We start from the raw sequence: 113,133 nt of genomic DNA on the forward strand, positions 1-113,133 counted from the left end.
GTCCTCGTCCCACGACTCGAGCACCGGGTGGGCAGCGCCCCCGGGCGGCAGGTTCGCGTACAGCGGGATGGAAGGCACGACACCCAAGCACGGCCACCCCGTGCGCTGCTCCAGGCGCCTGGCCGCAGGCTCTGCGACCCGCATGTCCCGGACGTTGTTGAGCACGAACCCGGTGACGAGCGCGGCCAGCGCCGGGTCCATCAGCGCCTGCGCCCCGAGAACACCCGCCGCCGCTCCACCGCGCCGTGCGCCCGCGACCAGCACGACCGGACGGCGGGCCCAGAGCGCGAGCAGGCCGTTGGACACGTCCCGGTCGGGCGGTAGGTCAGCGACGGCTCCGGCGCCCTCGGACAGCAGGAAGGCGTCGCGGCCTCGCACCTCGTCCTCGATACGTCTCGTCACCTCGGCCGCGACGGACGGCGGGAGGCTGAGGACATCGACCCCGTCGTCGGACACGGCTGCCGGCACACCGCAGGACGCCCCGGAGCTGTCTCTCAGCTCGCCGGTCGACCCGACGTCGTACGTGTAGGAGTACAGCCGCTTGGCATCGTCGAATCCGCCGGCCAGCGCCGAGAGGTGGAGCGAGAGGTCAACGGTGTCATCGCCGCTCTCCACCGGGGTCAGCAGCGCCACGATGGGCTTGTAGATGTCGACCGGCTGCCCGGACGCACGTCGCAACCATGCGAACGACCGGAGGAGCAGGCTCTTACCGCTGCCGGAGTTGGTGCCGAGCAGGGTGAGACCCGGCGCGCCTGAGTCACGCACCGGCGTGCACCAGAACAGCAGCGGGCTCCCGGTAGAGCCCGAGAACCGTGCGCTGCACGAGCAGTTGGTCGACCAGCTCGGAGAACGCGACCATGCTGGCGGGGTCGGCGCCGCGTGAGCCGTCTCGGGGAAACAGCAGCTCGAGGAACTGCCGCCAGGGCAGCCAGGCCAACCGGTCCTCACGGGCGAACCGCTGCAACAACGGGACGCGCCACTTCGGGTTGGGGTTCGCACACCCTCCGACCGCGATGCACGCGTCCGCCAGTGACTCGACCGCCGAGCGCGCCGCGGAGGAGGCGGAGAGGGTCAGGCCCAGCGCGGAGAACTGCACTGCATCGCGGCGGTGGTGCTCCGCCATGGCGAGCGCCCGGAGCCCGAGCAGCAGCGGGAGCAGATCCGCGCCGGCGGTCGTCCGCAGGGTCTCCAGCTCCTGGTGACCATCCGCAGTCAGGAGCTGACCGGAGTGCAGCGCGTGCAGCGCGACGAGGAAGTCGTACGGCATGCGAGTCGCCGGCCGCCCGGGCGGCAGCAGGAGCTCGTCGCGCAGCTTCCTGCCCGCCTCGGCGAGGTGCTGCCCGTCGATGACGTGGACGTCCATCTGCAGCCCCGACCAGTGGTGCCTCGTCCAGCTGAGGAAGGGGGTGAAGAGGTCCCCTCCGCAGCTCCCGATGGCGAAGAGGTCCAGATCGGAGTGCCGCGTTCCCAGGCCGTCCACCAGGCTGCCGCCCAGCAGGAGCGGCCCCGTCACGCCGGCGTTCCTCGCCGCGGCGACGAGCGACGCACAATCGGCGCCGGCCGCCTCCAGGAGGCTGTCGACGAGCATCAGGCGCTCTTCGCGACGAGGGCGCCGAGTTCGCCGTAGACCTTGGCGAACGCCGCTGCGTAGGCGTCGACCAGCGACTCGTCCTCCGGAAAGGTCAGGGTCGGGAGACTCAGCGACTCGTCCCAGATGCGCTCGGACACCGGCAGTTCCCCCGGTCGATAGCGGGCGTGGGAAGCCTCCCGGTTGATGAAGACCGGCACGTCGTCGTCGGTGAAGAACGCTGTGGTGTGCAGCGGCGCGGAGCCCGGCCGGCCGACGTCGAGCCCTTCGGCCCGCAGCGCGTCGACGACCAGGTCCCGCGGTGGCAGCAGCCACCGCCCCTGGAGCCGGAGCTTGTAGCCGTAGAACGCACCGCGCGTGCACTGGTCGCGCGTCACGGGGGGGACGAGCCCGGGAATCTGGCCGAGGAGCTGCGACAGACGGCTCAGCCGTTCATGCCGCATGGCGATCAGCTCGTCCATCTGCAACGTGCTGACGTGGGCCAGCGCTGCGGCAAGCGGGTGCATGCGGTAGTTGAGCCCGAAGCCGGTCGAGGCGTAGCGCGCCAGGTCGGACCGGCAGTCCTGAGCTGCCCGCACCCGGAAGTGGCCCAGGAGCACTGCTCTCTCGTGCGTGACCGCCTCGCGGCTGGCGAGGAGCCCGCCCTGACCGGCGAAGACGAGCTTCGCGGACTGGAAGCTGAACGCAGCGGCGTCCCCGAAAGTGCCGACCTCCTGCCCCCGGAACGTGCTCCCGTGCGCGTGGCTGCAGTCCTCGACGAGCCACAGGCCGTGCCGCTCCACTACGGCCTGGAGAAGGTCCATGCTGCAGGGATGGCCCCAGAGGTGGGTCGCCACCACACCGACCGTCCGCTCGTTGACGAGCTGCTCGACGTGTCGCGGATCGATGTTCCCGGTGTCTTCCTCCACGTCCGCGAGCACGATGCGAGCACCGGTCTGCGCGAGCGGCATCACCGTCGCCAGGAAGGTGTTCGTCGGGCAGATGACCTCGTCGCCCGGCCCGGCGCCCAGCGCGAAGAAGGCCGAGTGCAGTGCCGCCGTGCCGGATGTGACCGCGAGCGTCGGCCGGCCGAGTCGGCGTGACCACTCGTCCTCGAGCACCGCGACCTGTCCCTCTCGCCCGTAATAGCTCAGCTCCGCCTGCTCGACGAGCCCGGTGACTGCGGCCACGTGCGCCGGTGTCATCCGCGGCCAGGAGAAGTGGTGGGGGTCGCGTAGCGAAGGCGAGCCGCCGAGGAGGGCGAGCGTCATGTGGACCTCGTTCGTCGAAGGGCGCGCAGCAAGGGCTGCGCCGATGGTCGGTCTGCCGTTCCTTGGAGCCGAGCGGGTCTAGCTGGGAGTGAGAGCCCACCACCGGAGGTCGCGCGTCGGTGCCCATCCCGTGTCGGCACGCAGGGCTCGTGTCGCGACGGACTTGCCGATCCGGTCCGGCAGCGTCGCGCCCATCGATGCGAGCTTCGACAGCAGCTCAGGGACTGCCGTCGTCACCACGGCCTTCAGGTCCACGCCCATCTGCGCGCGTTCTTCGTCCGTCAGCCCGAGGTCCGACGCGACGCAGTAGAGCGGTCGCAGGAGCTGGGGGCACGTGAGCACCGCGGCGACCGCCCGCGCGGCGTCCACCACGTCCAGGCCGGTGGAGAGCTTGCGCAGGTGGTAGTCCACCCGATCGGCATAGAAGAACCGGCCCAACCGGAGCGATACCACCTCGAGACCGCAGCGACGCCCCATCTCGTTGACGATGCGCTCACCCATCAGCTTCGTGCAGTCGTAGACGTCATCCGGCCCGACGCTCGTCTCCTCGTCGAGCAGCCGGGCAGAGCCACTGCTGGACCCGGGGCCGTAAACGCTGGTGGAGGAGATGAACACCACGCGCCGCACTCCTGCTTCGGCAGCCGCCTGCAACAGGTTCCATGTCCCGTTCACATTGACCGACCAGCACCGGCTCCGGCTCGTGCCGGCGACCAGGTGCGCACCGTGCAGCGCAGCCCCGTGCACGAGGGCGGTGGAGCCGTGGAGAGCCGCGGGCAGCGAGGTCGGGTCGCAGATGTCCAGGGAGAGCGCGGTCGCGGCGTCGGGGTAGATGGCGGGGGCAGGGTCCATGCCTCGCACGCTCTTACCCTCCGCTTCGAGCACGTCCCGGATAGCCGTTCCCAGGCGCCCGGACGCGCCTGTGACCACGACGTCTGCGCGGTCCTGGGCGAAATTCGCAGCGAGAGGCGGCGCAGGAACTGCGGTTACGGACATGAAATCGCCGATCGATCAGAGAAATCTCCGTTGAGTGCGCGACGGCTTCGGGTGCCGCGTGCTGCGCGTGGTCGGGAACGTAACCGACCCGAACGGCTCCCACAACAGTCGGCGTCAAAGAAATCTCCGCCGGGCCGGAATGAATTCTTGGGCGCGAGAACGCATAGCGCAAACCACCACCGGTCGCTAGCCTCCCAAGTTTTTTGGATGGTGCCCCGTCTCTCGATGTCGTCGGGGCCCACGACGGTCGAGGTCCTGGCCCCGCGTGGCGGAGAGGCCAGGAGATGCGACTGTTCTCGATGTCGTTCGGGTGGTCGCCGTTTCCACGTGGCGGTCGGACCTCGGGTCGTCAGGCCCCAGGGCCGTCGTCCAGGCAGCCGCACCCTCCCTGCCGACGGGTGCGGACGGCGTCGGCCGATGCTGACGGCGCGGGCGGCGGGCCGTCCGGTGGCCAAGGGGGCGAATGCCCGCATCTGAGGCGCAAACCTGCAGGTCACAGGATGGGTACGCACCAGATCTCGTGCTGTTGAGGTCGTGGAGCGGCAGCTTGGTCGTTCGGCGCTCCTCGGCCGAGCACGATCGCGCCTCCCGGTCGTGGACGGACGACGGCCGCTGCCGCGGTGACAACACCTCACGCATGACCCGACCGACCCGACCGCCTGAGCCGTGCGCCCTAGCACCACCGACCCGGGGCCCGCGATCGCCAGAGGGCCGGCGGGACGGCATCAGACGAGACAGTCAATGGACGGACCGGCGAGAGAATGTGGTCTGTTGATGCCACCGGAGGGCCTGTAACCAACATGCCGTCAATGCGTACCGCGAAGCCTGTGTCGGACGGAAGCAGCCGTTTACCGTGCCCCCATGCAGCTGACGGGGGCAGGGCACTCTTCCCTTACCAAGGGCCTCGTCGATTGACCGGAAATGTTCCGGATCTCGCAGGTGAACGCCTTTTCGAAACCGCCCCTTGATGCCTTTGTCGTAGGACCGGAGATCGACACCTCCTGTGCGGACGACTTCGCGCCGAACTGCGAGGCAAGATGGCCGGTCGAGCCTTCCCGATATCTCTGCCTCCCCCTCCCATTTCTCGTCAGCAGGCGAAGGAGTCCTGACGATGGACACCTCGACCATTGCGGTGATCGGCCTGAGCGCATCGAGTTGCTCCCTGGTCAGCCGCTTCCTCCGCACCGGGCACGACGTCGTGGTGAACGACCCCGACCCATCGCGGCACAGGGAGGCGATCGCCCTCGGCGCGCACGCCGTGCGCCTCCCCGCGGACGCCGCCGAGTCCGCCGACATCGCCTTCGTCACCGTGCCCGCGTCGCTGGTCGAGGAGGTCCTGTTCGACTGCGGTGGCGTGGGCGACGCGCTTCCGGAGGGCGCGTGTGTCGTCGTGGCGGCAGAGTCGACCGCGGACGCCCTCGCCTCCGTCTCCGCGCGCCTCCTCCTGCTGGGGTTGCGCACGGTGGAGGCGGACATCGGTAGTGACGGCAGCGTGGCTCCCGTACTGCTCGGAGGGCGCCGAGAAGACGTGGCCCGCGTCGCCGGCCTCCTCCTCTCGATCGGCTGCCCGTGCGCGCACGTCGGAGCACTGGGCGCCGTTGCCGACCTCCGGAACCCATCCGCCCACGTGAACCGGCCGCTCATCCCTGCGCGCGCAGAGGTGCCGCCCCTGCCGGCGATGCCCTCACGCCACGTCGTCCAAGACCCGGGCGACGAAGATCCCGCAGGTTCGCTCACGGTGCACGGGCTCGAGCAGCTGGTCTGCAGCGAGACCGACATCGGCGGCGCACGACGCCGGCATACGCCTTCCTCGGGCACGGTCCGGCCCACCTTGCCGGCAGCTGGCCGCTACGAGCCGTGACCAGCCGGTCCGCGGAACAGCCTGGTCCGCCTTCATCAACGACCCGTAGAGGTATCGAGCCAGCAGCCACCGGGCTGGTCCCGGGCCTTGCGGACACTGGTTGCCTCGGCACTGCGGACGGCGGAGAGCGGGGCGGCGATGCAGTACGCGACGCTCGAAGCTGACGACGGCCGCAACGTCGCCACGGACGGGGGGACGCCCCTGCTGCAGCGGGTGGTCCCGCCCTTCGTCGTGACCGAGAATCCTTCGGCGACACGAGCGGGACGACACTCTTCCCGGAGGAGAGAGCGGTCGTCGAGTCCGCGGTGGACAAACGACGTCGGGAGTTCGAGACGGGGCGCACCTGCGCCCGGGCGGCACTCGGACGACTCGGCCGGCCTTCGGCGCCCCTGCTCCCGGGCCGGCACGGCGAGCCCCGCTGGCCCGAGGGCATCGTCGGCAGCATCACCCACACCCGGGGTTATCGCGGTGTGGGAGTCAGCGAGGCAGCACACGCGGCCGCCATCGGGATCGACGCGGAGCCGAACCAGCCAGTGCCGGGCCCACTGCTCCACTGGGTCGCAACGCCGGACGAGCGGGCCGAGGTCGACGCGCTGCTCCGGGCGTCTCCCGGGGTGCGCTTCGACCGGCTGCTCCTCTGCGCCAAGGAGGCCGTGTTCAAGAGCTGGTTCACGCTCACGACCCGTCGCCTCGGGTTCGAGGACGTGGCCATCGAACTGGAGCCCGCTCCGGGGAGTGGCACGTTCACCGCCCGGCTCGAAGACGCGCACGACCGCAGAGCACGGCTCCGCGGTCGCTGGCTGCTGGCCGAGGGGCTGCTCATCACCGCAGTGGTGATCGCGGTCGAGCCCTCGCCACCCAGCGCCGAGAGACTCAGCTCGCGTGCTCTCCGACACTGATCGCGGCCGCGCCTGACGGATCCAGGTCGTCGACGTCCAGCCAGCCACGGGCAACCGCCTGGGCCCCTGCCTGGAAGCGGCTCCGCGCATCGAGCCGGTTCAGCAGGTCCGAGGCGACCCGGCGTGCGGTACGGATCGAGACGCCCAGCCGCCTGGCGATGGCATCGTCGGTGTGGCCGGCGGCGAGCAGGCGGAGCACCTGCCGCCGCTGCGCGCACAGACCGTTGGCATCGCGTCGCCGCGGCCCGTCCAGCGGTGACGCGGTGTGCCACGTGAACTGGAAGAGCGCCACGAGCGCCGTGACCAGGCCTGCGCCGGACACCACAGTGGCGTCCGAGACGTTGCCCGGGTTCACCGGCACCAGCGCGTGTGCGCGGTCGAAGATGTACAGCTCGAGGGGCAGGAGCGGCGCGGTACGCACCTCCCCGCCCACGTCCACCAGGCGGCGCGCGCGGTCCACCGCGGGCTGCTGGTTGCGGATGCTGTCCAGAAAGACGGTGCGGTACCGCACCCCCGGTTGGATCGTTCGCGCGGACAGCCCGTCCTCGGCCTCGGCCCCCAGCGGGAGCTGTGCCTCGGTCGGCAGGAAGGAGCAGATCTCCCGGCGCGATGAGCCGACGAGGTCACGGAGCCGGGACTCGACCGCGTAGGCGCCCTCCAGGTGCTCCGCGTCGCGGGCCGGAGCCGGGGGGTGCCGTTCGGCGTGTTCGGCCAACAGCATCGCCACCGCCGCCTCGCCCTCCGCCAGCTGCTGCTGATGCCGTGCGAACTCAGCCTGACGCCGGGCGACCAATGCCTGCAGAGCGACTTCGGGACGGACCGGACGAAGGGCCCGCGGATCGCTTGCCGAGGGGTGCAGGAGCGACAAGCGGGCCAGGTCAGCGAGAGCCTCGTGCACCCGGCACTCAGGTAGGCCCAGGGATACCGCGAGCTCGTCTCCCAGTGCGTCGGGATCCTTCAGAAGGGTGAGGTACACGGCCTCTGTCTGCTCGCTGATCCCCAGCGCTTCGAGCATGCGACTCCCCCTGAGCGACCGGTTACCGGGGGTGTGCTGTCCCCAGCTGCTGCCACATCCGTGGCGGCAAGGTAGCGGTCAGCGACAGGGGAGTCCACCAGTTCCGCAACCGGGTAGCCCCACGACCAGCGGGCGCCTCCCCGTTGCAGTCGGTGCTCCGAAGCGGCGGCTCGAGAGGTGATCGATCTCCTCGCGCCGCCGTGCCGAGAACGAACCAGTCCGCGGGCCGCCGATGACGGGTTCTGTGGACAACCGGGCGCCACGTCCACCCGCGCGGGTGAACGGCCCGCGGGGAGGGCAGGCTGCCTCCGGGGGGCGAGGAGAGGAGCACCGGTGAGCGTCTCGGAGAACGGACCGGCGTGGCAGTGGCGGACCGCCCGTGTCGGCGATCTGTCCTTCATCCACGACGCCGAGCTGGCCTACATCCGGGAGCGGGAGCCCGAGCAGGAGGCCGCCTGGCTCGGGTCGGTGGAGCAGAACCGCCGGCTCTGGAGCGCGAACCTGGCACGGACGACGATCGCCGACCTCGACGGGACGCCGGTCAGCTACGGGATGTGGGCCGAGCTGGACGGGGTGGCGACGGTGGTGACCCTGCACGTCTCACCGGCGCTACGGCGGCGCGGGCTGGGCGCGGCGCTGCTGACCGCGGTGGCCGACGACGCCCGCCGCAGCGGCCACGCCGTCCTCGCCCTCGGCGTGCACCGCGCGAACCCGGCCCGGCACCTCTACGAGTCGGCCGGCTTCCTCCCCGCCGGCGTCGACGGGGACTACCTGCTGTTCCGGCGCACCCTGCTCAGCCCGCCTCCGCGATCCGCTTGATGGCGTCCAGCGTCGCGGGGATGCCCTCGTGGGCGGCGCGGGTCCGGTCGGCGATCTCCCGGTCGGCTGCCTCGCCGTAGCGCTCGTGGAAGAGGTCGATCCCGGCGGGCAGGAACTCCCACGACTCGGTCAGCCGGGTGCCGCCGTCCTCGGGCTGCAGGGTGAACGCCCAGCGCACGAGGTTGCCGCCGACCACCCAGGCGAACTCCCGCCCGCGGTCGGCGGCGACCACCTCGCTGCGGGTCTCCCAGGTGCGCCCGGGCACCTCGTTGCGGCCGGTGAACCAGGCGCCCACCTGCGCGGAGCCGTCGCCGTCCCACCAGCATGCGCGGCACACCGGGCTCCACTCCCCGGTGCGGGTCACGTCCGACACGAGGTCGTACACCGCCTCCGGGGAGGACCGGATCACGACGGACGACGAATGGGTGCGGCTCTCCACGCGGCTCATTCTTCACCCGGGAGCCGGTGCCCAGGTCAGCCGAGGAAGGTGTCCCCGCCGGCGAGCGCGGTGAGCAGCACCATCGCGGTGAAGGCGAGCAGGACAGCCGCGATGACCCCCAGGCCGATCAACCCGACCCTGACCTCCGAGGGCTGCTGCTTCGGCCGACCCGTCCCTCGCGCCTCCGCCGGGGGAACCCGGGCCTCGGACCGCTCGTGGTCGACGGGGCGCCGGACGGTGCGCGGGCGCTGCTGCAGCTTGACGCTCATGACGACTCCCTGTGCGCGGTCCGCGCCCAGGTGCCCTCAGGCCCCCGGGCCGGGCCCTGCCGGACCCGGCCCGATGCTGATCCCCTCGGCCCGCCGGCACCAGGGTCCGAGGGCCCGGGTGCTCAGCGGAGGACGGCGTCGATGAGGTGCGGGCCCGGCTCGGCCAGCGCCTTCTGCAGCTGCTCGGCCAGCTCCTCCGCGGTCGTCGCACGGCTGGCGGGCACACCCATGCCCTGCGCGATCGAGACGAAGTCCAGGCCCGGTCCGCCGAGGTCGAGCAGCTTCCGGGCGCGCTCTCCGTCAGAGGCCGCGCCCACCTTCTGCAGCTCGTGCTCGAGGATCGCGTAGGAGCCGTTGTCACAGATGATCGTGGTGATGTCGGCCTGCTCGCGGGCGTAGCTCCACAGGGCCGAGATCGTGTACATCGCGCTCCCGTCGGCCTGGATGCCGATGACCGGCCGGTCGGGGCAGGCCACCGCCGCACCCAGGGCCATGGGCAGCCCGTCACCGATCGCGCCGCCGGTGAGCGAGAGCAGGTCGTGGCGCGGTCCGGCGGAGGTCATCTCGGTGAGCCCGACCCCGGAGGTGAGCGCCTCGTCGACGATGATCGCGTTCTCCGGGAGCAGCGCGCCGATGACGGCCGACATGGTGCGCGGGTCGAGCGGTCCACTGGGCAGCTCGGGGCGCTCGAACTCGGCGACCTCCGGCTTCGCGTCGGGGGCGACGGCATCGGCCAGCGCCCGCATCGCTGCGACGCCGTCCTCGCCCGGCCGGCTGAGCACGTGCACCGTGCAGTCCTCGGGGACCGGGTGCCCGGGGGTGTCCGGGTAGCCGAAGAAGTGCACCGGTGCCGTGGTGCCGGCGATGACCAGGTGCTTGGTGCCCGACAACGCGGCCAGCGCCATCTCCGCGGGGTACGGCAGCCGGTGCAGGTCGGGCAGGCCGGCACCGCGCGCCGAGCGGGCAGGGAACGTCTCGGCCACGAGCCGGGCGCCGGTCCCGGCGGCGACCTGGGCGGCAGCGAGCTGCCCGTCGGCGGAGGCCATGACGTCGCCACCCAGGAAGATCACGACCTCGTTCCCCGACCTGACCACCTCGGCGACGTCGTCGACGACGGACGGAGCGACGTGCGGGACGGGGCGCACCGGCAGCGGTTCGGCGACCTCGCCGCCCTCGTCCCACGAGACGTCGGCCGGGAGGACCAGGGTGGCGATCCCGCCGGTGGCGACGGCGGCCACCGCGTCGGCGGCGTCGGCGGCGACGTCGGCCGGGGAGAGCGACCGGCGCACCCAGCTCGACACCGTGCCGGCGACCGCGTCGATGTCGGACTCCAGCGGGGCGTCCAGCCGCTTGTGCGAGCGCGCGTGGTCACCCACGACGTTGAGCAGCGGCGCCTTGCCGCGGCGGGCGTTGTGCAGGTTGGCCAGCCCGTTGCCCAGGCCCGGGCCGAGGTGCAGCAGGGTCACCGCCGGGCGGCCGGCCATGCGCGCGTAGCCGTCGGCCGCGCCGGTGGCCACCCCCTCGAAGAGGGTGAGCACGCCGCGCATCTCGGGGACGTCGTCGAGCGCCGCGACGAAGTGCATCTCCGAGGTGCCCGGGTTGGCGAAGCAGACGTCGACGCCGGCGTCGACCAGGGTGCGGATGAGTGCCTGGGCGCCGTTCACGCGCCGGCCACCGTCTGCACGTCGAAGTGGGTCATCGTGGCGCCCCCGGTGGCGAAGCCGGGCACGTCGGCCGCCGCGGCCTGGCCCTCCGGCGAGCCGAACGCAGCACCCATAGCGGCCTCGGAGTCGAAGTCGAGCTCGGCGACGAGGTACGGAGCGGGCTGGGCGGGGTCCATCGCGCTCGGGTGCCCGATGGTGAACCGGACGAGGCCGGGCATCTGCTTCGCCAGTGGGGCGTGCACATCGCGGTAGTGCGCGTCGAAGGCGCCAGGATCCTCCGGCGTCCCGTAGCTGACGACCAGCCTGTGCACCATTCTCCAGCTCCGTTCCCGCGGGTCAGGCACCCGCCCGGCGACCAGCAAACAGGGCATCGCCCGCGAGCGCGAGTCCTGTCCCCATGATCGACTCCGAGCTCTTTCCACAGGGCCTTTTCGAGGGGGCGCACAGCCCTATTTCGGCTGTTACGGTCCCAGACATATCCGATCCTGCGGTGCACCCGCACCCGGACCTCTCGATAGGACTCGCCATGCCGAATGTCAACGTCACCTACGAGCAGATGGAAGACGCCGCCGGTCGCCTCAGCAACGGGCGCACCGAGATCGACGGCATGCTGGGCCAGCTGCAGAGCCTGGTGGAGCAGCTCGTCGCCGACGGCTACGTCACCGACAGCTCCAGCAAGAACTTCCAGGCCTCCTACGACGAGTTCACGCAGGGCGCCAAGAAGACCATCGAGGGTCTCGACGGCATGGCCTCCTACCTGAACCAGGCCGCCGCCACCTTCCGCGACGCCGACACCCAGCTGGCCAGCGCCCTCGGCCGCTGAACCACCCCTACTGGGGCCGCCTCGCTGATGCGAGGCGGCCCCAGTCGCGTCTCAGGGCGTGGAGCAGGGCTCGAACTCTCAGCGGGTCAACGTGCGGATCCGGTCCAGGCGCAGGGCCCGCTCGGCGGCGGCGGCACCCGAGTCCCGGATCATCCGGATGGCGACCGCACGCATCCGGAGCGAGTAGCGGGACACGCTCACCCCTGCGGTGAGGCACACCGCCAGCACGACCGCTCCGGTGATCGCCGAGCCGATCGCGAAGGCGCTTCCGTCCGAGCCCACCGTCCCCACGAGGAGCAGCACCAGTCCCACCCCTATCCCGAGCCCGGAGGCCACGGCGCGAGCCTTGATCCTGTCCCGCCGAGCCCGGTAGAGGGCGGCGACAGCGGCGTCGTACGCGGCGCCTTCGTAGTACTCGTCCCGCGGGAGGTCGAACAGCGTCCGATGCTCCGGCCGGATGTCGCCGGAGGGGAGCGATCGGCCGGCCCGCTCGATCTCCTCCCAGGCCAGCAGCTCGGCGATGAGCGAGCGGGTCGTCAGGGCCGACCGGACGGAGGAGGCGAGCGTCACCACCCCGACGACCACGCCCACCACGACGACGCCTACGGCGATTCGCCCCGACCCATCTTCTTGCGCGGCGGCCGACGAGACCAGCAGGCATGCCATCGTCAAGACGCACACGCGTGCGACCTGACCGGCGAGCCGGCGGATCGAGACGAGCCGCTGCTCCAGCCGGGGGACCGCATGGGCCCGGGCCGCCAGCAGCTCACCGCGGGTCTGCCACGGGCGTCGGGCAGACAGGTCGCTCTCCATGCCCGGCATTCTCATGTGTCGATCCCGCTCCCCTTCTGAGGGCCGGGTCGGACCCTGGACCGCCCGGCGATCACCGCCACCAGTGCCGCGAGGTCCGCGGTCTGCTCCACCGCGAAGCAGACGCCGACGACGAGCAGGCCGTCCCTGCCACCCGGCTCGCAGGCAAGAGCAGCCGCCATGCCCATGCGGATCGGTTGCCCGTCCGAGGCGGTCACCGGCATCCCGGGCAGGCGTGCCGGCCGGATCTCGCGTGTTGCCACCAGCCCGACACCCAGGCCCATCGCGGTGTCGAAGCGCTCGACGTGGAGGATGTGCGCGCCCTGGTCCTCGCACATCCGAGCGAGGACGGCCGTCACGTCGATGTCCGGATCCGCCGGCAGCCGGACGACGCTCGTCAGCACCTGCCACTCCGCCCTCGGTGCGTCCGGGCGCGGCACGCTGACCAGACCGAAGCTCACCGCACCGCGCCTCATCAGGGCTCGACGCCACGCGTGCAGCACCGACGCGGCGGAGCTCCAGAGAGCTTCCGGCCCCCTCGGCCACGTCCGGCGGACCAGCTCGGCGAAGGCGTGCTCGGCCTCGTGGGCGTCGGGGAGGACCAGCTCCGCCCAGTCGGCCGGAACGCACAGGTCGACGACACCGGCGGGCTGCGTCACCGGACCACGCTCGGCTTCTGGGTCAGCGCACCGAAGTCCCAGCGCACGATCTCGTCCAGTGTCCCGTAGTTGCCCGGGGCTTCCTTCGCGGTGAGACCCCATTCCGCGTACTTCTCGTGGTACGAGACGGTGCGCCACACCATCTCGTCGAACCCCATGGCGTAGTCCGGGCTGACCATCGTGGCGTGGAAGAGGCTCGGCACCTCGCCCGCGGCGTTGAGGTTTCCCGCCGCGTCGGTCGCCTTCGCCAGCCGCGACGCGATGCTCATGGCACCGAAGCCGAGCGCCAGGCCTGCCGCGTCCGTCAGCACCGTCCCGTCGGTCAGGGCCTCGCTCCAGCTCCCGGTCGTGCCCACCGCCGCGCCGTAGTGCGCCAGCAGGGCGACGCCGGCCACGACGAGGGCGACGACCTGCATGCACGGCACGAGGGCCAGCACCGTCGCGAGCAGCCCGGCGATGTCGCCGATCAGGTCCAGCAGAGGGGCGATCTGCTCGAGTGCGGCGATCAGCCAATCACTGACGTCGGCGACGAACTCGTCGATCTCGTCGAGTACCTGCCCCACCTCGTCGGCCAGGCTCTGCCAGAACCCGGGCTCGTTCGGGGCGAGGTCCACCGCGTTCTGCAGCCGTGCGGCGATCTCCCGGCCCTTCTCCTCGTAGTCGGCGAGCAGGTCACGGGCGGCGGCGTCGACGTCGTCGACCTCCGAGTCGGCCGAGGAGGCATCCCGGCTCGCCCCCGCCCGCGCACGGGACAGCGCTGCCTGCGCCAGCTGCTGCTCCGGCGTGAGGGGTTGCCCGGTCGACGGCGCGGGGTCGGGCAGGTTCGCGTACGCGGCGTGCGCCGACCGCGCTCTGCGCACGGCCTCCGCATGTTCGGCCTCGAGGATGCGCGCGCGGGACTGGCTGGACCGCATGGTCCCGAGCCAGTCGTCCAGTGCGCGGCTGGCGCCGTCGAACGACCGGGCAGCAGCGTCCACCTTGGGGCGGAGGTCGTCGGAGAGCAGATTGCGGAAGGCGATCGCCGCATGTCCGCGCCACTCCCCGTCCGCGGCACCCGACAGGACTGCGGCGATCTCCTCCAGTACCCGGGCGGTCCGGCGCACTCCGACAGACACCGAGGCGGCCATGTCGACGTCGCCCGGCGCGGGATCGAAGCCCAGGGAGGGGAACTCGCCGCTCACTGCTCAGCCGCCTGCTGCAGCGCGCCGGCGAGTGCGGTGTCGGCGGCCTCGAAGGCCTGCGCGATGCGGTCCAGCGCCTCCACCGCGCCGCCGGCGAACTCGCCGAGCTTGCCGATGCCGTAGGACCACTCGTCCCCGAACTCGTCCATCCGCCGGGCGAGGGCCGAGGCGCCCATCGCGGAGCCGGTGACCTCCATCATCTCGCGGGCCGGCTGCGTCATGAGCTCGCAGATGTTCGACAGGTTGGAGCGGACGCGGGTGAGCATCGCGCCGTCGATGTACAGGTCGCTCACACGGGCCTCCGGGCTGATATCGAGAATCGCCCGATCACGTTAGCCAGAGCCGGCCGCCCCCTGCCGGAGTTGTCCACAGGGTGCGGTCAGCCGGCCGCACCCGTCGCCGGGGGAGCCGGGATCGCCACGGTGAGCAGTGAGCTGTCGCCCAGGTGGAGCAGACCGCGGCCGGGCTGGACCGGCCCACCCAGGGCACTGCGCGGGACCCTGACACCGATCAGGTCGCCGTCGGTGCTGCCCTGCGGCGAGAGCAGCACCCCCTGCCGAGCCTTCTTCGCATCCACCTGCCAGCCCGAGAGCCCCGTGCAGATGCTGTCGGCGTTCCCGCCCAGGACGAGGCTGCGGCCCGGCACGTAGCCCTTCACCACCTCGCGGAAGACCTCCGACGCCGGGCAGTCCCGCAGCACGTCGCCGTCGTCCAGGATCAGCACCACCGGACCGGGGTGCGCGGCGAGGAGCTCCTTCCAGCGGTCGGCCGGTGCCGATGCCTCCTCGATGACGTCCAGCACCCCCTCGCGACCGACGAGCGAGCGCAGCGGTGAGGCCTTGGGAGCGCCGACGACCACCGACGTCCCCTGCCGGAGCAGCGACTCCGCCATCGCCATGAGCACCGAGCTCTTGCCCGACCGGCCCGGGCCGGCGACGACGAAGCCCGACGACCCGATCAGGTCCGGGCCGACGGCGACCAGTTCGTCGCCACCGACGCCGACCATCGCGAAGCCCGCGCCGGCCTCGGTGGGACGCAGCTCCCAGGCCGCCTCGAAGGTGATCCGCGAGGGCAGCACGTCGACACGGAAGGGGCGGGCCGAGCGCGGCACCAGTGCGTCGCGCACGTGTGCGGCCTTGGCGATCTCCGCGATCGCGGCGGCCTGCCCCTGCCCGGACTCGTCCTCGGCCAGCAGCGCCACCTGCGTCTCGATGGCGCCGTCGACGGTGATCGCCCGCCCGGGCGGCATCTGGTCGGGCACCTGCCGGGCCGGCACACCGATCAGCGGGTAGTCGCCGCGGTCGGCCAGCCGCATCACCAGCTTGTTGTCGGTCAGCGACGACAGGCGCGCGGTGCCGAGCGACCGGTCACCGGTGATCACGACCGAGATCCCCGCCGAAGCGCCCTCGCGGACGATCGCCATGAGGATGTCGGTGAGCCGGCCACCGTCGACCTCGCCGAGCGTGGGCGTGTAGCCCTCCCAGCGGTCGAGGAACAGCAGGATGTGCGGCAGCCGTTCCTCGGCCGCCACCGACCGCCGCTGCTCGGTGATGTCGGCGAAGCCGCTGTCGGCGAGCACCTGCTGGCGGCGCTCCAGCTCGCGCTTGAGCCGGTCGAGCAGCCGCACGGCGCGCTCGGTCTGGGTGCGGCTGACCACCGCGCCGCACTGGGGCAGGTCGGCCAGCGGCAGCAGGGCCCCGTTGCCGCAGTCGAGCGCGAACAGGTGGACGTCGCTGGTGGAGCAGCGCGAGCCCAGCGATCCGGCGAGCGTGCGCAGCAGCTGGGACCGGCCGCTCTTCGGCGAGCCGATGACCAGCAGGTGCCCGTCGGTGGCCGGGTCGAACGCGGCCACCTGCTGCTCCTGCAGCGCCGGGAGGTCGCGCACCCCGTACGGCAGGCGGGCGGCCGACGCCGCTCCCGCTGCGGGCGCCTCCAGGTCGGACACCAGCACGCGGCTGGGCAGTGCCTCCAGCCACGGGCTCCGCTGGGCCGCGACGTCCTCGGCCACGGCCGCCCCGCGCACGGCCTCGACCAGCACGGAGAGGTCGGTGATCTCGACGTCGGACCGGCGGGTGGCAGTCGCCGGCTTCTGCGGAGCGGCGTACCCGACCTGGTGCCAGCCCAGCGGGACGACGAACGGCACCGCCGCGGCGACCGCACCCTGACCCGGCCGGCGACCACCGATCCGGCCGGCCTGGAAGGGCACCAGCGCGCCGTGCCCGAGGCGGGCGAAGCCGCGGCCCGGCGCGGACTTCGGGATGCGCGCGGCGTCCGGGGCGTCCAGGACGTCGCTGCTGTCGGCGCCGTCGGTGACCCGCAGCGAGATGCGCAGGTTGGTGTTGGCCCGGATCTCCGGTGAGACGACGCCGCTGGGCCGCTGGGTGGCCAGGATCAGGTGGATGCCGAGCGAGCGGCCGCGCTGGGCGACGTTCACCAGGCCGGTGACGAAGTCGGGCAGCTCGCGCGCCATCGAGGCGAACTCGTCGATGACGATGAGCAGGCGGGGCAGCGGCGGGCGGTCGGGCTCGCGCGCCTGCAGGTCGATGTAGTCGTCGATGTCCTTGACGCCGGCGCGCGCCAGCCAGTGCTCGCGGTACTTCAGCTCCGCGCCCAGCGAGGTCAGCGCCCGCTCGACGAGGTGGGCGTCGAGGTCGGTGACCATGCCGACCGTGTGCGGCAGCTTCACGCAGTCCTTGAACGCGCTGCCACCCTTGTAGTCCACGAGCACGAAGTTCAGCGAGTCGGGCCGGTTGGCCACCGCCAGCGACGCGATCATCGTCTGCAGCAGCTCGGACTTGCCGGCGCCGGTCGTGCCCGCGACGAGCCCGTGCGGGCCGTCGGTGCGCAGGTCGAGGGTGAACGGGCCGTGCAGGCCGGAGCCGACGACGACCCGCGTCGTCCGCCCCTCCATCTGCCAGCGCGCGCGGAGGCCGTCGACCGTGGGCGGCTCCATCCCGAGGACGTCGAGCAGCCGCACGCTGTCGGGAAGGACCGCGTCGTCCTCCTCCAGGCTGACGTCGCGCAGCGGGGCCAGTGCCCGGGCCGCCCGCTCGGCTGCTTCCGCCCCGATCGGCTCGGCGAGCACCGCCGTCACCGGGTCGTGGCCGCTGCGGCGGACGACCAGCTGTGCCTCCTCGGCGGCGTCGAACACCGCCGTCGCGGTGGCCGCCTCGGGCAGGAACCGCTCCTCCTCGTCGGCGCAGACGGCGTAGACCCCCACCGCCGGCCCGTCCTGCAGCACCTGGGCCAGACCGGGTGTCGCCCGCAGCGGCCGGAAGCCGTGCACGACGAGGACGTGCGCCGGGAACGACTCGGCGTGCACGCGCCCGCCGCTGCCGGCCGTCGCGTCGCGCCGCGCCTTGATCATCGCCGTCAGCTCCGCCACGCGCGCCGTCACGGTCTCCGGGTCGTTGCCGATGAAGGCGACCGGCCCCTCGCCGTCGGCCGGCCGGGCGTGCGGCAGCCAGCGGACCCAGTTCCAGTCCTCGCGGTTCCTCGGCGCCAGGACGGTGAGCGAGAGGTCGCGGGTCGGGTGGTGCACCGCGAGCTGCAGCACCACCCATCGCAGCAGTCCGGCCAGCGGCTCCGCGGGGCCGGCCAGACCCACGACGCCGGCCTCCCGCAGCGGCACGACCACGGGGACGGCCCGCACGATCCGCTGCTCCGGCGGCTCGTCGTGCCCGGTGCGGTCGGTGACCACCACCTGAGCGGGGAGGTCCGCAGCGCCGAGTCGCAGGTCGAGGGCGTCGGGGTCGGTGCGGCGCCGCTCCCACAGCCGGCGACCGGGCAGGACGGCGGTGAGCAGCGCCGTGGCCGGGTCGGGGTGGGCGTCGCGACGCCGGACGGTCTCCTCGGCCACCGCCGTCCCGATCCGCTCCTGGGCGCGGGCGAGGTCCTGCTCGTACTGCTCGCGCGCCTTCCGGTCCTCCCGGGCGGTGTGCCGGCGGTCGGCCACGGTGTTGCTCACCATCATCACCGGGCTGGCGACGGCGAACATGAGGTACATCGGCGAGCGCATCACCGTCGCCAGCACGATGCCGATGACCAGCGGCGCCAGGATCATGACCAGCGGGAACCGGCGCGGCTCGCGGGACTGCGGCTCCTTGGGCAGCTGGACGCGCACCTCCCGGGCCGACGGCAGCAGCCGCGGTGCCCGCACGAACGCGCGCGTGCCCGGACCCGCCGGCTCGATGGCGGCGTCGGACACCGCGGCCGGGCCGATCACCAGCTGGGTGTCGCCGAGTTGCACCACCTGATCGGGGGCCACCGGCACGCCGTCGTCGTCCTCGGTCACCGGCTCGCCCTCGAGCGTGGTGCCGTTGGCCGAGCCGAGGTCGCGCAGCGTGGCGCCGTCGGCCCCGACCCGCAGCAGCGCGTGCCGGCGGGACATCGAGCGGTCGGCGAACCCGAACGCGCTGCTGCGGCCGAGCTCGTGCTCGCCCATCGGCAGCTCGGCGATCAGCCCGGCACTCGGCCCGCTGAGCACCCGCAGCTGCCAGCCCCGGGTGGGCGGACCGGCCGGCGCGGTCAGCGCCGCGGCCTCCGACAGGTGGACGACGCCGCCGTCGACCAGCGGGCTCTCCCCCACCGGCTGGTCGTCGTCGAGCCGCTCGCCGTCGAGCCACACGCCGTCGGCGGGAAGCCCCGAGACGCGGGCCAGCTCCGCACACACGCGGCTGACCGGCAGGTCGTCGTCGACGTCGACGGCGACGTCGAGCAGCGTGCCGTCGACCTGCCCGACGCTCACCTGGACGCGCACGGCGCTCCCTCCCGGTCTCAGCCCGCGCTGTTCTGCAGCACGTCGAAGCTGCGGCTGCGGGCCTCGATCTCACCAAGCCGCACCGACACCGTGCAGCCCGAACCCACCGTGTTGGCGTACGGCACCCGGTCGGTGAAGGCCAGCGAGCCGGTGCAGTCGTCGGTGCGCACCTCGAGGTCGCCGCCGAGCTGCTGCAGCAGGAGCGTCGGCTGGGGGTTGCGGCTGCTGAAGAGCACGGAGATGTTGTCCGCGGCGTCGGTCCCGCGCCAGACCGGGACGACGACCATGCCGACCGGCGCGCTCACCCGCACCGTGCCGTCGATCTGCACCTCCAGGTCCTCCAGCCGCTGCGCGGCGTAGACCGGGGTGCCCGTCAGCCCGTCGAGCGCGGCTCCGGTCGACGTGCCGGCACCGACCAGCCGCTCCCGCAGCGCCTGCATGTCGCCGTCCTCCTCCAGCTCGAACGGCACGGTGTAGCTGGCGGTGACCTCGGCGCCGGCAGGGACGTCGACCGGCACCTCCCATCCGCACGCGGTGACCGGGAGGCCGGGTGTCACGTCCCGCACGGCGGCGACGTCCCAGGTGACGTCGGGACAGGCCGTGCCGTCCTCGGCGGCGGGGACCGCCTCGAACAGCGGGCCGGGGAGCGAGGTCTCGGACGACCACGTGACGGTGGTCGTGAGCACGCCCGCCTCCGCGTCGTAGGCGCCCTCCCGGACGACGGTGAGCCCCGACGGGAGCCGCTCGGTGGGGCCGGAGACGGTCAGCGCGTCCGCGGACGCCGGGCCGCCCCCGCCGCCGCGGGTACCGCTCCGGTCGTCCGGATCACCGGAACCGGCCAGCGCGACGACCCCGACGACCGCCGCCACGGCGGCCAGCGAGCCGCCGACGACCAGCCAGGTGCGCCGGTCGCGGAGCCGGCCGGGCGACGCGACCGGCTCCACCTCCACCTCCGGCGCCGCGTGCGCCGGAGCCTGCCGTGGCCGCAGCTGGGTCCGGGCCGAGGCCAGCTCGTCGTCGGTGCTCGGCGCGACCCACGGAGCGGCTTCGCCCGTCGTGGGCGCGGAGAGCTCCGCGGCGGGGCCGGGCGACGCAGCCTTCACGTTCGTGCGCCCGGGGTCGAGCTCGTCGACCGGGCGGTGGCCGAGGACGCCGAAGGCCGGAGCGGGGCCGGTGCCCGCCGCCTTCCACGACGTCGGCTCGGGGGCCACGGGCAGCGCCGGCAGCCCGTCGAGGGCGGGCAGCAGATCGCGCAGCGAGGCAGCGGCGGCCTCCGCGCGGGGCCGCCGGTCGGGCTCCTTGGCGAGGAGCGCCTGCAGCACCGCCGCGAGGGCAGCCGGGATCCCGGGGACCGGTGGCGGCTCGGCGGTCACGTGCCGGTTGGCCACCGCGTAGCCCGTGCCGCCCCCGGCGAACGGCGGACGGCCGGCCAGCAGCTCGTAGAGGACGATCCCCGTGGCGTAGACGTCGGAGGCGGCGCTGACCGTCTCGGCGGTGAAGATCTCCGGCGCCATGTAGTCCGGAGTGCCGAGGACGCCGGTCATGCGGACCGTCGTCTCCTGGGCGAGCCGGGCGATGCTGAAGTCACCGAGCCGGACGCCGGGTGGGTCCTCGTCGGTCAGCAGCACGTTGTCGGGCTTGACGTCCCGGTGCAGCACCCCGCCGGCGTGCGCGGCCGCCAGCGCCTCGAGGACGTCGGCAGTGATCCGGGCGGCCTCCGCGGGCGGCAGCGTCCCCGCGGCGCGGAGCCGGGCGCGCAGGTCGGCACCCTCGACCAGGTCCATGACGATGGCGAGGTCCTCGCCCTCGACCACCAGGTCGCGGACGCGCACCACGTGGGGGTGCACCAGGTCCAGCAGGATCGAGCGCTCCTGCACGAACCGGGTGAGGATCTCCGGGTCGCGGGCGAACTCCGGCCGCAGCAGCTTCGCCGCCACCGTCTCGCCGGTGCGCTGGTCGAGGGCGGCCCACACCTGCCCCATCGCGCCGGACCCGAGCTGCCGCTCGAGGACGTAGCGGCTCCCGAGCGCGCGGGTCGTCTGCATGGGGTGGTCCTATCAGCCCTCGCCGTCGGGCAGGACGAACCAGGAGAGCGCGGGCGCGTCCTGCTCGACCCCCCGCTCGGCACCGCGCGTGGTCGACTGCAGCACCGCGACGCCGTCGTCGGGCAGGGCCTGCCGGTCGGCGAAGGCGAGCGCCGGGCCGGCCAGTCCGTCGTCGGCGCCGAGCGAGAGGGTGCGCAGCGCAGCGAGGACGGCGGACGGCTCGGTGGAACCCGCGCCGGCCGCCGCGGCGGCCAGGGCCACGACCGCGTCGTGGCTGCGGACGTCGGCGGTCGCGGCCCCCAGGCGGCCGAAGCCGTCGGTGCCCGACAGGGACGGGACGTCGGCGTCCTGCGCGGCGAGGCGGACGGCGTCGAGGAAGCGGACGACGCCCTCGTCCGTGGAGGAGTCGGTGGCGGCGGGGCCGACGGTGAAGAACTGCCCCGCCGTGGTCGCGCCACCGGCGGAGCCCAGGTCGGTGAGCCGCGCGGCGAAGGCCGGCGACAGCGCCGGCGGCTCGAGCACGACCGGGGCGGTCGGCACCCGGCCCTGCAGGGCCGCCACGACCTCGGCCGAGGTCTCCGCGGAAGCGGACACGACCACCGAGTCGGCGGCGCCGTCGACCAGCGGCTGCGCGGCCGCCGCCACCTGGCCGGCCAGGGCGTCACCGGCCGCGATGGTCACCCGGCGGTCGGCCGGAGCGAGGGCGGCGAGCGCCTCGCCCGTGCCCTCACCGGTGAACGCGACCGGGTTGCGCTGACCGCGGCCGGCCATCATCGCCCCGACGGCGCCGGCGACCTGCTCGTCGCTGGGCCCGGTCCGCCACGTGGTGTCGGCGGCGACGTCGTCCCGGCTGTCGTAGGGCAGCAGCACCGCGGTGCCCGCCGAGGAGGCGAGGTCCAGCGCCGGGTCGAGATGCGTGCCGGCGGAGGCGTAGACGATCCCGGCGACCCGCGCGTCCAGCAGCTGCTGGGTCGCGGCGAGCGCACCCTCGGGAGTGCCGCGGTCGTCGACGACCTGGAGCTGCAGCCGGTCCTCCTCGGTGCCGTCGAGGCGGAACTCCGCGACGCGGGCGCCGGCCGCCGGGGCGGCGAACTCCGCGCCCTGACCGCGCGCTCCGGAGCCGGTCACGACCAGGCCGACCTTCAGCGGGGCGTCGAGGTTCTGCAGCAGCGCGAGATCGACCGTCGGTGCCGGTGCGGGCTCGAAGTCCTCGCTGTCCGGGGCCGCCTCGTCCGAGGTGCAGCCACCGGTGAGGACCGTCGCCGCGACGGCCAGGCAGATCAGCGGTCGCCGCACGTCAGTTCTCCCCGCCGATGCGGAAGCAGAAGACCGTGGCCGAGACCGAGCCCTTCGGGAGCTCCTCGGCGAACGGCTGGAACCGCTGGGCGGCCTGCAGCGACCGCGCGAACTGCTGCTGCTCCAGCTGCGCGTCGGCCACCTCGGCCTGCCGCACACCTCGGAAGCTTGCGGCGCTCTCGCTGGTCTGCGCCACCTGCTCGGTACGCACACCCGTCTGGCCGGCGCTGTTCTGGATGACGCCCAGCAGTCCCCGGCCCTCGGCCGCGGAGCCCAGGTCCAGCAGCACCTTCTGCAGCTGCTCCTGCAGCGCCTGGGCGGCCGCCGCCTGCGACTGGTTGGCCAGCGTGATCTGCGCCGCCAGCTGTCCGATCGCCGCCTGGGCCGCGGCGTCGAGCTCCTGCTCAGCGGCGGCCTCGACCGCCGCCAGGCGTGCGGTCTGCGCGACGACGACGGCCTTGCCCTGCGCGAGCTGCTGCTCGGCGGACCCGTTGAGGCTCTCGCTCATGCCCCTGGACAGGTCACCGAGCCCGCTGTCGGCCTCGTCGCGGGCCCCCTCGGCCTTGGACCGCGCGTCCTCGACCCTGCCGCGGGCGTCGGTGCGGACGGCCCCCTCCGCCTCGTCGAGGATGGCCTGCAGACCGGTCTTGACCGAGCCGCGGTTCACCTCGAGCGCCTCGATGCTCTCCTTGAGCGCCTCGAGAGGTGCCTCCTCGGTGGCGCTGGGCTCGTCGAGCTGGCTCAGCAGCGCCACCAGCTGCGTCACCTGGGCGTCGAGCTGGCCGTCGAAGGCGCCGTCCACCTTCGTGGGAAGCCCGTCGATGAGCCGACCGACCGCGTCCAGGTCCTCGATCACGTCCGCCACGCCGGCGTCGGCCTTGCCGAGTCCGCCGAGAACAGCGAGCCTGTCGGCGTCGAGACCCGCCTGGACCGACGACTCGTAGGCGCCTTCGACCGCCGTCCCTGCGCAGGTCCTCCCGTCGATCGCCACGCGCACGGCGTCCTGGGCCGGGGTCGCGGCCGTGGCCGGGTCGGCGGGACAGGTCGACAGGACCAGCGCCCGGAGTCGCTCCAGGGCCTCGCTGTCCGGCCCGTTCAGGCGCGCGTCGATGACACCCCGCACCTCGTCGAGCGCCTGGTCCACCGACAGACCGTTCGTGAGCGGTGCGTTCAGCCGGTTCAGCGCCGCGGTCAGCTGCCCCCGGAGCTCCCCGACGATCCCGGGGAGGGCCTGCGGGGTCGTCCGCATCGTCTGCTGCAACGAGGCTGCCTGGCCCTTGAGCCCGGAGACGTCGCCCTCCAGCGTGGTGAGCCAGGTGCGCAGGTCGGTGACCAGGTCGAGGTCGAGCGTCGAGGAGATGTCCTGGCCGCGGGTCTTCACCTCGTCGGCGACGGTCTCGAGCTGGTCACCGGCGTCGACGAGGCGGCAGACGAGCGACTCCGAGCCGGCCGGGCAGTCCGCCGAGATTCCGATCGTGTCCTGCAGCGAGGCCTTCAGGTCCGCCACGCAGTCACCGCTGGCGTCGGCGAGCTGCCGAAGCTGACGGCTGACCGTGTCGAGCTGACCCAGCAGGGTGCTGGCCGGCGGCTGCGCCGCCGCCTGGTCACCGCAGGCCGTCGGAGGCGTGGGGCCGCTGGTCGGCGCCGGGGACCCGAAGAAGTCGAGGACGCCCTGCACGCTCTCGTCCAGCGCCCCGAGCGCGCTGCTGTTCGTGGCGCTGACCGTCGAGCCCATGGAGCTCTCGAGCGCGCGCAGGTCCCGCAGGACCGCTTGGGCGGAGGAGTCGACCGAGGCGGCGGTCGCACGCAGCGCCGTGGTGGCCGCCGCGCCGACCTGACCGGCGTTCACCGCGAGCGTCTCGCGCACCGTCTGCAGGCTGTCGGTCACCTGGGCCAGGGTGGCGTTGACGTTCGCGATGAGGCCGATCGTGTGGTTCTCCGACCCCACGGTCTGCGCGGAGCCGCCGAAGATGTCGCTGACCAGGCGCGCGACCGAGTCGTCGGTCGCCACGCCCGGCTGCACGGCCAGGTTGATCGCGGGGAGCTCGAAGTCCTGCGCGTCCTGCACCAGCGTGAAGGTGGTGCTCGGCTGGAGGCGCGGCGGCGCGAGGATCGAGGCCCACTGGACCGTGGTCGCGTCGTCCTCGGTGGTGATCACGCCGTTGGTGGTGCCGGGTTCGGTCGCCGCGGCCTGCGGACGCACCAGCGTCGCGGCGCCGTCACCGGGGAGGACGGCGCTCGCGACGACGGTCATCGGCGTCGTCACGATCTCGTAGCTCTCGCGGGCCACGCCGTTGGCGTCGTACCGGAAGCGCTCGGGGCGGCCGGTCAGGTTCTGCACGGTCACGTTGATCTCGACCCGGCCGTCGACGCCCTCGACGTCGGCGAGGTCGGTGCCGACGCGGCCGTCGTGCCGCCACGAGGTCGTGACCCGGACGGGGAGGTCGCCGGCGTGCTCCGCGGGGTTCAGCGCGGTCGTCCGGGTCGTCGGGTCCTCGCCGTCCTCCCCGCGGCTGACCAGCGCGGAGGTGAGGCCGGTGACCGCGCCGTCGGACGCGAGCTCCACGGTGACCGCCTGCAGCGCTCGCTGCGGCGCCTCCTCGGCGAAGACGATCGGTGCCATGGCGGCACCGCCGCCGAGGAGCACCACGGTCGCCCCGGCCGTCACCCCCCAGCGGCGTCCTCGACCGGATCCGACCAGGCGTGTGCTGCCCACGAACGTTCTCCCCGCGCTCAGTCCGTCAGCCCATCCCCGAGCGCCGACGGACGACGGTCCAGGTCGTCATCGGTGGGACATCCGGGGTGGGTGTTCGCCGAGACAGTAGACGGACCGGTCCGTATCGGTCCATCCCTGGTTCAGCATCTGCGGACCGGCGCCGGACCGGGTCGGGTGCGACACGCGCGCACCCGACCCTGGCACGGCGGGACCGACTCCGCCCGGCGAACTCAGAAGGTGAGGACGAGCCGCCCGCGCACGCCGCCGGCCTCGAGCACGCGGTGCGCCTCGGCGGCCTGCTCGGCCGGGAAGGTGCGGGCCACGCGCAGGGTCACCACGCCGTCCTCCACCTGCTGGCGCAGCCGATCCAGCCCCTCCCGGTCCTCGGCGACCTTCCGCACCAGCGTGGGGAAGAACCGCAGCCCCCGCTCCCCGTTGCCCCGGTAGCCGCGCACGGTCGCGACCGCTCCCCCGTCCCGCACCGCCGGCAGCACGAGCTCGTCCTGGACCGAGCCGTCGGCCAACCCGTGGACGCCGTCCGGGACGTGCTGCCGGATCCGATCGGCGACGTCGTCCCCACGGCGCACGACGACATCGGCGCCCAGCGAGCGGACCAGTTCCTCGTCGGCCTCCGAGGCGTCGGCGACCACCGTCAGCCCGTCGGCCTTGGCCAGCTGGATCACGTAGCCGCCGTAGGCCCCCGCCGCGCCCGTGACCGCCAGGACCTCCCCCGGCTGCAGGCCCATGAGGTCGAGGGAGAACCGGGCGGTGAGCCCGTTCATCGGCAGCGTCGACGCCTCGACGGCGCTGGCTCCCTTCGGCGCCCGCACGACCGAGTTCGCCGGCAGGACCTTGTCCTCCCGGTAGGCGCCGTAGGGACCGAAGGGGACGACGATGCCCATGGCGAGGTCGCCCACGGCCAGGTGGTCGACCCCTTCCCCCAGTTCGGTGACGACGCCGGCGACGTCCATGCCCGGCACCCACGGCGGCGTCTTCACCGGGTCCCTCTCGGCATAGGCACCGGAGCGGGCATGGGTGTCGGTCGGGCTGACCGCTGCCGCCGCCACCCGCAGCCGCACCTTACCCGGGCCGAGGGGCTCGGGCTCCACGTCGACGATGTGCAGGGCCTCCGGCCCACCGAACTCGGTCACTCCCGCAGCGCGCATACGACGTGCCTACCGCCTGCCCCGCGGGAACGCTCGATCGGGGCCCGGAGCCACCCTGATGTCACGTGACATCAGAACAGGGTTGTGGTGACGTCAATGTGATGTCATAGTGACGTCATGGACCTGACGCCCTTCGTCGAGCAACTCCGCCACGAGCTCACCGTCGCCGCCGAGGCCGGCGGCGAGGACGCCCGAGCCCTGGCCGAGCGACTCACCGCGCCGCTCGAGTCGTCGGTCCGCCTGGCTCTGCTCAGCGCGCTGTCGATGGCCGCCGAGGAGATCACCTCGCAGCTCGCCCCCGGCTCCGTCGACGTGCGCCTGCGCGGCGGCGACATCGGCTTCGCCGTCACCCACCCGCCGGCTCCCGAACCGGATCCCTCCCCCGCACCCGCTGCGGCGACGGCACCGGACACCGACGACGGCAGCACGATCCGGATCACCCTCCGGCTCCCCGAGACGCTCAAGTACCGCGTCGAGGAGGCCGCCGCGGAGTCCGGCTCGTCGGTGAACACCTGGCTGGTCCGAGCCGTCTCCACCGCACTGGACGCCGGCTCCCGCACTCCCCCGGCCGAGCCCCAGCGCAGCGGCCGGTGGTCGACCGGCCAGCAGTTCACGGGCTGGGCCCGCTAGCCCCGGCCTCTCCCGCTCCACCGCACCTCCACCCCGGCCGCCCGGCCGTGGGTGTCCCACCCGCGCCCTGAGGAGGGCACCGCCATGCCCACGTTCCCGACCCCCGACCCCGTCACCGCCCGCATCGACCTCGCCGCCGGCACCGTGCGCGTGCGGGCAGAGGAGCGCACCACCACCGAGGTGGAGGTCCGCCCCGCGAACCCCGCGAAGACGGGCGACGTCCAGGCCGCGAAGGAGACCCGCGTCGAGTTCGCCGACGGCCGACTGCTCGTGACGACACCCCGCCGGCTCCGGCTGATGCTGTTCGGCCCGTCCGCCTCGGTCGAGATCGACGTCCGCCTCCCCGAGGGCTCGGAACTGCACGTCGAGTCCGGCTTCGGAGACGTCGACTGCGACGGCCGGTTCGCCGACGTGCGGGTGGCGAGCAAGGCCGGCGACATCCGGGTCGACACGGCCGCCGGTGTCACCGCCCGCAGCAGCGCCGGCGACGTCGAGGTGGTCCGAGCCGAGGCGGACGTCGAGGCCGGCACCTCCTACGGCCAGGTCCGCGTGGGTTCGGCCGGCGGGAGCATGCGCCTGGACTCCTCCGCCGGCGACATCTGGATCGACCGCGCGCTCGGCTCGGTGCACGCCACCACCAAGTACGGCCAGGTGCGGGTCGTCGAGGCGGTCCGCGGCTCGCTCTGGCTGGAGACCTCCTACGGCACGGTCGAGACCGGCATCCGCCAGGGCACCGCCGCCTGGCTCGACGTCCAGGCCGGCGCCGGCCGGGTCCGCAACCTGCTCGACGCCGCCGACGGGCCCGACGACGCCGTCGAGACCGTCGAGGTCCGTGCCCGCACCGCCTACGGCGACGTCGTCGTCCGCCGCGCCTGACCCGCCGCTCCCGAGAGGACACCCGCCATGGAACCCGCCATCTCCGTCCGAGGACTGCGCAAGTCCTTCGGCGACCAGGTCGTGCTCGACGGCCTGGACCTCACCGTCCCGGAGGGCTCGGTCTTCGCCCTGCTCGGCCCCAACGGCTCGGGCAAGACCACCACGGTCGACATCCTGTCCACCCTCACCCCCGCCGACGCCGGCCAGGTCCGGGTCGCCGGGTTCGACGTCGCCCGCGAGGCACGGTCGGTGCGCGGCGCCATCGCCGTCACCGGCCAGTTCACCGCCGTCGACAACCTGCTCACCGGTGCGGAGAACCTCCGCCTCGTCGCCGACCTGCTGCACCTGGGCCGCACGAAGGGCGCTGCCCGCGCGGCGGACCTCCTGGAGCGCTTCGACCTCGTCGAGGCGGCCACCGCTCACCCGTCGACGTACTCCGGCGGCATGCGCCGCAAGCTCGACCTGGCCATGGGCCTGATGGGCGAGCCGCGGATCGTGTTCCTGGACGAGCCGACCACCGGGCTGGACCCGCGCAGCCGGCGCGCGGTCTGGGACGTCGTGCGCGGCCTGGTCGCCGACGGCGTCACGGTGCTGCTGACGACGCAGTACCTCGAGGAGGCCGACCAGCTCGCCGACCGCATCGGGGTGCTCGACGGCGGCCGGCTGGTCGCCGAGGGCACCGCGACCGAGCTCAAGCGGCAGGTGCCCGGCGCCTCGGTGCGGTTGCTGTTCGCCGACCGGCGCCCGCTGGACGAGGCCGCCCGGCTGTTCCCGTCCGCTGCCGTGGACGCCGACGCCCTGGCACTCGACGTCCCGAGCGACGGCGGCGTGCGCGCGCTCAAGGACGTGCTCGCCCGACTGGACGACGCGGCCATCGAGGTCGCCGACCTGACCCTGCAGATCCCCGACCTGGACGACGTCTTCCTGGCCCTGACCGGCCGGCCGACCCCCGAGGAGGTGCCTTCGTGACCGCGATGGGCCTGACGATCAGCGACTCCACCACCATGCTCCGCCGCAACCTCACGCGGGCGAAGCGCTACCCCGGCCTGACCCTGATCACCGCAGCGGTGCCCATCGTCATGCTCCTGCTGTTCGTGTTCGTCTTCGGCGGCACGCTGGGCGCGGGGCTCGGCGGGCCCTCGGGCGGTCGGGCGGAGTACGCCGACTACCTGACGCCGGGGCTGCTCGTGCTGGCCGTCGGCGCGGCCGCCCAGGGCACCGCGATCGCGGTCGCCATGGACATGACCGAGGGGATCATCGCCCGGTTCCGCACCATGTCGATCTCCCGCGGCGCCGTGCTCGCCGGCCACGTGGTGGGGGCCGTCGTCCAGACACTCATCGGGCTGGTCCCGGTGGTCGGGGTCGCCCTGCTGGTGGGCTTCCGCCCCTCGGCGAACGCCCTGGAGTGGCTGGCCGCGATCGGCTTCGTGGCCCTGGTGAGCTTCGCGATCTCCTGGTTCTGCGTGGCGCTGGGGCTGCACTCCAAGACCGTCGAGGGCGCCAGCAACCTGCCGATGCCGCTGATGCTCCTGCCGTTCTTCGGCAGCGGGTTCGTGCCGGTGGACTCGATGCCCGCGGGACTGCGCTGGTTCGCCGAGCACCAGCCCTTCACCCCGTTCATCGAGACGCTGCGCGGCCTGCTCACCGGGACCGAGATCGGTTCCAGCGCCGTGATCTCGGGAGCCTGGTGCGCCGTCATCGCGCTGGTCGGCTACCTCTGGGCCCGCCGCAACTACGAGAACCGCCCCGCCCGCTGAACGCTCGCGACGCGAGGCCAGGCCCAGGACCCTCCGGTCCTGGGCCTGGCGTCGTGTCGGGAATGAGCGGCGACGGCCGGTCGCTCCACCGGGAGCGCACCACTCCCTCCCCCTGACCCGAGAGGCCGTGCATGCCCACGTCGCTGGAGTCCCGCCCCGTGCCCGTCGAGTCCGCAGGTCCTCGCCGCCGCCGGGTGCCCGTCCGGGTGCTGGTAGCCGGTGCGGGCGCGGCGGTCCTCGTGCCGCTCGGGATCCAGCTCGCCGGTCTCGTGCCCGAGGACCCGTTCGGTCAGGACGTCGTCGACCGCAGCACGACACCCCTCCTGCTCGCCCTGCAGGACCTGCACGAGTACCACGCCGCGAGCGGCACCTTCCAGGTCGTCGTCGACCGCGAGGTGGACACCCGGTACGTGCCGTCGGTGATCAGCGGCGAGCGCGTCGAGTTCCTCGCCACGGGCACGGCCGACGCCTACGTCGACTTCGCCGAGCTGGGCGCGGGCGCGATCACCCTCTCCGCGGACGGGACGTCGGCGACCGTCGAGCTGCCGGCACCGCGGCTGGACGACGTCCGCATCGACCCGGACGAGAGCCACGTCCTCGACCGGGACCGCGGGCTGGTCGAGCGGATCGGTGACGCCGTGGGCGACGACCCCGTCGACGACACCGAGCTGTACGCGCTGGCCGAGGACCGGCTGGCCGCCGCGGCCGCCAGGAGCGACCTCCGCGAGCGCGCCGAGACCAACACCCGCGACATGCTCACCGGCCTCGCCGGGTCACTCGGCGTCGAGCAGGTCGAGGTCCGCTTCGCCGGGACGGCCGACCAGGACCGCTGAACGCCGACAGCCCGGGACCTCGTGGTCCCGGGCTGCCGACGGTGCGGGCCTACTTCTGCTTGTAGGTCCTCAGCAGGCCGCGGCTGATGATCGTCTTCTGGATCTCGCTGGTGCCCTCGCCGATGAGCAGGAACGGCGCCTCGCGCATGAGGCGCTCGATCTCGTACTCCTTGGAGTAGCCGTAGCCGCCGTGGATGCGGAAGGACTGCGTGGTCACCTCGGCGCAGTACTCGCTGGCCAGGGTCTTGGCCATGCCCGACTCGACGTCGCTGCGCTTGCCGGCGTCCTTGAGCCGGGCGGCGTTGACCATCATCAGGTGCGCGGCCTCGACCTTGATCGCCATCTCGGCGAGCTGGAAGGCGATCGCCTGGTGCTGGGCGATCGGCTTGCCGAAGGTCTCCCGCTGCTGCGCGTAGGCGATGGCCAGCTCGAAGGCGCGGATGGAGATGCCGCAGGCGCGGGCGGCCACGTTGACCCGGCCGACCTCGACGCCGTCCATCATGTGCGCGAAGCCCTTGCCGGGCACGCCACCGAGGATGTCGCTCGCCTTGGCCTCGTAGCCGTCGAACACCAGCTCGGTGGTGTCGACGCCCTTGTAGCCCATCTTCGCGATCTTGCCGGGGATGGTGATGCCCGGCTTGACCTCGCCGAAGCCGGCCGGCTTCTCGACGAGGAACGTCGTCAGGTTCTCGTGCGCCTTCTCCGCGCCCTCGTCGGTGCGCACGAGGGCGGCGACCAGGGTGGAGCTGCCACCGTTGGTCAGCCACATCTTCTGGCCGTTGATCGTGTAGTTCCCGTCGGCGTTCTTGGTCGCCTTGGTGCGGATCGCGGCGACGTCGGAGCCCAGGCCCGGCTCGGACATGGAGAAGGCGCCGCGCACCTCGCCGGTGGCCATGCGCGGGAGGTAGTACTCCTTCTGCTCCTGCGTGCCGTGCTGGCGGAGCAGGTAGGCCACGATGAAGTGGGTGTTGATGACGCCGGAGACGCTCATCCAGCCGCGGGCGATCTCCTCGACCACCAGGGCGTAGGTCAGCAGCGACTCGCCGAGGCCGCCGTACTCCTCGGGGATCATCAGCCCGAAGATGCCGAGCTCCTTGAGCCCGTCGACGATCTCCTGCGGGTAGATGTCGCCGTGCTCCAGCTCCTGCGCGTGCGGGATGATCTCGCGGTCGACGAAGCTCCTGACCGTCGACAGGATCTCCTGCTGGATGTCGGTCAGGTCAGCGGTCTGCGCCAGGCGGGTCATCGGTCTCCTCCGGGACTCCGGTGTCCGTTGTTACCGGGCAGTATGGGCCACCGCCGCGCGCCACCCGGCGTGTGCCTGCTCACGCTGCCGGAGTCGGCCGCCGGGGAGAGGGAGCCGCCGTGACCACGCTCAGCGCCGAGGAACAGGCGATCGTGGAGGCGGTCCGCGAGTTCGTCGACCGCGACGTGCGCCCCGTCGCCCGCGAGCTCGAGCACTCCGACACCTACCCCGAGGCGCTGGTCGAGCGGATGAAGGAGCTCGGCGTCTTCGGCCTCGCCGTCCCGGAGCCGTGGGGCGAGGCACCGGTGTCGATGCCCTGCTACGCCCTGGTGACTGCCGAGCTCGCGCGTGGCTGGATGTCGCTGGCCGGGGCGATGGGCGGGCACACCGTCGTCGCGAAGCTGCTCGTCGCCTTCGGCACCCGGGAGCAGCAGGAGCGATGGCTGCCGCGGATGGCCACCGGGGAGGTGCGCGCGACCATGGCGCTCACCGAGCCCGGCGGTGGCTCGGACCTGCAGGCGATGACGACCACGGCCCGCCGGGACGACGACGGGTACCGGATCGACGGCGCCAAGACCTGGATCACCAACTCGCGCCGCTCCCAGCTGATCGCGCTGCTGTGCAAGACCGATCCGGAGGCCCGGCCCCGCCACGCGGGCATCTCGGTCCTGCTGGTCGAGCACGGGCCGGGGCTCACCGTCTCCCGCGACCTGCCGAAGCTCGGCTACAAGGGGGTCGAGAGCTGCGAGCTCTCCTTCGACGGGTACCGCGCGCCCCCGGACGCCGTCCTGGGAGGGGTCGAGGGCCGCGGCTTCGCGCAGATGATGACCGGCCTGGAGACCGGCCGGATCCAGGTGGCCGCCCGAGCCCTCGGCGTCGGGCAGGCCGCGTTCGACGACGCGCTGCGCTACGCCCAGGAACGGGAGAGCTTCGGCAAGCCGATCTGGCAGCACCAGTCCATCGGCAACTACCTCGCCGACATGGCGACATCGCTGACCGCGGCCCGGCTGCTCGTCCTGCACGCCGCCGAGCGCGCCGAGAGCGGGCAGCGGTGCGACCTGGAGGCCGGCATGGCCAAGCTGTTCGCATCCGAGACCGCCATGCAGGTGGCGCTGAACGCCGTCCGCATCCACGGCGGGTACGGCTACTCGACCGAGTTCGACGTCGAGCGCTACTTCCGCGACGCTCCGCTGATGATCGTCGGCGAGGGCACCAACGAGATCCAGCGCACCGTCATCGCCCGGCAGCTGGTGGAGCGCGGCGGCCCCGGCTGACCCACCGGCCGATGAGTTCCGGGCCCCGCGAGGGTCCTCACCGCACCGACCACGGAGGAGACCCGTTGCCCCAGCTGCTCAGAGTCCAGAACTTCGCCGTCTCCAGCGACGGCTTCGGCGCCGGCGAGGGCCAGAGCCTGGAACGCCCCTTCGGGCACGCGAACCCCGTGGACCTGATGTCCTGGGCGGGCGCGACTGCCAGCTGGCCCAACCGGACCGATCCCGGCGGGAGCCGGGGCCTCGACGACTACTTCACCCGCGACTTCACGCACGACATCGGCGCCGAGATCATGGGCCGCAACAAGTTCAGCCCGCACCGCGGTCCGCACGACCCCGACTGGCAGGGCTGGTGGGGTGCGGAGCCGCCGTTCCACACGCCGGTGTTCGTGCTGACCCATCACCCCCGGCCGTCGCTCACGCTGTCGGACACCACGTTCCACTTCGTCGACGGCGAGCCGGAGGCGGTCCTCGAGCAGGCGAAGGCGGCGGCGCGCGGCAAGGACGTCCGCCTCGGCGGTGGGGCGACCACGATCCGGGAGTTCCTCGACGCCGACCTCGTCGACACGCTGCACGTGGCCGTCGCACCCGTGCGGCTCGGCTCCGGGGTGCGGCTCTGGGAGTCCCCCGACGAGCTGCGCGACCGGTACCACTGCGACGTCGTCCCCAGCCCGAGCGGGGTCACCCACCACCTGTTCTGGCGGAGATGACCGGACCGCTGCTGCTCCGGTTGCCGTTCGAGGGCCGGTGGCTGACGCAGAACAGCCCGGCACGGCGGGTCCCCAGCCACGGGGTCGACGTCCTGGGTCAGCGGTACGCGGTCGACTTCGTCGGGGTGGACGAGCGGCACCGCACCGCTGCGGTCCGGGACTGGCGCACCGTCCTCGGCACCGAGCCGGCGGAGCGCTTCGTCTCCTTCGGGCGGCCGATCCTGGCCCCGGCCGCCGGCACCGTGGTGGACGTGCACGACGGGGAGCCCGACCACGAGGCACGACGATCGCAGGTGGCACTGCTCCCCTACGCGCTCGGGCAGGCCGCCCGGCTGCGGCGCGGCGTCGATGCCGTCGCGGGCAACCGCGTGGTCCTGGCGCTGCCCGGGGGCAACGCCTTCGTGGCGCTCGTGCACCTGCGTGCCGGGTCGCTGCGCGTGCGGGTGGGGCAGCAGGTGGCCGCGGGCGACCAGCTCGCCGAATGCGGCAACTCCGGCAACTCCACCCAGCCCCACGTGCACGTGCAGGCCATGGACAGCGTCGACCTCGGCGTGGCCCGCGGTCTCCCGATCGGGTTCCAGCGCTTCCGCGAGTGGCCCCGGCGGGGCCGGCCGCTGGCGCGCGACGGCGGGATGCCCGGTGAGGGCTCGATCGTGGAGCCCGTGCGCTGAGACGACGAACGGCCGCCCGGGGGTTCCCGAGCGGCCGTTCGCGTGTCCGATGCCTACGCCTCGGGCGGCGTGAAGGTCGACGTCCGCTGCATGCCGGCGGCGCGGCCCTTGCCGGCGATGACCAGGGCCATCTTGCGGCTGGCCTCGTCGATCATCTCGTCGCCGAGCATGGCCGAGCCCTTCTTCCCACCGGCCTCCGACGTGTAGTAGTCGTAGGCGTCGAGGATCAGCTCGGCGTGGTCGAAGTCCTCCTGCGACGGCGCGTAGATCTCGTTCGCTGCGTCGATCTGGCCCGGGTGCAGCACCCACTTGCCGTCGAACCCGAGGACGGCGGACCGCTTGGCGACCTCCTCGAAGGCGGGCACGTCGCGCACCTGCAGGAACGGGCCGTCGATGGCCTGCACGCCGCGGGCACGGGCGGCCATGAGGATCTGCATGAGGATGTAGTGGAACGGGTCACCCGGGTAGTCGGGGTGCAGGGCGCCCACGACCAGCGACTTCATGTTGATCGAGGCCATGAAGTCGGCGGGGCCGAAGATGATCGTCTCGATGCGGTCGCTGGCGAACGCGATGTCGTTGACGTTGATCAGGCCCTGCGCCGTCTCGATCTGCGCCTCGATGCCGATCCGGCCGACCTCGAGCCCGTTGGCCTTCTCGATCTGGCTGAGCAGGAAGTCCAGCGCCTTGACCTGGGCGGCGTCCTGCACCTTCGGCAGCATGATGCAGTCGAGGTTCGCACCGGCGCCCTCGACGACCTCGATGACGTCGCGATAGGTCCACTCCGTCGTCCAGTCGTTGACGCGGACGGTGCGGATCTTGTCGCCCCAGCCGCCCTCGTTCAGCGCCGCGACGATGTTCTTGCGGGCGCCGGGCTTGGCCAGCGGCGCGCACGCGTCCTCCAGGTCGAGGAAGACCTGGTCGGCCGGCAGGCCCTTGGCCTTCTCCAGGAACCGGGGGTTGCTGCCCGGGACGGCGAGGTTGGAACGACGGGATCGGAGCTCGGCCACGGTGCCTCCGCTGCTTCTCGGGAAAGTCGGTTACCGGAGGGTAGCGACGCGGTGATCACGCCGCCGACCCGGCGATGCCCCCGACCGCCGGACGGGTGACCGGTTGTGGCTGAGGACACTGCTAGGTGGCGGGCTCCACCAGCGTCCTCGGCCGGCTGGCCCGCACCACCAGCGCCACCCCGACCACGACGGCCGCCATCCCGGGCAGCGCCAGCAGCGGTGGCGTCTCGCCCAGCAGCACCAGCGCCACGATCAGCGAGCCCGGCACCTCGAGCAGGATCGCGAGGCTCACGATCGTCGGCCCGACCGTGGAGACGACGAGGTTGAACACGGTGTGGCCGAGCAGCTGGGCGACGAACGTGATCGCCGCGATCAGCCACCAGTCGCGGGCGCTGAACCCGGACAGCGGCACGCCGACCACGAGCGCGGCGAGCGCCAGCACCAGGGCGCAGATCGAGTAGCAGACGACGGTGTACGCCGAGGTGGCCAGCCGCTCCCGCGCCCGGGCCCCCGCCAGCACGTACCCGCCCGCGGCGACCGCGCCGAGCAGGGCCAGCCCGTCGCCGGCGACCGCGCGGGGGCTCACGGTGAGGTCGACGCCCGCGATGAGCGCCGCGCCGACCACCGCGATGACCAGCCCCCACCAGACGGCGGCCGGCAGCCGCACGCCGGAGATGCGGGCGGCCAGCGCCGTCCAGATCGGGGTGGTGGTGACCAGCGCGATCGAGGCGGCGACCGTCGTCATGTTGAGGCTCGGCAGCCAGGCCGCGAAGTGGGCGGCGAGGAACAGCCCGGCCAGCGCGGAGCTCCGCAGGTCACGCAGCCGCAGGCCCTGCAGCGTGGAGCGCTCCCGGGTGAGCAGCACCGGCAGCATCGCCGCCGCGCCGACGGCGTTGCGCCAGAACGCGATGGCCAGCACGGGAGCCAGGACCATCGCCGTGAGCGGGCCGGACAGCGAGATGCCGACGACCGCCACCGCCATGAGGCCGACGTCGCGGGCGCCCGGCCGGTGCAGCGCCCAGGCGTCGGTCGTCACGAGGAGGGGACCCTGATCCGCCCCGAGGCCACCGGGACGACCGCACCCCGCACCGTGGCGGCGACCGCGCGGCCCCCGGTGGCGGTGACGGTGCACTCCAGCACGGACGGGCGTCCCATCGCCTCGCCCTGGCGGACCGTGTAGGACGACGTCCCCTCGCCGGCGAGCAGGCCGCTCTCCACCAACCACACCCCGGTGCCCAGCGCCGCCGAGCCCGTGGCCGGGTCCTCCCACGCGTCCGCCTGGGCGAACACCCGGGCGTAGGCGGTCGCCGTCGCGGCGTCCCAGGACAGCACCGACACGCCTTCGGCGACCCCGAGCGGGGTCAGCGCGGCCGTGTCGGGGACGGCCCGGTCGACGGCCTCGCGGGAGACGGACAGGTAGGTGAAGGGCAGCCCGCAGCCGGCGATCGCGACGGGCACACCGGTGGTGTCGGCCGCGGTCAGCCCCATGGCCAGGGCGAGCTCGTCGGCGGCCGGCCCGTCGGCCAGCGTCGGGCGGCTCCCGGTGAGGGTGGCGCCGTCGCCGTCGACCACGACGTCCAGCACGCCGGCGCCGCACTCCTGGCGCAGGGTTCCGGCGGACAGCCGCCCGGTGCGCACCAGCGTGTGCGCCGCCCCGACGCTGGGGTGGCCGGCGAAGGGCAGCTCGGTCGCGGTCGTGAAGATCCGCACCCGGTAGTCCGCACCCGGCTCGGTGGGGGCGGAGAGGAACGACGTCTCCGACAGGTGGAACTCGTTCGCCAGCGCCTGGCACTGCTCGGTGGTCAGGCCGTCGGCGTCGAGGACGACGGCCAGCGGGTTCCCCGCGAAGGCCCGGGGGGCGAACACGTCGACGATCTCGTAGGTCAGCGTCTCCGGGGCGGTCACGGTGCGACGGTAACCTCAGCGCTCGGCAGCCTCGGGACGAGGTCACCGCAGGACACCGCACCCCGATCGAGGGGCCGACGAGCGCCGGCGAGGAGGGTCCGTGACCACCGTGACCAGGGCCTACGTGTCCCGTCTGGCGGGCCTGACCGTCTTCGACCCGAACGGCGACCGCGTCGGCAAGGTGCGCGACGTGGTGATCGCGCTGCGCGTCGGCACCGCAGCCCCCCGGGTCCTCGGCGTGGTCGTCGAGGTCGTGGCCCGCCGCCGCATCTTCGTGCCGATGGGCCGGGTCACCGCCATCGACCCGGGGGCGGTGATGCTCGCGTCGGGCACGCTCAACCTCAAGCGCTTCGAGCAGCGGGCCGGCGAGACCCTCGTCCTCGGCGAGCTGCTGGACCGGCAGGTGACGATCCTGGAGTCCGGGCGCCCGGCGCACGTCGTCGACGCCGGGATGGAGCAGACCCGCACCGGCGACTGGGTGCTCTCGCGCCTCGCCGTCCAGGAACCGGGCCGGATCGGCCGCCGCGGACAGCTGCACCAGGTCGCGTGGGACGAGGTGAGCGGGCTCGCCCTCCCCCAGACCGGCCAGGGCGCCGAGACGCTGATCGCCACCTACCGGGAGCTCAACGCCGCGGACATGGCGCACGCGCTGCAGGAGCTGCCGATCAAGCGCCGGCACGAGGTCGCCGAGGCGATGGACGACGAGCGGCTGGCCGACGTCCTCGGCGAGCTCCCCGAGGCCGAGCAGATCACCATCCTGGGCACCCTCGAGGAGAGCCGTGCCGCCGACGTCCTCGAGGAGATGGATCCCGACGACGCCGCGGACCTGTTGTCGGAGCTGCCCAACGTCGACCGCAACCGGCTGCTGGAGCTGATGGAGCCCGACGAGGCGGAGCCGGTCCGGCAGCTGCTCAAGTACTCCGAGGACACCGCCGGCGGCATCATGACCAGCGAGCCGGTGATCCTGACGCCGGACGCCACGATCGCCGAGGCGCTGGCCCGCGTCCGCCAGCCCGAGCTCACCCCCTCGCTGGCCAGCCAGGTGTACGTGTGCCGCCCCCCGTCGGCCACCCCGACCGGCCGCTACCTGGGCCTCGCGCACATCCAGCGGCTGCTGCGGGAGCCACCCTCGACGTTGGTGAGCGGCGTGCTCGACGACCTCGAGCCGCTGCGTCCGGAGGCGCCGCTCGCCGAGGTCACCCACTACTTCGCCACCTACAACCTGGTGGCCGCCCCGGTGGTCGACGCCCAGGGCCGGCTCGTGGGCGCGGTCAGCGTCGACGACGTCCTGGACCACCTGCTGCCCGACGACTGGCGGGAGCGGTCGCGCCGTGGCTGACACCCCCCGCCTCGACGTCCCCCGCGGGAGCGCCAGGCGGTTCGGCGCCTTCCTGCGGTTCAACCCCGACGCCGTCGGCCGGTTCGCCGAGGGGATCGCACGCTTCCTGGGCACCGGCCGGTTCCTCGCCGTCCAGACGATCATCGTGGGCGTCTGGATCGGGCTGAACGTGTTCGCCGTGAAGCTCCGGTGGGACCCGTACCCCTTCATCCTGCTGAACCTGGCCTTCTCCACCCAGGCCGCCTACGCCGCGCCGCTGATCCTGCTGGCGCAGAACCGGCAGGCCGACCGCGATCGGGTGCAGGCCGAGGAGGACCGGACGCGCGCCGCGCAGACCCGGGCCGACACCGAGTACGTGGCCCGCGAGCTGGCCGCGCTGCGCGTGGCCATCGGTGAGCTGGCCACCCGCGACTTCATCCGCGGTGAGCTCAACCGCATGAACAGCGACGACGGCGAGGAACGGCGCGAGAAGCGGCGGCGCGACCCCGTCGGCTGACAGCGCCCCGCGGGCTCCATGTGTCGGCGGCGTCCCGATGGGCACTCCGGACCCGTCCGTCCGCGAGCGGCGGGCTCACGGGGGGCGGGACGTCATGAGTTCGAGCGGTACCGGTACGCAGCACGTCGCCCGCGGCAGCAGCCGAGGGCTGTACGGGAGTGAGATCGGCACCCGCCTGGTGCGCGCGTCGGTCACCGAGCTCGTCGGAACGGTACTGCTCGTGTTCGTCGGGACGGGCACGGCGGTCGCCGCGGCCGGGGGGAGCTACGACTCCCTCGCGGTCGTCCTCGCGTTCGGGCTGACCCTGACCGCCCTGGCCGCGGCGTTCGGGCACGTGTCGGGGTGCCACCTCAACCCGGCGGTGACCCTGGGCCTGGCGGTGACCGGGCGTTTCCCGTAGCGGGCCGCGGGCAGCTACGTCGCCGCGCAACTGGCCGGCGGCGTCGTCGGGGCCTTGGCGACGTGGGCCGTCTACGGCTCTCCCGGCCGGGACGAGGGGGAGCTGGGCGCGACGGTGCCCGCCGAGGGAGTCTCCTCCGGGCGCGCGTTCCTCGTGGAGCTCCTGGTCACCTTCCTGCTGGTCCTCGTGGTGATCGCCGTCGCCACCGACGACCGGGCGGAGGGCTCGGTCGCCCCCGTGGCCGTCGGCTTCGCCCTGGCGGCCGGCATCTTCGTGGCCGGCCCCCTCACCGGCGGCGCGGTGAACCCTGCCCGCGCCTTCGGTCCCGACCTGCTCGCCGGCGAGCTGGCGCCGCTGTGGCTCTACCTCCTCGCCCCGACGCTCGGCGGCATCCTCGCCGCCGTCCTCTACGACCGGTTCCTCGGGGACGGGGAACCACCGGAGTGACCTCCGTCAGCTGATCAGCCCCGAGAACCGGTCGAACAGCCGGAGCGCCAGCCAGGTCATCGGCGCGAGCAGCGCGAGACCCCACAGCCGGGTCGTCAGGTGCCGGGGCAGCATGGCGACCAGCAGCACGGCCACCACGCCGTCGACGACACCCTGCACCGGATGCAGCAGCAGCTCGCCCTCGGCCGCCGTGCCGGTGAGCCGGCGCCACAGCGGCAGGAACGCCCCTCCGGCCAGCGCGATCCCGCCGGCCAGGGCGAGCCCCGCGCCCGGCAGCGGCCCCGACCGCCGGGTGGCCCACCACGAACCGGCGGCGGTCACGGCGACCGCGGTCGCGGACAGCACAAGCCACACCGGCAGGAGCCGGCTCCAGCCGAAGTGCAGCACCCAGGCGGCGTAGGCGTAGTAGGCCAGCGTCATGGCCGCGAAGAAGACCGCGGCCCGGGCAGCCGCGGCCACCGCGGTCGGCGCGGACCGGCCGACCAGCACGACGGCGAGCACCCAGGCGGCCGGATAGGTGCCGAGGTCGGCGGCCGCCTGCCAGCCCGACTCGTCCGCCGCCTTCGCCGCCACCCCGGCCAGCACGCCGGTGACGGCGGACAGGGCGAGGGCACCTCGGCGCCCGAGAGCTGTCATCGGGCGTGGGTCAGTCGGCCGTGCCATCCGTCGGCCGCTCGTCGGCGAGGTCGGTCGCGGCGAGCTCCAGGTCGACGAAGGCGGCGATCATCGCCCGGTAGGTGCGCTCGACCACCTCTGCGGAGGCGCCCGCCACGGCCGCCCGCTCCCGCGCGCGGGCGATGACCTCCTCCACCCGGGCGGGGGCGCGCACCGCGGCGGCGGTCCGCTTCAGCCGACCGGCCTCGCGCACCAGCGCCTCCCGGCGGGCCAGCAGCCCGACGAGCTCCTCGTCCAGGCGGTCGATGCGCTCGCGCACCCCGGCGAGCTCGTCACTCGTCCCGGTCATCTCAGCTCCCCACGACGTGCACGAGCGCTCCTGCGATCCCCGCGAGCAGGATGACGACGATGAACGGCGCCCGGAGCGCGAGCGCCACCGCCGCCACGCCCAGACCGACCACCCGGCCGTCGACGACCAGGTCGTTCCCGCTGCTCAAGGTCTGCACCGCCACCAGCGCGGCCAGCAGAGCCGCCGGCACGAAGTCGACCACCCGGGCCACCCACGGCTGCTCCACCCAGGAGGCAGGCACCGAGAGCCCGGCCAGCTTCAGCAGGTAGCAGCCGACGGAGGCCGCCACGACGGCGATCCAGAGTTCGCTCATGCCACCACCTCCCGCCGGGGCCGCCCGGCCAGCGCGACGGCTCCCGCCGCGACGATCACCTGCACCCCCGCGGGCACGACCGGCGTCAGTGCCAGTGCGACCACCGCCCCGCCGAGCGCCACCCGCCGCTGCACTCCGTGCTCCCCGAACCCGCGCCGCAGCCGGGGCCAGAGCAGGGCGAGGAAGGCCGCCGGCACGACCGAGTCCAGCGCGGCCTCCGCGGTGCCGCCCAGTCCGGAGGCGCCGAGGACGCCGACCAGGGTCATGACGTTCCAGCCGAGGTAGATGCTGAGCCCGGTGGCCCAGAACGCCAGCCGCCCCGTCTCCCGGTCGGGGGCGGCCACCGCCATGGCCGTCGTCTCGTCGATGACCAGCTGCGCCGCCCCGGCCCGTCGCAGCAGGCCGCGCGGGGCGAGCAGCGGGGCCATGCGCACCCCGTAGACGGTGTTCCGGGTGCCGAGGAGCAGCGCACTGCCGACGGCCGCGGCCGCACCACCCCCCGCGCCGACCACGCCGACGAGGGCGAACTGCGAAGCCCCGCTGAACATCAGCGCGGAGAGGACCATCGCCTGCCAGGCGTCGAGGCCGGCCGCGTCGGCCGAGGCGCCGAACGCGACGCCGTACAGCCCGACTGCCAGTCCCAGCCCCATCGAGTCGCGCAGGGTGCGGGAACGATCGTCGGGCACGCGCCGACCCTAGTGAGTGCCACGTGCGCGCCAGATCACCCTCCGGAGGGCGGCGCGGCACGACGCCCGCCGTACAGTGGCAGGCGACCCGATCGCGCAGGTCGCCGCCACGGGCCGCGCGACCGCCGACCGGGGTCCCCCGCCGAAGGAGACAGCCACGCCATGTCCGACCAGCTGACCGGCGCGCCGGCGCTCGACGCCGTCACCGCCGCACTGGCCACCGTCCAGGACCCGGAGATCAACCGTCCGCTCACCGAGCTGGGCATGGTCAAGGACGTCCAGATCGGCCCCGACGGCGCCGTCCGCGTCGAGGTCTACCTGACCGTCGCCGGCTGCCCGATGCGCGAGACGATCACCAACCGGGTCACCCAGGCCGTGGGCGCCGTCCCGGGCGTGACCTCGGTCCAGGTCGGGCTGGACGTCATGAACGACGAGCAGCGCGCGGAGCTCCGCAAGACCGTGCGCGGCACCGACGCCGCCGACCCGGTCATCCCCTTCGCCCAGCCCGGCTCGCTGACCCGTGTCTACGCGGTCGCGTCGGGCAAGGGCGGCGTCGGCAAGTCCAGCGTCACGGTGAACCTGGCGGCGGCGCTGGCCAAGCGCGGGCTCTCCGTCGGCGTCGTCGACGCCGACATCTACGGCCACTCGGTGCCGCGGATGCTGGGCGTGGACGACAAGCCCACCCAGGTCGACAACATGATCATGCCGCCGCAGTCGATGGGCGTGAAGGTCATCTCGATCGGCATGTTCACCCCGGGCAACACCCCGGTCGTGTGGCGTGGGCCGATGCTGCACCGCGCGCTGCAGCAGTTCCTCGCCGACGTGTGGTGGGGCGACCTCGACGTCCTCCTGCTCGACCTGCCGCCCGGCACCGGCGACGTCGCGATCTCGATCGCCCAGCTGCTGCCCAACGCCGAGATCCTCGTCGTCACCACGCCGCAGATGGCCGCCGCCGAGGTCGCCGAGCGGGCCGGTGCGATCGCGACCCAGACCCACCAGCAGGTGGTCGGCGTCATCGAGAACATGAGCTGGCTGGAGCTGCCCGACGGCTCCCGCATGGAGGTCTTCGGCGCGGGCGGCGGCGAGGCCGTGTCCGACGCGCTCACCCGCACCCTCGGTGCCCGGGTACCGCTGCTCGGTCAGATCCCGCTGGACACGCGCCTGCGCGAGGCCGGTGACGCCGGCGCGCCGATCGTCCTCGCCGACCCGGAGACCCCGGCGGCGAAGGCGCTGGAGAAGATCGCCGACGGGCTGGCCGTGCGCCAGCGCGGGCTCCAGGGCATGTCGCTCGGGCTCACCCCCGTCCGCAAGTAGTCCTCGGACGCAGGAGAGGCCGGTCCCCGCGGGGGCCGGCCTCTCCTGCGTCCGGGCTCAGGTCGCGTCGACGTCGAACGGCGGCGGGGTGCTGTGGTCGCGGGGCCGCACGGTCTGCGCGACGGGCACCGTGCCGGCCGCGGCAGCCAGGCCGGTCGATCCGGTGGCGCTCCCCCGGTGCACGGTCGGCTCGTCGCTCAGCAGCTGCTCGCGGATGAACGTGCGCGGGTGGTACTTGCGCAGGTCGAGGTCGCGCAGCTCGGCGAAGTCCTCGCCCATCGAGTCGTGCATCTGCTCGCGGACGCCGGTGATGGCCGCCCGCACCTTCTTCAGCCCCGCGGCGGCGTCCTTGGCCAGGTGCGGCAGCCGCTCCGGCCCGAAGATGAAGAGCGCGGCGAGCGCCAGGACGACGATCTCGCCCCAGCCGATCGAGTCGAACATGCCGCGCTCCCTCCTCCGGTCACCAGCGTAGGCGGCCCCTGGTCGGGGCCTTCCCGCTAGGCCGGGTCGAGCGTCGCCTGGACCTTCTGCGACTCGCCGCCGCCCCGGACGAACTCCACGGTCACCTCGTCACCGGGGGCGTGGGCGTCGACCGCGACGACCAGCTCCTCGGAGCTGCGCACGGTCTCGTCGCCGACGGCGATGATGATGTCCTCGTCGCGGATGCCGGCGCGGGCCGCGGCGCTGCCCTGCTCGACATTCAGCACCAGCGCACCGTCCCGGGCGCCGTCGGTGACCGAGCGGGCGTTCACGCCGAGCGTCGCGTGCGTCACCGAACCGGTCGAGATCAGCTGCTCGGCGATCCGCTTGACCGTGTCGACCGGGATGGCGAAGCCGAGGCCGATGGAGCCACCCGCACCGGTCGAGGCGATCGCGGTGTTGATGCCGACCAGGGCACCGGAGCCGTCGACCAGCGCACCGCCGGAGTTGCCCGGGTTGATGGGCGCGTCGGTCTGGACGGCGCTGATGACCGCGTTGGTGTCCGAGCCCTCGCCGGAGAGCCGCACGGGGCGGTCCAGGGCGCTGACGATGCCGCTGGTCACCGTGCCGGCCAGGCCCAGGGGCGAGCCGATGGCCACGACCGGGTCGCCGACCACCACGTCCTCCGACCGCCCCAGGGTGGCCGTGACCAGCCCGGGCTTCTCCACCTTGATGACGGCGACGTCGCTGGCCGGGTCGCGGCCCACGATCCGCGCGGACGACCCGCTGCCGTCGGAGAAGACGGCCCGGATCTCCGCTCCCTCGACGTCGGCGGCGCCGGAGATGACGTGGTTGTTGGTCACGATGTAGCCGTTGTCGCCGTCGATCACCACACCGGACCCGGTGGCACCGGCCTGACCGACGCGCACCTCGATCGACACGACCGCGGGGGTGACGGCGGCGGCGATCTCCGCCACCGACCCGGTCTCCTTCGGCGCCCCGGGGTCGATCTGGGCCAGGGTGGTACCGGGCGTGTAGAGCGGCGTCTCGTCGGCGGTGCGGGTGAGGTACCAGCCCACCCCACCGGCGACCACGCCCACCAGGAGCAGCGCCAGCACGGCCAGCGTCGTCAGCCGCACGGAGACGTCGCGCAGCCGCAGCTTGCGGCGGCCCTGCGCGTCGACGACGACCGGGCCGGGCTGCTGGTCCTCGTCGTACACGGCGGGGGCACCGAGACCCGCCGGGGACGACGGGTCCCGCCAGGGGTCGGTGCGCGCGTCGGTCTTCCACCACGGGCCGCTGGAGGTGCGCCGGCCGCCGGGGCGACCCGACGGCGGGTCCTGCAGGCCGCCGCGGCCGGGCACCGGCGGGCCGAAGGCGCGCAGCAGCGCCTCCGGCGGTGGCGGCGGGACCGGGCGCGGTGACAGCGGCGGCCGGTCGCCGGCGAAGCCACCCTCGGTGGCCGCGGGCCGGCCGAAGGCCCCGGCCTGCGCCGGGCTGGCCTGCGGGGCCGGCGTGGCGCGCGGCTCGAACCGCCGGGCCGTCGACGCGTCGAAGGGGCCGGACTGGCCCGGCGGCCGGACGAAGTCGTCGTGCCCCGGGGTCGGGGGCTGCCGAGTGCTCAGGGGGTGCCGCCCACGACACCGACGGTGACCGTGCGCAGGACCGGCGGCGCCACCTCGGTGTGCTGCTCGGGGCGCCCGCTGTCGGCCGTCGCGCCGGCGCCCGGTGCTGCGTCGCCCGGAAGCGTGAGCACCAGCGCGGTGACGCCGGCGCCCAGGCCGACGAGCGTGCCGGCGACGCCTCGCCGGAGCCAGCGCGGGCCCAGGTGCCCGCGGCGCGAGGCGTCGTCGGTGAGGTCGACCGACCAGGCGCCACGAGTGCCGGTCAGCGTGAACTCCCCCGGTCCCACGGCGCTCATCGAACCCGGGCCCGTCCCGGCTCCCGACATCTCGGCGGTGAACGGGATGGCGCGCAGCCGCGACATCAGGTCTCCGGGCACCGAGACGTCGGCGGAGCAGTGCAGCGCCTCCTTCGCCTCGCGCTGGGCCTCGACGGCCATCCGGCACTGGGCGCAGCCGGCGAGGTGCCGGGCCGCACGACCGGCGGGACCGGCGGTCAGCTCGCCGTCGACCAGCGCGGTGATCGCCTCCTGGGCCAGGTGGCTCTCCGGGATGTTCACGCCCCGACCTCCCCGGGAACGGCGGGCCGCCGCGGCGCCAGGTGCGCGAGCGCCTGGCGGAGCTGCACGCGCCCGCGGTGGATCCGACTGCGGACGGTGCCGAGCTTGATGCCCAGCGTCGCCGCGATCTCCTCGTAGGTGAGGCCCTCGATGTCGCACAGCACGACCGCCACGCGGAACTCCGGCGGCAGGGCGTCGAGCGCGGCCTGCACCTGCGGGTCCAGGTGCGTGTCGGCGTACACCTGCTCGGGGCTGGGCGCCCGGCCGGGCAGCCGCTCGGTGTCCTCGGGCAGGGCGTCGAACCGGATGCGCTGCCGGCGGCGCACCATGTCGAGGAACAGGTTCGTGGTGATGCGGTGCAGCCAGCCCTCGAAGGTGCCGGGCGAGTAGTCGGCCAGCGAGCGGAAGACGCGGACGAACGTCTCCTGCGTGAGGTCCTCGGCGTCCTGGGCGTTGCCCGACAGCCGGTAGGCGAGCCGGTAGACGCGGGCGGAGTGGTCGCGGACGACCTGCTCCCACGTGGGCGCCACCCATCCGTCCGGGCGCACCCCGGAGCCGGCCGGCTGAGCGGGGGTGGCCTCGGACACGGCACCAGGATCGCAGACCGGCGCCGCCGCGACCTCCCCGACAGGGGGGTGTCCGGTGGACTGAGCTCGCTTTCCGCGCACGACCGGCTCAACGGACGGACGGCACACCGGTGTTCCCGGGCACCGTGACTCCCAGCAGACGCACAGGTGGCGCTGCCGTACGCGGTGCGGGCACGACCGGCCACTACCCTCGGCCGGTGATGAGCGCCGAGGAACCGCCGCCCGGAGGCGGCACCGATCCGGGCGCTGCGTACGCGGACCGCTTCGCCGGGGAGAGCCCGGAGATGGCCGCCGCCCGGCACCGCGCCCACTTCCTCACCGGCACTGCCCCGGTGGAACCCGCCGTCGGCGCGGCGCTGGCGGTTCTCGCCACCACTGCCGGCGCCCGGTCGGTCGTGTCCATCGGCAGCGGTGGCGGCCTCGCCGCCCTGTGGCTGATGCGCGGGATGCGGCCCGACGGCGTGCTCACCGTGCTCGACGGCGACCCGGAGCAGCTGGGCGCGGCCCGCAAGGCGCTCGCGGAGGCGAAGGTGCCGGCCAGCCGGGCACGGCTGATCTTCGGCACCCCCGGCGAGGTGATCCCCCGGCTCTCCCCGGGCGCCTACGACCTCGTCTGCTGCGCCGGCCCTCCGCGCGAGTACTCCGAGCACCTCGCCGCGCTGCTCGGGCTGGTGCGGGTGGGCGGCTCGCTCACCTGCCACGGGCTGCTCGCCGGTGGCCGGGTGGCCGACCGCACGGCGCGGGACCCGCAGTCGGTCGCCTGGCGGGAGATCGCCCGCACGATCCGCGACGACGAGACCCTGCTGCCCGCCGTCCTGCCGATCGGCACCGGCCTGCTCGTGGCCACGAAGCGGACCTGACGAGGCGGAACGGCCTTCGTCAGGCGAACGCCCGGGCGCCCTTGCCGAGAACGGTGATCCCACCCGCGCTGACGTGGTAGCGCTCGCGGTCGAGCTCGTGGTCGACGCCGATCCGGGCCCCGGCCGGGACCACGACGTTCTTGTCCAGGATCGCCCGGCGCACGATCGCGCCCTCGCCGATGTAGGCGCCGTCCATGACCACGCTGCCCTCGACGCGCGCCCCGCGCTCGACGCGCACGCCGGGCGAGATGACGGAGTTGTGCACCGAGCCGCCGCCGATGATGGCGCCGGCGCTGACCATGGACTCCTCGGCGCGGCCGCCGAGCACGAACTTCGCCGGGGGCAGCTGCGGCGGCAGGGTGAAGATCGGCCACCGGTCGTTGTAGAGGTTGAAGACCGGCGACACGGACACGAGGTCCATGTGCGCGTCGTAGTACGAGTCGATGGTCCCGACGTCGCGCCAGTAGCCGTGGTCCCGCTCGGTCGCGCCGGGCACCACGTTGGTGGAGAAGTCGTACACCCACGCCTCACCGGCAGCGGCCAGCATCGGCATGATCGAGCCGCCCATGTCGTGCTCGGAGGAGGCGTCCTCGGCGTCGGTGCGCAGCGCCTCGAGCAGCGCGTCGGTGGTGAAGACGTAGTTGCCCATGGAGGCGAAGCTCTCCTCGGGCGAGTCCGGCAGACCGGGGGGGTCGGCGGGCTTCTCCAGGAATCCGCGCACCCGGCCCTCGGCGTCGGCGTCGATGACCCCGAAGCCCGTGGCCTCCCGGCGCGGCACCCGCAACCCCGCGATGGTGACGCCGGCGCCGGTGCGCAGGTGCTGGTCGATCATCTGCGCCGGGTCCATCCGGTACACGTGGTCGGCGCCGAAGACGACGACGATCTCCGGGCGCTCGTCGTAGATCAGGTTGAGGCTCTGGAAGATCGCGTCGGCGCTGCCGGTGTACCAGCGCGGGCCGAGCCGCTGCTGCGCCGGGACCGGGGTGATGTAGTTGCCCAGCAGCTGCGACATCCGCCAGGTGGTGGTGATGTGCCGGTCGAGGCTGTGGCTCTTGTACTGGGTGAGGACGGCGATCTGCCGGATGTCGGCGTTCACCAGGTTCGACAGCACGAAGTCGATGAGCCGGTACTGACCACCGAAGGGCACCGCGGGCTTGGCCCGGTCCGCCGTCAGCGGCGCCAGTCGCTTGCCCTCGCCTCCGGCAAGGACGATGCCGAGAACCCGAGGACCGCCACGCATGTCCGAAAGGTAACCGCTGCCGGCCGCCGACCACGCATCGAACCCGACGAGGCCACCCGTCAGGGGTTGGTCCCGAGCCCGTGGAGCGGGTCGAGCCGGTCCACCGTCCGTCCGGCCGCGCCGTGGCACGGCTGGACGGACGCCCACCCGGCTCAACCCGGCCCCCAGGCCCCTGGTGACGGGATGGGACGGCCTCCGTGCAGGGACCCCCTGCGAGCCTGCGAGCGGCGGGGGGCACGGAGGTCCTTCTAGGGTGACCGCGTGCGCATCGGGATCGTCACGCGGGAGTGGCCACCAGCCGTCTACGGCGGCGCGGGGGTGCACGTCGAGCACCTCGTGGCCGCACTGCGGTCGCTGCCGGCCGGGCCCGAGCTCGACGTGCACTGCTTCGGGGAGCCCCGCGAGGACGCCACCGCCCATCCGGTGCCCGACACCCTGCGCGACGCGAACGGTGCCCTGCAGGCGCTCGGCACCGACGCCGGCATCGCCGCGGCCCTGGCCGGCGCGGACCTGGTGCACAGCCACACCTGGTACGCCAACGGCGCCGGGCTCCTGGCCTCGCTGCTGCACGGCATCCCGCACGTCGTCACCGCGCACTCCCTCGAGCCACGCCGGCCGTGGAAGGCCGAGCAGCTCGGCGGCGGGTACCGGCTCTCCTCGTGGACCGAGCGCACGGCCTACCTCGCTGCCGACGCGGTCATCGCGGTGAGCGCCGGCATGCGCGACGACGTCCTGGCGGTCTACCCGGAGCTGGACCCCGCACGGGTGCACGTCGTCCACAACGGTGTCGACGCCGAGGCCTACCGGCCGGTGCACGCCCCCGACGTCGTCCGCGGGCTCGGCGTGGACCCCGACCGGCCCTACGCCCTCTTCGTCGGCCGGATCACCCGCCAGAAGGGGCTGCCGCACCTGCTGGCCGCCGCCGAGCAGCTGCCCTCCGACGTCGGGCTGGTGCTCTGCGCCGGCGCGGCGGACACCCCGGCCGAGCGCCAGCAGGTGGCCGACGCCGTCGCGGCGCTGCAGGCCCGACGCGAGGGCGTGGTCTGGATCGAGTCGATGCTGCCCCGCGAGCAGCTGGTCCCGCTGATCACCGGAGCCACCGTCTTCGTCTGCCCCTCGGTGTACGAGCCGCTCGGCATCGTGAACCTGGAGGCCGCGGCCTGCGGCACCGCCGTCGTGGCCAGCGCGGTGGGCGGGATCCCGGAGGTCGTCGACGACGGCCGCACGGGTCTGCTCGTCCCCTACGACGAGGCCGACCCCGCCGGCTTCGCCGCGGGCCTGGCCGCCCGCACCAGCGAGTTGCTGGCCGATCCGCAGCGGGCCGCGGCCATGGGTGCCGCCGGCCGCGAGCGGGTGCTGAGCGAGTTCGGCTGGGCGGCCATCGCCCAGCGGACGACCGAGGTCTACGCCGCCGTCCTGGAGAGCCGGGCCTGACCGGCCGCTGGTAGATTGCCCCCGCCGGCCTCCGGGTCGGTGTCGCAGCGGTAGCGAAGTCCGGTGCAATCCCGGCGCTGTCCCGCAACTGTGATGCCTCTCGATCCTCCCGGATCCTCGTGGCCTGAGCCAGATCGCCTGCCCTGCGGCATGTCACCGACCCTCGCGGTAAGGGTCGCGCATCCTGCCCCGGCAGACCATGAGCGACGCTCGCCGCCTCCGCTGGAGGCCCTCCGTGCACAGTTCCCTCCCCCGGCTGCGCGTCGCGCTGCCGGCCGTCCTGCTCTCGCTGCCCCTGGTGCTCGGCGCCTGCGGCAGCGGCGACTCGGGTTCGGACCCCGCCGCCGAGACCTCCGCCTCCGCATCGTTCCCGGTCACGGTGACCGGTGCCAACGGTGACGTCACCCTCGACGAGCAGCCGGAGTCGATCGTCTCCCTCTCGCCGACGGCGACGGAGATGCTCTTCGCCATCGATGCCGGCGACCAGGTGAAGGCCGTCGACGACTACTCGAACTACCCCGAGGACGCCCCGGTCACCGACCTGTCGGGTTTCACCCCCAACGCGGAGGCGATCGCCGGGTACCAGCCCGATCTCGTGGTGCTGAGCAACGACCAGAACGGCATCGTCGACGCCCTGGCCGCGCTCGAGGTCCCCACGCTGCTGCTCGAGGCGGCCACCAGCGTGGACGACACCTACGAGCAGATCGAGACGCTCGGTCAGGCCACCGGACACACCGAGGAGGCCGGCGACGTGGTCACCGAGACGCGGGACCGGATCGCCGACGCCGTCGCGTCCGTCCCGGCCGACGCCAAGGGCATGACCGTCTTCCACGAGCTCGGCCCGGAGCTCTACTCCGCGGACAGCAGCACCTTCGTGGGCAGCATCTACGCGATGTTCGGCCTGGAGAACATCGCCGACGGCCCCGGTGAGGCCGCCGGCGGCTACCCCCAGCTCTCCCCCGAGTACGTCGTCGGGGCCGCACCGGACCTGATCGTGCTGGCCGACACCAAGTGCTGCGAGCAGTCGGCCGAGACGGTCGCCCAGCGCCCGGCCTTCGACACCGTCCCGGCCGTGAAGGAAGGCCGTGTGCTCGAGGCCGACGACGACGTCGCCTCGCGCTGGGGCCCGCGGATCGCGGACTTCGCCGAGGCCGTCGCGAAGTCCCTCCAGGGCTGACCGGCCGGGCGACGGAACTCCTGCGATGACGGCGACGGCGGGCAGCGGCACCCGCTCCCGGCCCGGGGAGCCCTCGGCGTCTCCGCGGCGTCGTCGGCCGGGGCTGGTCCTGGCCGGGAGCGGGGCGGCGCTGGTGCTCGCCGTCCTGGCCGGGGTGTGGGTGGGCGCGCTGCCGCTCGCCCCCGGCGCCGTCGTCGCGACCCTGCTCGACCGTCTGCTGGGGCCGCTGGGCATCGACGTGCCCGGCGGCCTCAGCGGCACCCAGGAGGCGGTGCTGCTGGAGCTCCGCCTCCCCCGCGTCCTGCTGGCCGCGCTCGTCGGCGGCGGCCTCGCCGTCGCCGGCGCCGCCTACCAGGGCGTCTTCCGCAACCCGCTGGCCGACCCCTACCTGCTCGGTGCGGCCGCCGGTGCCGGCCTGGGCGCGACCCTGGTCATCGCCTACTCCCCCGTCCAGTCCATCGGGCCGGTCGGCATCGTCCCGCTGGCCGCGTTCGCCGGCGCGCTGCTGGGCGTGGGGTGCGCGCTGGTCCTCGGCGCGGTCACCGGCGGCTCGCACGGCCCGACCCTGCTGCTCGCGGGCATCGCCGTCGCCGCCTTCCTCTCCGCCGGTCAGACCCTGGTGCAGCAGCGGAACACCGACGACCTGCGCGAGATCTACGGCTGGCTGCTCGGGCAGCTCGGCAAGGCGCAGTGGTCCGACGTCCTGATGGTGCTGCCCTACCTCGGGATCGCCTGCGGGGTGCTGATGCTGTGCGGACGGGCGCTCGACGTGCTCGCGGTGGGTGACGACGAGGCCTCCTCCCTGGGCGTGCACCCCGGCCGGCTCCGGCTGCTGGTCATCGTGGCCGCCTCGCTGGCCACCGCGTCCGCGGTCGCCGTGAGCGGGCTGATCGGCTTCGTGGGGCTGGTGGTCCCGCACATCGCCCGCCGCTTCGTCGGCGGCTCCAACGCCCGCCTCCTGCCGGTGTCGCTGCTGATCGGCGGTGCCTTCCTCGTCCTGGCCGACATCGTGGCCCGGGTGGTCATCGCCCCCGCCGAGCTGCCGATCGGTGTGGTCACCGCGTTCGTCGGCGCCCCGTTCTTCGCCGGGCTGCTGTGGATCGGGGCGCGGCACCGGTGAGCCGGCGCATCGCGGAGGCACCCGCGACCGGCGCCCGCGTCGAGGTCGTGGGGCTCTCGGCCGCCTACGGCCGGCGGCCGGTGCTCCACTCGGTCCGGCTGACCGTCGAGCCGGGCGGGTGGCTGGCGATCATCGGCCCCAACGGCTCCGGCAAGTCCACCCTGCTGCGCTCGGTGCTGGGCGTCCTCCACCACCAGGGGCAGGTCCGCATCGACGGGGTGCCGACCACCGGCATGCCGCGCCGGGAACGGGCACGGTCGCTGGCCTACGCCCCGCAGATCCCGGTCCTGCCGGAGGGCGTGACGACGGCGGACTACGTGACGCTGGGTCGCACGCCGCACCGCCCGCTGCTGGCCGCGCCGCGCGCGGTGGACCGTCGGGTGGTGGCGGACGTGATGGCCCGCCTCGGGCTGGAGACGCTGGCCGACCGGCAGCTGGCCACGCTGTCCGGCGGCGAGCAGCAGCGGGCCGTCCTCGCGCGGGCGCTCGCCCAGCAGCCCCGGGTGCTGCTCCTCGACGAGCCCACCGCCTCGCTGGACCTCGGTCACGCGCAGCAGGTCCTCGACCTCGTCGACCGGCTGCGCCGGCAGGACGGGCTCACCGTGGTGAGCACGCTGCACGACCTCACCCTCGCCGGCCAGTACGCCGACCGACTCGCACTGCTCTCCGACGGGCGGATCGCCGCCGAGGGCCCTCCGGCCGAGGTGCTCACCGCCGAGGCGCTGAGCGCGCACTACGGTGCCCGCGCCCAGGTGCTTCCCGGTCCGCACGGCCCCGCGGTCCTGCCGGTGCGCGCCGACGACTCCTAGCGCCCGGTCCGGCCGGGGGACACGGGCCGGAACCGGAGCCCGTCGCCGGGCCGCAGCTGAGCGGCCGCCGGCAGGTCGTCGGTGACCACGACGGCGAGCACCGGGTAGCCACCCGTCACCGGGTGGTCGGCGAGGAAGAGGACGGGCGCGCCGTCGGGCGGCACCTGCACGGCCCCGGGCACCAGCCCCTCGCTGGGCAGCTCGTCGGACCGGGCCCGCTCCAGCGCGGGACCGGACAGCCGCAACCCCACCCGGTCGCTCGCCGTCCCGACCGTCCACTCCGCCGACACCAGCACGCGCCAGGCGGTCGGCGTCAGCCGGTCCCGCCGCGGCCCGGGCAGCACGCGCAGCACCGGTGCGGCGACCGGCGGCGCGACGGGCGCGACGTCCACCAGCGGCTGCGCCTCCCCCGGCGGGCCCAGCGGGAGCCGGTCCCCGGCGCGCAGCGGGGCCGGGCCGAGACCGGAGAGGGTGTCGGTGCTGCGGGAGCCGAGCACCGGCGGGACGTCGATGCCACCGCGCACGGCCAGGTAGCTGCGCAGGCCCACCGCGGGGGTGCCGAGGGCGAGCTCGGCCCCGGCGGGCAGCGGGAACGGAGCGTTCCAGGGGACGGGCCGCCCGTCGACCAGCGCGGCCGCGGGCGCTCCCGTGAGCGCCACCAGGAGAGCCCGGCCGGCCCGCACCCGCAGGCCTCCGGCCGTCGTCTCCAGGACGGCCGCGCCGGGATCGTTGCCGACCAGCCGGCCGGCCAGCGCCGCCGAGGCGCGGTCGGCGGCGCCGGACCGGGTCACCCCGATCGCGGCCCAGCCCGGGCGGCCGGCGTCCTGCACCGTGGTGAGCGGCCCCGGGGCCAGCACCTCGAGCACTCAGCCCACCGCCCGCAGCCGGACGACGGTCCCGGGGACGAGCAGCGCCGGCGGGTCGCGGTCGACGTCGAAGAGCACGACGTCGGTGCGGCCGACCAGCTGCCAGCCCCCCGGCGAGGCACGCGGGTAGATGCCCGCGTAGGGGCCGGCCAGGCCGACGGCGCCGGCCGGGACCCGGGTCCGCGGCGTCGCCCGCCGCGGCACCTGCAGCTCCTCGGGCAGCCCGGTGAGGTAGCCGAACCCGGGCGCGAACCCGGCGAAGGCGACCGTGAAGCGGATCGTCGCCAGGCGCTCCACGAGGTCGGCCACGGTGCGGTCGGTGAGCGCGGCGACATCGGCGAGGTCGGGACCGTCGAACACCACCGGGACGTCGACGACGGCGGGGCGCACCGCCTCCGCGATCCCGGTCGGGCGGAGCGCCCGCAGCACGGCCAGGTCGTGCTCGGTGGGGGGCCGGTCCAGCACCACGAGCAGCGTGCGGGCCGCCGGGACGAGATCCACCTGCCCGGGCAGCGGTGCCGACGCCAGCGCCTCGCGCAGACCCGGGACGATGGACGCATCCGCGTCGAGGAGGACGGCACGGTCGCCGTAGGCGACAGCCCGCTCCACTCCCACCGGCCCATGATCGGGCACTCCTCACCCGACCGCGTGACCGGCGCCCCCGTCCCGGTGTCCTGGTCGGCCGACCCGGCCGGCGGATGGAATGCTCGGCTGTCGTGACTCCGCCGATCCCCGACGGGCAGGACCCGATGCGCGCCCTGCTGCGGGCGTCCCACCACCTGCGCGCCGACCAGCTCGGCACCGCCGTCCTGCGCACGGCACCCCGGCTGGACGGCGTCCGGCTCGCCGTCGTGTACGTCGTCGACTACGAGCAGCAGTCCCTGGTTCCGCTCGGCGGTGAGGGCGTCCCCGCCCGCGAGCCGCTGGACGTCGACGAGTCCACCGGTGGCGGCGCCTTCCGGCGGGTGGCTCCGGTCAGCTCCCGCGCCTCGGACGGCGCCGTCACGCTCTGGATGCCGTTGCTCGACGGTGCCGAGCGCCTGGGCGTGCTCGAGCTGGTCTTCGACGGGGACGCCCCGGAGGGGGCGGACGAGGCGATCCGGGCCTATGCGGCGCTGGTGGCCGAGCTGTGCGTGACGCGCGACGAGTACAGCGACGTGCTCACCCGCCTGCGCCGCAACCGCCCCATGACCATCGCGGCGGAGATCCAGTGGGAGCTGGTCCCTCCCCTGACCTTCGGCACCGATCGCATCGTCATCGCGGCGGCGTTGGAGCCCTCGTACGAGATCGGCGGCGACACCTTCGACTACGCCGTCAACGGCGAGCTGGCCGACCTCATGGTGCTCGACGCGGTCGGGCACGGACTGCCCGCCGCGCTGCTGGCGACGGTCGCGGTCGGCGCCTACCGCTCCGGTCGCCGGGCGGAGCTCTCCCTGACCGACATCTCTGCCCGCATGAACCGGGCGATCGAGGAGCAGTTCACCGCCAGCCGGTTCGCCACGGCGTTGCTGGTCCGGCTCGACCTGGCCGGCGGGACGCTCCACTGGGTCAACGCGGGGCATCCCGCTCCGCTCGTCGTGCGCGACGGTGCGCTGCTGCCGCCGCATCCGTGCCGGTCCTCGCTCCCCCTGGGACTGCAACCGGGTCCGGCGCAGGAGTGCTCGGTGCAGCTCCGCCCCGGGGACCGGGTCCTGCTCTACACCGACGGGATCGTCGAGGCCCGCTCACCCGGCGGCGAGTTCTTCGGCGAGGACCGGTTGGCCGACTTCGTCGTGCGGGCCGAGGCGGCCGGTGATCCGCCGCCGGAGACCCTCCGCAGGCTGATGCGCAGCGTGCTCGACCACCAGGCCGGGCAGCTGCAGGACGACGCGTCGATCGTGCTGGTCGAGTGGCGCACCGGCCGCGAGGAGCAGATGCGACTGTGAGCGCGCAGGACGTCCCGCTGGAGGAGGGGCACGACGTGGCCCAGGCTGTCGCACCGGTCGTCGTCGTGGGGCTGGTGGCCGCGCCCGGAGCCCCCGCCGAGCTGGCGCAGGGACTGGCCGGGGAACTGGTGTCGGAGCTCGGGAACCGGCACCCCGAGGTCACCTGGCAGGTCCAGACGGTCGAGGACGGGCTGGTCCAGCCGCCCGCCGACGACGCCGAGCTGGTCGCCGCCACGCGCGAGCGGCTGCTCTCCGCCGACTGGGACCTGGCCCTGTGCGTCACCGACGTCCCGCTGGAGGTGGCCCGCCGCCCCGTCGTCGCCCACGCCAGCCCCCTCCACGGGGTCGGCGTGCTCTCGGTGCCGGCGCTCGGCGCGGTGGGGCGCCGTCGCCGGGCCGTGGAGACGGCGGTCGGCCTGGTGCAGGCCCTGGTCAGCGACGGCGACGACGACCCCGACGACCCCGACGACCGGGCCGATCTCGGCCGCCGGCTGCGGCAGCTGGCCACCGACCCGGCCGAATCCGAGGAGGGCGTCCGGTTCACCGCGCGGGTGCTCTCCGGCAACCTGCGGCTGCTCAGCGGGATGGTGCGCGCCAACCGGCCGTGGCGGCTGGCGGTGCGGCTCTCCCGCGCGCTGACCGCGGCCATCGCGGCAGGCGTCTTCGCGCTGGTGACCGCCGACATCTGGCGGCTGGCCGACGCCTTCGGCTGGCTGCGGCTGCTGCTGGTCGGCATCGGCTCGGTGGTGGCCATCGCCGTCACGCTGATCGTCGGCGCCGACATGTGGGAGCGGCCGCGCTCGCGGCGGGTCCGCAAGCAGGTCGTGCTGTTCAACATCGCGACCGCCGCGACGGTGACCATCGGCGTGCTGTCGCTGTACCTGGCGTTGTTCGTGCTCGCGCTGCTCGGCGGGCTGTTCCTGGTCGTCGAGCCGCTGTTCAGCGACGGCCTGGGGCATCCGGCGCACTTCTCCGACTACCTGGAGCTGGCCTGGCTGACCTGTTCGCTGGCCACCGTCGGTGGGGCGCTGGGGGCCGGTCTGGAGAGCGACGAGACGGTGCGCGAGGCGGCCTACACCTACCGCCCAGGGCGCACCGACCCCTGATCGGGCAGCTGGTGATGCCCCGACATGTGGTGCGCGATCGGACGCGGGACACTCGGGTGTGAGCATCGCCGACCGTTTCACCGCTGCCCTGGCGGAGGTGTCCGGCGCCGGACCGGCCGAGCCCGAGCTGCTCCCGGCGCGGCTGAGCCGCGCCGCCGCCTCGGCGCTGGGCACCGACGCTGCCGGCATCGGCATGGTCGACGAGTTCGGCAGGTGGCTCCCGCTGGGCGCCAGCGAGGACGTGGCCGGCACCGCCGAGCGGATGCAGTTCACCGCCGGCCAGGGGCCGTGCACCACCTGCCGGGTCGAGGGGCAGCCGGTGCTCGCCGTCCAGGAGGAGCTGCAGCGCCGGTGGCCGGTGTTCACCCGGCTCCTGGAGTCGAGGACGCCGTTCCGGGCCGTGCTCGCGCTCCCGCTGGGTCCGGCCCCGTGGGGGCGGGGCGCGATGGACCTCTACCTCCGCGACGGAGCGGCGCTGGCGGGCGTGGACGTGTTCGCCGCGACCGCGGTCGGCGACCTGGTCAGCGCGGCGCTGAGCGACGCGACCGTCTGGGGCTCCTGGGCGGCCGACGGACGGCCCGCCTGGCGCGCAGGCCCCACCGCGCGGGAGCGGGCTCGCGTCTGGGAGGCGATGGGCCGGGTGGGCATGGACCTCGACGTGCCCGCCGAGGAGGCACTGGCGCTGCTGCGCGCGGACGCCACGGCGGCCGGGCGCACCGTCGAGGAGGTCGCCGCCGACGTGCTGGAGGGCCGGCGGGGCGCGGCCGACCTGCGCGCCGGGCGCTGACCGCTCAGCGGGCGAAGGGCCTCACGTCGATCCCGGCCCCCGCCAGGGCTCCCCGCACCGAGCGCGCCAGCTCGACCGCACCCGGGGTGTCACCGTGCACGCACACCGATCCGACGGTCATCGGCACGGTGCTGCCGTCGACGGCCACGACCGTCCCCTCGGCCGCCATCCGCACCGCCCGGCGGGCGACCTCCGCAGGGTCGTGCACCAGCGCGCCGGGGTCGCTGCGCGGCACGAGCGTGCCCTCGGCGGTGTAGCCGCGATCGGCGAAACCCTCCGCCACCGTCCGCAGCCCCGCGTCGGTCGCCTCGCGCAGCAGCACCGAACCGGGGAGACCCAGCACGGGGAGCGCCGGGTCGTACGCCCGCACGGCCTCGACGACCGCGCGCGCCTGCCGCTCGTGGTGCACGACCGCGTTGTAGAGCGCCCCGTGCGGCTTCACGTAGGAGACCCGGCCCCCGGCGGCCCGCGCCATGCCGTCGAGCGCGCCCAGCTGGTAGAGCACGTCGGCACCCAGCTCCGCCGGGGCGACGTCGATGAAGCGGCGTCCGAACCCGGCGAGGTCCCGGTAGGAGACCTGCGCCCCGACGGCGACACCGGCTGCGACGGCGGCCGTGGTGACGCGTCGCATCGTGAGCGGGTCGCCGGCGTGGAAGCCGCACGCGACGTTGGCGCTGGTCACCACCTGCAGCAGGGCCTCGTCGTCGCCGAGCCGCCACACCCCGAAGCCCTCACCGAGGTCGGCGTTCAGGTCGATGCTGGTCACCGGCGCATCCTCGCACCGGACGGCCCGGCGCCCCACCGTGCGGCGAGGCGCCGGCTCGCCTCAGAGCTCGGGCTTGAGCTGCACCTTCACCACGCCGTCCTCCTTCTTCTGGAACTTGGCGTACATCTCCGGCGCCTGCGAGAGCGGCACCCGGTGCGTGGCGAAGGTGTCCACGCCGAGCGGGTCGGCGTCGGTGAGCAGCGGCATGATGTCCGGGATCCAGCGCTTGATGTTGCACTGGCCCATGCGCAGCTGGATCTGCTTGTCGAACATGGTCATCAGCGGCATCGGGTCCGCGGCGCCGCCGTAGACGCCGGACAGCGAGATCGTGCCGCCGCGCCGCACGATGTCGATCGCGGAGTACAGCGCGTTCAGCCGGTCGACGCCCGCGTGCTCCATGAGCGGCGCGGAGACCGCCTTCGGCAGCAGACCGGCGGCCTTCTGCACGAAGCTCGTGGCCGGCGACCCGTGGGCCTCCATGCCGACGGCGTCCAGCACCGAGTCCGGGCCGCGGCCACCGGTCAGATCGCGGATGGCGTCACCGATCGACTCGGCCTCGCCCAGGTCCACCACCTCGACGCCGCGGGCGCGCACCCGCTCCAGGCGCTCGGGTACCAGGTCGACGCCGATCACGCGGTAGCCCTTGTGCTGCGCGATGCGGCAGGCGAAGTCACCGATGGGTCCCAGGCCCAGGACGACGAGCGTCCCGCCCTCGGGCACCGCGGCGTACTCCACGCCCTGCCAGGCGGTGGGCAGGATGTCCGAGAGGTAGGCGAACCGGTCGTCGGGCGGCCCGTCGGGCAGCGGGATGTGGGTGAACTGGGCCTGCGGCACCCGCAGGTACTCGGCCTGGCCGCCCGCCACCTGGCCGTAGAGCTTGGAGAAGCCGAACAGCGCGGCACCGGTGCCGTGCTCGCGCACCTGGGTCGTCTCGCACTGGGTGTACAGCTGCTGCTGGCACATCCAGCAGTGCCCGCAGGAGATCTGGAAGGGGATCGAGACGCGGTCGCCGACCTTCAGGCCCGTCACCGCCGACCCGACCTCCACGACCTGGCCCATGTTCTCGTGGCCGAGGATGTCGCCCACTCCCATGAACGGCGACAGGGGCTCGTACAGGTGCAGGTCCGAGCCGCAGATGTTCGACGTCGTCACGCGGATCACCGCGTCCGTGGGCTCCTGCACGAACGGGTCGGGGACCTCCTCGACCCGTACGTCACGCTGTCCGTGCCAGGTCACTGCCTTCATGGGACTCCCGTCGTTGGGCACCCCGTCCTGGGTGCCGCTCCGTCCCGGGGTGCCCGGGGGGCACGGTGTGCAACCGCAGGTCCGACGCGCGCCGGGCCGGAATGACCGCCGGGGCGAGGGCGCTGCACCGGGTATGGCCGGCGAGCCGCTCACCCTCTTCGACATCGGCCCCGCGCCGACCCCCATGCCTGCGAACCGGCTGCTGCAGGTCCGGCGCATCTACGCCGAGGCGGCGGCCGCCGCCTCCCCTCGCGGCCGCCAGGTGCTCGGCCGGTTCCCCGACGCCGAGGTCGTCGAGGTGCCGTCGCACTGGCAGATCCCGGACCTCCACGGCAACGCCGGGAACGTGGAGCGGTGGGTGCGGACGAAGACCGAGACGCTGGTGCTCGGCGTCCGCAAGGGGCTCACCACCCGGCCCAACGGCCGCTCGGCCGACTTCATCGCGCCCGGCCCCTCCAACGGCTGCGCGATGGCCTGCGCCTACTGCTACGTGCCGCGACGCAAGGGGTTCGCCAACCCCATCACGGTGTTCACGAACATCGAGCAGATCACCGCGCACCTGCGGCGGCACGTCGCCCGCCAGGGACCCAAGCCGGAGCCGAACCAGTGCGATCCCCACGACTGGGTCTACGACATCGGCGAGAACGGCGACTGCTCGGTCGACGCCCTGGTGAGCGACAACGTCGCCGACCTCGTGGCCACCTTCCGCACCCTGCCGACGGCCAAGGCGTCCTTCGCCACCAAGTACGTGAACCGGCAGCTGCTCGACCTCGACCCCGCGGGCCGGACCCGTATCCGGTTCTCGGTCATGCCCGACGACGACGCGCGGCTGCTCGACGTGCGCACGAGCCGGATGGACGAGCGCATCGCGGCCGTCGACGACTTCGTCGAGGCCGGGTACGAGGTCCACCTCAACCTCTCCCCCGTGGTGCTGCGGGACGGCTGGGAGTCGGCGTGGACGGCACTGCTCCGGCAGCTGGACGACGTCCTCTCCCCCGCCGCCAAGGCCCAGGCGGCCGCGGAGGTGATCATGCTGACCCACAACGAGGCGCTGCACGAGGTGAACCTCGGGTGGCACCCGCTGGCCGAGGAGCTGCTCTGGCGTCCCGAGCTGCAGGAGCCCAAGCGCAGCCAGAACGGCCAGGACAACGTGCGCTACCGGGCCGGCGTCAAACGAGCCGCGCTCGCCCGGCTGGACCAGCTCGTCGCCGGCACCGCACCGTGGCTGCGGGTGCGCTACGCCTTCTGAGCGATCGGCCCGGTGCGACCTACCTGGTGAGCGACCTGGGCGGTGCCGACACGTCGGCAGGGCGCCATGTCGACAAGACCACATATCGACGGCTCGTGTTCACTCCCTCACCGCGCGTATGAGATGGTGGCGAGGCCGGACGCCTCACCGCCCCGGCGGGGGACGTCGTGGCTCGGGGGGAGTCGGGTGCCGGAGAAGACGGCGGGTGTGACGGCCGGTGCGCTGCTCGCGGCCCTGCCCGACACCGTGGTGGTCGCCGACTCGCGAGGGCGGGTCACCTACGTGAACCCGGCCGTCACCCGGCTGCTCGGGTACGAGCCCGCCGAGCTGCTCGGACGCGACCTCGCCGAGATCATGCCGCCGCGCTTCCGGACCGGGCACGGAGAGCACATCACGCGGTTCCTCACCACGGGACAGGGGGAGCTCGTCGGCAACACCACCCAGCTGCCGGCGGTGCACGTCAGCGGCCACGAGGTCTCCATCGACGTCACCCTGGCCCGGGTCGAGCCCTTCCCCGGCGCCCCGGCGGAGGAGTCCTCGGTGGTCGGGGTGCTCCGCGACGCCAGCACCACGATCCTGCTCGAGCGGCAGCTGCAGGTCAGCCGCTACCTGGCGGCCACCCTGCGGGTCACCGCGGCGCTGACCGAGGCGCGCGACGCCGACGTCGCCTTCCGCCAGCTGCTGCCCACCCTGTGCACGGAGCTCGACTGGGACGCCGCGCTGCTGTGGCAGGCCGACGGCGAACGAGGACGACTGGTGCACGCCGGCACCTGGACCGCGCCGGACGGGGACGTCCCCGCGCTCGCGGCGGACGCCACCGGTCGTCGGTTCCGTCGCGGCGAGGGCCTCCCGGGGCAGGCGTGGCTGCAGCGAGCACCCGTCGTCGTGGACGACCTCGCGAGCGACCCGCGCGTGGTGCGGGCCGACGCCGTCCGGGCCGACCGCCTCAGCACCGGTGTCGCGTTCCCCGTGCTGCGTGGCGACACGGTGCTGGCGGTCTGCGAGCTCTTCTCCACCGAGTCCCGCCCGGTTCCCGCGGAGCTGCTGGAGGTCCTCGCCCACGCCGGCCGCCAGATCGGCCAGTTCCTCGACCGGCTGCGCGCCGAGTCCGACGTCCGGGGGCTCGCCGACACCCTCCAGCGCAGCCTGCTCCCCTCGCACCTGCCGACCATCCCCGGGATCGGGCTCGCCGCCCGCTACCGGGCCGGCGGGGAGACGGCGCTGGTCGGCGGCGACACCTACGACGTGACGCCGCTTCCCGACGGCCGCTGGATGGTGCTGATCGCCGACGTGTGCGGCACCGGCGCCGAGGCCGCCGCGGTCACGGCGGTCACCCGGCACACCGCCCGCGCGGCCGCGGCGACGGGCAGTCCGGCGGAGATCCTGGGCGCGGTCAACACCGCACTCCTGCAGCAGCGGGACGACGGGCCGCTCCGGTTCGTCACCGCCTGCTGCCTGGTCCTGGAGCCGGCCGGCTCCGGCCACCACGCCTGCCTGAGCGTGGCGGGGCACCCGCTGCCCGTGCTGCGCTGTCCTGACGGCGCGACCGAGGAGGTCGGGGTCCCGGGCCGGCCGCTGGGCATCGACGCCGAGGTGCGGTTCGAGCAGACCCACCTCGAGCTCTCCGCGGGCTCGACCCTCGTGCTCTACACGGACGGGGTCACCGAGGCGCGCGACGACGCGGGGCGGCAGTTCGGCGAGGACGCCCTGCTGCGGGTGGTCGCGGGAGCACCGCTGGACGCCGAGGCGACAGTCGGGGCGGTCGCCGCTGCCGTGGAGGACCAGCTGGCCGGATCGCGGCACGAGCCCGACGACCTCGCCGTGCTCGCCCTCACCGTCCCCCGCTGAGCGACCGGCGGTGCGTTCCGCCGGCATCGCTACGGTGGTCCCGTGGCGCGTGTCGTGGTCGTGGGCGCCGGGCTGGGTGGGCTCGCCGCGGCGGCCCGGCTGGCCGCCGCGGGCCACGCGGTCACCGTCCTCGAGCAGGCGGACCGGCCCGGCGGGAAGCTCGGCCGGCTCACCGTCGACGGGCACTCCTTCGACACCGGGCCGAGCCTGGTCACGCTCCCCCAGGTGCTGCGGGACCTCTTCGCGGCCACCGGCGCCCGGCTCGAGGACTGCGTGGACCTCACCCGGCTGGACCCCGCGGTCGGGTACCGGTTCGCCGACGGCACCCGGCTGCGCATGCCGGGCCGGTTCGAGGACGTCCCGGCAGCCCTGGACGACGCGCTCGCCGACGGCGCCGGACGCCAGTGGAGCGCCCTGATGGAGCGCGCCGCCGACATGTGGCGGATCAGCGAGGGGCCCTTCCTCCGTTCCCCGCTCGCCGGCGCCGCCACGCTGGCGCGGCTCGCCCGCCGACCGGGCGACGTCGCGACCGTCGCGCCCTGGCAGTCGCTGCGCGGCGTGGGCGGGCAGTACCTGCGCGACCCGCGCCTGCGCACGCTGCTCGACCGGTACGCGACCTACTCCGGCTCCGATCCCCGGCGCGCACCGGCGGTGCTGGCCACCGTGCCCTACGCCGAGCAGGCATTCGGTTCCTGGTACGTGCGCGGCGGACTGCACGAACTGGCCCTCGCCGTCCTCGACCGGGCCGTCGCCCGCGGGGCCGTCCTCCGCACCGGCGCGACGGTCCGCCGCGTTCTCGCCGACGGTGGACGGGCCTCCGGCGTGGAGCTGGCCGACGGCGAACGGGTGCCGGCCGACGTCGTCGTGTCCGGCATCGACGCCGCAGGCCTGTACGCCCACCTGCTCCCCGGTGACCGGCGGACCCGCGGGGTGCGCCGCGACCTGCGCCGGGCGACCCCGTCGCTGTCCGGCTTCGTCCTGCTCCTCGGCCTGCGCGGCCGGACCCCGGACCTGGCCCATCACACCGTGCTGTTCCCCGGCGACTACGAGGCGGAGTTCGACGCCGTCTTCGGCACTGGCCGGCATGCGGGCCGGCCGGTGCCGGTCGAGGACCCGACCGTCTACGTCAGCGCCCCCGACGACCCGGCGCTGGTGCCCGACGGCGACAGCGAGTCGTGGTTCGTGCTGGTGAACGCCCCGCGGCACGAGCCGGGCACGGGCGTGGACTGGACGGCGCCCGGCCTGGCCGATCGCTACGCCGACCAGGTGCTGGACGTGATGGCGCGCCGCGGCCTCGACGTGCGGGACCGGGTGCGGCTGCGTGTGGTGCGCACCCCGGCCGACCTCGAACGGGACACCGGCAGCGTGGGCGGTTCGATCTACGGCACCTCCAGCAACGGCAGCCGCGCGGCGTTCCTCCGCCCGGCCAACGCCTCCCCGATCCCCGGTCTCTTCCTCGTGGGTGGCTCCGCGCACCCGGGGGGCGGGCTCCCTCTGGTGACGCTCTCGGCCGAGATCGTCGCCGGGCTCGTCGGCCCCGCCTGAACCGGGCGCTCCCCCGCTCCCGAACACCGGGGGACGGCCGCTCCGGTTCCGGAGCCGGAACCGGTTGGGCACCGCCTTCTCGGGATAAGCCCGCACGGGACCCGGCGGCACCCTGGCCGGTCGGTGTCCCGGTCCTCGCCGGGCGGCGCCTGTCGGGCGCGGCCGACGGAGCACCTGTCCCCCGAGCCCGAGAGCGAGCCCCACGTGACCCTTGCAGCCACGGACTTCTACGCGGCGGCCCTGCAGTCGGCCGGGACGCGCTCGGCGGACGAGACCTGGTTCGTGCACTACGAGAACGGACGCCGCTACCCGCTCGCCGGGGCGCTCGACCGGTGGACCGGGCAGGCGGACGAGGTCGACCTCGGCCTCCTGGCGCGGACGCGCGGCACGATCCTCGACGTCGGGTGCGGCCCGGGCCGGCTGGCCGCCGAGCTCGCCCACCAGGGCCGGCACGCGCTCGGGCTGGACATCTCCCCCACGGCGCTGCGGCTGGCGCGGCGCTCCGGTGCCACCGTGATCCGCCGGTCGGTGTTCGACCCGGTGCACGGCGAGGGCATGTGGGGCACCGTCCTGCTCGCCGACGGCAACGTGGGCATCGGTGGGGACCCGGTGACCCTGCTGCGGCGATGTCGCGAGCTGGTCGCCCCCGGCGGCCGGGTGCTCGTGGAGACGGAGCGGCCCGGCGTCGGCCTCCGGACCACCCGCATCCGCCTGGAGCGCGCCGGCGAGGCCAGCGACTGGTTCGACTGGGCACACGTGGGCTGCGAGCGCATCGCCGACCTCGGAGCCGACGCCGGACTGCACCTCGGCGAGGCCTGGGACCAGTCCGGGCGCTTCTTCGCCGCGCTGCACCGCCCGCACTGACCCCCCGGGGACCCGACCCCGGACACGACGCGGCCCCGGCCACCGGTTCGCACCGGCGGCCGGGGCCGCGTCGTCCTCACCGACCGCACGGAGCGGTCGGCGAGGGTGGTCAGCTGGTGGCGCCCTTCAGCGCCTCCGAGAGAGCCGCCGCCTCGTCGGGCGACAGCTCGACGACCAGTCGACCGCCACCTTCCAGCGGTACGCGCATGACCAGGCCGCGCCCTTCCTTGGTGACCTCGAGGGGACCTTCACCCGTGCGCGGCTTCATGGCCGCCATGCGTGCCTCCTTCGCCAGCCGCGTTCCTGCCTCCTGGACAGGCGCGCGGTGTCCGATGCTGTGAGCTCTGCACCAATGATCCCGTATGAGGGCCATCCGTCCAACAGGAGGCCCGTCAGGGTGACGCGCGGAAGCAGTCGGCGACGTGGTCGTCGACCATCCCGGTGGCCTGCATGAGGGCATAGGCGGTGGTGGGGCCGACGAACACGAAGCCTCGGCGCTTCAGCTCGCGGGCCATCGCGACCGACTCGGGGCTGGTCGCCGGGACGTCGGCGAGCGTGGCCGGGCGGGGCCGCGGGCCGGTCGGCGCGAACGACCAGAGCAGCTCCGAGAGCCCCTCGGGCTGCTCCCCCGCGGCGCGGGCGTTGCCGATCGCGGCCCGGATCTTGGCGCGGTTGCGGACGATGGCCGCGTCGGCCATCAGCCGCTCCTCGTCCTCGGCGGTGAACCGTGCGACGGCGTCGATCGAGAACCCCGCGAACGCTGCCCGGAAGGCCGGCCGCTTGCGCAGGATGGTGATCCACGACAGCCCCGACTGGAACGCCTCGAGCGTGAGCCGCTCGAAGAGCGCGTCGTCCCCGCGCAGCGGGGTGCCCCACTCCTCGTCGTGGTACCTGACGTACTCCGCCGTGCTGGTCGCCCAGCCGCACCGCGATCGCTCCCCGTCCACGAGCGGCACGCTAACCCGCGGCTCCGACGCCTCACCCCAGCGGTGAGGAGGCCACCCCGGTGCCCAGGTCCTTCAGGTAGAGGTCGCGGAGCCGGTTCGTGTCGGCCGAGACCAGGGCCTGCGAGGTGGTGACGACGACGCGGTCACCGGTGAGCGCGGTCAGCCGGCCGTACTCGGACGGCGCCACCGATCCCACCGGCCCGGTGGTCGGCCGGCCGTCGGCGTCCGCGGTGACCAGCACCAGCGGCCCGACGGCGTTCCCGGCGAGGTCGCGACGGTAGTGGTCGGTGTGGCCGTTCGTGTCGGCGGCCACGGCAGCGGCGGCGGTCGCGTAGAAGGCGTAGCGGCCGGTGGGGTCCAGCTCGACCTGGTGCTCCCACACGGTCTGCTGGCCGTCCCCGAGGGCGAGCGCCGTCGAGGTCATGAGGTCCACCCGGTAGGCCAGCCCGACCGTGCCGGTGGCGGCAGGGTTGGTGGTGGTGATCCGCGACGAGGTGACCAGGCCGACGTAGCGACCGTCGTCGCTGATCGAGATGTCCCCGGCGTCCCGGTAGACGGGGAACTGCACGGGGCCGCCGCGGGAGGAGACGGTCGAGGCGACGACGAGCTCGCCGGCGCCGGTGCCGGTCAGCGTCTTGCGGTACAGCAGCACCGTGCCGGTCGACGTCGTCGCCGGGAACAGGGCGTAGCGGCCGTCGGGGGTGATCTCCAGCGCGGGGCCGGTCGCCGCCCCGGTCAGGTTCCCGCCGGCCGTCGTCGTCGACACCCGCGTCACCGCACCGCTGGAGAGCCTCTTGGCGAAGAGGTCCACGACGCCGTTCGTGTCGCCGGCAACCAGGTCCGAGCGCGCCGAGTAGAAGAGGACGAGGTCGCCGTCGGCGGAGACGACCACCGGCGCGCTGGTGGCGTAGACCGACGAGCCGGTCTGCAGCACCGCTCCCGCGGTCGTGGAGCTGACCCGGCCGTCGGGCGTCGTGCTCACCAGCGACCAGGCCGAGGTGGCGACGTCGAAGCGGTAGACGTCGGTCACCGTGTTCGTGTCCGCCGGAACCAGCGACGCGGTGGTGGCCAGGACGACGGTGCGGCCGTCGGCGCTGATGGCCGGGGCGCTGCCGTTGGTCGGGTCGCTCGCACCGGTCGCGCTCGGCGGGAGCGGGGCGAGGCGCCGCGACGTGCCCGCCTGGCGGTCGATCAGGTAGAGCTCGTAGGCGGTGTTGGTGTCCGACGCCTCGAGCCGCTCGCGCGTCCCGACGACGACCTTCCGGCCGTCGGCGCTCACGGCGAGGCCGCCGCTCTCCCCCGCGCCCAGCACGGGCACCGGCGGGCTGGCCGGCGTGACCGGCACCTGCGCCGACGGAGCCGAGACGTGCCCGCCGGCGTCGACGGCCACGACCGTGAACCGGTAGGTCGTCCCGTTGGCGAGGTCCTTGACGGCGATCCGGTCGGCAGGCGCGGTCGCGCTCGCGACCACCGTCCCGTCCTCGGCGAGCACCCGGTAGCCGACCACGTCGGTGTCGGCGGGCGGGGTCCAGGCGACGACCGCGCGGCGGTCGCCCGGCGTGGCGGTGACGCCGGTCGGCGGCGCCGGAGCCATGTCGCGGGGCGTGGCGGGGACGGCCGCCGAGGAGCCCGATCGATTGCCGTGCGTGTCGACGGCGACCAGCGCGTAGGTGTAGGTCACCCCGACCGTGCGGCCGGTGTCGGTGTAGCCCGTACCGGTCACGGTCGCGATCTCGACGCCGTCGCGCAGCACCCGGTACCCGGCGAGGTCGGGCTCGGGGTTCGCGCTCCAGGAGAGGGTCACCCGGTCCTCCCCCGCGACCGCCGCCAGCCCCGTGGGGCTCGCCGGGGGCGTGGTGTCCGTCGGGCCGGCCGAGGCCGTCGCCGACTGCGGTGAGCGGCTGCCCTGGCTGTCGACGGCGACGAGGGCGTAGGTGTAGCTGACGCCGTCGGCCACGCCGGTGTCGACGTAGCTCGTACCGGTCACCGTCGCGATCTCCACGCCGTCGCGCAGCACCCGGTACCCGGTCACGTCCAGCTCGGGACTCGCGGCCCAGGACAGCGTCACGCGGCCCTCGTCACCCACCGCGGTGAGACCCGTGGGCGGTGCCGGGGGCGCGTTCCTCGGGGTGGCCGAGACGCTGGCCGAGACCGCCGAGCGGTTCCCGTGGGTGTCCACCGCGACGACGCGGAAGGTGTGGGCGACGTCGTCGGCCAGCCCGGTCGCGGTGTAGGTCGTACCGACGACGGTCGCGATCTCCATCCCGTCGCGCAGCACCCGGTACCCGGCGAGGTCCGGCTCGGAGTTGGCCGTCCAGGACAGCCTCACCTGGCGCTCGCCGGCGACGGCCGTGACACCGGTGGGAGCAGCAGGGGCGGTGAGGTCCGTCGGCGTCGCGGCCACCGGGGCCGTCGCCGGGGAGCGGTTGCCGCTGTCGTCGACCGCGACCAGCGCGAAGTCGTAGGTGACGTCGTTGGTCAGGTCCGTCGCGGTGCAGGTGGTGCCGGTGACCATGGCGATCTGCACCCCGTCGCGCAGGACGGCGTAACCGGCCAGGTCGGGCTCGCCGTTCGCCGTCCAGGTGAGGGTGACGCGACCGTCTCCCCGGGTGGCGACCAGGCCGGTCGGTGCGGCCGGCGGTGTCACGTCGCCGACCGAGCGGCCGGGTGGTGAGGCCGCGGAACGGTTCCCGAGCCGGTCCACGGCGGCGAGGGCGTAGGTGCTGGTCCCGGTGCCCTGCGTGTCGGTGAAGGTCGTGCCCGTCACCGTGGCGATCTCCACCCCGTCGCGCAGGACGACGTAACCGGCGAGGTCGGGTTCGGTGTTCGCGTCCCAGGTGAGCACGTTCTCGCCGACGTGCCGGGTGACCAGGAGGCCGGTCGGGACGGCCGGCGGCTGGGAGTCGTCGCGGGTCGCGGTCACCGTGGCCGACCGGGTGGAGCGGTTGCCCCGCTGGTCCACCGCGACCAGCCAGAAGACGGCCCGGCTGTCGTCGGGCAGGCCGGTCACCAGGTACGAGGTGCCGGTGAGCGACGCGACCTGCACGCCGTCGCGGAACAGCAGGTAGCCGGCGAGGTCCGGTTCGGTGTTCGCCGTCCAGCTGAGGTCGAGCTGGCCGTCGCTGCGGATGCCACCGAAGCCGACCGGCACGGCCGGCGGGGTCAGGTCGGTCGGAGTGGCGGTCACGGCTGCCGTCGCCCCGGAGCGGTTCCCGTGGGTGTCCACGGCGACGAGCGAGTAGTCGTAGCTCCGGTCGTTGGTCAGCCCGGAGTCGGTCCACGTCGTCCCGGTCACCGTCGCGACCTCCGTGCCGTCCCGCAGCACGCGGTAGCCGGCCAGGTCGGACTCCCCGTTGGCCCGCCACGTCAGCGCGACCTGGCCGTCGCCGGCCTGCGCGGCGAACCCGGTCGGCGTCGCCGGCGGTCCCAGGTCGGTCGGGGTCGCGAAGACCGAGGACGACGACACCGACACGTTGCCGTGGCCGTCGACCGCCGCCACCGAGTAGCGGTAGGTGGTGTCGTTGGTCAGTCCGGTGTCGACGTAGCTCGTCCCGGTGAGGGTCGCGACGGTCACGCCGTCGCGACGGAGCTGGTAGCGGTCGACGTCCGGCTCGCTGTTCGGCGTCCAGGACAGCGCGACCTGGCCGTCGCCGCGGACGGCGGTCAGCCCGGTCGGGGCCGCCGGCGGCGTGAGGTCGGTCGGCGTGACCGACACCGGCGACGAGGCAGCCGACCGGTTGCCGTGGGTGTCCACGGCCACCACCCGGTAGACGTAGCTCCGGTCGTTGACCAGGCCCGTGTCGAGGTAGGAGGTGCTGGTCGTCGAGGCGATCTCCACGCCGTCGCGCAGCAGCCGGTAGCCGGCGAGGTCGGTCTCGGTGTTGGCGGTCCAGCTCAGCCCGGCCCGACCGTCGCCCCGACCGCCGGTCAGCCCGGTCGGGGCCGCCGGTGGGGTGAGGTCGGTCGGCGTGGCGCTGACGGCGGGGCTGGAGGACACCGACCAGTTGCCCGAGGTGTCGTGCGTCTGGACCGCGTAGGTGTAGGTGACGTCGTTGACCACGGTGGTGTCGATCCAGCTCGCCGTGGCCCGCCCGGCCAGGAGGGCGGTGACCGGCGTGCCGTTCCGCAGGACCCGGTACCCGTTCGCGTCGTAGTCGGCGGCGTTCGCGGTCCAGGACAGCGTCACCCGTCCGTCGCCCCGGGTGGCGGTCACCCCGGTCGGGGCCGTGGGGGGCACGGAGTCCCGGGGCGTGCCCGGCACCGCCGCGCTGGCCGTCTGCCCCTCCGTGGCGAAGCCCCAGACCGACGACCGCGTGGTGACCGTGACGGAGTAGGCCCGGCCGTTGACCAGCCCGGGAAGAGTGGCCGACGTGGTGGTGGGACGGGCCACCTCGGTCCCGTCGAGGTAGACCACGTAGCCGGTGACCGTCGCCTCCGCGGCCGCGGTCCAGGAGACGTTCAGCGCGCGGTCGACCCCGGTCACCGTGACGTTGGTGGGCGGCACCGGGTTGAAGGCGCTGACCGTGCGCAGCTGCGGCTCCGGGAGGCCGGGGTCGGTACCGGGCAGGAGCAGCGTGGCGGCCACGAGGAGGGCCGCGAGACCGCGCAGGGTCCATCGACGGGCACGGGTGTGACCGTCCGACCGCTGCACGTGCCCTCCTCCGCCGCGCGGGGGACCGCTACTGCCACCGCACCCCCTTCTCGGCAGCGCTGGCGCCCTGCTTGAGCCGGACCTGCCCGAACGGGCAACCGGGAGCGGACCCGCCCCGCACGGGCACGGCGTCCACTACGGTCCGCGGCGTGAGCGCCGCGCCGGAGGAGGCCGGCACCCCAGCCCGACCGCACCTCGCCCTCCGGGCGCTCCTCGTCGTGGGTGCGGCGGTCGCACTCCTGCTGGTCGCCGTCGCCGGCCGCTACGGGTACCACCGCGACGAGCTCTACTTCCTGCGTGCCGGGCAGGAGCTCGCGTTCGGGTACGTCGACCAGCCACCGCTCACCCCCCTGGTCGCCCACCTCGTGGACCGGCTGTTCCCCGGCTCGCTCGTGGCGCTCAGGCTGCCCTCGGCGCTGGCGGCAGGCCTCGTCCCGGTGCTCGCCGGGCTGACGGCCCGCGAGTTCGGCGCCGCACCGTCCGCTCAGCTGCTGGCCGCCGGCTGCACGGCGGTCTCGTCGGTCCTGTTGATCACCGGGCACCTGCTGTCCACCACCACCATCGACGTGCTGGTGTGGGCGGCTCTGTCGTGGCTGCTCGTCCGGGCGCTGCGCGACGGCGGGAAGGTGTGGCTGGTCGCCGGGGTCGTTGCCGGCGTCGGACTGCAGAACAAGCTCTCCCCGGCGTTCCTCCTGGCCGGGGTCGTCGCCGGGCTGCTCCTGGTGGGACCGCGCGCGGCGCTGCGCTCCCGGTGGCCCTGGCTGGGCGGCCTCGTCGCACTCCTCCTGTGGTCGCCGAACCTGTGGTGGCAGGCGACCCACGGCTGGCCGCAGCTGGCGCTGGCCGATGCCATCGCCGGCGGCAGCTCCGGGACCAGCGAACCGTGGTACCTCTTCCTCCCGTTCCAGCTGGTCATGGTGAGCCCTGTCCTGGTGCCGGTCTGGGTGGCGGGCGGGTGGCGGCTGCTGCGGGAACCGGCGCTGCGCTCCTGGCGGGCGTTCCCCGTCGCGTACGGCCTGCTGACCGTCGTCTTCCTGCTGACCGGGGGCAAGCCGTACTACCTGGCCGGTCTCTACCCCCTGCTGCTCGCCGCCGGGTCGGGCCCTGCCCTCGATCGGGTGCGTGAGCGCCGGGGTCTGCGTCTGCTGCTGCCGGCGGCCCTCGCCACCTCGCTCCTGGTCAACGGGCTGCTCGCGCTGCCGGTCCTGCCGGTGGCACGGCTCGGTGACACCCCGGTGCCCGACATCAACTACGACGCTGCCGAGACGGTGGGGTGGCCCCGGTTCGCCATGACCGTCGAGCGCGCGAGCTCGGAGCTGCCCGACGGGACGCGCGCCGTCGTGCTCACCGGGAACTACGGGGAGGCCGGCGCCGTCGACCGGTTCGCGCCGTCCCTGGCGCCGGCCTACAGCGGCCACAACGCGTACTGGGACTGGGGTCCTCCACCCGCGGACGTCGACGCCGTGGTCGCGGTCGGCCTGCCGCGTGATCGGCTGGCGCGCTGGTTCGGCGAGGTGCGCGCCGTCGACCGGATCGACGCCGGGGTCGGTCTGGACAACGAGGAACAGGGGACGACGGTGTGGCTGGCCACCGGCCGGACCGTGCCGTGGTCGGAGATCTGGCCGCAGCTGCGGCGGCTGGGCTGACGCCGGGCGGGGGTCCGGCCGGGCGGCTAACGTCCCCGCTCGTGCGTGTCCTCGTCACCGGCGGTGCCGGCTTCATCGGTTCGGCGGTGGTGCGCGCGTTCCTCGGCGCCGGCCACGAGGTGCGGGTGCTGGACGCGCTGCTGCCCGCCGTCCACCCCCGCTACCCGGACGGGCCGCCCGGGCTGGAGGGCGCGGAGCTGCTGGTCGGTGACGTCCGCGACCGGGACACCGTCGACCGCGCGCTGGCCGGGATCGACGCGGTCAGCCACCAGGCGGCCATGGTCGGGCTCGGCGTCGACGTCCAGGACATGCCGGAGTACGCGGGTATCAACGACCTCGGCACCGCGGTGCTGCTCGCGGCGATGGCCCGGGCGGACGTCGACCGGCTGGTGCTGGCCAGCTCGATGGTCGTGTACGGCGAGGGACGTTACGAGTGCCCCGAGCACGGTGCCGTGCCCGCCGCGCCGCGCCGCCGCGCCGACCTCGACGAGGGCCGCTTCGACCCTCCCTGCCCGCACTGCGGACGGCAGCTGACCTGGGGGGAGGTTCTCGAGGAGACCCCGGCGGACCCGCGCAACACCTACGCGGCCACCAAGCTCGCCCAGGAGCACCTGGCCTCGGCGTGGGCCAGGTCGACCGGCGGCGGCGCCGCGGCCCTGCGCTACCACAACGTGTACGGCCCGCAGATGCCCCGCGACACCCCCTACGCCGGCGTCGCCTCGATCTTCCGGAGCGCCCTGGAGTCGGGTCGCGCCCCGCGGGTGTTCGAGGACGGCGGCCAGCAGCGGGACTTCGTGCACGTCTCCGACGTCGCCGCGGCCAACCTGGCCGCCCTGGAGGCCGACCCGCCGGACTCCGCCGTCCGGGCGTACAACGTCGCGTCCGGCAGCCCGCACACCGTGGGCGACATGGCCCGGGCGCTGGCCGACGCCTTCGGCGGGCCCGATCCCGTGGTCACCGGCGAGTACCGCATCGGCGACGTGCGGCACGTCGTCGCCAGCCCGGCGCGGGCGGCCGAGGAGCTCGGCTTCCGGGCCCGCGTCTCCTTCGCCGACGGTATGCGGGAGTTCGCCACCGCCCCCCTGCGTCCCGCTCCGCCCGTCTGAGGTCAGGCGGCGTCGACCGCCGGCACCGGCAGGACCTCGCGGGCGGGGCTGCGCCGGGTGGCCAGGACGCAGCCGAGCAGGACCACCGGCAGGCCGACGGCGAGCCCGAGCGTGAAGGGCTCGTCGAGCAGGACGACCCCCAGCAGCACGGCGACCGCGGGGTTGAGGAACGTGATCACCAGGGCACGCTGCGGGCCGACCTCCCGGATCAGCGCGAAGAACAGCGCCAGCGCCACACCGGTGCAGACGACGCCCAGCACGGCGACCGACAGCAGCGCACGGCCCGACGCCGTCCCGATCTCGTCGGCCCGCGCGAGGGCGAACGGCGTGTAGACGACGGCGGTGAGGAACAGCGCGATCGAGCTGGCCGCGACGCCCGGCACGTCGGGGAGCCGGCGGGAGACGATCATCGGGGCGGTCGCGTAACCGATGACGGTGAGGGCGACCGCCCCCAGCGCCAGCAGGTCCGCCCCGCTGACGTCGAGCCCCAGCAGGACGACGATGCCGGCGAGCCCCAGGAGCATCCCGGCCACCCGCACCGGGGTCAGCCGGTCCTCGTCCCCGGACAGTCGCGCGGCCAGCGCAGCCACGAACGGGACGCCGGCCACCAGCACGCCGGTGAGCGAGCTGGACAGCGAGGTCTCGGCGTAGGAGAGCAGCAGCCACGGGCCGGTCATCTCGAGGACGGTGAACACCAGCAGCGGACGCCAGTGCCGCAGCGCCGGGCGCAGCTGTCCCCGGGCGATCGTCCACGGCAGGAGCAGCGCCGCCCCGATCACGCACCGGCCGAAGACCACCACGACCGGCGAGAGCTCACCGACGGCCACCTTGATGAGCAGGTAGGGGACGCCCCAGACGAGCGCCATCGTCAGGAACAGGACCCAGCCCCGGCGGCTCACCGCCGCCACCCGCACGCATGCACCCGGTCAGTCTGCCGGGGTGCCGCCCGGCGACCGGAGGGGGTTCACCACTCGGTGCGGATCGTCACCTCGACGACGACCGCGGTGACGACCGAGGCCAGCAGCCAGAACCGGCGCTGCCGCTCCGGCAGGAACACCGCCGCGGCGGGGAGCCAGACGGTGAACGGCAGCCAGATCCGCTCCGTCTCCCCGCGCACCAGCCCGGTGAGGTCGCTGACCAGCAGCGCCCCCAGGACGACGACGGGCAGCAGCGACAGCCGGATCCGTCGCAGGCCGGCCAGGCCGCCGATCGCCGCCGGCCCCGCCGCGACGGCGGCAGCCGCGACGTTCGCCACGGCGAAGTAGGCGAAGGGCCGGTCGGCATAGGAGGGACCCGACCGCACCCGGTCCGCCGTCACCGAGAGCCCCTCGAACCACGAGTAGCCGCCGAGGGCGAAGGGCAGCGCGACCACGACGAGCCCGGCCGCCGCCAGGACCAGGACCCGGAGCACGCCGGGGTTGCCCAGCCGCCGGCGCTGGGCGAGGACCACGGCCAGGGCCAGCAGCCCCAGCGACGTGATGCCGAAGGACAGGTGCAGTGCGAGTCCGAGCAGCGCTCCTCCGGCGACCGCCCGCCGGTCGGCTCCCGGTCCCCCGGCGCGGGCAGCGGCGGAGGCGAGCAGCGCGATGCCGGCGGTCGTGACGCCGGCGAACAGCGCGTCGGCGCTGGTCGCGATCCACAGGGCGGTCGGCGCCAGGACGACGAACGGCGCGGCGACCCGGGCGGTCCCCTCGTCGGCCAGGGCCCGCACGGTGACCAGGACCGCGGGGGCGGCGAGGGCACCGCCGGCGACGCACAGGGCCGCCGCCCAGCCGAGGCCGTGGAGCCCGATCCGGTCCAGGGCCACGAAGGCCAGCAGCGCCGCCGGCGGGTGCCCGGAGACGTGGGTGGTCCAGGCGTCCGCGGAGTCGGCGGGCACGAAGTCGTTGAAGGTCGACAGGAACGGCCCGAGCGCACCGACGCGCCCGACGTCGTGCGGGTACTCGTACACGCTCGACAGCGGTTCGGTCAGCCGATGCCGACCACTGGCCAGCGCGAGCGTGACCGCCCAGCCCGCCGAGGCCGGCGCCGAGCCGGCCAGGAGCACCCGCCACGGCAGCGCCCGCGCCAGCGTCGGCCCCCAGAGCACGCCGCCCAGGCCGAGGAGCGCCGGCCACAGCACCCGCGAGGACACGACGACGTCCGGGGTGCCGCGCAGCACGAAGCCCCCGAGGAGGTGGAGCACGACACCGTCGGCGGTCAGCCGGCGGCCCACCTCGACGGTGGCCGCCACCGCGGCGGACACGAGCAGGACCAGGGCCGCCGGTGCCCACCAGCGCGGCTGCCGCACGGACGTCGGGTCGGCGATCGGGCGGCTCATCAGGTCGGACAGTAGGCGGGCCGGGCCGCTGCCGCCCTCCGGCCGCCGGCGGACATCCGGCGGAGGGGGTCGGCACGAACACCGGGCGATGACTGCGAACGGTGGCTACGGTCCGGGAGTGCCCGACGTCGTCCTCCCCTGCCTCGACGAGGCCGGCGCCCTCCCCTGGGTGCTCTCCCGCCTCCCGGACGGCTACCGCGCCGTCGTCGCCGACAACGGGTCCACCGACGGGTCCCCGCAGATCGCCGCGGACCTCGGGGCCACCGTCGTGCACGTCCCCCAGCGCGGCTTCGGCGCCGCCGCCCACGCCGGGCTGGAGGCGGCCACGGCCGACGTCGTCTGCTTCTGCGACGCCGACGGCTCCATGGACCCCGCCGAGCTGCCCCGCGTGGCCGATCCGGTCCTGGCCGGCGACGCCGACCTCGTGCTCGGCCGGCGCCGGCCGACCGGACGCGGCGCGTGGCCGGCGCACGCCCGGGTGGCCAACGTGGCACTGGGGGTCATGCTGCGGCGGCGGACCGGGCACTCGCTGCACGACCTCGGCCCGATGCGGGCCGCCCGCCGCGAGGCTCTGCTGGGGCTGGGTCTGACCGACCGCCGGTTCGGCTATCCGCTGGAGATGGTCACCCGGGCCTCCGACGCCGGCTGGCGCATCCACGAGGTCGACGTCACCTACTCCCCTCGCGCGGAGGGCACGAGGTCGAAGGTCACCGGAACCGTGCTCGGCACCCTGCGGACCATCCGCGACATGCGGGAGGTGCTCGCCCGATGAGCCGCGCCCAGCTGCTGGTCATCACCAAGGCACCCGTGCCCGGGCGCAGCAAGACCCGGCTGACGCCGCCGTGCACCCCCGAGCAGGCGGCCGCCATCGCCGCGGCCGCCGTCGGCGACACGCTGGACGTCGTGCGCGCGACCCCGGTGGACCGCCGTGTCGTGGCGCTCGACGGCGAGCCGGGCGACCTCGACCTCAGCGGCTGCGTCGTCGTCCCGCAGGTCGAGGGGGATCTCGGCACGCGCCTCGCCGCGGCGTTCGCCGCGGCGATGTCGGGCGCGGACGCCGACCGGCCCACCCTGCTCATCGGGATGGACACGCCCCAGGTCGACGCCGGGCTGCTGACCGAGTGCCTCGACCGGCTGGTGGCCGCCGGGCCCGGGACGGCCGTGCTCGGCGCGGCGCCCGACGGTGGCTGGTGGGCGCTCGGGCTGCACTCCGCGGCCGGGGCGGCCGTGCTGCCCGACGTCCCGATGTCCCGCGACGACACCGCCGAGCGCACCCGGGAGGCGCTCGCCCGCGCCGGGCTCTCGGTCCTCGACCTGCCGGTGCTCACCGACATCGACCACTTCCCCGACGCCGTCTCCGTCGGGGCGCAGTGCCCACCCGGTAGCCGCACCCGCCGCGTGGTCGACCTCGTGGCCGCCGGGATCCCCGGGTGACCAGCCGCGTCGACCGGCTCCTGGGCGCGCGGCTCCCCGATCCACCGGAGAGCCTGCGCCGCGGCCCCTTCCGCGCGGGCGCCTTCTCCAGCCCGCTGCACTCCGACCGGCGCGCGGCCCGGGTCGGGGTCTGGCTCGGCACCGCTTTCCTGGTCTGCTTCCTGACCGGGCTGCTCAGCCATCTGATCCAGCAGCCGCCGTCGTGGTTCCGCCTCCCCGCCTCGCCGGTGTGGGGGTACCGGGTCACCCAGGGGGTGCACGTCGCCGCCGGGATCGCGGCGGTCCCGCTGCTCCTGGTGAAGCTCTGGACGGTCTACCCGCTGCTCTTCGAGTGGCCACCCGCCTCGACGGTCTCCCGCGCGGTCGGCCGGCTGTCCCTGCTGGTCCTCGTGGGCGCCGCCGTCATGCAGCTCGCCACCGGCCTGATCAACATCTCGCAGTGGTATCCCTTCGGCTTCAACTTCACCCGGGGGCACTACTGGACCGGCTGGATCGCCATCGGTGCCGTCGCGGTGCACGTCGGCGCGAAGGCACCGCAGATCCGCCGCGCACTGGCCCGCCACCGCGCCCCGACCGCCGATGCGGGGGACCGTGCGGGGGGCCGTGCGGGGGACGGGGACACCGGGCTCCCCCGGCGCGCCTTCGTGCTCGCCACCGGCCTGGGCGTCACCGCCGTCACGCTGACCACCGTCGGCCAGACCCTCTCCCCGCTCTCGTCGGTGTCCCTGCTCGCCCCCCGGCTGCCCCGCTCCGGCCCCGAGGACCTGCCGGTCAACCAGACCGCCGCGGCGGCCGACGTCGAGCGCAGCGCCACCGATCCCGCCTACCGCCTGGTCGTGGCCGGCCCCAACCGGCTCGAGCTCTCCCTGGCCGATCTCCGGGCCCGTCCGCAGCACCGGCAGTCACTGCCCATCGCCTGCGTCGAGGGCTGGAGCGCCGACGCCACCTGGACCGGGGTCCGGCTGGCCGATCTGCTCGAGGAGGCGGGGCTTCCGGCGGGCACACCCCTCGTGGTCGAGTCGCTGCAGACCGGCGGCCTCTACCGCACCAGCAGGATCGACGAGCCCCACGCCCGCGACCCCCGCACGCTGCTGGCCCTCCAGCTGGAGGGCCGGCCGCTGAGCCTGGACCACGGGTTCCCGGTGCGGCTGATCTCCCCCAACCGCCCCGGTGTGATGCAGACCAAGTGGGTGTCCCTGGTGCGACCGGCATGAGCGACGCGCTGCGGGAGGACCCCTGCGCGACCGACTCCGCAGGGCCCCTGGCCTCGGCGGCACGCCCCTGGTGGCGCTGGCTCTTCCTGCTGCCCGGGTTCGCCGCGGTCGGCTGGGGCGTCGCGGGGCTGCTGGCCGACGACCGGGTCCCGCTGCGTCCCTGGCTGACCTGGGTGGTGGGCAGCGCCCTGGTGCACGACCTGCTGCTGGCGCCCCTGGTCGTCCTGGTCGGCGCGCTGGTGGCCCGCGTCCTGCCGGGAGCGGCCCGCCCGCCGGTCGTCGTCGGCCTCGTCGTCAGCGGCGTGCTGACCCTGGTGGCGCTGCCCTTCCTGCTCGACCTCGGCACCTCGACGGAGCCGGGCTTCCTCCCCCTCGACTACGGCCGGAACCTGCTGCTGCTCGTCGCCGGCATCATGTCGGTCTCGACCGTCTGGGCCGTGATCGCCACCGAGCTGGCCCGGCGCCGTGCGGCTCAGTCCGGATAGCTGCGGGCGAAGGCGGCGAACCGTCGCAGCGACCGGCGGATGCCCAGCAGCGCGAGCGGCTTGACCAGCGCGAAGCCGGCGACCCCGAGGTAGCCGTAGGGGAGGTAGAGCCGCTCGGTCCAGACGAACGTCGAGTGCTCCCCGCGGGGCTCGATCTCGAAGATGCCGGGCCCGCGGATCAGCCGCCCCGTGTGCTGCACCTCCACCAGCCGTGGCGGCTCCCACTTCATGATCACCATCGTGTCGAGCAGGCCGACGTGCCGGCCGCCGGGAAGGGGCAGGCCGGTGCGGGCGGCGAGCCGGCCGCCGAATCCCTGGGCCGGTCCGGCCACCGTGCGGACGTCGGTGGCGAGCATCCACTCGCCCTGCCGGGCCCAGTCGGTGAGGGCCGCCCAGACCCGCTCCGGCGGGGCATCGACGTCGATCCGTTCCACCAGCTCAGGCATCCCTGGCCACCTCCTCGTCGGCGGGCTGCACGCCCGGGTCGGTCGGCCGCTCCGGGTAGGCGCGGGCCTCCAGCTCGCTGCGGAGCGCGCCGATCTCGGTGTCGCGCTCGTCCAGGGCACGGGCGAGCTGGTCGAGCAGCCAGTCCACCTCGACCATGCGGTAGCCGCGAGCGGTCACCGTGATCCGCTGCGCCCGGACGTCCCCGCCGGTGACCGGCCGGTCGGCGGGCAGCTCCACGGGCGAGCGTCCGGCGTCGGCCGGGGGCCGGGTCTCCCCCCGCCCCAGGAGCAGCGACGCCACGAGGAACAGGACGCCACCGACCAGCAGGACGGCGAGGACGAAGACGGCGAAGGCGAGCACGTCAGGCGTCGGACGGACCGGTCGCGGTGGGCGCGCGCGTGCCGCCGCCGACGTCCCCGGCCGCACGGGTGGCCTCCGCCTCCTGGATGACCGCCACGGCTTCGGCCACGTCGTCGGTGACCACGATCAGGTCCAGGTCCCCCGGGCTCACCGTGCCCTCGGCGATCATCCGCTCGCGGATCCAGCCGACCAGGCCCGACCAGAACTCCGTGCCGATGAGGATCACCGGGAACCGGGTGACCTTGCGGGTCTGCACCAGGGTCAGCGCCTCGAACAGCTCGTCCAGCGTGCCGAAGCCGCCGGGCAGGATCACGAACGCCTGGGCGTACTTCACGAACATCGTCTTGCGCACGAAGAAGTAGCGGAACGAGATGCCGACGTCGACCCACTCGTTGAGCTCCTGCTCGAAGGGCAGCTCGATGCCCAGGCCCACCGACATGCCACCGGCCTCGTGCGCGCCGCGGTTCGCCGCCTCCATCGCACCGGGGCCGCCCCCGGTGATGACGGCGTACCCCGCCTCGGCCAGCGCCCGCCCGAGCGCGACGCCGGTGTCGTAGTGCGGGTGCTCGCGCGGTGTGCGGGCGCTGCCGAACACGCTCACGGCCCGCGGCAGCTCAGCGAGCAGCCCGAACCCCTCGACGAACTCCGAGGTGATCCGCATGACGCGCCACGGGTCGGTGTGCACCCAGTCGGCGGGGCCGCGGCGGTCCAGCAGCCGCTGGTCGGTCGTCGTCCCCTGGTTCCTCGGGTCCGGCTCGCCGCCGCGCAGCATGACCGGGCCGCGGTGCCGGGTGGGGCGCGGACGACGCCCGTCGGGCGGTGGGGTGGTCATGCCTCGCTCCTCGTGGTCGGGCCGGACAGGAAGGCGGTCAGCGCGTCGACGGCGGGCTGCAGCCGCTCGACGAGCACGTGCTCCTCGCGCGTGTGGGCCAGCTGCGGGTCGCCGGGGCCGTAGTTGATCGCCGGGATCCCGAAGGCGGCGAACCTGGCCACGTCGGTCCAGCCGAGCTTGGCCCGTGCCGGGCGGCCCACCGCCTCGACGAACGCTGCGGCGGCCGGCTCGCCCAGGCCGGGCAGCGCTCCCCCGGCGTTGTCCACGACGGTCAGCGTGGCACCGGCGGCGATCGCCTCGGCGAACACCTCCCGGACGTGCGCCTCGGCGGCGTCCTCGTCCCGGTCGGGCGCGTAGCGGAAGTTCACCGTCAGCGACGCCTCGTCGGGGATCACGTTGCCGGCCACCCCGCCCGAGATCCCCACGGCGTTGAGACCCTCGCGGTAGCGGCAGCCGTCGATCTCCACCTCGCGGGCGCGGTAGGCCGACAGCGCCGCGAGGGCACCGGCCAGCCCGTGCACCGCGTTCTCCCCCAACCAGCTGCGCGCGCTGTGCGCGCGGACCCCGGTCGTCGACAGCACCGCCCGCAGGGTGCCCTGGCAGCCGGCCTCGATCTCGCCGTCGGTCGGCTCCAGGACGATCGCGAGGTCGCCGTAGAGCCAGCCCCGCCGCTCGCGGGCCACCCGGCCGAGGCCGTTCCGCACCGCCTCGACCTCCTCGTTGTCGTAGAAGACGAACGTGAGGTCGTGGGCGGGCTCCGCACCGGGGACGCCGAACGTCGCGGCCAGCCGGAGCATGACGGCGTCACCGGACTTCATGTCGCTGGCGCCGCAGCCGTAGAGCCGGCCGGCGGCCTCGTCGAGCCTGCTCGGCACGTTGTCGGCGATCGGCACGGTGTCCAGGTGCCCGGCGAGGACCACGCGGGTCGGCCGGTCCAGGTTGGTGCGGGCCAGCACCGCATCGCCGACGCGCTCGACCTCGAGGCCGCCGAGCGCCCGCAGCGCCTCCTCGACCGCGTCGGCCAGGGCCCCCTCGCTCCCCGAGACCGAGGGGGCGTCGACCAGCGCGCCGGTCAGGGAGAGGACGTCGGCGGACAGGTCGAGCTCGGGCGGGGTGCTCACGCCGAGGAAGCCTAAGGGCCGGGGCGCCGACCGGCTGCCGTGGCCGGGGCTGTCGCTGGGTAGCGTCGTCCCCGTGACCGACGCTCCTGACGCCCCCCTCTCGGCATCGGCCGCCGGCCTGGCGACCGTCACCCCGGCAGGCACCGTGCTCGACACCTGGTACCCCGAGCCCCGGCTCGGCGCGCCCGACGGCGCGGCCCCGGGCACCACCCGGCTCGGGGCGCTGGAGCTCTCCGGCGAGCTGGGTCCGGACTACGGCGGCCTCGTGCGCACCGACGAGGCCCGCGGCGTGGAGGTCATCGCCGTCCGCACCGTCATCGCCGACCTCTCCGCACCGCCGGTCGACACCCACGACGTCTGGCTGCGGCTGCACCTCCTCTCGCACCGCCTCGTGAAGCCGCACGGCGTGGACCTGACCGGCATCTTCGGCCTGCTCACCAACGTCGCCTGGACCAGCGCCGGCCCGGTGGAGGCCGCCGGGTTCAGCGCGCACCGGCTGCGTGCCGCCGTCGGCCACCTCACCGTCTTCGGCGTCGACAAGTTCCCGCGGATGGTCGACTACGTCGTCCCGTCCGGAGTCCGCATCGCCGACGGCGACCGGGTGCGCCTGGGCGCCCACCTCGCCGAGGGGACGACGGTCATGCACGAGGGCTTCGTCAACTACAACGCCGGCACGCTCGGTCCGTCGATGGTCGAAGGCCGGATCAGCGCCGGTGTGGTGGTGGGGCCCGACAGCGACATCGGCGGCAGCGCGTCGATCATGGGCACGCTCTCCGGCGGCGGCACCCAGGTCATCTCCATCGGCAGCGGCTGCCTGCTCGGCGCCAACTCCGGCACCGGGATCTCCCTCGGCGACGGCTGCGTCGTCGAGGCCGGCTGCTACGTGACCGCCGGCTCGCGGGTGACCCTCCCCGACGGCTCGGTGGTGAAGGGCAAGGAGCTCTCCGGGCGCTCGGGCCTGCTGTTCCGCCGCAACAGCGTCAGCGGTGCGCTGGAAGCCCTCCCCCGCGAGGGCACGTGGGGCGCGCTGAACGCCGACCTGCACGCCAACTGACGCGTCCCACGGCCCTCGGGTCCGGCCACGAGGACGCTAGTCCGCACCCGGACGCCACCGCTGGGCCGTTCGGAAGACGACGTCCGCCGTCCAGAGGGACAGCGCGGCGGCACAGGCGACCGCGGAGACGAAACAGGCAGTCGCGAACATCGGTGACGGCGTCATGAAGACGGAACCGGACTCGATCCCGGAGGGCAGGATCAGATAGAGGCCGGCGCCGACCAGCCCGGCGAAGACCATGGGGAGTGCCAGCCGCCAGCCCGCGAGGACGGCGAGCCACCTCCGCCGTCCCGCCAAGGCGGCGATCGGCGCCACGTCGTGACCGGTCCGCAGCGCATCCCCGGCGAGTGCGCACGCCGCAGCGAACATCACGGTGAGCGCCCCGATCAGACCCCAGAGGACCGTCCACCGGCCCTGGAGCTGGACGACCTTGCCCGCGACGACCCAGTCCGTGCCGATCGACGTCAGTTGGAGGCCGCCGGGAGTCGTCTCGTATCCCAGCCGCTGCAGGTCGACCAGCGGGAGGTCGTCGCCCGTCGTCGACACGAGGTTCAGTTCCGCTCCCGCCTCCGACAACCGAGCGAGGTCCAGGGACTCCTGCTGGACGACCGTCGTCCCGCCCAGGGCCGGATACCAGGCCGCCACGGCCGCCATCGCGCGTGTCCCCGCGAACTGGGCCACCGGAGCGGCGTCGCGTCCGCACTCCCCGCCCAGGACGCGGACCGTGGCGCAGTCGGCCTCGATCGTCGTGCCCGTCGGCCCGCTCCAGGCCCAGACAGGCGCCACCCCCGGAGGGAGACGTCGGAGGAACGTCTCCATCCCCTTGCCGTAGTCGGTGTGCTGCGCCCGGAGCGAGACGGTTCCGAACTCTGCGCGGGCCGCGAGCGCAGAGGTGTACTGCTGGCCCAGCTGACTGCTCCACAGCTGGATCTGGCCGAGGAGCAGGATGACCCCGCAGACCCCGAGCGCGAGCCGGGTCGTCCGCTTCGGGAACCGCTCCAGTCGGCGGCCCCCGATGATGGCGCCCACCGATCCCCACCGGCGGCCCCAATCGGCTCCGAAGCCACCCAGGCCGGCGAGCAGTGCCCCGATGAGCGCCGGGAGCGTGAGAACGACGGCCAGGCTGCCGAATCCGTAGGACAGGGTGCGCAGAGCCTCGGTCTGGAAGTAGGTGGGCAGCCAGATGGTCGCGAGGCAGGCCACGAGGCAGGCACCGGCCCGGGCGGCCGAGACCTGCTGTCCGCGCCTCCGGACAGGCCGACGTCGTAGGAGAGTTCTCCGCCGCGGGGCCGGGACCCGCTGCCGCACCGCCAGGACCGTGAGCACGCACGACGCGTGCGCCAGGACGACGGCGACGAGCATCGCCGGCCAGAACTGACGCACGTGGGCGGCCGCTGTCGCCGTGTCCAAGGAGGCGACGTGCACGTCCGCCACGGCGAAGACCGTGACCGCCGCAGTCCCGAGCACTCCCCCGACGAGCGTCGCCGGCCACGCCTCCCTGATGTCGACGAGCGCGAGATGCCGGCGCTCGGCGCCGATGACGACGAGGAGGTGTCCGCGCCGGGCACGCGCCTCCGCGTCCAGACCCCCGGCGAGTGCGACGGCGGCCAGTGCAGGCACCACGAGAGCACCGATCAGCGCCGCGTTCAGTTCCCAGAGCTCGGTCGCGTTCAGCACGCCGAGGCCGTACCAGCCATCACCGGTCCCCTCGCCCCCGAACCCGGACGCGAAATCCATGGTGGCCGGGTCGAAGGCCTCCCGGGTCGGACGCAGGTAGACGCGGCGTTCCGTGGGGTCCTCCAGACCGGAGGGCCCGATCACACCGCTCACGGTGCCGAAGAGGGCGGGATCGACCTCCTCCAGCTCCTCCTGGACCGCAGGGGAGACGACTGCCTGCCCGGGCTGCGGCCACCGGGACACCCCGGCGGGAAGTGGCGCATCGTCGTCGAGCGGCCAGATCGACTGCACCAGGACACCGGAGTCGTCCAGCGCCGTGAAACCGTCGTACGAGATCAGCAGTCGCGCGTCGGCCTCGCTGCTCAGCGACGGGCGCAGGCTGTCGGCCCGTGACTGGCGGTCGTGCCAGAGCGCGTTCGCGAGCACGAGGGCGCAGACACCGGCGACCAGCACCGCCGAGCTGACGACCAGGGCGACCACCCGGAGACGTGCCTGCGGGCCACGGCGACCGAACGCACGGCCGACCCTGATCAGGGCAGGGACGAGAACCGTTGCACCCGCGCTCACCCCGCGACGACCGCGTCACTCATCGGCAGCTCCCGGAGGACACCGCCCGACAGCTGGGTCAACCGAGTGGCCCGTCGAGCCACCTCCGGGTCATGGGTGACCACGACCAGCGCGCAGCCGAACCGGCGAGGGACGTCGAAGATGATGTCGACCACCTGATCGCGCGTCGGCGGGTCGAGCGAGCCCGTCGGCTCGTCCGCCAGCAGCAGCCGGGGGTCGTTCATCAGGGCGCGGGCGACCGCCACCCGCTGACGTTCCCCTCCGGAGAACTCGGCGATCGAGCGCGCGCCATCCGGAACGCCGAGAGCCTCCAGGAGATGGTCGGCCTTCGCCGCTGCTTCACGGGGTCTCTGACCGGCCAGCAATCCGCTGATCATGACATTCTCCCGGGGCGAGAGCTCGACCAGCAATTCTCCGGTCTGGAAGATCATCCCGAGCTTTTCCCGGCGCATCCGGGACAATCCGCTCCGCCGAAGGCCAGTGATCGCGACGTCGTCCACCACAATTGTTCCGGCACTGGGAGGAATCAACCCGAGGACACAGGAGAGCAAACTGCTCTTGCCACTTCCACTTCGCCCGACGACGGCAACGGAGTCACCGGCATCCACCTCGAGATCGACGTCGTCGAGAATGGTCTTGCCCCCGAGCACGAGGCTCACTCCACTCATGGTGAGAATGGGAGAAACGGTCACGAGGGAGTCCCCTTCGTCGGTCACCGGTGCGCGGGCCCGTCCGACGCCCGCGCACCGGTAACCCGACAGTCTTCTGCGATCAGTTCCAGTTGCTGCAGGGGTCGCTGGCGAACTGGACGTCCGTACAGGCCCGCACGGCCGTCACCGTCGCCGCCTTGGAGACGGTCGTGCCGTACCCGCTGTTGTTGCTCAGCCGGTTGTCGGTGTTGTTCCAGTTCCCGTAGGCGCTGTGGGAGTCGGCCTTCATGTCATAGACGTAGAACCTGCTGTGCGTGCTGTTGTCGTACGCGTTCGAGCCGCTGTCCGGCGCGACAGCGGAATGCGCCAGAGCAGGAGACGCACTGACCGCCGCGAAAGCGACGAACATGGCAACGGAAATTGCGCGATGCTTCATGGGTCCAGCCCCTTTTCGCGAGACTCGACGGCGCTCGCGTAACCGTTGATGCGCAGAAGCTAGGGGTGGGGCCAGGGGGCGTCAAGGGGTATCGACACCGTCAGGTATCGGCCTGCGAGATCACGCCTGAAGCCGAAGGAAGGAGAAACTGGAACGGCCTCACCGGCGGCCCGGTGGCCCACCGGGGAGGCCACCCCTCACCCCTCGCACCCGGGCGTGCTGCCAGCAACGGACCGGGCCGTCGGCGGTCGGCTGCCGTCCGGCACAGCCCGGCGAACGGGACGCTCCGGGGTGACCTCGGGCACCCCGGATCCGTCGGCTGCGCCGCTTACAGTCGGAGGCGATGACCAGCCCCCGCACCGCGACGCACCCCGCCGCAGCCCGGGCGCGCACCACCACCCGCCGGCCGGCCCCGGCCCGCAGCACCCGACGTCCACGGAAGGCCCCGGCGCGGCGCCGCCGGTCCGGCGGCGCGCAGGGACTCGCGCGGTGGTGGCCGGCGCTGGTCGTCGCCACGGCGCTGTTCGCCGCCGTCGGCTGGGGCACCGTGCGACTGGACATCCCGGCCGCCGGAACCTGCACCGTCCCCGACGGCTCGGTCACGGTCACCGCGGAGCAGGCACGGAACGCGGCCACGATCGCCGAGGTGGCCAGGGACCGGGGGCTGCCCGACCGCGCCGTCGTCATCGCCCTGGCCACCGCCCAGCAGGAGTCCCGGCTGCGCAACCTCGATCACGGTGACCGCGACTCGCTGGGGCTGTTCCAGCAGCGACCGTCGCAGGGGTGGGGCAGCGACCAGCAGGTGCAGGACCCGGTCCACGCCGCCGGGCAGTTCTACGACCGGCTCGTGACCATCCCCGGCTGGGAGGCCGGCCGGCTCACCGAGATGGCCCAGGCCGTGCAGCGCTCCGGCTTCCCCGAGCTCTACCAGCAGTGGGAGCCCATGGCCCAGCAACTGACCGCGGCGCTGGCCACCGGCACCCTCGAGTGCCACTGACGACGAACCGTACGGTTCCGTTCCCCCTACCGGGGGACTCGGACGTTTGGGTGCTCAAAGACCGGCGCCGGGACTCCGACACCTGGGACATGACCATCGCCCCCAACGAGCCGCCCAAGGCGACCCGCGCCGCTGCCGCCGCCCCCACGGCCGCCGACATGCCGGTCCTGCTGCCCACCCGCGAGGCGCTGCTCGAGCGCATCGGTGCGGAGCTGCCCGGCTCGGGCGAGCAGCCGGTGACCCTCCTGGTGATCGGCCTGCTGCGCCGCGACGACGGCTGGCCCACCCCGCAGACCACGCTCGCGCAGGTCACCGGCCTGCTCGCCCGCTCCATCCGGGGCGACGACTGGCTGGGCGGCTCCGGTGCCGCCGAGTTCGCGATCGTGCTGGCCGGCCCCACCGCCACGGCGGAGCTCGTCGGCGCGCGTCTCGTCGCCGCCGTCGACGCTCTCGGCATCGCCGGTGTGTCGGCCTCCGCCGGCGTCGCCCCCCTGGAGCCCGGGCTGACCGCCAACGAGGTGTTCCGCCGGGCCACCCTCAGCCTGACCGCCGCCCGCCGCGTCGGTGCCGGCACCGTGATCCGGTACCGCGAGCCGGTCTGACGACGAACGCCCCTGACAGCGCCGTCAGGGGTTCAGTCGCTGTACCGCCGCGTCGATCCGCTCGTCGGTGGCCGTGAGCGCCATCCGGACGTGCCGGGCGCCGGCGGGGCCGTAGAAGCTCCCCGGGGCCGCGACGATGCCGAGCGCGGCGAGCCGGTCGATGGTGACCCAGCAGTCCTCGTCGCGCGTGACCCAGAGGTACAGGCCCGCCTCGGAGTGGTCGACCCGCATCCCGGCGGCCCGCACGGCCCCCATCAGCCGGTCGCGACGGCCCCGGTACCGCTCCCGCTGGGCGTCGACGTGGGCGTCGTCGGCGAGGGCGGCCGCCATGGCGGCCTGCACCGGCCCGGGCACCAGCAGACCCAGGTGCCGGCGCACCTCCCAGACCCGGCGGACCAGCTCGGGGTCGCCGGAGAGCAGGCCGCCGCGATAGCCGGCGGCGGTGGACTGCTTCGACAGCGAGTGCACGGCGAGCAGGCCGGTGTGATCGGCACCCGCGATCTCGGGGTGCAGGATCGACCGGGGCGTGACGTCCCAGCCCAGGGTGATGTAGCACTCGTCGGCGACGACGGGGACGCCGTGGGCGCGCCCCCAGGCGACCCAGGCCCGCAGCTCGTCGTCGGGGAGAACTCGTCCGTGCGGGTTGCCGGGTGAGTTGAGCCAGACCAGCGAGACGGGTGGGTGGGAGGCCGACGTCGCGTCGGCCGGCGGGGTGTCGGACCGGCGCACGGCGAGGCCGGCCAGCACCGCCCCCACCTCGTAGGTGGGGTAGGCGACCTCCGGCACGAGCACCGTGGTGGCCCCGCCCTGCAGGCCGAGGAGCGTGGGCAGGAGGGCGACGAGCTCCTTGGAGCCGACCGTCGGGATCACCGAGGGTGCCGCGCCGGCCGGGTCCGCCACCTCGACACCGAGCCGGCGGCGCAGCCAGCCCGCCGCGGCCCCGCGCAGCGCGGCGGTGCCGAGCGCCGTCGGGTAGCCGGGGGCGTCAGCAGCCGCCGCGAGGGCCTCCCGCAGCACGGACGGCGTCTCGTCGACCGGGGTCCCGATGGACAGGTCGACGACCCCGCCGGGATGCTGCGCGGCACGCGCCCGCGCACCGGCGAGGGAGTCCCAGGGGAAGTCCGGCAGCGCGCGGGACGCGCCGGGGCCCGGACCGGTCAGTGACCTTCGCCCTGCGGCGGAAGAGCGGCCACGAGCGGGTGGTCCTTGCCGACCTTGCCGGTCTTGGCGGCGCCGCCGGGGCTGCCCAGGTCGGAGAAGAACTCCACGTTGGCGTTGTAGAAGTCCTTCCACTTGTCCGGGACGTCGTCCTCGTAGTAGATGGCCTCCACCGGGCAGACCGGCTCGCAGGCGCCGCAGTCCACGCACTCGTCGGGGTGGATGTAGAGCATCCGGTCGCCCTCGTAGATGCAGTCCACCGGACACTCGTCGATGCACGCCTTGTCGAGAACGTCGACGCAGGCCTGGGTGATGACGTAGGTCACGGGGTTCCCTCCCGGGGACGTTCGGCTGCGCCCTCGGCCGAGGCCGGGCGCCAGATGCGCACTCAGTATCACCTGCCAGGTCGCGGCGCGTTCGACGGGTCACCCACCCAGGGCCGTCTCCCCCTTTCGAGGTGGGACCTAGGTCCCTGCTCAAGAGTCGGCGCTGCCGGCCGATCTTGGAGGCGTGTCCGAGCAGAAGACGCACCGCACGGTGATGCGCCGACCCGTGTCGTCGGCCTCGCCCTACGACGCGCAGGCCGCGCTGGAGGGCCAGCTCGCCCGCCTGCGTGCGTCCTCGGGCGCCACCCGCGTCTCGGTCTGGGTCCACGAGGAGACCACCGAGATGCTGGTCCCCTTCCGCCACGCCGTCTGCCCGGGCGCCGAGGACCTCCCTCGGCATCCCGCGCTGATCACTCCGGCCCTGCTGTCGGACTCCCCCTTCCTGGCCGCGGTCGTGCGGACGGGGCAGCCGATCAGCGGCCGGGCCGACGGCCGGCGGGCCACCGACAAGCAGCTGGCCGAGGTCGGCATCCGCTCCGCGCACGGGGAACCGCTGCTGGTGGGCGGCGAGGTGATCGGCATCCTGACCGTCGAGCCCGCCGCAGCGGCCTCCCCGCACCTGCTGCGGCAGGCCACCCCCAAGCTCGCCGTCGCCGTCAAGGACGCCTGGGAACGGCGCTCGCAGCAGCGTCGCCTCGACCAGGCCGGGGTGCTGCTGGGGCTCATCGAGTCCGCGGCCCAGGCCGAGTCCATGGACCACCTGCTGGGGTCGGCGTGCCGGCAGCTCGCCGAGCTCGGCGAGGTGGAGCGCGCGTGCATCTTCCTGCTGGAGGACGGCCGGCTGGTCCCGAGCATGGCCGCCTACGCCGACGGCCGCCGGGACCTCGCGACCTGGCAGCAGTTCCGCAACGCCCCCGTGGCACTCCAGCTGGCGGAGACCGTCCTGCGCACCGGCGATCCGATGACCGCCGACCGGGAGTCCGGCCTCGTGTCGGGCTGGTGGGTCGACTCCTTCCACATCGCCTCGGCGCTGGCCGTCCCGCTCGGCCGCAGCCCGCACCTGGCCGGAGTCCTCACCCTCGACAGCACGCACGTGCGCCCCTTCTCCGAGGACGTCCGCCGGCTGGCCGCGGCCGCCGGCGCGCACCTCGGCGGGGTCATCGAGCAGGCACGCACCAGCCAGGCGCGCGCGGAGTCGCTGAGCACCGCGCGCGTGGTGCGGCAGATGCTGGTCGACGGCGCCGGTGCCACCGGGGTCTCCGAGGCCGCCGAGGTCGTCGCCCGCGCCGTCCAGCGGCTGGCCGGGACCCAACGCAGCGCCGCGTACCTGGTCGACGCGGACGACCGCGTCGGGGAGGTCCGGCACGTCGACTGGCCCGACGCGCACAAGGAGGTCGTCCAGGCGCAGCTCATCGGCCGGCCCGGATCCGACGTCGCCCTGTGGCGGCTCAGCTCCGAGCAGAAGACGCCGGTCTTCGTCGAGGACACCGCCACCAGCGACCTGCTCGACCCCCGCCTGTGCGAGGCCCTCGACCTCGCCTCCTACATCAGCGTGCCGCTGATGTCCGGCGACCGGCTGCTCGGCCTCGTCGTCACCGGCGCGGTCGGCACCGGGCGCACCTGGTCTCCTTCGGTGCGCGACGCCGTGCGCCAGGTGACCCTCGAGGGCTCCCTCGTCGTGGAGAACGCCGAGCTGCGGGCCGCCGAGCAGCGCCGGCTGGCCCAGCTGGCCACCGAGGCGCACGCCGACCCGCTGACCGGGCTGGCCAACCGCCGCCGGTTCATCGAGGAGGTCGAGGCGACCGTCTACGGCGCCGGCGACCGGGACTGCGCCCTGCTGATGATCGACCTCGACCGTTTCAAGGAGATCAACGACAGCTTCGGGCACAGCGTCGGCGACGACCTCCTCTGCCTGGTCGGGCCGCGGCTGCAGCAGGCCCTGCGCCCCGGTGACCTGCTGGCGCGCATGGGTGGCGACGAGTTCGCCGTCCTGCTGCCCGACGCGGACGCCGAGCGTGCCCGCGAGGTGGGTGAGGCGCTCGGCACCGCCCTGCGGGACGCCTTCGTCCTCGACGGCATGCCGCTGCACGTCGACGCCAGCATCGGCATCGGCTGTGCCCGGACCACGGCCGCGACCGCTCGCTGCTGCTGGCCCGCGCAGACACGGCCATGTACGCCGCCAAGCGGGGCAAGCAGGGGTACGAGGTGTGGGCGCCCGACGGGACCCCCGCCTCCCGCGACCGCCTGGAGACCCTGGAGCAGCTGCGCTCGGCGCTCGACGGCGAGGAGCTGGACAACCACTACCAGCCCAAGCTCGACCTGCGCACGGGCCGCATCGTCGGCCTCGAGGCGCTCGTCCGCTGGAACCACCCGACCCGCGGGCTGCTCTACCCCGACGTCTTCCTGCCGCTCGCCGAGCAGGCCGGGCTCATGCGCCGGCTCGCCCTGCGCGTGCTGGAGAGGTCGCTGCGCGACCTGCAGACGTGGCGCGCCCACGGCCACGACCTCTCCGTCGCGGTGAACCTGTCGGTCTCCAACCTGCAGGACGTCGCGCTCCCCGAGCAGGTGGCCATGCTGCTGGACGCCTGCGGCGTGCCGGCCGAGGCGCTCGTCCTGGAGATCACCGAGGACGTCCTGATGGCCGACGCGCCCCGCAGCCAGCAGGTGATGGCCGGGCTGCGCACGCTCGGCGTCCGGCTGTCGGTCGACGACTACGGGACCGGCTACTCCTCGCTGTCCTACCTCCGCGCGCTGCCCGTGGACGAGCTGAAGCTCGACCGCAGCTTCGTGACCCACCTGACCTCCGACCCCCGGGCGGCCGCGATCGTGCGGAGCACGCTGCAGCTGAGCCGCGACCTCGGGATGAGCATGGTCGTGGAGGGCGTCGAGGACGCCGACTCGCTCGCCGCGCTGCGCGAGTGGGGCTGCGACGTCGCCCAGGGCTACCACATCTCCCGGCCCATGCCGGCCGAGCGCGTGCTGGGCTGGCTGGACGCCCGGCCCATGCGCGCCGGGGTCGTGGCCGGCGAGCGCTGAGCTCAGGGCCCTCCGTGCGGCATCGGCGCGCGCGGACCGCCCAGCACCGAGCCGACGGCGAAGACCGCCGCCACCATGCCCAGGCCCAGGAAGGCCAGGTTCACGCCGTTCTGGGTGATGACCACGTCCCCCTCGGGGCGCCGGCTCATCGCCGCGACGGCCACGACCAGCCAGACCGCCGCCGGCAGTGCCGCGACCACCCGGGAGCCGGACACCCGTCGCGCGCCGTGCACCAGCAGCACGTTGCCCGCGACGGCGGCGAGGACGGACACCGGGACGAGCACGCCCCCGACGCGCAGGGGCAGCCAGAACACCTCCACGACCGCCAACCACCCCGCGAGGACCACGGCGACCACGGCCCATCCGGCCGCGGCCCAGGCCCGCGCGCTCATCGCGGCAGGCCGGCGAAGAGGTCGGTCTCCCGCCCGGAGCCGTCGACGGCCGGGACGCCGCGCACCAGCTGGAACCACTCCGTGCCCCGGACCAGCTGACCGAGGTGGTTGGACAGCGCGAAGAAGCCCTCGCGGACGGTGATCTGCGTGGCGTGCGCGGCCAGCGCCGCGCTCTTGCGCGCAGTGAGGTCCGCGGCGTCGACGACGGCGGTCACCTCGTCGTCGTCCACGACGAACGGCGCGTGCTCGATCGCGGCCGAGGGGAGGAACGGCACCCGCTCCCCCGCCGCCGCCAGCGCCGCGTCGCTCTCCCGGACAGCAGTGCGTGGCAGGCGGCACCAGTACACCTTGGCGACGTCCCAGGCCGGGCCCAGGTCGGGCCGGTAGCCCGCGTCGGCGGCGAGGTCGACGGCGCGCATCGCCACCCGGTGGGCCTGGATGTGGTCGGGGTGGCCGTAGCCGCCGTCCGGGTCGTAGGTGACGACGACCTGCGGGCGCACGTCCCGGACCACGGCCACCGCGTGCGCCGCCGCCGCGTCGAGGTCGGCGTTCCAGAAGGCGCGGGCCCGCGCGTTCGCGGGCGTGCCGATCATCCCGGAGTCCCGGTAGTGCCCGGCACCGCCGAGGAAACGGATGTCGGTGACCCCCAGCGCGGCCATGGCGGCGCGCAGCTCGGCGATGCGGTAGCCGCCGAGCTGGTCGGCCTGGTCGGCGGCGAGCTGCGCCAGCTCGGGGACCAGGATCTCGCCCTCCTCGCCCAGCGTGCAGGTGAGCAGGGTGACCTGGGCGCCCTCGGCGGCGTAGCGGGCCATCGTGGCGCCGGTCGTGATGCTCTCGTCGTCCGGGTGGGCGTGCACCAGCAGGAGCCGACGGTTGGCGGTCACACCGCGATCCTGCCGGAGACCACCGGGAGCCGGACCCTGCGGGTCCGGCTCCCGGGGCGGATCAGTCCTCGACGGCGATGACGGTGCGCGCCTCGGCGAAGTGGCACGCCGACGGATGGCCCTGACCGCGGTCGACCAACGCCGGCGCCTCCGTGGCGCAGATGTCCTGCGCCTTCCAGCAGCGTGTGCGGAACCGGCAACCCGACGGCGGGTTGGCCGGGCTGGGCACGTCACCCTGCAGCAGGATGCGCTCCTTGAGCCCGCGCAGGTGCGGCTCGTGCACCGGCACCGACGACAGCAGCGCCTGCGTGTAGGGGTGCGAGGCCGAGTTGTAGACCTCGGCGTCGGTGCCCTCCTCGACCACGCTGCCCAGGTACATGACGGCGACCCGGTCGGAGATGTGGCGCACCACCGACAGGTCGTGCGCGATGAACAGGTAGGACAGCCCGAAGTCGTCCTGCAGGTCCTCGAGCAGGTTCACGACCTGGGCCTGCACCGACACGTCCAGGGCGCTCACCGGCTCGTCGCAGACGATGATCTCCGGCTGGAGCGCCAGCGCACGGGCGATCCCGATCCGCTGCCGCTGCCCCCCGGAGAACTGGTGCGGGTAGCGGTTGACGAAGTCGGGGTTCAGCCCGACCCGCTCCATCAGCTCCTGGGTGCGCTGGAGGCGGCCCTTGCGGGGCGCGATGTCGGCGTGCACCGACCAGCCCTCGGCCACGATGTCGCCGACGGTCATGCGGGGGTTCAGCGAGGCGTAGGGGTCCTGGAAGATGATCTGGACCTCGCGGCGGTACTGCTTGAGCGCGCGGCCACCCATCTTCGCGACGTCGCGACCCTTGTAGAGGATCTGCCCGCCGGTGGGCTTCTCCAGCGCGACCAGCATCTTGCTGACCGTCGACTTGCCGCAGCCGGACTCGCCGACCAGGCCCATCGTCTCGCCGCGGCGCAGCGTCAGGTTCACGCCGTCCACCGCCCGGACGTGACCGACGGTGCGCTTGAAGACGATCCCCTGGGTCAGCGGGAAGTGCTTCTTGAGGTCCTTGACCTCGAGCAGCACCTCGCCGGGGGCGACGTCCGCGAGCGGAGCCGCGGCGTCGTCGGTGGTCTCAGACACCGAGCACCTCCTCGCTGTAGTGGCAGGCCGCCTCGCGCCCGGGGACGACCAGCCGCAGCGGCGGGACGTCCTCGGCGCAGTGCCGACCGGGCAGCGCGTCGGCGCCGGTCCGGCGCTTCGGGCACCGCGGGTGGAACGGGCACCCCGAGGGGATGCTCGCCAGGTTCGGCGGCTGACCGCCGATCGGCTGCAGCCGCCCGCCCTTGGCCTCCACCTGGGGGATGGAGCTCATCAGCCCCTCGGTGTACGGGTGGGCCGGGTTGCTGAAGACGTCGTCGACCGTTCCGCGCTCGACGATACGACCGGCGTACATGACGGCGACGTTGTCGGCGACCTCGTTGACCACACCGAGGTCGTGGGTGATGAGCACCAGGCCCATGCCGGTGTCGCGCTGCAGGTCCTTGAGCAGGTCCATGACCTGCGCCTGCACGGTGACGTCGAGCGCCGTCGTCGGCTCGTCGGCGATCAGGATCCGCGGGTCGAGCGCGATCGCCATGGCGATCATCACGCGCTGCCGCATACCGCCGGAGAACTGGTGCGGGAAGTCGTTCACCCGCTGCGCGGCGGCCGGGATGCGCACCCGGTCCATGAGCTCGACGGCACGCTTCTTGGCGTCCTTGCGGGACATGCCCTGGTGCGCCCGGAACATCTCACCGATCTGGAACCCGACGCTGTAGACGGGGTTCAGCGAGGAGAGCGCGTCCTGGAAGATCATCGAGATCCCGGGCCCGCGGACCTTGCGCTGCTCCTCGGGGGACTCGGTGAGCAGGTCGCGCCCCTCGAACATGATCCGGCCGCCGGTGATCTCGGCCGGCGGCATGTCGAGGATGCCCATGATCGCCTGTGCCGAGACCGACTTGCCGGAGCCGGACTCCCCGAGGATGGCCAGGGTCTCCCCCGCGGAGACGGTGTAGCTCACGCCGTTGACGGCCCTTACCAGGCCGGACTCCGTGCGGAACTGCACGTGGAGGTCGTCGACCTCGAGGACCGGGCCGGTTCCCGGACGGACCGGGCCGGAGGGAGCGGAGGTGGACGCGGTGCTCATGAACGCTGCCTCGGGTCGAGGGCGTCGCGCAGCGCGTCGCCCATCATGACGAACGCCATCACCGTCATGGTCAGGATCAGGCTCGGGAAGAGGACCAGGTGCGGGGCGCTGCGGATCGAGTCCTGCCCGGCCTCGATCTGCAGACCCCAGGAGATGGCCGGCCGCTGCAGACCGACACCCAGGTAGGTCAGGGTCGCCTCGGCGGCGATCAGCACGCCGATCGTGATGGTCGTGTAGACCAGCACCGGCGCGACGGCGTTGGGCAGGATGTGCCGGACCAGGATCCGCATGTCCGAGGCGCCCATCGCGCGGGCGGCCGCGACGTAGTCCGAGCTCTTCACCGCGATGACCTGGGAGCGGACCAGCCGCATCGCCGTCATCCAGCCGAAGAGCGCCAGGGCCAGTGCCACCGCGCCGGGCCCCCGGGTGTTCAGGATCGGGATGTCGGTCGACGGGCCGACCCGCAGCAGCACCAGCGCGCCGAGGATGAGCGGGAGCGCGTAGAAGATGTCCGCGATGCGGGACAGGATGCTGTCGGTCGCGCCGCCGTAGAACCCGGCGATCGCGCCCATGATGACGCCCAGGACGAGGACGACGAGCACGGCGAAGATGCCGATGATCAGCGAGTTGCGGGCGCCGTAGACGACGTTGGCCAGGTAGTCGCAGCCCTGGACGTCGTAACCGAACCAGTGCTCCGAGGACGGCGTCGCCTTGGAGTTGGCCAGGTCGCAGGCGCGCGGGTCCACGCCGCGGGCGAACACCTGCGGGATGATCGCCATCAGCGCGAAGACCAGGCCGAAGCTGGCGCCCAGCCAGAAGAGCGGGTTGCGCTTGAGCGAGCGCCAGGCGTCGCTCCACAGGCTGTTCTGCCGCGAGTCGGTGACGTCGACCGAGGGGCTGGCGAGCCCCGTCGTCGTCCCTGCCTCCACCTCGTCCTTGCGCAGATCCAGCTGCTGGTGCGGGTCAGTCATAGCGGATCCTCGGGTCGAGGACGGCGTAGAGCACGTCGACGACCAGGTTGAAGAAGATGAAGAAGAAGACCATCAGGGTGACGATGCCGACGACGACCGCACCCTCCTGGGCGCGCACGGCGTCGAACACCTCGCGACCGATGCCCGGCAGGTTGAACACCGTCTCGGTCACGATCGCGCCGCCCAGCAGCGCACCGATGTCGGCACCGATGAAGGTGACGACCGGGATCAGGCTGTTGCGCAGAGTGTGGCGGACGATCACCGTGCGGTTGGGCAGGCCCTTGGCCCGCGCCGTCCGCACGTAGTCCGCACGCATGTTCTCCGCGATGCTGGTCCGGGTCAGGCGGGCCACGTAGGCCAGCGAGCCCGAGGCCAGCACGAGGCCGGGCAGCACGTAGCTGTAGAGCCCGTCGCGGGTGCCGGCGATCGGGAACCAGCCGAGCTTGAGACCGAGCACCAGCTGGGCGAGGAACGCCAGCACCAGGATCGGGATCGACACGATGACCGTCGTCGAGACCAGCACCAGGTTGTCGAAGAAGCTGTTGCGGCGGATGCCGGCGAGCACGCCGGCCACGATGCCGATGATCGCCTCGAACACGACGGCGACGATGGTCAGCTTGACCGTGACCGGCAGCGTCCGCTCGATGGTGTCCAGGACGGGGCGGCCGCGGAAGTCGGTGCCCAGGTCACCGGAGAGCAGGGCCTTGAGGTACTCCCAGTACTGGACCCACAGCGGGTCGCTCAGGTGGAAGCGCTCGGTGAGCACCTTCACGACCGCCGGCGACACCGGGCGGTCGCCCGCGAGCGCGCGGATCGGGTCGCCCGGGAGCGCGTACACCATCGCGAAGATGAGGAAGGAGGCGCCGAGAAGCACCGGGATCGTCAGCAGTAGTCGGCGCGCGACGTAGCGGCCCATGGTCCCCCTCGGGGTGGTGGGACGACGCGGTCAGCCACCGCGACGCCGTTGTCCATCTTGCCGGTCGGCTGGTGCACACGCCGCCGGGGGCACCTTGGAGGGTGCCCCCGGCGGGTCGTGCTGTGGTGCGCGACCGTCAGTCGTTGACGGTGACCTCGGACCAGACGGGACGCTGGAAGAGGTCGATCCGGACGTTGCTCACGTGGTCGGTGGCAACGGTCTGGATCTGGGTGAAGAACAGCGGGGCCATCGGCATGTCCTCGGCGATGAGGTCCTCGGCCTGCTGGTACGCCTTGATCGCCTCGTCCTCGGACTCGGCCTTGTCACCCTCGGCGATCAGGTCGACGACCTTCTCGTTCGAGTAGAACGAGTAGTTCGAACCCGTGGGAGGGAACGACTGCGGCGTGAAGAGCGGGGTCAGGTAGCTCTCCGCGGCCGGGTAGTCGAAGCTCCAGCCGTAGCGGAACGGGCCGGTGAAGCCCTTGTTCTCGCCCAGCGGCAGGTACTGCGAGAAGTCGAGGTCGCCCTTCAGCTGGAAGTCGACGTCGAGGTTCTGACGCAGCTGGTTGCCCACGGCCTCGAGCCACGCGTCGTGACCGGCGCCGGCGTTGAACCACAGCTCGACCGGCTTGCTCCGGTCGAAACCGGCCTCGTCGAGGAGGGCGTTGGCCTTGTCGACGTCCAGCTCGCAGTAGGCGCAGGAACCCTCGCGGTAGCCGTCGACCGCCGGCGACACGAACGAGTCGGCCGCGGTGCGGGTGCCCGAGAAGATCGCCTTGGAGATGGCGTCCCGGTCGATGGCCATGGAGATGGCCTGACGGACCCGCGGGTCCTGGAAGCGGGCGTCGTAGGTCGGGAAGCCGAGGTAGGTGATCTGCGAGACCTCGGTGTTGATGAAGCCGTCGCCGAACTCGTCCTTGGCCGACTCGATGACGTCGGGCGGGATGACGTCGACGATGTCGACGTTGCCGTCCTGGGCGTCGGTGTAGGCGGTGGCCTGGTCGGCGTAGACGACGAAGTCGATGCCGTCGGCCTTGGCCTTGTCCTCGCCGGCGTAGTCCTCGAACCGCTTCACCTTGATGCCCTGGCCGGGGACGAACTCGCCGTCGGCCTGGAACGGGCCGTTGCCGATCGGCTTGGTGCCGAAGCCCTCCGGGTCGTCGAAGAAGGCCTTCGGCAGCGGGTTGAAGGCGTCGTAGCCCACGACGGCCGGGAACAGCGCGAAGGGAGCCTTGAGCTCGACCGTGAAGGTCTGGTCGTCCTCGACCTTGAGGCCGCTCAGCTCGGTAGCGGTGCCGGCCTCGAGCTCGTCGTACCCGGCGATGCGGGAGAGGTACGAGCCACCGTCCTGCGCGTTCTGCGGGTTGGCGGTGTAGTTCCACGCGTTGACGAAGGACTCGGCGTCGACCGGGGTCCCGTCGTGGAACGTCCAGCCGTCCTTGAGCTTGATCGTCCAGTTCTGGTTGTCCTCGGACTCGATCGAGTCGGCGACGCCGGAGTACTCGACCTCACCGTCCTCCGAGTAGCCGACCAGACCGGTCCACAGGGCGGCGATGACCTTCGCGCCCTCGCTCTCGGTGGTGTTGCCGGGGACGAGCGGGCTCTTCGGCTCACTGATGTAGGCAGAGAAGGTGCCGCCGCTCTTGCCGCCGCCGCCCTCCCCGCCGTTGTCGTCGCTGCCACCACATGCGGACAGCACCATCGCGGCGGCGATGCCGGCCGCGACGAGCGCACCCCTGCGCTTCCTCAAGTTCACGTGCAATGCCTCCCTCGACCCGCGTGGCGGGGGGAACGGACAGGTCCGACCACGGCCTGACGGCCGATGGACGACTGACTGGTCACGAGCCAACGCAGCCGGACGCCGGGGTCCGGACTGCGACGGGTGGACCCTAGGCACCGCCCGGAGAAGGTGTCCACGGCCGTCACCGACTTGTGACCTGGGCTCACGATCGACGAGCCGACCGCAACATCGACGTCAGGTGCGCGCCCTCACGGCGGTCCTTCCCGCGACCGTGGCAGATGCGCCGGAGACCTTCCACCGCCTCCTGATCACGGGGTGTCGGCGGCGTCCTCCCGGGGTATCGGGCAACGACACGACCGACGACCCGACGGAGGCAGCGCGATGAGCGGCATGGACAAGCTGACGAACAAGGCCCAGGAACTGTCCGGCAAGGGCAAGGAGGCCGTGGGTGACGCCACCGACAACCGTGACCTGCAGGCCGAGGGCGAGAAGGACCAGGCGGCGGGCAACCTGAAGCAGGCCGGCGAGAAGGTCAAGGACATCTTCAAGTAGTCCGACCACCGACCGGCGGGGGCCGGGACTCCACGACGGAGTCCCGGCCCCCGCGGCGTCTCGCACCTTCCCCCGGGGCGTTTTGTGCACTTTCTGCCCGGGCGTTTCGTGCACTATCTGCCGCTCGGGGCGTCGGCGAGGACCGCCGCGATCCTCCGGACGACGGCGTCGAGGTCCCGGAGGTCCGCCGCGCTCAGCCGGATCACCTGCCAGCCCGCCGCGACCAGCCGGGCGAGACGGGCGTCGTCCCGCACGATCTGCACCCCGTCGAAGTGGTGCTCGCCCTCGTACTCGACCAGCACCCTCCGGTCCGGCCACGCCAGGTCGACCCGGGCGAGGAACTCGCCGTCGACGACGATCTCGTGCTGCGGCACGGGCGCGGGCAGCCCTCCCAGCGCACAGGCCACCCGGACCCACGACTCGGGCGGTGACTCGGCACGCCCGTCCACCAGCTCGAAGACCCGCCGGACCCGGGCCACGCCCCAGCGCCCCACGCCGTCGCGCAGCAACCGGCCGAGGTCTCCCGCCCGGACAGTTCCACCGCGCACCATCGCGTCGAGCACGCCCACGGCCGTGGCGGTCGTCTCCAGGGCGGCCACGTCCCACGCCGTCCTCAGCGCCCCGGTGAACCGGAGCCCGAACTCGTCCGATTCGACGTCGGCCACCGGGAGGGCTGCTCGACGCGCGCGCACTCCGGCCGGCCCTCGCCACTGCACACCGTCCGGCACCACGACCGTGACCGGTTCGCCGTACCCGGGAGCCGGCGCGCCCAGGACCGCCGCAGCGGAACGGCCGGCCAGCGCAGCGCCCTCCGGCATCACCAGCGCAGCGGCACGACAGCGCAGCAGGTGGTCACGCGGCTGCCCGACGTCCGCGTAGACGCCCTGGAGGATTCGGACGTACGGGCCGTTCCGCAGCTGTTTCGGCGTGAGGGCGCCCTCGGAGAGAGCATGCGCGCCGATGAAGACGCCCGAGAGACCGGAACTGCGCAGGAGCATCCGCGGATGGTGGCCCGAACCGGCGGTTGGGCGCTGCCGCCGTCCACAGCCCCCACCTCGGAGGGCGATCAGTGCACGAAACGCCCGGGCGGAAAGTGCACTAAACGCCCGGAGGGGGGACGAGAAGGGCCTGGACGGCGGGGAGGAGCGGGCGGTCGGCCGGGATCCAGTCGAGCCCGTCCAGCTCCCGGACGCCGACCCAGCGCAGCTCCGAGTGCTCGTGGGCCACGGGCGCGCCACCGGCGAGCCGCGCCGCCCACACCCGCATCGTCGAGGCTCCCGGTGGGCCTCCGCCGACCGCGCCGTCGAGCACGACCTCCCCGAGGAACGACTCCGGGACGACGGTGACGCCCAGCTCCTCCTCGCACTCGCGGACCAGGGCGTCCAGCTCCCGCTCGCCGCGCTCCACCTTGCCGCCGGGGAACTCCCAGCACCCGTCGTAGGTGCCCCCGGCGCGGCGCGCGACCAGCACCTGGTTCCCGTCGACGATCGCAGCCCCCACGACCTGGACCACGTCCTCCGCCCGCCGCGCAGCACCGGCGGCGAGCGCGTCGAGGTACGCCCGCACGGCGCGGGTGATCCGACGACGCAGGAGCGCCCGGCCGACGAGGCCGCCCCGCTGCCCGGCAGTCCAGTCGACCCGCTCCTCCACCAGCGTCCCGGCGGCGGTCGCGGAGAACCGGCGGGAGTGGGTCACCCGACCCTCGCGCCCGACCCGTGCGGAGAACTCGTCGCACTCCGGACGCACCGACCGGACCTCCTCCAGCCGGAAGGGCCAGGGGCGCCCGAGGACGCGGGCGACGTCGTAGGTGACGGTGAGCGGTGCCTCCACCAAGGTGGTGAAACGCAGCTGGGACACGCAGGCACTGTCGCAGACCACGGCAAGATGGCGGTGTGCGCATCAACGCCAGGGTCGACTACGCCGTCCGAGCAGTCCTCGAGCTCGCCGCGGCAGCACCCGCTGCGCTCACCTGCGACAAGATCGCCGCGGCGCAGGACATCCCGTCCCGGTTCCTGCAGGCCATCCTCACCGACCTGCAGCACGCACGGCTGGTCACCAGCCAGCGCGGTCGCGACGGCGGGTACCGACTGGCCCTGCCCGCGTCGGAGATCTCCATCGCCCGCGTCATGCGGGTCGAGCAGGGCTTCCTCGCCGAGGTGCACGGTCAGCGCCCGGAGGAGGTCAGCTACCCCGGCGTCGCCACCGAGCTGGCCGCCGTCTGGGTGGCCGCGCGCGAGGCCTACCGCCGGGTCCTCGAGGGCGTGACCGTCGCCGACGTGGTGGCCGGCCGACTCCCCGCGCACGCCGCCGAGCTCGTCGCCATCGACAACGCGTGGCAGTCCTTCAGCGACCCGGACCGGGACTGACCGCCCCCCTCGCCCCGGTCCGCGCGTCCGTTCGGCGACACTGGCAGCCATGTCCGACCAGCAGCGCCCCGGTGTCACCGTCTTCCTGACCGGCCTCTCGGGCGCGGGCAAGTCCACGATCGCCGACGCGCTGGTGGCGCAGCTGGAGGCGGAGGGGCGGCCGGTCACGGTGCTCGACGGCGACGTCGTCCGGACCCACCTGTCCAGCGAGCTGGACTTCTCCAAGGAGCACCGGGACCTCAACATCCGGCGCATCGGGTGGGTGGCCGGCGAGGTGGTCAAGCACGGCGGGACCGTCGTCGTCGCCGCGATCGCCCCGTACGAGGCCGCCCGCGAGGAGGCCCGCCGACTGGTCGAGAAGAACGGGCGGTTCCTGCTCGTGCACCTCTCCACCCCGCTGGAGGTGTGCGAGGACCGCGACGTCAAGGGCCTCTACGCCAAGGCGCGCGCGGGCGAGATCCCGGGCTTCACCGGCGTCAGCGACCCCTACGAGCCGCCGGCCCGCGCCGAGCTGGTCATCGACACGTCGGTCACCCCGCTGACCGAGGCGGTCGCCCGCATCCGCGCCGAGATGGCCTAGGAACCCGGTCGTCCCCACCGCCGGTCGGCCGACGTGTGGGAGGATCGACGCATGACCGACCGTGGCGCGCTCCTCGTCGCGCGTCTGCACATCGATCTGGCGCTGGTCTCCAGCGCCGCCTGTCGCGCCGCGCGCTGACCCGGCTCCTCCGCGCAGCTCCTCCGGCTGCGTCCCGATCCAGCAGCGCCCCGGCCCCCGGCCCGCTGCCGGACGTCGAGGAGCGCAGGAAGAAGTACGCCACGTGAGCACCCCCACCCGCACCAGCAACCGGCCCCAGCGTGGCCAGGGTCAGTGGGCGCTGGGCTACCGCGAGCCGCTCAACCCCAACGAGCGGATGAAGAAGGACTCCGACGGGCTCGAGGTCCGGCAGCGGATCCTCGACATCTACTCGAAGGCCGGCTTCGACTCGATCGACCCGGGCGACCTCCGCGGCCGCATGCGCTGGATGGGCCTCTACACCCAGCGGGCGCAGGGCATCCCCGGCGGCAAGACCGCCGTCCTGGAGCCGGAGGAGCTCGAGGACTCGTACTTCATGATGCGTGCCCGCATCGACGGCGGGCAGCTGACCAGCGACGCGCTGCGGGTCATCGGCGGCATCAGCACCGAGTTCGGTCGCGACGTCGCCGACGTCACCGACCGGCAGAACGTGCAGTACCACTGGATCCGCATCGAGGACGTGCCCGAGATCTGGCGGCGCCTGGAGTCGGTGGGCCTGTCCACCATGGAGGCCTGCGGCGACGTCCCCCGCGTCATGCTCGGCTGCCCGCTGGCCGGCATCCTCGAGGACGAGGTCGTCGACGCCACCGACGTGCTGGCCCAGACGGTCGAGAAGTACATCGGCAGCCCCGAGTTCAGCAACCTGCCGCGCAAGTGGAAGACCTCCATGTCCGGGTGCGTGGACCACTGCACCGAGCCCGAGATCGACGACGTCTCCTTCGTCGGCGTGAGGAACGAGGCCGGCGAGGCCGGCTACGACCTCTGGGTCGGTGGCGGGCTCTCCACCAACCCGATGTTCGCCCAGCGGATCGGCGTCTTCGTCCGCCCCGACCAGGTGACCGACGTGTGGGCCGCCTGCACCTCGATCTTCCGCGACTACGGCTACCGCCGGCAGCGCAACCGCGCGCGCATCAAGTTCCTGATGGCCGACTGGGGGCCGGAGAAGTTCCGCCAGGTGCTGGAGGACGAGTACCTGCAGGCGAAGCTCCCCGACGGTCCGGCCCCCGCACCGGCCAAGCACGACCAGCGCGACCACGTCGGGGTCAGCCGGCAGAAGGACGGCCTCAACGCCGTCGGTTTCGCGCTGCGCACCGGCCGGATCAGCGGCACGCTGCTGACCACGATCGCGGACCTGGCCGACGAGTACGGCCAGGGCCGCATCCGGACGACGACGCAGCAGAAGCTGGTCATCCTCGACGTGCCGGACGAGAAGGTCGAAGCCCTCGTCGACGCGCTGGCCGAGCACGACCTGCAGGTCCGCCCGAGCGCCTTCCGGCGCGGCACCATGGCCTGCACCGGCCTGGAGTTCTGCAAGCTCGCGATCGTCGAGACCAAGCAGCACGCGCAGGACCTCTACGCGGAGCTGGAGAAGCGGCTGCCGGACTTCGACACCCCGATCGGGATCAACGTCAACGGCTGCCCGAACAGCTGCGCCCGCTTCCAGACCGCCGACATCGGGTTCAAGGGCTCGATGGTGAAGGACGAGAACGGCGAGATGGTCGAGGGCTTCCAGGTCCACCTGGGCGGCCACCTGGGGGTCGAGGCCACGTTCGGCCGCAAGTTCCGCGGCCACAAGGTGACCAAGGCGGAGACCGCCGACTACTGCGAGCGGGTGCTCCGCGGTTTTCTGGAGCGGCGGACGCCCGGGGAGTCCTTCGCGCACTACGTCTCCCGCGCCGAGGAGGCCTGGTTGCTGTGACGGTGCTGCCGTGACCGAGGAGCCGACGTCGGGAAGGACCCGGCAGCTGCCGGTGTTCCACTGCCCGTACTGCAGTGACGAGGACCTGACGCCGCACGACGACGGAGGTTGGCGCTGCGGTGCCTGCCTGCGGGCCTTCTCGGTCCGCCTGATCGCGACGGGGGTGCAGCGATGACCACAGCCATCTCACCGACGCCGGAGCTGGCCGCCGAGGCCGACGCCCGGTTCGAGGGCATCGCCGATCCGGTCGAGCAGGCGCTCGCGGTCCTGCGCTGGGCGGGTGAGACCTTCGGGACCTCCTTCGCGATCACGTCGTCCATGGCCGACGGGCTGCTGTCGCACCTGGCCAGCCGGGTCGTCCCGGGCGTCAACGTCGTCTTCCTCGACACCGGCTACCACTTCGCCGAGACCATCGGCACGCGCGACTGGATCAGCAGCGTCCTGCCGATCACGCTGCACAACGTGACCCCGCCGCAGACCGTCGGCGAGCAGGACCTCTCCTTCGGGCCGAAGCTGCACGACCGCGACCCCGACCTGTGCTGCGAGCTCCGCAAGGTGAAGCCGCTGGCCCAGGCGCTGGCCGGGTTCACCGCGTGGGGCTCCGGCGTGCGGCGCGACGAGTCGCCCACCCGCGCCGGCACGAAGCTGGTCGACTGGGATGCCAAGCGCGGCATGGTGAAGGTCAACCCGATGGCGGCCTGGACCCAGGACGTCGTCGACGCCTACATCGCCGAGCACCAGATCCCGGTGAACCCGCTGTTCGAGATCGGCTACGGCTCGATCGGCTGCGCGCCCTGCACCCGTCCGGTGGCCCCGGGCGAGGACCCGCGCGCCGGTCGCTGGGCCGGCAAGAACAAGATCGAGTGCGGCATCCACCTGTAGCCATGCCTCGCCCCCCGCGCCTCTCCCCCGACGAGCTCGCCGCCGCGATGCACGGCCTCCCGCTCTGGTCGGGGGACGGCGACGGCATCCGGCGGTCGGTGCAGCTGGCGAGCTTCCGGGACGCCGTGGCCGCGATCGTCGCCGTCGCCGACGTCGCCGAGGAGATGGACCACCACCCCGACGTCGACCTGCGCTGGCGGACGCTGCACTTCACGCTGGTCAGCCACTCCGCGGGCGGGGTGAGCGAGCTGGACCTGGAACTGGCCCGCCGCATCGACGCGCTGCTGCCCTGATCCTCAGCCCTCGACCGGCAGGACCAGCAGGCGCAGCAGCCGATCGGCCTCGGCCTCCGGGTCCTCGGTCAGGCCGGTGTGCACCGGGCCGGGCTGGATGACCGTGCTGCGCGGGGCGGTCAGCCAGCGGAACCGCGAGCCGAGCGCCTCGCGGCCCGCCGCACCGGCGCCCGGGTCTGCCGAGCACACGTCGGCGGCCGCCTGCAGTGCACGGCCGATCGCCGCCGCGTCGGCGGTGGGGTCGAGGACGCGGAGCCGTTCGGGGTCCAGGTGCAGCCGGGAGCCCAGGTAGTCGCGCTGGCGGCAGTACACGAGGACGCCGGCGTTCAGCGACTCACCGCGCTCGATGCGCGGCACCACCCGCAGCACCGCGTACTCGAAGGTGTCCCTCATCGCTGGGTCATCCCCTCGGGCGGCGGCGGCCCCAACCAGCCGGGGCGGTTCTCCCCCACCCGCGGGCGGCGCCGGCCGGCCCCACCGGCGGCTGCGGCGGCAACCAGCCCGGGCAGCCAGGCGTCCCGGGCGGCCAGCCGGGCCAGCAGCTGCCCCACGTACCGCTCGCGGACGGCGTGGGCCGGCTCCTCGGGCGAATCGCCCTCGAGCCACTCGTCGGGCACCTGCTCCAGCACGCCCTCGAGCACCGGCCGCGTCACCCGGTGCGCCAGCGCGGCGTCGGCGGCCGGCACGTCGGGTGCGCACTCGACCAGCGCGTGCGTCGACGCGTCGTAGGGCCGGGTCACGGCCGCCTCGGCGCCGGGCCAGTGGTGGTGGAAGGTCAGCGCGGCGCCGTGGTCGATCAGGTGCAGCCGCCCGTGCCAGAAGAGCATGTTCGGATTGCGCCACGAGCGGTCGACGTTGCCGACCAGGGCGTCGAACCACAGGACCCGACCGGCGAGCACGGGGTCGACCCCGTCGGCGCCGGCCTCGAAGTCCAGCGCCCCGGGCAGGTAGTCCAGCCCGAGGTTGCGACCGGCGGAGCGCTGCAGCAGCTCCTGCACCTCGTAGTCGGGCTCCCCCACCGCGAGCTCGGGTGCGACGGCGACCGTGGCCAGCGCCGGCACGGGGAGGTCGAGCGCGCGGGCCAGCTCGCCGCACACCACCTCGGCCACGAGCACCCGCACACCCTGGCCGGCGGCCCGCCACTTGACCACGTAGGTGCCGAGGTCGTCGGCCTCCATGAGGCCAGGCAGCGACCCACCCTCGCGCAGCGGGGTGACGTAGCGGGTGGCGGTGACGGCGGGCAGCACAGTGCTGGCCAACCTACCGGTGGGCGCGGCCGGGAGAACCCGGAGACACTGGTGCCGTGGCGAACAGTGCACCCCCGACGACCGACGACGGCCGCTACGAGCGGCAGCCCTTCCGCTTCACCGACCGGATCACCGCCGACGGCCGGGACGGCTGGCCGGCCGAGCCGGGCCGGTATCGCATCGTGGTCAGCCGGGCGTGCCCCTGGGCCAGCCGCACGCTGGTCACCCGCCGGCTGATGGGGCTGGAGGACGTCATCAGCGTGGCGGTCGCCGATCCGATCCAGGACGACCGGAGCTGGCGCTTCACCCTCGACCCGGGCGACGTCGACCCGGTCCTGGGCATCGCGTTCCTGGCCGACGCCTACGCCAAGGCCGACCCGACCTACGACGGCGGGATCAGCGTCCCGGCGATCGTGGACGTGCCCACCGGCGCCGTCGTCACCAACGACGTCTTCCAGGTGACGCTGGACCTGGCCACCGAGTGGCGCGCCTTCGCCCGCGAGGGCGCCCCGGACCTCTACCCCGAGGCGCTCCGCGGCGAGATCGACGAGCTGAACGCGCGGATCTACCGCGACCTCAACGCGGCGGTCTACGAGGCCGGCTTCGCCACCACCCAGGAGGCCTACGAGGACGCCTACACCCGTGTGTTCGCCTGCCTCGACTGGCTCGAGGAGCGGCTGGGCGGGCAGCGGTTCGTCGCCGGCGAAACGATCACCGAGGCCGACATCCGGCTGTTCACGACGCTCATCCGGTTCGACGCCGTCTACCACGGCCACTTCAAGTGCAACCGGAACAAGATCACCGAGATGCCGGTGCTCTGGGCCTACCTGCGCGACCTGTTCCAGACGCCGGGCTTCGGCGACACCGTCGACCTCGACCACATCAAGCGCCACTACTACGCGGTGCACGCCAACATCAACCCGACGCAGATCGTGCCGCTGGGGCCTGACCTCTCCGGGCTGACGACGCCGCACGGGCGCGAGGCGCTCGGGGGCCGGCCGTTCGGCGACGGCACTCCTCCCGGGCCGGCGCCGGCCGGCGAGGTCATCGCGCAGCAGCTGTAGATGGGACTGCTCCGGGCCCTGGACCCCGCCGACCTGACCGGTGTGCCGTTCACCTACCCCGAGGTCGGGGGTACCGGTGACGACCTGCTCCCGACCGGCTACCACCTCGCCGAGCACTGCGCCGTCGTCGGCTCCGGCACGGGGGCGCTGGAGCGGGCGGCCGCCGCGGTGTTCGACTGGCGGGCACAGCGCGCCGTGGGTCTGCGGATCCGCGCGACCGGTCCGGCGAGCACCCCGGGCACGGTCGTCGTGCTGACCGCCGGCCTCCCCCGGTTCGGGTACGACATCCCCTGCCGGGTGGTGTGGTCGAGCACCGAGGGCGACGAGCGCGGCTTCTCCTACGGGACGCTGCCCGGCCATCCGGAGAGCGGCGAGGAGCGGTTCACCGTGCGGCTGACCGAGGACGGGGACGTCGTCTACACGATCCGGGTCTTCTTCCGGCTGGCCTCCCCCGCCGCGAGGCTGGCCGGGCCGGTGAGCCTGCTGCTGCAGCGCGCGTCGACCGCCCGCTACGTGTCGGCGATCCGGCGGGCCACCGCCGGTTAGACGTCCCGCCGGGCCAGCAGCGCCGCGCCGACCGTCCACGAGACCGCCACCCAGGCGCCGAGGACGACCAGCGCGTGCTGCCAGGAGGTCTGCACGGCGAAGAACGCTTCGTCCCCCACCCGGAACGCCGGCAGCGCCCGCGCGACCCACTCGGCCTGGTCCGAGGCCAGGATGGCCAGGACCGGCGGAAGCAGCAGCATCACGCCGAGCGCCGCGCCCATCGCGCCGGCCGAGGAGCGCAGCACCGTGCCGAGGCCGAGCGCGAGCACCCCGGTGAGCGTCGCGCAGGCCACCTGGAGACCCAGCTGCCGCAGCACGCCCGGGTCGGTGAGCGGGATGCCGCCCTCGACCGCGGTGAGCCGGCTGGCCGCGAACCAGCAGAAGACGGCCAGCACCGCCGAGAGCAGCGCGCACCAGGCGCCGACGACGACGCTCTTGGCGAGCAGCAGCCGCGCCCGCCCCGGAACCGCGGTCAGCGAGGCCAGCACCATGCCGGTGCCGAACTCGCTGGTGACGGCGAGGACCCCGAGCACCACGACGAGGACCTGCCCCAGCCCGAACCCGGTGAGCGCCGAGCTGACCGCGATGTCGGGGCGCGGGGCGGACTGCGTGATCGCCGCCCCGAACCACCCGGTGGTCGCGACCAGCGCCAGGTAGCCGACGGTGCACCACCAGGTGGAGCGCACCGACCGCAGCTTGGTCCACTCGCTGACCACCACCGAGCGGAAGGGCACCCCCCGGCTCACAGCGCGGCCGCCCGGTACTCGACGTCGTCCCCGGTCAGCTCGAGGTAGGCCGCCTCCAGGGAGGCGGTGATCCGGCCCAGCTCGTGCACCCGCACCCCGGCCAGGAACGCGACGTCGCCGACCTGCGCGCAGTCCAGGCCCTCGACCCGCAGGGCACCGTCGATCTCCAGCTCCACGCGGGCGCCGGAGCGCTGCAGGGCCGAGGCGAGCACCGGCGCCTGGGGGCTCCGGACCCGGACGGCGGCGTGCGCGCCCAGCAGGTCGGCCATCGGCCGGTCTGCCAGCAGCCGGCCGCGGCCCAGCACCACCAGGTGGTCGGCGGTGTCCTCCATCTCGCTCATCAGGTGGCTGGAGACCAGCACCGTCCGGCCCTCGTCGGCCAGCGACCGCAGCAGCTCGCGCACCCACCGGATGCCCTCGGGATCCAGCCCGTTGACCGGCTCGTCGAGCAGCAGGACGTCGGGGTCGCCGAGCAGCGCCGCGGCGATGCCGAGCCGCTGCCCCATGCCGAGGGAGAAGCCACGCACCCGCTCGTGGGCCACCGACCCCAGCCCGACCAGCTCGATGACCTCCTCGACCCGGTCGCGTGGCAGCGCGTTGCTCTGCGCCAGCGCCAGCAGGTGCGCGTGGGCGGTGCGCCCGGGATGCCGGGCACGGGGGTCCAGCAGCGCGCCCACGTGCCGCATCGGCCGGTCCAGCTCGCGGTAGGGACGGCCGAGCACCGTCGCCGTCCCCGCGGTCGGGCGGCTCAGACCGAGGATGCAACGCATCGTCGTCGTCTTGCCCGACCCGTTGGGGCCCAGGAAGCCGGTGACCCGGCCGGGCTCGACGGTGACGGTCAGGGAGTCGACGGCGACGCGCGAGCGGTACCGCTTCGTCAGCCCGCGCAGCTCGATCACGCGCGCCAGCATGGCCAACCGCTCCCCGCAGGTACCGGAGGCGCGCGCCTACCTGCTGGCGTCGACCGCCTCGCGCTCCCGCTCGAGGAGCTCCTTGCTGCGCACCAGCCGCAGCAGGGTCACGACCAGCAGCCCCCCGGCCATGTTGAGCAACGTCGTGTACCAGAACCAGGCGAGCCAGTCGCCGTAGCCGAACGGCCCGCCCGCGTGGATGCCGGCGAAGATGATCAGCGAGTCCAGGATCGAGTGGAACAGCACCAGGCCGGCGAGCACGAAGGCCCCCGCGAGGGCGGCGACGATCTTCCCGCCCTCGCTCTCCGCCCCCTGCTGCATCCGGGTCATGAGCGTGATGGAGCTGCCGGCGAAGAGGGCCAGGCAGATCGCGCGCAGGTCCAGCGGGGCGTCGAGGAACGTGGTGGCGGACTCCACCGCGCCCGCTCCGAGCTCCGGGAGCGCGTGGACGACGACCCACATCACCAGCCAGCCGCCGACGAGGTTGGCCACGAGGGTGCCCGCCCACAGCTTCGCCAGCTGGCCCGGTCCCGCCCGCTTGGCGACGACGGCGGTCACCGGAACCAGGAAGCCCTCGGTGAACAGCTCGCTGCGCGCCAGCAGCAGGGCGATGAAGCCGACGCCGAACGCCAGACCCGCCAGCAGGTGGCTGCCGGTCTCGGCGTACACGGCCAGCAGCGCCGCGACGCCGACGCCCACCTCCAGACCTCCGGCCAGGCCGGTGGTCAGCACCTCCCGCCAGGTGCGGTGCAGCCGCTGCGCCCCCTGGTCGACGATCCGGTCGAACGCCTGCGCCACCTCGTCCTCGGCGGGGGCGTCGGTGGTGCCCAGTTCCTCGCGTGCGCGCTCCGCGGCCATGGGTGCCGACCTACCCCGGACCGGGACGGGCACACCGCGCAGTACGGTCCACCGCCATGGACGCCACCGAGCAGCTCGCCACCCTGCTCCGGGCCCGCGGCGCCGGGGACATCGCCCACCCCGGCGGCACGCTGTACGGCCACTTCGAGCGGGTGCAGGAACGGCTCGCGCAGCTGGGGCTGCCGGGGCACGTGCAGCTGGCCGGCCGCGCGCACGCCGTCTACGGCACCCAGGGCTTCGACGTCCGCCTCCTCGACGACGACGAGCGGCCGCTGCTGGCCGGCATCGACGGCGCGGCCGCCGAGGAGCTGGTGCACCGGTACGGCGCCTGCGACCGGCGGGCCACGTGGCCGGAGCTGGCGGCCACCCGTCGGGTGCACGACCGGCACACCGGCGCGGCGGAGGAGCTGGACGACGAGGAGCTGCGCGCGTTCGCCGACCTCAGCCTGGTCAACGAGGTCGACGTCGCCGAGCACGCACCCGGCTTCCTCGACGAGCACGGCGGCTACTTCCGTCGGCTCACCGAGCAGTGGGCTCCGGCGCTCAGCCCCGCGGTGCTCGCCGAGGCGCGGCGGGCCTTCGCCTGACCCGGCCGGCGCCTCGGGCGACCGCCACCGCCCAGCCGATGTAGCCGAGGTTGACCAGCACCCTGGCCGCGATGCCGGGTGCGCGGTCGTAGAGCCGGGTGGCCGTGCCCGTCCGGCGCAGCGGGTCGAGGTGAGCCGGCAGGTACGCCGTCACCAGCCCCGCCGCCAGCCAACCGCCCGCGGCCCGGGTGGCCGGCGCCGCGACGAGCGCGCCGGCGAGCACGTCCAGCGCGCCGCTGACCGCCACGATCGCTCCCGGCGCCGGCAGCCGGTCCGGCACCATCCCGCGGAAGTAGCCCGGGACGACGGCGTGACCGATCCCCGAGCCGGTCATCAGGCCGGCCAGTCCCAGTGCGGCGACGTCGCTCATGGCGCGCAGCATGCCGCGGACGACCGCGACGCGGTGCGGTTCCCGCTGCGTGGAAGCGACCGTTTGCGCAGCTCAGGCACTCGGGTAGCGCGGCGGGGATCGAAGACATCGATTCCCCCGAGGAGACCCGTGCCCCCCACGCGCAAGCCGAACATGTCCGCGCCCCGCACCGTGAGTCCGACCGGTGTGGGCTACGAGGGGCCCGAGGACGGTCGTGATCCCCGCGCCCAGGCCGGCGACACCCTGACCACGCCGAACGGTGTCCGCATCCCCGACACCGACCACTCGCTCAAGGCCGGCCCGCGCGGCCCGGTGCTGCTGGAGGACTTCCACCTCCGCGAGAAGATCATGCACTTCGACCACGAGCGCATCCCCGAGCGCGTGGTGCACGCCCGCGGCGCCGGCGCGCACGGAGTGTTCACCGCCTACGGCACCGCCGCGAAGGTGACGCGGGCCGCCGTCCTCGCCGAGAAGGGCCTGGAGACGCCGGTCTTCGTGCGGTTCTCCACGGTGCTCGGCTCGCGGGGCTCGGCCGACACCGTCCGCGACACCCGCGGGTTCGCGACGAAGTTCTACACCAAGGAAGGCACCTGGGACCTCGTCGCCAACAACATCCCGGTCTTCTTCATCCAGGACGCGATCAAGTTCCCGGACATCGTGCACGCGGCCAAGCCGCACCCCGACCACGAGATCCCGCAGGCGCAGTCGGCGCACGACACCTTCTGGGACTTCGTCACCCTCCACACCGAGGCCACGCACCACACGATCTGGAACATGAGCGACCGCGGCATCCCGCGCAGCTACCGGACGATGGAGGGCTTCGGCGTCCACACCTTCCGGCTGGTCAACGCCGACCGCGAGACCGTGCTGGTCAAGTTCCACTGGAAGCCCAAGCTCGGCGTGCACTCCCTGACCTGGGAGGAGGCACAGATCGCCG

The 113,133-nt window shown here is 73.8% G+C and carries 111 protein-coding genes and 3 pseudogenes (2 of these 114 cut by a window edge); 50 read left to right on the forward strand and 64 right to left on the reverse strand.

Translation table 11 applies throughout. The features are described 5' to 3' along the window. From DQ237_RS12235 to DQ237_RS12245, 4 genes are all read right to left on the reverse strand, one after another. Positions 1-765, reverse strand: partial view of an AAA family ATPase gene (locus DQ237_RS12235; protein ID WP_166509594.1) — the 5' portion only. Its footprint begins 87 nt before the window's first position; only the first 765 of its 852 coding nucleotides appear in the window; its start codon is at positions 763-765; its stop codon lies off the left edge, out of view. Next, on the reverse strand, positions 758-1,588 hold the full coding sequence (locus DQ237_RS19750) for a hypothetical protein (RefSeq protein ID WP_166509595.1): 831 nt from the start codon (positions 1,586-1,588) through the stop codon (positions 758-760). Before DQ237_RS19750 ends, DQ237_RS12235 begins: the two co-directional genes overlap by 8 nt. Next, a complete protein-coding gene (locus DQ237_RS12240; RefSeq protein WP_113800405.1) occupies positions 1,588-2,838 on the reverse strand; it encodes a DegT/DnrJ/EryC1/StrS aminotransferase family protein in 1,251 nt (416 codons plus the stop codon). Before DQ237_RS12240 ends, DQ237_RS19750 begins: the two co-directional genes overlap by 1 nt. Before the next feature lie 78 nt (positions 2,839-2,916). Next, positions 2,917-3,765, reverse strand: coding sequence for an NAD(P)-dependent oxidoreductase (locus tag DQ237_RS12245; protein WP_166509596.1), 849 nt, complete (start codon positions 3,763-3,765; stop codon positions 2,917-2,919). Between the two features lie 1,177 nt (positions 3,766-4,942). Here DQ237_RS12245 and DQ237_RS12250 point away from each other — a divergent pair. Next, positions 4,943-5,692 (forward strand): NAD(P)-binding domain-containing protein, encoded by a 750-nt coding sequence (locus DQ237_RS12250; protein WP_113800407.1) that lies wholly within the window; start codon positions 4,943-4,945, stop codon positions 5,690-5,692. Between the two features lie 290 nt (positions 5,693-5,982). Beyond that, positions 5,983-6,591 (forward strand): annotated as a pseudogene (locus tag DQ237_RS12255) (4'-phosphopantetheinyl transferase); the annotation flags it as partial. Here DQ237_RS12255 and DQ237_RS12260 read toward each other — a convergent pair. Continuing rightward, complete coding sequence (locus DQ237_RS12260; RefSeq protein ID WP_113800409.1) at positions 6,566-7,606, reverse strand: LuxR family transcriptional regulator; 1,041 nt, start codon at positions 7,604-7,606, stop codon at positions 6,566-6,568. The pseudogene DQ237_RS12255 and the gene DQ237_RS12260 sit on opposite strands and share 26 nt — an antisense overlap. 333 nt (positions 7,607-7,939) lie before the next feature. Between DQ237_RS12260 and DQ237_RS12265 the strand changes: the two genes are divergently transcribed. Further along, positions 7,940-8,425: a GNAT family N-acetyltransferase gene (locus tag DQ237_RS12265; protein WP_166509597.1), complete on the forward strand. Its 486-nt coding sequence runs from the start codon at positions 7,940-7,942 to the stop codon at positions 8,423-8,425. Here the strand turns inward: DQ237_RS12265 and DQ237_RS12270 are convergent. The 4 genes from DQ237_RS12270 to DQ237_RS12285 all read right to left on the reverse strand — a co-directional run bounded on the left by DQ237_RS12270 (position 8,400) and on the right by DQ237_RS12285 (position 11,111). After that, complete coding sequence (locus DQ237_RS12270; RefSeq protein WP_205730190.1) at positions 8,400-8,864, reverse strand: SRPBCC family protein; 465 nt, start codon at positions 8,862-8,864, stop codon at positions 8,400-8,402. The genes DQ237_RS12265 and DQ237_RS12270 overlap by 26 nt on opposite strands. Positions 8,865-8,899: 35 nt before the next feature. After that, entirely contained in the window at positions 8,900-9,133 is a 234-nt protein-coding gene (locus tag DQ237_RS12275) for a hypothetical protein (protein ID WP_113800412.1), read from the reverse strand. 122 nt (positions 9,134-9,255) lie between these two features. Continuing rightward, on the reverse strand, positions 9,256-10,797 hold the full coding sequence (locus tag DQ237_RS12280) for an acetolactate synthase large subunit (protein ID WP_113800413.1): 1,542 nt from the start codon (positions 10,795-10,797) through the stop codon (positions 9,256-9,258). Then, positions 10,794-11,111 (reverse strand): EthD family reductase, encoded by a 318-nt coding sequence (locus tag DQ237_RS12285; protein WP_113800414.1) that lies wholly within the window; start codon positions 11,109-11,111, stop codon positions 10,794-10,796. Before DQ237_RS12285 ends, DQ237_RS12280 begins: the two co-directional genes overlap by 4 nt. Positions 11,112-11,323: 212 nt before the next feature. Here DQ237_RS12285 and DQ237_RS12290 point away from each other — a divergent pair, with 212 nt between their 5' ends. Then, positions 11,324-11,620: a WXG100 family type VII secretion target gene (locus DQ237_RS12290; RefSeq protein ID WP_113800415.1), complete on the forward strand. Its 297-nt coding sequence runs from the start codon at positions 11,324-11,326 to the stop codon at positions 11,618-11,620. Between the two features lie 78 nt (positions 11,621-11,698). Here DQ237_RS12290 and DQ237_RS12295 read toward each other — a convergent pair whose 3' ends face one another. The 9 genes from DQ237_RS12295 to DQ237_RS12335 form a co-directional block, all read right to left on the reverse strand. After that, positions 11,699-12,433, reverse strand: coding sequence for a hypothetical protein (locus DQ237_RS12295; protein WP_147251799.1), 735 nt, complete (start codon positions 12,431-12,433; stop codon positions 11,699-11,701). A gap of 11 nt (positions 12,434-12,444) precedes the next feature. After that, positions 12,445-13,089 carry a hypothetical protein gene (locus DQ237_RS12300; protein ID WP_113800417.1) on the reverse strand — a complete coding sequence of 215 codons (645 nt, stop codon included), beginning with the start codon at positions 13,087-13,089 and terminating at the stop codon, positions 12,445-12,447. Further along, positions 13,086-14,270 carry a hypothetical protein gene (locus DQ237_RS12305; protein WP_113800418.1) on the reverse strand — a complete coding sequence of 395 codons (1,185 nt, stop codon included), beginning with the start codon at positions 14,268-14,270 and terminating at the stop codon, positions 13,086-13,088. The genes DQ237_RS12300 and DQ237_RS12305 overlap by 4 nt, the downstream gene beginning before the upstream one ends. Next, on the reverse strand, positions 14,267-14,563 hold the full coding sequence (locus DQ237_RS12310) for a hypothetical protein (RefSeq protein WP_113800419.1): 297 nt from the start codon (positions 14,561-14,563) through the stop codon (positions 14,267-14,269). Before DQ237_RS12310 ends, DQ237_RS12305 begins: the two co-directional genes overlap by 4 nt. Before the next feature lie 86 nt (positions 14,564-14,649). Beyond that, the gene (locus tag DQ237_RS12315; RefSeq protein ID WP_113800420.1) at positions 14,650-19,029 is read right to left on the reverse strand and encodes an FtsK/SpoIIIE domain-containing protein; all 4,380 of its coding nucleotides are present in this window, start codon (positions 19,027-19,029) and stop codon (positions 14,650-14,652) included. A 17-nt stretch (positions 19,030-19,046) separates the two neighbouring features. Further along, entirely contained in the window at positions 19,047-21,074 is a 2,028-nt protein-coding gene (locus DQ237_RS12320) for a serine/threonine-protein kinase (RefSeq protein WP_113800421.1), read from the reverse strand. 12 nt (positions 21,075-21,086) lie between these two features. Further along, entirely contained in the window at positions 21,087-22,370 is a 1,284-nt protein-coding gene (locus DQ237_RS12325; RefSeq protein WP_113800422.1) for an amino acid ABC transporter substrate-binding protein, read from the reverse strand. Position 22,371: 1 nt separating this feature from the next. Then, a complete protein-coding gene (locus tag DQ237_RS12330) occupies positions 22,372-25,086 on the reverse strand; it encodes a hypothetical protein (protein ID WP_147251800.1) in 2,715 nt (904 codons plus the stop codon). Positions 25,087-25,316: 230 nt separating this feature from the next. Continuing rightward, positions 25,317-26,252, reverse strand: coding sequence for an NADP-dependent oxidoreductase (locus DQ237_RS12335; protein ID WP_113800424.1), 936 nt, complete (start codon positions 26,250-26,252; stop codon positions 25,317-25,319). Between the two features lie 117 nt (positions 26,253-26,369). Here DQ237_RS12335 and DQ237_RS12340 point away from each other — a divergent pair, with 117 nt between their 5' ends. From DQ237_RS12340 to DQ237_RS12360, 5 genes are all read left to right on the forward strand, one after another. After that, positions 26,370-26,882 (forward strand): hypothetical protein, encoded by a 513-nt coding sequence (locus tag DQ237_RS12340; protein ID WP_113800425.1) that lies wholly within the window; start codon positions 26,370-26,372, stop codon positions 26,880-26,882. Positions 26,883-26,966: 84 nt separating this feature from the next. Continuing rightward, positions 26,967-27,758 carry a DUF4097 family beta strand repeat-containing protein gene (locus DQ237_RS12345; RefSeq protein ID WP_113800426.1) on the forward strand — a complete coding sequence of 264 codons (792 nt, stop codon included), beginning with the start codon at positions 26,967-26,969 and terminating at the stop codon, positions 27,756-27,758. A gap of 27 nt (positions 27,759-27,785) precedes the next feature. Next, positions 27,786-28,727, forward strand: a complete 942-nt coding sequence (locus tag DQ237_RS12350) for an ATP-binding cassette domain-containing protein (RefSeq protein WP_113800427.1) — start codon at positions 27,786-27,788, stop codon at positions 28,725-28,727. A 5-nt stretch (positions 28,728-28,732) separates the two neighbouring features. Beyond that, positions 28,733-29,515, forward strand: coding sequence for an ABC transporter permease (locus DQ237_RS12355; RefSeq protein WP_113800544.1), 783 nt, complete (start codon positions 28,733-28,735; stop codon positions 29,513-29,515). A 131-nt stretch (positions 29,516-29,646) separates the two neighbouring features. Further along, a complete protein-coding gene (locus tag DQ237_RS12360; protein ID WP_113800428.1) occupies positions 29,647-30,348 on the forward strand; it encodes a DUF4230 domain-containing protein in 702 nt (233 codons plus the stop codon). 49 nt (positions 30,349-30,397) lie between these two features. On the opposite strand, the gene DQ237_RS12365 is transcribed toward DQ237_RS12360, so the two are convergent. Beyond that, on the reverse strand, positions 30,398-31,594 hold the full coding sequence (locus DQ237_RS12365; RefSeq protein WP_113800429.1) for an acyl-CoA dehydrogenase family protein: 1,197 nt from the start codon (positions 31,592-31,594) through the stop codon (positions 30,398-30,400). 119 nt (positions 31,595-31,713) lie between these two features. On the opposite strand from DQ237_RS12365, the gene DQ237_RS12370 reads away from it, so the two are divergent. From DQ237_RS12370 to DQ237_RS12380, 3 genes are all read left to right on the forward strand, one after another. After that, positions 31,714-32,868: an acyl-CoA dehydrogenase family protein gene (locus DQ237_RS12370; protein ID WP_113800430.1), complete on the forward strand. Its 1,155-nt coding sequence runs from the start codon at positions 31,714-31,716 to the stop codon at positions 32,866-32,868. Between the two features lie 65 nt (positions 32,869-32,933). Continuing rightward, positions 32,934-33,575: a dihydrofolate reductase family protein gene (locus DQ237_RS12375; RefSeq protein WP_113800431.1), complete on the forward strand. Its 642-nt coding sequence runs from the start codon at positions 32,934-32,936 to the stop codon at positions 33,573-33,575. Next, positions 33,572-34,246, forward strand: a complete 675-nt coding sequence (locus DQ237_RS12380) for a M23 family metallopeptidase (RefSeq protein WP_113800432.1) — start codon at positions 33,572-33,574, stop codon at positions 34,244-34,246. The genes DQ237_RS12375 and DQ237_RS12380 overlap by 4 nt, the downstream gene beginning before the upstream one ends. 53 nt (positions 34,247-34,299) lie before the next feature. On the opposite strand, the gene DQ237_RS12385 is transcribed toward DQ237_RS12380, so the two are convergent. From DQ237_RS12385 to DQ237_RS12395, 3 genes are all read right to left on the reverse strand, one after another. Further along, positions 34,300-35,253, reverse strand: coding sequence for a CoA ester lyase (locus tag DQ237_RS12385; protein ID WP_113800433.1), 954 nt, complete (start codon positions 35,251-35,253; stop codon positions 34,300-34,302). 121 nt (positions 35,254-35,374) lie between these two features. Continuing rightward, positions 35,375-36,289 carry a DMT family transporter gene (locus DQ237_RS12390; RefSeq protein WP_240619594.1) on the reverse strand — a complete coding sequence of 305 codons (915 nt, stop codon included), beginning with the start codon at positions 36,287-36,289 and terminating at the stop codon, positions 35,375-35,377. Further along, positions 36,286-37,158: a PhzF family phenazine biosynthesis protein gene (locus tag DQ237_RS12395; protein WP_113800434.1), complete on the reverse strand. Its 873-nt coding sequence runs from the start codon at positions 37,156-37,158 to the stop codon at positions 36,286-36,288. Before DQ237_RS12395 ends, DQ237_RS12390 begins: the two co-directional genes overlap by 4 nt. Positions 37,159-37,258: 100 nt before the next feature. On the opposite strand from DQ237_RS12395, the gene DQ237_RS12400 reads away from it, so the two are divergent. The 3 genes and pseudogenes from DQ237_RS12400 to DQ237_RS20225 all read left to right on the forward strand — a co-directional run bounded on the left by DQ237_RS12400 (position 37,259) and on the right by DQ237_RS20225 (position 39,840). Next, entirely contained in the window at positions 37,259-38,497 is a 1,239-nt protein-coding gene (locus DQ237_RS12400) for a magnesium transporter MgtE N-terminal domain-containing protein (protein ID WP_113800435.1), read from the forward strand. Next, on the forward strand, positions 38,490-38,993 hold the full coding sequence (locus DQ237_RS12405; protein ID WP_113800436.1) for a DUF1003 domain-containing protein: 504 nt from the start codon (positions 38,490-38,492) through the stop codon (positions 38,991-38,993). Before DQ237_RS12400 ends, DQ237_RS12405 begins: the two co-directional genes overlap by 8 nt. Before the next feature lie 94 nt (positions 38,994-39,087). Continuing rightward, positions 39,088-39,840 (forward strand): annotated as a pseudogene (locus DQ237_RS20225) (MIP/aquaporin family protein). Between the two features lie 6 nt (positions 39,841-39,846). Here DQ237_RS20225 and DQ237_RS12415 read toward each other — a convergent pair. The 4 genes from DQ237_RS12415 to DQ237_RS12430 are packed head-to-tail and all read right to left on the reverse strand — an operon-like array spanning position 39,847 to position 41,803. Further along, positions 39,847-40,476: a DUF6518 family protein gene (locus tag DQ237_RS12415; protein WP_113800437.1), complete on the reverse strand. Its 630-nt coding sequence runs from the start codon at positions 40,474-40,476 to the stop codon at positions 39,847-39,849. A gap of 10 nt (positions 40,477-40,486) precedes the next feature. Further along, a complete protein-coding gene (locus DQ237_RS12420) occupies positions 40,487-40,804 on the reverse strand; it encodes a chorismate mutase (RefSeq protein WP_113800438.1) in 318 nt (105 codons plus the stop codon). A gap of 1 nt (position 40,805) precedes the next feature. After that, positions 40,806-41,117 (reverse strand): AzlD domain-containing protein, encoded by a 312-nt coding sequence (locus DQ237_RS12425; protein ID WP_113800439.1) that lies wholly within the window; start codon positions 41,115-41,117, stop codon positions 40,806-40,808. Further along, positions 41,114-41,803 (reverse strand): AzlC family ABC transporter permease, encoded by a 690-nt coding sequence (locus DQ237_RS12430; protein WP_240619595.1) that lies wholly within the window; start codon positions 41,801-41,803, stop codon positions 41,114-41,116. Before DQ237_RS12430 ends, DQ237_RS12425 begins: the two co-directional genes overlap by 4 nt. A 162-nt stretch (positions 41,804-41,965) precedes the next feature. Here DQ237_RS12430 and DQ237_RS12435 point away from each other — a divergent pair, with 162 nt between their 5' ends. After that, positions 41,966-43,117 carry an Mrp/NBP35 family ATP-binding protein gene (locus DQ237_RS12435; protein ID WP_113800440.1) on the forward strand — a complete coding sequence of 384 codons (1,152 nt, stop codon included), beginning with the start codon at positions 41,966-41,968 and terminating at the stop codon, positions 43,115-43,117. A gap of 57 nt (positions 43,118-43,174) precedes the next feature. Here the strand turns inward: DQ237_RS12435 and DQ237_RS12440 are convergent, their stop codons facing one another. The 4 genes from DQ237_RS12440 to sigE all read right to left on the reverse strand — a co-directional run bounded on the left by DQ237_RS12440 (position 43,175) and on the right by sigE (position 46,306). Then, entirely contained in the window at positions 43,175-43,558 is a 384-nt protein-coding gene (locus tag DQ237_RS12440; RefSeq protein ID WP_113800441.1) for a twin-arginine translocase TatA/TatE family subunit, read from the reverse strand. Between the two features lie 56 nt (positions 43,559-43,614). After that, entirely contained in the window at positions 43,615-44,901 is a 1,287-nt protein-coding gene (locus DQ237_RS12445; protein WP_240619596.1) for a S1C family serine protease, read from the reverse strand. Positions 44,902-45,158: 257 nt separating this feature from the next. Continuing rightward, complete coding sequence (locus tag DQ237_RS12450) at positions 45,159-45,719, reverse strand: anti-sigma factor (protein ID WP_113800442.1); 561 nt, start codon at positions 45,717-45,719, stop codon at positions 45,159-45,161. Next, a complete protein-coding gene (gene sigE, locus DQ237_RS12455) occupies positions 45,716-46,306 on the reverse strand; it encodes an RNA polymerase sigma factor SigE (RefSeq protein WP_113800443.1) in 591 nt (196 codons plus the stop codon). Before sigE ends, DQ237_RS12450 begins: the two co-directional genes overlap by 4 nt. A gap of 200 nt (positions 46,307-46,506) precedes the next feature. On the opposite strand from sigE, the gene DQ237_RS12460 reads away from it, so the two are divergent. Further along, entirely contained in the window at positions 46,507-47,166 is a 660-nt protein-coding gene (locus DQ237_RS12460) for an O-methyltransferase (RefSeq protein WP_166509598.1), read from the forward strand. Between the two features lie 19 nt (positions 47,167-47,185). On the opposite strand, the gene glgC is transcribed toward DQ237_RS12460, so the two are convergent. Beyond that, positions 47,186-48,406 carry a glucose-1-phosphate adenylyltransferase gene (gene glgC, locus DQ237_RS12465; protein WP_113800445.1) on the reverse strand — a complete coding sequence of 407 codons (1,221 nt, stop codon included), beginning with the start codon at positions 48,404-48,406 and terminating at the stop codon, positions 47,186-47,188. Positions 48,407-48,667: 261 nt separating this feature from the next. On the opposite strand from glgC, the gene glgA reads away from it, so the two are divergent. The 4 genes from glgA (at position 48,668) to DQ237_RS12485 (ending at position 52,946) form a co-directional block, all read left to right on the forward strand. Beyond that, the gene (gene glgA / locus DQ237_RS12470; RefSeq protein ID WP_113800446.1) at positions 48,668-49,840 is read left to right on the forward strand and encodes a glycogen synthase; all 1,173 of its coding nucleotides are present in this window, start codon (positions 48,668-48,670) and stop codon (positions 49,838-49,840) included. A 235-nt stretch (positions 49,841-50,075) separates the two neighbouring features. Continuing rightward, on the forward strand, positions 50,076-51,017 hold the full coding sequence (locus DQ237_RS12475) for an ABC transporter substrate-binding protein (protein ID WP_240619597.1): 942 nt from the start codon (positions 50,076-50,078) through the stop codon (positions 51,015-51,017). Positions 51,018-51,042: 25 nt separating this feature from the next. Beyond that, a complete protein-coding gene (locus DQ237_RS12480) occupies positions 51,043-52,137 on the forward strand; it encodes an iron ABC transporter permease (protein WP_113800448.1) in 1,095 nt (364 codons plus the stop codon). Then, positions 52,134-52,946, forward strand: coding sequence for an ABC transporter ATP-binding protein (locus DQ237_RS12485; protein WP_205730192.1), 813 nt, complete (start codon positions 52,134-52,136; stop codon positions 52,944-52,946). Before DQ237_RS12480 ends, DQ237_RS12485 begins: the two co-directional genes overlap by 4 nt. On the opposite strand, the gene DQ237_RS12490 is transcribed toward DQ237_RS12485, so the two are convergent. Next, complete coding sequence (locus DQ237_RS12490) at positions 52,943-53,812, reverse strand: biotin-dependent carboxyltransferase family protein (RefSeq protein WP_113800449.1); 870 nt, start codon at positions 53,810-53,812, stop codon at positions 52,943-52,945. The two genes, DQ237_RS12485 and DQ237_RS12490, sit on opposite strands and share 4 nt — an antisense overlap. After that, complete coding sequence (locus tag DQ237_RS12495) at positions 53,813-54,427, reverse strand: allophanate hydrolase subunit 1 (RefSeq protein WP_240619598.1); 615 nt, start codon at positions 54,425-54,427, stop codon at positions 53,813-53,815. It lies immediately after the preceding gene. Positions 54,428-54,528: 101 nt separating this feature from the next. Here DQ237_RS12495 and DQ237_RS12500 point away from each other — a divergent pair, with 101 nt between their 5' ends. Genes DQ237_RS12500 through DQ237_RS12510 form a run of 3 tightly spaced genes read left to right on the forward strand, consistent with a single transcriptional unit; the run spans position 54,529 to position 57,630 of the window. Continuing rightward, entirely contained in the window at positions 54,529-55,737 is a 1,209-nt protein-coding gene (locus DQ237_RS12500) for a PP2C family protein-serine/threonine phosphatase (protein ID WP_240619599.1), read from the forward strand. Continuing rightward, entirely contained in the window at positions 55,734-56,843 is a 1,110-nt protein-coding gene (locus DQ237_RS12505) for a hypothetical protein (RefSeq protein WP_240619600.1), read from the forward strand. The genes DQ237_RS12500 and DQ237_RS12505 overlap by 4 nt, the downstream gene beginning before the upstream one ends. A 58-nt stretch (positions 56,844-56,901) precedes the next feature. Then, on the forward strand, positions 56,902-57,630 hold the full coding sequence (locus tag DQ237_RS12510; RefSeq protein WP_166509599.1) for a GAF domain-containing protein: 729 nt from the start codon (positions 56,902-56,904) through the stop codon (positions 57,628-57,630). 4 nt (positions 57,631-57,634) lie between these two features. Here the strand turns inward: DQ237_RS12510 and DQ237_RS12515 are convergent, their stop codons facing one another. Together DQ237_RS12515 and DQ237_RS12520 are read right to left on the reverse strand one after the other, a co-directional pair. Then, positions 57,635-58,396: a LamB/YcsF family protein gene (locus tag DQ237_RS12515; protein WP_113800451.1), complete on the reverse strand. Its 762-nt coding sequence runs from the start codon at positions 58,394-58,396 to the stop codon at positions 57,635-57,637. A 60-nt stretch (positions 58,397-58,456) separates the two neighbouring features. Beyond that, positions 58,457-59,641 carry a zinc-dependent alcohol dehydrogenase gene (locus tag DQ237_RS12520; RefSeq protein ID WP_113800452.1) on the reverse strand — a complete coding sequence of 395 codons (1,185 nt, stop codon included), beginning with the start codon at positions 59,639-59,641 and terminating at the stop codon, positions 58,457-58,459. Between the two features lie 133 nt (positions 59,642-59,774). Between DQ237_RS12520 and DQ237_RS12525 the strand changes: the two genes are divergently transcribed. The 4 genes from DQ237_RS12525 to DQ237_RS12540 all read left to right on the forward strand — a co-directional run bounded on the left by DQ237_RS12525 (position 59,775) and on the right by DQ237_RS12540 (position 65,147). Further along, entirely contained in the window at positions 59,775-60,890 is a 1,116-nt protein-coding gene (locus tag DQ237_RS12525) for a spore photoproduct lyase family protein (protein WP_113800453.1), read from the forward strand. A 186-nt stretch (positions 60,891-61,076) separates the two neighbouring features. Further along, the gene (locus DQ237_RS12530) at positions 61,077-62,738 is read left to right on the forward strand and encodes a SpoIIE family protein phosphatase (protein WP_113800454.1); all 1,662 of its coding nucleotides are present in this window, start codon (positions 61,077-61,079) and stop codon (positions 62,736-62,738) included. Between the two features lie 42 nt (positions 62,739-62,780). Beyond that, complete coding sequence (locus DQ237_RS12535) at positions 62,781-64,283, forward strand: NAD(P)/FAD-dependent oxidoreductase (RefSeq protein WP_113800455.1); 1,503 nt, start codon at positions 62,781-62,783, stop codon at positions 64,281-64,283. A gap of 204 nt (positions 64,284-64,487) precedes the next feature. Next, a complete protein-coding gene (locus DQ237_RS12540) occupies positions 64,488-65,147 on the forward strand; it encodes a bifunctional 2-polyprenyl-6-hydroxyphenol methylase/3-demethylubiquinol 3-O-methyltransferase UbiG (protein WP_113800456.1) in 660 nt (219 codons plus the stop codon). A 109-nt stretch (positions 65,148-65,256) separates the two neighbouring features. On the opposite strand, the gene DQ237_RS12545 is transcribed toward DQ237_RS12540, so the two are convergent. The 3 genes from DQ237_RS12545 to DQ237_RS12555 form a co-directional block, all read right to left on the reverse strand. After that, complete coding sequence (locus DQ237_RS12545) at positions 65,257-65,424, reverse strand: DUF3117 domain-containing protein (RefSeq protein WP_012947303.1); 168 nt, start codon at positions 65,422-65,424, stop codon at positions 65,257-65,259. Positions 65,425-65,539: 115 nt separating this feature from the next. Beyond that, entirely contained in the window at positions 65,540-66,094 is a 555-nt protein-coding gene (locus tag DQ237_RS12550) for a DNA-3-methyladenine glycosylase I (protein WP_304557917.1), read from the reverse strand. 31 nt (positions 66,095-66,125) lie between these two features. Continuing rightward, entirely contained in the window at positions 66,126-70,745 is a 4,620-nt protein-coding gene (locus DQ237_RS12555) for a fibronectin type III domain-containing protein (RefSeq protein WP_113800458.1), read from the reverse strand. A 149-nt stretch (positions 70,746-70,894) separates the two neighbouring features. Here DQ237_RS12555 and DQ237_RS12560 point away from each other — a divergent pair, with 149 nt between their 5' ends. Together DQ237_RS12560 and DQ237_RS12565 are read left to right on the forward strand one after the other, a co-directional pair. Then, positions 70,895-72,391, forward strand: a complete 1,497-nt coding sequence (locus DQ237_RS12560) for a glycosyltransferase family 39 protein (protein WP_113800459.1) — start codon at positions 70,895-70,897, stop codon at positions 72,389-72,391. A gap of 41 nt (positions 72,392-72,432) precedes the next feature. After that, entirely contained in the window at positions 72,433-73,497 is a 1,065-nt protein-coding gene (locus DQ237_RS12565; RefSeq protein ID WP_113800460.1) for an NAD-dependent epimerase/dehydratase family protein, read from the forward strand. A 2-nt stretch (positions 73,498-73,499) separates the two neighbouring features. Here DQ237_RS12565 and DQ237_RS12570 read toward each other — a convergent pair whose 3' ends face one another. Next, positions 73,500-74,396, reverse strand: coding sequence for a DMT family transporter (locus DQ237_RS12570; protein ID WP_113800552.1), 897 nt, complete (start codon positions 74,394-74,396; stop codon positions 73,500-73,502). Between the two features lie 65 nt (positions 74,397-74,461). Continuing rightward, the gene (locus DQ237_RS12575; protein WP_113800461.1) at positions 74,462-75,817 is read right to left on the reverse strand and encodes a hypothetical protein; all 1,356 of its coding nucleotides are present in this window, start codon (positions 75,815-75,817) and stop codon (positions 74,462-74,464) included. 118 nt (positions 75,818-75,935) lie between these two features. Here DQ237_RS12575 and DQ237_RS12580 point away from each other — a divergent pair, with 118 nt between their 5' ends. Genes DQ237_RS12580 through DQ237_RS12595 form a run of 4 tightly spaced genes read left to right on the forward strand, consistent with a single transcriptional unit; the run spans position 75,936 to position 78,950 of the window. Next, the gene (locus DQ237_RS12580) at positions 75,936-76,589 is read left to right on the forward strand and encodes a glycosyltransferase family 2 protein (protein WP_240619601.1); all 654 of its coding nucleotides are present in this window, start codon (positions 75,936-75,938) and stop codon (positions 76,587-76,589) included. Further along, on the forward strand, positions 76,586-77,251 hold the full coding sequence (locus DQ237_RS12585; RefSeq protein ID WP_113800463.1) for a DUF2064 domain-containing protein: 666 nt from the start codon (positions 76,586-76,588) through the stop codon (positions 77,249-77,251). Before DQ237_RS12580 ends, DQ237_RS12585 begins: the two co-directional genes overlap by 4 nt. Further along, positions 77,248-78,465: a molybdopterin-dependent oxidoreductase gene (locus tag DQ237_RS12590; protein WP_113800464.1), complete on the forward strand. Its 1,218-nt coding sequence runs from the start codon at positions 77,248-77,250 to the stop codon at positions 78,463-78,465. The genes DQ237_RS12585 and DQ237_RS12590 overlap by 4 nt, the downstream gene beginning before the upstream one ends. Further along, positions 78,462-78,950 carry a hypothetical protein gene (locus tag DQ237_RS12595; RefSeq protein WP_113800465.1) on the forward strand — a complete coding sequence of 163 codons (489 nt, stop codon included), beginning with the start codon at positions 78,462-78,464 and terminating at the stop codon, positions 78,948-78,950. Before DQ237_RS12590 ends, DQ237_RS12595 begins: the two co-directional genes overlap by 4 nt. Here the strand turns inward: DQ237_RS12595 and DQ237_RS12600 are convergent. From DQ237_RS12600 to dapE, 4 genes are read right to left on the reverse strand one after another with little or no spacing between them, the layout of a single operon-like run. After that, positions 78,938-79,396 (reverse strand): SRPBCC family protein, encoded by a 459-nt coding sequence (locus DQ237_RS12600; RefSeq protein WP_113800466.1) that lies wholly within the window; start codon positions 79,394-79,396, stop codon positions 78,938-78,940. The genes DQ237_RS12595 and DQ237_RS12600 overlap by 13 nt on opposite strands. Further along, positions 79,389-79,757, reverse strand: coding sequence for a DivIVA domain-containing protein (locus tag DQ237_RS12605; RefSeq protein ID WP_113800467.1), 369 nt, complete (start codon positions 79,755-79,757; stop codon positions 79,389-79,391). Before DQ237_RS12605 ends, DQ237_RS12600 begins: the two co-directional genes overlap by 8 nt. 1 nt (position 79,758) lies before the next feature. Beyond that, positions 79,759-80,589 (reverse strand): TIGR00730 family Rossman fold protein, encoded by an 831-nt coding sequence (locus tag DQ237_RS12610; RefSeq protein WP_113800468.1) that lies wholly within the window; start codon positions 80,587-80,589, stop codon positions 79,759-79,761. After that, positions 80,586-81,710 carry a succinyl-diaminopimelate desuccinylase gene (gene dapE, locus DQ237_RS12615; protein WP_113800469.1) on the reverse strand — a complete coding sequence of 375 codons (1,125 nt, stop codon included), beginning with the start codon at positions 81,708-81,710 and terminating at the stop codon, positions 80,586-80,588. The genes DQ237_RS12610 and dapE overlap by 4 nt, the downstream gene beginning before the upstream one ends. 73 nt (positions 81,711-81,783) lie before the next feature. On the opposite strand from dapE, the gene dapD reads away from it, so the two are divergent. Further along, on the forward strand, positions 81,784-82,764 hold the full coding sequence (gene dapD, locus DQ237_RS12620; RefSeq protein WP_113800470.1) for a 2,3,4,5-tetrahydropyridine-2,6-dicarboxylate N-succinyltransferase: 981 nt from the start codon (positions 81,784-81,786) through the stop codon (positions 82,762-82,764). A 36-nt stretch (positions 82,765-82,800) separates the two neighbouring features. On the opposite strand, the gene DQ237_RS12625 is transcribed toward dapD, so the two are convergent. The 3 genes from DQ237_RS12625 to DQ237_RS19455 all read right to left on the reverse strand — a co-directional run bounded on the left by DQ237_RS12625 (position 82,801) and on the right by DQ237_RS19455 (position 86,094). Continuing rightward, a complete protein-coding gene (locus DQ237_RS12625) occupies positions 82,801-84,921 on the reverse strand; it encodes an FtsX-like permease family protein (RefSeq protein ID WP_113800471.1) in 2,121 nt (706 codons plus the stop codon). An 83-nt stretch (positions 84,922-85,004) separates the two neighbouring features. Then, positions 85,005-85,667 carry an ABC transporter ATP-binding protein gene (locus DQ237_RS12630; protein ID WP_205730193.1) on the reverse strand — a complete coding sequence of 221 codons (663 nt, stop codon included), beginning with the start codon at positions 85,665-85,667 and terminating at the stop codon, positions 85,005-85,007. Positions 85,668-85,779: 112 nt separating this feature from the next. Further along, positions 85,780-86,094, reverse strand: a complete 315-nt coding sequence (locus DQ237_RS19455; RefSeq protein ID WP_147251801.1) for a hypothetical protein — start codon at positions 86,092-86,094, stop codon at positions 85,780-85,782. A gap of 343 nt (positions 86,095-86,437) precedes the next feature. On the opposite strand from DQ237_RS19455, the gene DQ237_RS12635 reads away from it, so the two are divergent. Next, positions 86,438-87,091 carry a hypothetical protein gene (locus DQ237_RS12635; protein ID WP_113800472.1) on the forward strand — a complete coding sequence of 218 codons (654 nt, stop codon included), beginning with the start codon at positions 86,438-86,440 and terminating at the stop codon, positions 87,089-87,091. Between the two features lie 89 nt (positions 87,092-87,180). Beyond that, positions 87,181-87,693 (forward strand): hypothetical protein, encoded by a 513-nt coding sequence (locus DQ237_RS12640; protein WP_147251802.1) that lies wholly within the window; start codon positions 87,181-87,183, stop codon positions 87,691-87,693. Between the two features lie 24 nt (positions 87,694-87,717). Here the strand turns inward: DQ237_RS12640 and dapC are convergent, their stop codons facing one another. Continuing rightward, positions 87,718-88,854, reverse strand: coding sequence for a succinyldiaminopimelate transaminase (gene dapC / locus DQ237_RS12645; protein WP_205730201.1), 1,137 nt, complete (start codon positions 88,852-88,854; stop codon positions 87,718-87,720). Further along, on the reverse strand, positions 88,851-89,177 hold the full coding sequence (fdxA, locus tag DQ237_RS12650) for a ferredoxin (protein WP_091448234.1): 327 nt from the start codon (positions 89,175-89,177) through the stop codon (positions 88,851-88,853). Before fdxA ends, dapC begins: the two co-directional genes overlap by 4 nt. Before the next feature lie 214 nt (positions 89,178-89,391). Between fdxA and DQ237_RS12655 the strand changes: the two are divergent. Together DQ237_RS12655 and DQ237_RS12660 are read left to right on the forward strand one after the other, a co-directional pair. Beyond that, a pseudogene (locus DQ237_RS12655) lies at positions 89,392-91,299 on the forward strand (diguanylate cyclase domain-containing protein); the annotation flags it as partial. 47 nt (positions 91,300-91,346) lie between these two features. Then, positions 91,347-92,213, forward strand: a complete 867-nt coding sequence (locus tag DQ237_RS12660) for a bifunctional diguanylate cyclase/phosphodiesterase (RefSeq protein ID WP_113800476.1) — start codon at positions 91,347-91,349, stop codon at positions 92,211-92,213. A 2-nt stretch (positions 92,214-92,215) separates the two neighbouring features. Here the strand turns inward: DQ237_RS12660 and DQ237_RS12665 are convergent, their stop codons facing one another. The 7 genes from DQ237_RS12665 to DQ237_RS12695 all read right to left on the reverse strand — a co-directional run bounded on the left by DQ237_RS12665 (position 92,216) and on the right by DQ237_RS12695 (position 99,294). Then, entirely contained in the window at positions 92,216-92,605 is a 390-nt protein-coding gene (locus DQ237_RS12665; RefSeq protein ID WP_113800477.1) for a DUF6113 family protein, read from the reverse strand. Then, positions 92,602-93,489 (reverse strand): N-acetyl-1-D-myo-inositol-2-amino-2-deoxy-alpha-D-glucopyranoside deacetylase, encoded by an 888-nt coding sequence (gene mshB / locus DQ237_RS12670; RefSeq protein ID WP_113800478.1) that lies wholly within the window; start codon positions 93,487-93,489, stop codon positions 92,602-92,604. Before mshB ends, DQ237_RS12665 begins: the two co-directional genes overlap by 4 nt. 61 nt (positions 93,490-93,550) lie before the next feature. Continuing rightward, on the reverse strand, positions 93,551-94,606 hold the full coding sequence (locus DQ237_RS12675; RefSeq protein ID WP_113800479.1) for an ABC transporter ATP-binding protein: 1,056 nt from the start codon (positions 94,604-94,606) through the stop codon (positions 93,551-93,553). Next, positions 94,599-95,651 (reverse strand): ABC transporter ATP-binding protein, encoded by a 1,053-nt coding sequence (locus DQ237_RS12680; protein ID WP_113800480.1) that lies wholly within the window; start codon positions 95,649-95,651, stop codon positions 94,599-94,601. Before DQ237_RS12680 ends, DQ237_RS12675 begins: the two co-directional genes overlap by 8 nt. After that, the gene (locus DQ237_RS12685) at positions 95,648-96,622 is read right to left on the reverse strand and encodes an ABC transporter permease (protein WP_113800481.1); all 975 of its coding nucleotides are present in this window, start codon (positions 96,620-96,622) and stop codon (positions 95,648-95,650) included. The genes DQ237_RS12680 and DQ237_RS12685 overlap by 4 nt, the downstream gene beginning before the upstream one ends. Then, complete coding sequence (locus tag DQ237_RS12690) at positions 96,615-97,538, reverse strand: ABC transporter permease (protein ID WP_113800482.1); 924 nt, start codon at positions 97,536-97,538, stop codon at positions 96,615-96,617. The genes DQ237_RS12685 and DQ237_RS12690 overlap by 8 nt, the downstream gene beginning before the upstream one ends. 136 nt (positions 97,539-97,674) lie before the next feature. Then, complete coding sequence (locus DQ237_RS12695) at positions 97,675-99,294, reverse strand: ABC transporter substrate-binding protein (protein ID WP_240619602.1); 1,620 nt, start codon at positions 99,292-99,294, stop codon at positions 97,675-97,677. A gap of 366 nt (positions 99,295-99,660) precedes the next feature. Between DQ237_RS12695 and DQ237_RS12700 the strand changes: the two genes are divergently transcribed. Beyond that, positions 99,661-99,831 carry a CsbD family protein gene (locus DQ237_RS12700; RefSeq protein ID WP_113800483.1) on the forward strand — a complete coding sequence of 57 codons (171 nt, stop codon included), beginning with the start codon at positions 99,661-99,663 and terminating at the stop codon, positions 99,829-99,831. Positions 99,832-99,944: 113 nt separating this feature from the next. Here the strand turns inward: DQ237_RS12700 and DQ237_RS12705 are convergent, their stop codons facing one another. Together DQ237_RS12705 and DQ237_RS12710 are read right to left on the reverse strand one after the other, a co-directional pair. Continuing rightward, the gene (locus DQ237_RS12705; protein WP_113800484.1) at positions 99,945-100,829 is read right to left on the reverse strand and encodes an endonuclease domain-containing protein; all 885 of its coding nucleotides are present in this window, start codon (positions 100,827-100,829) and stop codon (positions 99,945-99,947) included. Positions 100,830-100,929: 100 nt separating this feature from the next. Beyond that, positions 100,930-101,688 (reverse strand): (deoxy)nucleoside triphosphate pyrophosphohydrolase, encoded by a 759-nt coding sequence (locus DQ237_RS12710; RefSeq protein WP_113800555.1) that lies wholly within the window; start codon positions 101,686-101,688, stop codon positions 100,930-100,932. Positions 101,689-101,723: 35 nt separating this feature from the next. Between DQ237_RS12710 and DQ237_RS12715 the strand changes: the two genes are divergently transcribed. The 6 genes from DQ237_RS12715 to DQ237_RS12740 all read left to right on the forward strand — a co-directional run bounded on the left by DQ237_RS12715 (position 101,724) and on the right by DQ237_RS12740 (position 105,867). Then, on the forward strand, positions 101,724-102,197 hold the full coding sequence (locus DQ237_RS12715; RefSeq protein WP_113800485.1) for an Rrf2 family transcriptional regulator: 474 nt from the start codon (positions 101,724-101,726) through the stop codon (positions 102,195-102,197). 49 nt (positions 102,198-102,246) lie between these two features. Continuing rightward, a complete protein-coding gene (gene cysC, locus DQ237_RS12720; protein WP_113800486.1) occupies positions 102,247-102,777 on the forward strand; it encodes an adenylyl-sulfate kinase in 531 nt (176 codons plus the stop codon). 241 nt (positions 102,778-103,018) lie between these two features. Next, positions 103,019-104,692 (forward strand): nitrite/sulfite reductase, encoded by a 1,674-nt coding sequence (locus DQ237_RS12725; RefSeq protein ID WP_113800487.1) that lies wholly within the window; start codon positions 103,019-103,021, stop codon positions 104,690-104,692. 10 nt (positions 104,693-104,702) lie between these two features. Then, on the forward strand, positions 104,703-104,867 hold the full coding sequence (locus tag DQ237_RS12730) for a hypothetical protein (protein WP_205730202.1): 165 nt from the start codon (positions 104,703-104,705) through the stop codon (positions 104,865-104,867). Next, positions 104,864-105,574 (forward strand): phosphoadenylyl-sulfate reductase, encoded by a 711-nt coding sequence (locus tag DQ237_RS12735; protein ID WP_113800488.1) that lies wholly within the window; start codon positions 104,864-104,866, stop codon positions 105,572-105,574. Before DQ237_RS12730 ends, DQ237_RS12735 begins: the two co-directional genes overlap by 4 nt. Positions 105,575-105,576: 2 nt before the next feature. Then, the gene (locus DQ237_RS12740) at positions 105,577-105,867 is read left to right on the forward strand and encodes a 4a-hydroxytetrahydrobiopterin dehydratase (protein ID WP_113800489.1); all 291 of its coding nucleotides are present in this window, start codon (positions 105,577-105,579) and stop codon (positions 105,865-105,867) included. A 3-nt stretch (positions 105,868-105,870) separates the two neighbouring features. Here DQ237_RS12740 and DQ237_RS19945 read toward each other — a convergent pair whose 3' ends face one another. Continuing rightward, positions 105,871-106,260 carry a DUF3037 domain-containing protein gene (locus DQ237_RS19945; RefSeq protein ID WP_113800490.1) on the reverse strand — a complete coding sequence of 130 codons (390 nt, stop codon included), beginning with the start codon at positions 106,258-106,260 and terminating at the stop codon, positions 105,871-105,873. Further along, a complete protein-coding gene (locus DQ237_RS12750) occupies positions 106,257-107,114 on the reverse strand; it encodes a HipA family kinase (RefSeq protein ID WP_113800491.1) in 858 nt (285 codons plus the stop codon). The genes DQ237_RS19945 and DQ237_RS12750 overlap by 4 nt, the downstream gene beginning before the upstream one ends. Positions 107,115-107,170: 56 nt before the next feature. On the opposite strand from DQ237_RS12750, the gene DQ237_RS12755 reads away from it, so the two are divergent. Continuing rightward, positions 107,171-108,178: a glutathione S-transferase family protein gene (locus tag DQ237_RS12755; protein ID WP_113800492.1), complete on the forward strand. Its 1,008-nt coding sequence runs from the start codon at positions 107,171-107,173 to the stop codon at positions 108,176-108,178. Then, the gene (locus DQ237_RS12760; protein WP_113800493.1) at positions 108,179-108,724 is read left to right on the forward strand and encodes a DUF1990 family protein; all 546 of its coding nucleotides are present in this window, start codon (positions 108,179-108,181) and stop codon (positions 108,722-108,724) included. On the opposite strand, the gene DQ237_RS12765 is transcribed toward DQ237_RS12760, so the two are convergent. From DQ237_RS12765 to DQ237_RS12775, 3 genes are read right to left on the reverse strand one after another with little or no spacing between them, the layout of a single operon-like run. Further along, a complete protein-coding gene (locus tag DQ237_RS12765) occupies positions 108,721-109,458 on the reverse strand; it encodes a hypothetical protein (RefSeq protein ID WP_147251803.1) in 738 nt (245 codons plus the stop codon). The genes DQ237_RS12760 and DQ237_RS12765 overlap by 4 nt on opposite strands. Positions 109,459-109,466: 8 nt before the next feature. Next, positions 109,467-110,369, reverse strand: coding sequence for an ABC transporter ATP-binding protein (locus DQ237_RS12770; protein ID WP_113800557.1), 903 nt, complete (start codon positions 110,367-110,369; stop codon positions 109,467-109,469). A 48-nt stretch (positions 110,370-110,417) separates the two neighbouring features. Further along, positions 110,418-111,239: a formate/nitrite transporter family protein gene (locus DQ237_RS12775; protein WP_113800495.1), complete on the reverse strand. Its 822-nt coding sequence runs from the start codon at positions 111,237-111,239 to the stop codon at positions 110,418-110,420. Between the two features lie 56 nt (positions 111,240-111,295). Here DQ237_RS12775 and DQ237_RS12780 point away from each other — a divergent pair, with 56 nt between their 5' ends. Beyond that, positions 111,296-111,826 (forward strand): DUF6817 domain-containing protein, encoded by a 531-nt coding sequence (locus DQ237_RS12780; RefSeq protein ID WP_113800496.1) that lies wholly within the window; start codon positions 111,296-111,298, stop codon positions 111,824-111,826. On the opposite strand, the gene DQ237_RS12785 is transcribed toward DQ237_RS12780, so the two are convergent. Beyond that, positions 111,783-112,196, reverse strand: a complete 414-nt coding sequence (locus DQ237_RS12785; protein ID WP_147251804.1) for a hypothetical protein — start codon at positions 112,194-112,196, stop codon at positions 111,783-111,785. The two genes, DQ237_RS12780 and DQ237_RS12785, sit on opposite strands and share 44 nt — an antisense overlap. A 129-nt stretch (positions 112,197-112,325) precedes the next feature. Between DQ237_RS12785 and DQ237_RS12790 the strand changes: the two genes are divergently transcribed. After that, a protein-coding gene (locus DQ237_RS12790) for a catalase (protein WP_113800498.1) crosses the window boundary here: on the forward strand, positions 112,326-113,133 show its beginning. Its footprint extends 1,316 nt past the window's final position; the window shows 808 of its 2,124 coding nt (coding positions 1-808); it begins with the start codon at positions 112,326-112,328; the stop codon falls past the right edge of the window.

Origin of the sequence: Blastococcus sp. TF02-8 (assembly GCF_003319175.1) — a bacterium.
Classification (GTDB): Bacteria; Actinomycetota; Actinomycetes; order Mycobacteriales; family Geodermatophilaceae; genus Blastococcus.

Bases quoted from the DNA above. Each gene is read 5' to 3' on its own strand.
- DQ237_RS12700 (WP_113800483.1), top strand. From the start codon at position 99,661: ATGAGCGGCATGGACAAGCTGACGAACAAGGCCCAGGAACTGTCCGGC.
- DQ237_RS12335 (WP_113800424.1), bottom strand. From the start codon at position 26,252: ATGCGCGCTGCGGGAGTGACCGAGTTCGGTGGGCCGGAGGCCCTGCAC.
- DQ237_RS12575 (WP_113800461.1), bottom strand. From the start codon at position 75,817: ATGAGCCGCCCGATCGCCGACCCGACGTCCGTGCGGCAGCCGCGCTGG.
- DQ237_RS12480 (WP_113800448.1), top strand. From the start codon at position 51,043: ATGACGGCGACGGCGGGCAGCGGCACCCGCTCCCGGCCCGGGGAGCCC.
- DQ237_RS12525 (WP_113800453.1), top strand. From the start codon at position 59,775: ATGGCCGGCGAGCCGCTCACCCTCTTCGACATCGGCCCCGCGCCGACC.
- DQ237_RS12775 (WP_113800495.1), bottom strand. From the start codon at position 111,239: ATGGCCGCGGAGCGCGCACGCGAGGAACTGGGCACCACCGACGCCCCC.
- DQ237_RS12340 (WP_113800425.1), top strand. From the start codon at position 26,370: ATGGACCTGACGCCCTTCGTCGAGCAACTCCGCCACGAGCTCACCGTC.
- cysC (WP_113800486.1), top strand. From the start codon at position 102,247: ATGTCCGACCAGCAGCGCCCCGGTGTCACCGTCTTCCTGACCGGCCTC.
- DQ237_RS12355 (WP_113800544.1), top strand. From the start codon at position 28,733: ATGGGCCTGACGATCAGCGACTCCACCACCATGCTCCGCCGCAACCTC.
- DQ237_RS12595 (WP_113800465.1), top strand. From the start codon at position 78,462: ATGAGCGACGCGCTGCGGGAGGACCCCTGCGCGACCGACTCCGCAGGG.
- DQ237_RS12360 (WP_113800428.1), top strand. From the start codon at position 29,647: ATGCCCACGTCGCTGGAGTCCCGCCCCGTGCCCGTCGAGTCCGCAGGT.
- DQ237_RS12660 (WP_113800476.1), top strand. From the start codon at position 91,347: ATGTACGCCGCCAAGCGGGGCAAGCAGGGGTACGAGGTGTGGGCGCCC.
- DQ237_RS12380 (WP_113800432.1), top strand. From the start codon at position 33,572: ATGACCGGACCGCTGCTGCTCCGGTTGCCGTTCGAGGGCCGGTGGCTG.
- DQ237_RS19750 (WP_166509595.1), bottom strand. From the start codon at position 1,588: ATGCTCGTCGACAGCCTCCTGGAGGCGGCCGGCGCCGATTGTGCGTCG.
- DQ237_RS12690 (WP_113800482.1), bottom strand. From the start codon at position 97,538: ATGGGCCGCTACGTCGCGCGCCGACTACTGCTGACGATCCCGGTGCTT.
- DQ237_RS12640 (WP_147251802.1), top strand. From the start codon at position 87,181: ATGACCATCGCCCCCAACGAGCCGCCCAAGGCGACCCGCGCCGCTGCC.
- DQ237_RS19455 (WP_147251801.1), bottom strand. From the start codon at position 86,094: ATGAAGCATCGCGCAATTTCCGTTGCCATGTTCGTCGCTTTCGCGGCG.
- DQ237_RS12740 (WP_113800489.1), top strand. From the start codon at position 105,577: ATGCCTCGCCCCCCGCGCCTCTCCCCCGACGAGCTCGCCGCCGCGATG.
- DQ237_RS12250 (WP_113800407.1), top strand. From the start codon at position 4,943: ATGGACACCTCGACCATTGCGGTGATCGGCCTGAGCGCATCGAGTTGC.
- DQ237_RS12240 (WP_113800405.1), bottom strand. From the start codon at position 2,838: ATGACGCTCGCCCTCCTCGGCGGCTCGCCTTCGCTACGCGACCCCCAC.
- DQ237_RS12415 (WP_113800437.1), bottom strand. From the start codon at position 40,476: ATGACAGCTCTCGGGCGCCGAGGTGCCCTCGCCCTGTCCGCCGTCACC.
- DQ237_RS12685 (WP_113800481.1), bottom strand. From the start codon at position 96,622: ATGACTGACCCGCACCAGCAGCTGGATCTGCGCAAGGACGAGGTGGAG.
- DQ237_RS12435 (WP_113800440.1), top strand. From the start codon at position 41,966: ATGTCCGACCAGCTGACCGGCGCGCCGGCGCTCGACGCCGTCACCGCC.
- DQ237_RS12600 (WP_113800466.1), bottom strand. From the start codon at position 79,396: ATGCCTGAGCTGGTGGAACGGATCGACGTCGATGCCCCGCCGGAGCGG.
- DQ237_RS12665 (WP_113800477.1), bottom strand. From the start codon at position 92,605: ATGAGCGCGCGGGCCTGGGCCGCGGCCGGATGGGCCGTGGTCGCCGTG.
- DQ237_RS12285 (WP_113800414.1), bottom strand. From the start codon at position 11,111: ATGGTGCACAGGCTGGTCGTCAGCTACGGGACGCCGGAGGATCCTGGC.
- DQ237_RS12260 (WP_113800409.1), bottom strand. From the start codon at position 7,606: ATGCTCGAAGCGCTGGGGATCAGCGAGCAGACAGAGGCCGTGTACCTC.
- DQ237_RS12610 (WP_113800468.1), bottom strand. From the start codon at position 80,589: ATGACCACCCCACCGCCCGACGGGCGTCGTCCGCGCCCCACCCGGCAC.
- DQ237_RS12440 (WP_113800441.1), bottom strand. From the start codon at position 43,558: ATGTTCGACTCGATCGGCTGGGGCGAGATCGTCGTCCTGGCGCTCGCC.
- DQ237_RS12780 (WP_113800496.1), top strand. From the start codon at position 111,296: ATGGACGCCACCGAGCAGCTCGCCACCCTGCTCCGGGCCCGCGGCGCC.
- DQ237_RS12680 (WP_113800480.1), bottom strand. From the start codon at position 95,651: ATGAGCACCGCGTCCACCTCCGCTCCCTCCGGCCCGGTCCGTCCGGGA.
- DQ237_RS12365 (WP_113800429.1), bottom strand. From the start codon at position 31,594: ATGACCCGCCTGGCGCAGACCGCTGACCTGACCGACATCCAGCAGGAG.
- DQ237_RS12635 (WP_113800472.1), top strand. From the start codon at position 86,438: ATGACCAGCCCCCGCACCGCGACGCACCCCGCCGCAGCCCGGGCGCGC.
- DQ237_RS12290 (WP_113800415.1), top strand. From the start codon at position 11,324: ATGCCGAATGTCAACGTCACCTACGAGCAGATGGAAGACGCCGCCGGT.
- DQ237_RS12785 (WP_147251804.1), bottom strand. From the start codon at position 112,196: ATGAGCGACGTCGCCGCACTGGGACTGGCCGGCCTGATGACCGGCTCG.
- DQ237_RS12460 (WP_166509598.1), top strand. From the start codon at position 46,507: ATGAGCGCCGAGGAACCGCCGCCCGGAGGCGGCACCGATCCGGGCGCT.
- DQ237_RS12350 (WP_113800427.1), top strand. From the start codon at position 27,786: ATGGAACCCGCCATCTCCGTCCGAGGACTGCGCAAGTCCTTCGGCGAC.
- DQ237_RS12705 (WP_113800484.1), bottom strand. From the start codon at position 100,829: ATGCTCCTGCGCAGTTCCGGTCTCTCGGGCGTCTTCATCGGCGCGCAT.
- DQ237_RS12735 (WP_113800488.1), top strand. From the start codon at position 104,864: ATGACCACAGCCATCTCACCGACGCCGGAGCTGGCCGCCGAGGCCGAC.
- DQ237_RS19945 (WP_113800490.1), bottom strand. From the start codon at position 106,260: ATGAGGGACACCTTCGAGTACGCGGTGCTGCGGGTGGTGCCGCGCATC.
- DQ237_RS12320 (WP_113800421.1), bottom strand. From the start codon at position 21,074: ATGCAGACGACCCGCGCGCTCGGGAGCCGCTACGTCCTCGAGCGGCAG.
- DQ237_RS12420 (WP_113800438.1), bottom strand. From the start codon at position 40,804: ATGACCGGGACGAGTGACGAGCTCGCCGGGGTGCGCGAGCGCATCGAC.
- DQ237_RS12520 (WP_113800452.1), bottom strand. From the start codon at position 59,641: ATGAAGGCAGTGACCTGGCACGGACAGCGTGACGTACGGGTCGAGGAG.
- DQ237_RS12425 (WP_113800439.1), bottom strand. From the start codon at position 41,117: ATGAGCGAACTCTGGATCGCCGTCGTGGCGGCCTCCGTCGGCTGCTAC.
- DQ237_RS12760 (WP_113800493.1), top strand. From the start codon at position 108,179: ATGGGACTGCTCCGGGCCCTGGACCCCGCCGACCTGACCGGTGTGCCG.
- DQ237_RS12295 (WP_147251799.1), bottom strand. From the start codon at position 12,433: ATGGAGAGCGACCTGTCTGCCCGACGCCCGTGGCAGACCCGCGGTGAG.
- DQ237_RS12345 (WP_113800426.1), top strand. From the start codon at position 26,967: ATGCCCACGTTCCCGACCCCCGACCCCGTCACCGCCCGCATCGACCTC.
- DQ237_RS12585 (WP_113800463.1), top strand. From the start codon at position 76,586: ATGAGCCGCGCCCAGCTGCTGGTCATCACCAAGGCACCCGTGCCCGGG.
- glgC (WP_113800445.1), bottom strand. From the start codon at position 48,406: ATGCGTGGCGGTCCTCGGGTTCTCGGCATCGTCCTTGCCGGAGGCGAG.
- DQ237_RS12545 (WP_012947303.1), bottom strand. From the start codon at position 65,424: ATGGCGGCCATGAAGCCGCGCACGGGTGAAGGTCCCCTCGAGGTCACC.
- DQ237_RS12275 (WP_113800412.1), bottom strand. From the start codon at position 9,133: ATGAGCGTCAAGCTGCAGCAGCGCCCGCGCACCGTCCGGCGCCCCGTC.